General features: G+C 58.3%; 97 protein-coding genes, 1 tRNA gene and 8 pseudogenes (2 of these 106 cut by a window edge). 47 read left to right on the top strand and 59 right to left on the bottom strand.

The genetic code is table 11. The annotated features are described in order from the left end of the window. Positions 1 to 333, top strand: partial view of an NAD(P)(+) transhydrogenase (Re/Si-specific) subunit beta gene (locus tag ABVQ20_RS20485; RefSeq protein WP_354461293.1) — the end only. Its footprint begins 1,065 nt before the window's first position; the window shows 333 of its 1,398 coding nt (coding positions 1,066–1,398); its start codon lies beyond the left edge, outside the window; its stop codon occupies positions 331 to 333. Between the two features lie 83 nt (positions 334 to 416). Here the strand turns inward: ABVQ20_RS20485 and ABVQ20_RS20480 are convergent, their stop codons facing one another. From ABVQ20_RS20480 to ABVQ20_RS20470, 3 genes are all read right to left on the bottom strand, one after another. Next, on the bottom strand, positions 417 to 1,334 hold the full coding sequence (locus tag ABVQ20_RS20480) for a hypothetical protein (protein ID WP_354461292.1): 918 nt from the start codon (positions 1,332 to 1,334) through the stop codon (positions 417 to 419). A 232-nt stretch (positions 1,335 to 1,566) separates the two neighbouring features. Further along, positions 1,567 to 4,038, bottom strand: coding sequence for a DNA topoisomerase (ATP-hydrolyzing) subunit B (gyrB, locus tag ABVQ20_RS20475; RefSeq protein WP_354461291.1), 2,472 nt, complete (start codon positions 4,036 to 4,038; stop codon positions 1,567 to 1,569). Between the two features lie 258 nt (positions 4,039 to 4,296). Then, positions 4,297 to 4,866, bottom strand: coding sequence for an NADPH-dependent FMN reductase (locus ABVQ20_RS20470; RefSeq protein ID WP_354461290.1), 570 nt, complete (start codon positions 4,864 to 4,866; stop codon positions 4,297 to 4,299). 228 nt (positions 4,867 to 5,094) lie between these two features. Between ABVQ20_RS20470 and ABVQ20_RS20465 the strand changes: the two genes are divergently transcribed. Next, entirely contained in the window at positions 5,095 to 6,468 is a 1,374-nt protein-coding gene (locus tag ABVQ20_RS20465) for a cytochrome P450 (RefSeq protein WP_354461288.1), read from the top strand. A gap of 32 nt (positions 6,469 to 6,500) precedes the next feature. On the opposite strand, the gene ABVQ20_RS20460 is transcribed toward ABVQ20_RS20465, so the two are convergent. The 7 genes from ABVQ20_RS20460 to ABVQ20_RS20430 all read right to left on the bottom strand — a co-directional run bounded on the left by ABVQ20_RS20460 (position 6,501) and on the right by ABVQ20_RS20430 (position 13,062). Next, positions 6,501 to 7,478 (bottom strand): complex I NDUFA9 subunit family protein, encoded by a 978-nt coding sequence (locus tag ABVQ20_RS20460; RefSeq protein ID WP_354461287.1) that lies wholly within the window; start codon positions 7,476 to 7,478, stop codon positions 6,501 to 6,503. A 250-nt stretch (positions 7,479 to 7,728) separates the two neighbouring features. After that, positions 7,729 to 8,181 carry a DoxX family protein gene (locus ABVQ20_RS20455; RefSeq protein WP_354461286.1) on the bottom strand — a complete coding sequence of 151 codons (453 nt, stop codon included), beginning with the start codon at positions 8,179 to 8,181 and terminating at the stop codon, positions 7,729 to 7,731. Between the two features lie 350 nt (positions 8,182 to 8,531). Continuing rightward, positions 8,532 to 9,533, bottom strand: coding sequence for an Ldh family oxidoreductase (locus ABVQ20_RS20450; RefSeq protein ID WP_354461285.1), 1,002 nt, complete (start codon positions 9,531 to 9,533; stop codon positions 8,532 to 8,534). 170 nt (positions 9,534 to 9,703) lie between these two features. Then, the gene (locus ABVQ20_RS20445; RefSeq protein WP_354461284.1) at positions 9,704 to 10,513 is read right to left on the bottom strand and encodes an ABC transporter permease; all 810 of its coding nucleotides are present in this window, start codon (positions 10,511 to 10,513) and stop codon (positions 9,704 to 9,706) included. After that, positions 10,513 to 11,226, bottom strand: a complete 714-nt coding sequence (locus ABVQ20_RS20440) for an ABC transporter permease (RefSeq protein ID WP_354462235.1) — start codon at positions 11,224 to 11,226, stop codon at positions 10,513 to 10,515. The genes ABVQ20_RS20445 and ABVQ20_RS20440 overlap by 1 nt, the downstream gene beginning before the upstream one ends. Before the next feature lie 163 nt (positions 11,227 to 11,389). Beyond that, a complete protein-coding gene (locus ABVQ20_RS20435) occupies positions 11,390 to 12,184 on the bottom strand; it encodes a transporter substrate-binding domain-containing protein (RefSeq protein ID WP_354461283.1) in 795 nt (264 codons plus the stop codon). 62 nt (positions 12,185 to 12,246) lie between these two features. Beyond that, entirely contained in the window at positions 12,247 to 13,062 is an 816-nt protein-coding gene (locus tag ABVQ20_RS20430; RefSeq protein WP_435528392.1) for an ABC transporter ATP-binding protein, read from the bottom strand. A 217-nt stretch (positions 13,063 to 13,279) separates the two neighbouring features. Here ABVQ20_RS20430 and ABVQ20_RS20425 point away from each other — a divergent pair, with 217 nt between their 5' ends. The 3 genes from ABVQ20_RS20425 (at position 13,280) to ABVQ20_RS20415 (ending at position 16,649) form a co-directional block, all read left to right on the top strand. Then, positions 13,280 to 14,128 carry a dimethylarginine dimethylaminohydrolase family protein gene (locus ABVQ20_RS20425; protein WP_354462233.1) on the top strand — a complete coding sequence of 283 codons (849 nt, stop codon included), beginning with the start codon at positions 13,280 to 13,282 and terminating at the stop codon, positions 14,126 to 14,128. Then, positions 14,125 to 15,705, top strand: a complete 1,581-nt coding sequence (locus ABVQ20_RS20420) for a 5-guanidino-2-oxopentanoate decarboxylase (protein ID WP_354461282.1) — start codon at positions 14,125 to 14,127, stop codon at positions 15,703 to 15,705. The genes ABVQ20_RS20425 and ABVQ20_RS20420 overlap by 4 nt, the downstream gene beginning before the upstream one ends. 236 nt (positions 15,706 to 15,941) lie before the next feature. Beyond that, on the top strand, positions 15,942 to 16,649 hold the full coding sequence (locus ABVQ20_RS20415) for an SDR family NAD(P)-dependent oxidoreductase (protein WP_354461281.1): 708 nt from the start codon (positions 15,942 to 15,944) through the stop codon (positions 16,647 to 16,649). A 110-nt stretch (positions 16,650 to 16,759) separates the two neighbouring features. Here the strand turns inward: ABVQ20_RS20415 and rpsA are convergent, their stop codons facing one another. Both rpsA and ABVQ20_RS20405 read right to left on the bottom strand, forming a co-directional pair. Beyond that, positions 16,760 to 18,457 carry a 30S ribosomal protein S1 gene (rpsA, locus tag ABVQ20_RS20410; protein ID WP_354461280.1) on the bottom strand — a complete coding sequence of 566 codons (1,698 nt, stop codon included), beginning with the start codon at positions 18,455 to 18,457 and terminating at the stop codon, positions 16,760 to 16,762. A gap of 205 nt (positions 18,458 to 18,662) precedes the next feature. Continuing rightward, positions 18,663 to 18,761: pseudogene (locus ABVQ20_RS20405) on the bottom strand ((d)CMP kinase); the annotation flags it as partial. 190 nt (positions 18,762 to 18,951) lie between these two features. Here ABVQ20_RS20405 and ABVQ20_RS20400 point away from each other — a divergent pair. Beyond that, on the top strand, positions 18,952 to 19,854 hold the full coding sequence (locus ABVQ20_RS20400) for a bile acid:sodium symporter family protein (RefSeq protein WP_354461279.1): 903 nt from the start codon (positions 18,952 to 18,954) through the stop codon (positions 19,852 to 19,854). 7 nt (positions 19,855 to 19,861) lie between these two features. On the opposite strand, the gene cmk is transcribed toward ABVQ20_RS20400, so the two are convergent. Together cmk and aroA are read right to left on the bottom strand one after the other, a co-directional pair. Beyond that, positions 19,862 to 20,512, bottom strand: a complete 651-nt coding sequence (gene cmk, locus ABVQ20_RS20395; protein WP_354461278.1) for a (d)CMP kinase — start codon at positions 20,510 to 20,512, stop codon at positions 19,862 to 19,864. Between the two features lie 256 nt (positions 20,513 to 20,768). Next, entirely contained in the window at positions 20,769 to 22,127 is a 1,359-nt protein-coding gene (aroA, locus tag ABVQ20_RS20390; RefSeq protein ID WP_354461277.1) for a 3-phosphoshikimate 1-carboxyvinyltransferase, read from the bottom strand. A 193-nt stretch (positions 22,128 to 22,320) separates the two neighbouring features. Between aroA and ABVQ20_RS20385 the strand changes: the two genes are divergently transcribed. Both ABVQ20_RS20385 and ABVQ20_RS20380 read left to right on the top strand, forming a co-directional pair. Then, entirely contained in the window at positions 22,321 to 22,707 is a 387-nt protein-coding gene (locus ABVQ20_RS20385; RefSeq protein ID WP_227349397.1) for a TIGR02300 family protein, read from the top strand. A gap of 181 nt (positions 22,708 to 22,888) precedes the next feature. Beyond that, positions 22,889 to 22,964: transfer RNA gene (locus ABVQ20_RS20380), tRNA-Ala, on the top strand. Between the two features lie 314 nt (positions 22,965 to 23,278). Here ABVQ20_RS20380 and ABVQ20_RS20375 read toward each other — a convergent pair. Genes ABVQ20_RS20375 through ABVQ20_RS20365 form a run of 3 tightly spaced genes read right to left on the bottom strand, consistent with a single transcriptional unit; the run spans position 23,279 to position 25,841 of the window. Beyond that, complete coding sequence (locus tag ABVQ20_RS20375) at positions 23,279 to 24,982, bottom strand: recombinase family protein (protein WP_354461276.1); 1,704 nt, start codon at positions 24,980 to 24,982, stop codon at positions 23,279 to 23,281. Then, positions 24,979 to 25,482 (bottom strand): DUF2924 domain-containing protein, encoded by a 504-nt coding sequence (locus tag ABVQ20_RS20370; RefSeq protein WP_354462232.1) that lies wholly within the window; start codon positions 25,480 to 25,482, stop codon positions 24,979 to 24,981. Before ABVQ20_RS20370 ends, ABVQ20_RS20375 begins: the two co-directional genes overlap by 4 nt. Positions 25,483 to 25,487: 5 nt before the next feature. Continuing rightward, positions 25,488 to 25,841, bottom strand: a complete 354-nt coding sequence (locus tag ABVQ20_RS20365) for a DUF3489 domain-containing protein (protein WP_354461275.1) — start codon at positions 25,839 to 25,841, stop codon at positions 25,488 to 25,490. A gap of 1,072 nt (positions 25,842 to 26,913) precedes the next feature. On the opposite strand from ABVQ20_RS20365, the gene ABVQ20_RS20360 reads away from it, so the two are divergent. From ABVQ20_RS20360 to ABVQ20_RS20340, 5 genes are all read left to right on the top strand, one after another. Further along, entirely contained in the window at positions 26,914 to 29,973 is a 3,060-nt protein-coding gene (locus ABVQ20_RS20360; RefSeq protein WP_354461274.1) for a TrlF family AAA-like ATPase, read from the top strand. Between the two features lie 468 nt (positions 29,974 to 30,441). After that, positions 30,442 to 30,960, top strand: a complete 519-nt coding sequence (locus ABVQ20_RS20355; protein ID WP_354461273.1) for a hypothetical protein — start codon at positions 30,442 to 30,444, stop codon at positions 30,958 to 30,960. 456 nt (positions 30,961 to 31,416) lie between these two features. Continuing rightward, a complete protein-coding gene (locus ABVQ20_RS20350) occupies positions 31,417 to 36,990 on the top strand; it encodes a DUF3320 domain-containing protein (protein ID WP_354461272.1) in 5,574 nt (1,857 codons plus the stop codon). Positions 36,991 to 37,251: 261 nt separating this feature from the next. After that, entirely contained in the window at positions 37,252 to 37,440 is a 189-nt protein-coding gene (locus tag ABVQ20_RS20345; RefSeq protein WP_354461271.1) for a hypothetical protein, read from the top strand. Between the two features lie 321 nt (positions 37,441 to 37,761). Continuing rightward, the gene (locus ABVQ20_RS20340; RefSeq protein WP_354461270.1) at positions 37,762 to 38,442 is read left to right on the top strand and encodes a TonB-dependent receptor; all 681 of its coding nucleotides are present in this window, start codon (positions 37,762 to 37,764) and stop codon (positions 38,440 to 38,442) included. A gap of 423 nt (positions 38,443 to 38,865) precedes the next feature. Here the strand turns inward: ABVQ20_RS20340 and ABVQ20_RS20335 are convergent, their stop codons facing one another. Then, positions 38,866 to 40,749, bottom strand: coding sequence for a putative bifunctional diguanylate cyclase/phosphodiesterase (locus ABVQ20_RS20335; protein ID WP_354461269.1), 1,884 nt, complete (start codon positions 40,747 to 40,749; stop codon positions 38,866 to 38,868). Between the two features lie 597 nt (positions 40,750 to 41,346). Between ABVQ20_RS20335 and ABVQ20_RS20330 the strand changes: the two are divergent. After that, a pseudogene (locus ABVQ20_RS20330) lies at positions 41,347 to 41,754 on the top strand (ATP-binding cassette domain-containing protein); the annotation flags it as partial. Between the two features lie 326 nt (positions 41,755 to 42,080). Here the strand turns inward: ABVQ20_RS20330 and ABVQ20_RS20325 are convergent. Next, positions 42,081 to 42,542: a phasin gene (locus tag ABVQ20_RS20325; protein ID WP_354461268.1), complete on the bottom strand. Its 462-nt coding sequence runs from the start codon at positions 42,540 to 42,542 to the stop codon at positions 42,081 to 42,083. Positions 42,543 to 42,808: 266 nt separating this feature from the next. On the opposite strand from ABVQ20_RS20325, the gene ABVQ20_RS20320 reads away from it, so the two are divergent. The 4 genes from ABVQ20_RS20320 (at position 42,809) to queE (ending at position 46,020) form a co-directional block, all read left to right on the top strand. Beyond that, entirely contained in the window at positions 42,809 to 43,924 is a 1,116-nt protein-coding gene (locus ABVQ20_RS20320) for a GGDEF domain-containing protein (RefSeq protein ID WP_354461267.1), read from the top strand. 307 nt (positions 43,925 to 44,231) lie between these two features. After that, complete coding sequence (queC, locus tag ABVQ20_RS20310; RefSeq protein WP_354461266.1) at positions 44,232 to 44,930, top strand: 7-cyano-7-deazaguanine synthase QueC; 699 nt, start codon at positions 44,232 to 44,234, stop codon at positions 44,928 to 44,930. Further along, complete coding sequence (gene queD / locus ABVQ20_RS20305; protein WP_354461265.1) at positions 44,930 to 45,286, top strand: 6-carboxytetrahydropterin synthase QueD; 357 nt, start codon at positions 44,930 to 44,932, stop codon at positions 45,284 to 45,286. Before queC ends, queD begins: the two co-directional genes overlap by 1 nt. After that, positions 45,283 to 46,020, top strand: a complete 738-nt coding sequence (gene queE, locus ABVQ20_RS20300; RefSeq protein WP_354462231.1) for a 7-carboxy-7-deazaguanine synthase QueE — start codon at positions 45,283 to 45,285, stop codon at positions 46,018 to 46,020. Before queD ends, queE begins: the two co-directional genes overlap by 4 nt. A 381-nt stretch (positions 46,021 to 46,401) precedes the next feature. Here the strand turns inward: queE and ABVQ20_RS20295 are convergent, their stop codons facing one another. From ABVQ20_RS20295 to ABVQ20_RS20285, 3 genes are read right to left on the bottom strand one after another with little or no spacing between them, the layout of a single operon-like run. After that, positions 46,402 to 46,767 carry a hypothetical protein gene (locus tag ABVQ20_RS20295; RefSeq protein WP_354461264.1) on the bottom strand — a complete coding sequence of 122 codons (366 nt, stop codon included), beginning with the start codon at positions 46,765 to 46,767 and terminating at the stop codon, positions 46,402 to 46,404. Positions 46,768 to 46,823: 56 nt separating this feature from the next. Further along, positions 46,824 to 47,252 (bottom strand): superinfection immunity protein, encoded by a 429-nt coding sequence (locus tag ABVQ20_RS20290; RefSeq protein ID WP_354461263.1) that lies wholly within the window; start codon positions 47,250 to 47,252, stop codon positions 46,824 to 46,826. Between the two features lie 56 nt (positions 47,253 to 47,308). After that, positions 47,309 to 47,929 (bottom strand): DUF4339 domain-containing protein, encoded by a 621-nt coding sequence (locus ABVQ20_RS20285; RefSeq protein ID WP_354461262.1) that lies wholly within the window; start codon positions 47,927 to 47,929, stop codon positions 47,309 to 47,311. Positions 47,930 to 48,050: 121 nt separating this feature from the next. Between ABVQ20_RS20285 and ABVQ20_RS20280 the strand changes: the two genes are divergently transcribed. Continuing rightward, positions 48,051 to 48,281, top strand: a complete 231-nt coding sequence (locus tag ABVQ20_RS20280; protein ID WP_354461261.1) for a helix-turn-helix domain-containing protein — start codon at positions 48,051 to 48,053, stop codon at positions 48,279 to 48,281. Between the two features lie 104 nt (positions 48,282 to 48,385). Here ABVQ20_RS20280 and ABVQ20_RS20275 read toward each other — a convergent pair whose 3' ends face one another. The 5 genes from ABVQ20_RS20275 to ABVQ20_RS20255 form a co-directional block, all read right to left on the bottom strand. Continuing rightward, positions 48,386 to 48,655, bottom strand: a complete 270-nt coding sequence (locus tag ABVQ20_RS20275; RefSeq protein ID WP_354461260.1) for a hypothetical protein — start codon at positions 48,653 to 48,655, stop codon at positions 48,386 to 48,388. Between the two features lie 193 nt (positions 48,656 to 48,848). Beyond that, positions 48,849 to 49,295 carry a hypothetical protein gene (locus ABVQ20_RS20270; protein ID WP_354461259.1) on the bottom strand — a complete coding sequence of 149 codons (447 nt, stop codon included), beginning with the start codon at positions 49,293 to 49,295 and terminating at the stop codon, positions 48,849 to 48,851. Positions 49,296 to 49,611: 316 nt separating this feature from the next. Next, positions 49,612 to 51,039, bottom strand: a complete 1,428-nt coding sequence (locus ABVQ20_RS20265; protein ID WP_354461258.1) for a hypothetical protein — start codon at positions 51,037 to 51,039, stop codon at positions 49,612 to 49,614. Continuing rightward, positions 51,032 to 51,475, bottom strand: coding sequence for a DUF5681 domain-containing protein (locus tag ABVQ20_RS20260; RefSeq protein WP_354461257.1), 444 nt, complete (start codon positions 51,473 to 51,475; stop codon positions 51,032 to 51,034). The genes ABVQ20_RS20265 and ABVQ20_RS20260 overlap by 8 nt, the downstream gene beginning before the upstream one ends. Further along, positions 51,472 to 52,809 (bottom strand): DNA modification methylase, encoded by a 1,338-nt coding sequence (locus ABVQ20_RS20255; RefSeq protein WP_354461256.1) that lies wholly within the window; start codon positions 52,807 to 52,809, stop codon positions 51,472 to 51,474. Before ABVQ20_RS20255 ends, ABVQ20_RS20260 begins: the two co-directional genes overlap by 4 nt. Here ABVQ20_RS20255 and ABVQ20_RS20250 point away from each other — a divergent pair. After that, on the top strand, positions 52,787 to 53,473 hold the full coding sequence (locus ABVQ20_RS20250; protein ID WP_354461255.1) for a transposase: 687 nt from the start codon (positions 52,787 to 52,789) through the stop codon (positions 53,471 to 53,473). The two genes, ABVQ20_RS20255 and ABVQ20_RS20250, sit on opposite strands and share 23 nt — an antisense overlap. Before the next feature lie 113 nt (positions 53,474 to 53,586). Here ABVQ20_RS20250 and ABVQ20_RS20245 read toward each other — a convergent pair. From ABVQ20_RS20245 to ABVQ20_RS20235, 3 genes and pseudogenes are all read right to left on the bottom strand, one after another. Next, a pseudogene (locus ABVQ20_RS20245) lies at positions 53,587 to 54,041 on the bottom strand (peptide deformylase). A 31-nt stretch (positions 54,042 to 54,072) separates the two neighbouring features. Then, positions 54,073 to 54,555, bottom strand: a complete 483-nt coding sequence (locus ABVQ20_RS20240; protein WP_354462230.1) for a Ros/MucR family transcriptional regulator — start codon at positions 54,553 to 54,555, stop codon at positions 54,073 to 54,075. Positions 54,556 to 55,018: 463 nt separating this feature from the next. Beyond that, entirely contained in the window at positions 55,019 to 56,026 is a 1,008-nt protein-coding gene (locus ABVQ20_RS20235; protein WP_354461254.1) for a GlxA family transcriptional regulator, read from the bottom strand. Positions 56,027 to 56,542: 516 nt separating this feature from the next. On the opposite strand from ABVQ20_RS20235, the gene ABVQ20_RS20230 reads away from it, so the two are divergent. Next, a complete protein-coding gene (locus tag ABVQ20_RS20230; protein ID WP_354461253.1) occupies positions 56,543 to 56,875 on the top strand; it encodes a DUF3817 domain-containing protein in 333 nt (110 codons plus the stop codon). A gap of 9 nt (positions 56,876 to 56,884) precedes the next feature. Next, positions 56,885 to 57,316 carry a CopD family protein gene (locus tag ABVQ20_RS20225; RefSeq protein WP_354461252.1) on the top strand — a complete coding sequence of 144 codons (432 nt, stop codon included), beginning with the start codon at positions 56,885 to 56,887 and terminating at the stop codon, positions 57,314 to 57,316. A 324-nt stretch (positions 57,317 to 57,640) separates the two neighbouring features. Here ABVQ20_RS20225 and ABVQ20_RS20220 read toward each other — a convergent pair whose 3' ends face one another. Further along, a complete protein-coding gene (locus ABVQ20_RS20220) occupies positions 57,641 to 57,838 on the bottom strand; it encodes a hypothetical protein (protein WP_354461251.1) in 198 nt (65 codons plus the stop codon). Between the two features lie 79 nt (positions 57,839 to 57,917). On the opposite strand from ABVQ20_RS20220, the gene ABVQ20_RS20215 reads away from it, so the two are divergent. Further along, the gene (locus ABVQ20_RS20215) at positions 57,918 to 58,844 is read left to right on the top strand and encodes a cytochrome c oxidase assembly protein (protein ID WP_354461250.1); all 927 of its coding nucleotides are present in this window, start codon (positions 57,918 to 57,920) and stop codon (positions 58,842 to 58,844) included. After that, a complete protein-coding gene (locus ABVQ20_RS20210; protein ID WP_354461249.1) occupies positions 58,795 to 59,448 on the top strand; it encodes an SCO family protein in 654 nt (217 codons plus the stop codon). Before ABVQ20_RS20215 ends, ABVQ20_RS20210 begins: the two co-directional genes overlap by 50 nt. A 67-nt stretch (positions 59,449 to 59,515) precedes the next feature. Here the strand turns inward: ABVQ20_RS20210 and ABVQ20_RS20205 are convergent, their stop codons facing one another. The 5 genes from ABVQ20_RS20205 to ABVQ20_RS20185 all read right to left on the bottom strand — a co-directional run bounded on the left by ABVQ20_RS20205 (position 59,516) and on the right by ABVQ20_RS20185 (position 65,095). Beyond that, positions 59,516 to 59,686, bottom strand: coding sequence for a hypothetical protein (locus tag ABVQ20_RS20205; RefSeq protein ID WP_354461248.1), 171 nt, complete (start codon positions 59,684 to 59,686; stop codon positions 59,516 to 59,518). 306 nt (positions 59,687 to 59,992) lie between these two features. Further along, a complete protein-coding gene (locus tag ABVQ20_RS20200) occupies positions 59,993 to 60,406 on the bottom strand; it encodes a RidA family protein (RefSeq protein ID WP_354461247.1) in 414 nt (137 codons plus the stop codon). A gap of 532 nt (positions 60,407 to 60,938) precedes the next feature. Further along, a complete protein-coding gene (locus ABVQ20_RS20195; protein WP_354461246.1) occupies positions 60,939 to 62,372 on the bottom strand; it encodes an NAD(P)(+) transhydrogenase (Re/Si-specific) subunit beta in 1,434 nt (477 codons plus the stop codon). Between the two features lie 17 nt (positions 62,373 to 62,389). Continuing rightward, positions 62,390 to 63,964, bottom strand: coding sequence for a Re/Si-specific NAD(P)(+) transhydrogenase subunit alpha (locus ABVQ20_RS20190; protein WP_354461245.1), 1,575 nt, complete (start codon positions 63,962 to 63,964; stop codon positions 62,390 to 62,392). 111 nt (positions 63,965 to 64,075) lie between these two features. Then, positions 64,076 to 65,095: a Coenzyme F420 hydrogenase/dehydrogenase, beta subunit C-terminal domain gene (locus ABVQ20_RS20185; protein WP_354462229.1), complete on the bottom strand. Its 1,020-nt coding sequence runs from the start codon at positions 65,093 to 65,095 to the stop codon at positions 64,076 to 64,078. Positions 65,096 to 65,910: 815 nt separating this feature from the next. Here ABVQ20_RS20185 and ABVQ20_RS20180 point away from each other — a divergent pair. From ABVQ20_RS20180 to ABVQ20_RS20145, 8 genes are all read left to right on the top strand, one after another. Next, positions 65,911 to 67,182: an ABC transporter substrate-binding protein gene (locus ABVQ20_RS20180; protein WP_354461244.1), complete on the top strand. Its 1,272-nt coding sequence runs from the start codon at positions 65,911 to 65,913 to the stop codon at positions 67,180 to 67,182. A 29-nt stretch (positions 67,183 to 67,211) separates the two neighbouring features. Then, positions 67,212 to 68,096, top strand: a complete 885-nt coding sequence (locus ABVQ20_RS20175; protein ID WP_354461243.1) for a branched-chain amino acid ABC transporter permease — start codon at positions 67,212 to 67,214, stop codon at positions 68,094 to 68,096. A 39-nt stretch (positions 68,097 to 68,135) separates the two neighbouring features. Beyond that, a complete protein-coding gene (locus tag ABVQ20_RS20170) occupies positions 68,136 to 69,158 on the top strand; it encodes a branched-chain amino acid ABC transporter permease (RefSeq protein WP_354461242.1) in 1,023 nt (340 codons plus the stop codon). A gap of 37 nt (positions 69,159 to 69,195) precedes the next feature. Next, entirely contained in the window at positions 69,196 to 69,933 is a 738-nt protein-coding gene (locus ABVQ20_RS20165) for an ABC transporter ATP-binding protein (protein ID WP_354461241.1), read from the top strand. Then, complete coding sequence (locus ABVQ20_RS20160; RefSeq protein WP_354461240.1) at positions 69,902 to 70,639, top strand: ABC transporter ATP-binding protein; 738 nt, start codon at positions 69,902 to 69,904, stop codon at positions 70,637 to 70,639. The genes ABVQ20_RS20165 and ABVQ20_RS20160 overlap by 32 nt, the downstream gene beginning before the upstream one ends. A gap of 34 nt (positions 70,640 to 70,673) precedes the next feature. Continuing rightward, positions 70,674 to 71,678: a D-erythronate dehydrogenase gene (denD, locus tag ABVQ20_RS20155; protein WP_354461239.1), complete on the top strand. Its 1,005-nt coding sequence runs from the start codon at positions 70,674 to 70,676 to the stop codon at positions 71,676 to 71,678. 351 nt (positions 71,679 to 72,029) lie between these two features. After that, a complete protein-coding gene (locus ABVQ20_RS20150) occupies positions 72,030 to 73,250 on the top strand; it encodes an LLM class flavin-dependent oxidoreductase (protein ID WP_354461238.1) in 1,221 nt (406 codons plus the stop codon). A 133-nt stretch (positions 73,251 to 73,383) separates the two neighbouring features. Continuing rightward, on the top strand, positions 73,384 to 75,303 hold the full coding sequence (locus ABVQ20_RS20145) for a flavin-containing monooxygenase (protein ID WP_354461237.1): 1,920 nt from the start codon (positions 73,384 to 73,386) through the stop codon (positions 75,301 to 75,303). Between the two features lie 504 nt (positions 75,304 to 75,807). On the opposite strand, the gene ABVQ20_RS20140 is transcribed toward ABVQ20_RS20145, so the two are convergent. Then, a complete protein-coding gene (locus tag ABVQ20_RS20140; protein ID WP_354461236.1) occupies positions 75,808 to 76,506 on the bottom strand; it encodes a 4-carboxy-4-hydroxy-2-oxoadipate aldolase/oxaloacetate decarboxylase in 699 nt (232 codons plus the stop codon). A 352-nt stretch (positions 76,507 to 76,858) separates the two neighbouring features. On the opposite strand from ABVQ20_RS20140, the gene ABVQ20_RS20135 reads away from it, so the two are divergent. From ABVQ20_RS20135 to ABVQ20_RS20125, 3 genes are all read left to right on the top strand, one after another. Further along, positions 76,859 to 77,800, top strand: coding sequence for a flavin reductase (locus tag ABVQ20_RS20135; RefSeq protein ID WP_354461235.1), 942 nt, complete (start codon positions 76,859 to 76,861; stop codon positions 77,798 to 77,800). 184 nt (positions 77,801 to 77,984) lie between these two features. After that, the gene (locus tag ABVQ20_RS20130; protein WP_354461234.1) at positions 77,985 to 78,494 is read left to right on the top strand and encodes a RidA family protein; all 510 of its coding nucleotides are present in this window, start codon (positions 77,985 to 77,987) and stop codon (positions 78,492 to 78,494) included. Between the two features lie 45 nt (positions 78,495 to 78,539). Then, positions 78,540 to 79,421 (top strand): fumarylacetoacetate hydrolase family protein, encoded by an 882-nt coding sequence (locus tag ABVQ20_RS20125; RefSeq protein WP_354461233.1) that lies wholly within the window; start codon positions 78,540 to 78,542, stop codon positions 79,419 to 79,421. A gap of 322 nt (positions 79,422 to 79,743) precedes the next feature. On the opposite strand, the gene ABVQ20_RS20120 is transcribed toward ABVQ20_RS20125, so the two are convergent. The 4 genes and pseudogenes from ABVQ20_RS20120 to ABVQ20_RS20105 form a co-directional block, all read right to left on the bottom strand. Further along, positions 79,744 to 80,559, bottom strand: a complete 816-nt coding sequence (locus ABVQ20_RS20120; RefSeq protein ID WP_354461232.1) for a GntR family transcriptional regulator — start codon at positions 80,557 to 80,559, stop codon at positions 79,744 to 79,746. A 174-nt stretch (positions 80,560 to 80,733) separates the two neighbouring features. Further along, positions 80,734 to 81,115, bottom strand: a pseudogene (locus ABVQ20_RS20115) (IS66 family transposase); the annotation flags it as partial. A 311-nt stretch (positions 81,116 to 81,426) separates the two neighbouring features. Beyond that, positions 81,427 to 81,582 (bottom strand): annotated as a pseudogene (locus tag ABVQ20_RS20110) (transposase); the annotation flags it as partial. 293 nt (positions 81,583 to 81,875) lie between these two features. Further along, positions 81,876 to 83,099: an MFS transporter gene (locus tag ABVQ20_RS20105; protein WP_354461231.1), complete on the bottom strand. Its 1,224-nt coding sequence runs from the start codon at positions 83,097 to 83,099 to the stop codon at positions 81,876 to 81,878. Positions 83,100 to 83,582: 483 nt separating this feature from the next. Between ABVQ20_RS20105 and ABVQ20_RS20100 the strand changes: the two genes are divergently transcribed. Further along, a complete protein-coding gene (locus tag ABVQ20_RS20100) occupies positions 83,583 to 84,281 on the top strand; it encodes a transposase (RefSeq protein ID WP_354461230.1) in 699 nt (232 codons plus the stop codon). Here ABVQ20_RS20100 and bioZ read toward each other — a convergent pair. The 6 genes and pseudogenes from bioZ to ABVQ20_RS20070 all read right to left on the bottom strand — a co-directional run. Beyond that, positions 84,250 to 85,233 (bottom strand): 3-oxopimeloyl-[acyl-carrier-protein] synthase BioZ, encoded by a 984-nt coding sequence (bioZ, locus tag ABVQ20_RS20095; RefSeq protein WP_354461229.1) that lies wholly within the window; start codon positions 85,231 to 85,233, stop codon positions 84,250 to 84,252. The genes ABVQ20_RS20100 and bioZ overlap by 32 nt on opposite strands. Further along, complete coding sequence (locus ABVQ20_RS20090; RefSeq protein WP_354462228.1) at positions 85,230 to 86,495, bottom strand: adenosylmethionine--8-amino-7-oxononanoate transaminase; 1,266 nt, start codon at positions 86,493 to 86,495, stop codon at positions 85,230 to 85,232. The genes bioZ and ABVQ20_RS20090 overlap by 4 nt, the downstream gene beginning before the upstream one ends. Next, positions 86,492 to 87,130 (bottom strand): dethiobiotin synthase, encoded by a 639-nt coding sequence (bioD, locus tag ABVQ20_RS20085; RefSeq protein ID WP_354461228.1) that lies wholly within the window; start codon positions 87,128 to 87,130, stop codon positions 86,492 to 86,494. Before bioD ends, ABVQ20_RS20090 begins: the two co-directional genes overlap by 4 nt. Beyond that, positions 87,127 to 88,266 (bottom strand): 8-amino-7-oxononanoate synthase, encoded by a 1,140-nt coding sequence (locus ABVQ20_RS20080; RefSeq protein WP_354461227.1) that lies wholly within the window; start codon positions 88,264 to 88,266, stop codon positions 87,127 to 87,129. The genes bioD and ABVQ20_RS20080 overlap by 4 nt, the downstream gene beginning before the upstream one ends. Next, on the bottom strand, positions 88,263 to 89,261 hold the full coding sequence (bioB, locus tag ABVQ20_RS20075; RefSeq protein WP_354462227.1) for a biotin synthase BioB: 999 nt from the start codon (positions 89,259 to 89,261) through the stop codon (positions 88,263 to 88,265). Before bioB ends, ABVQ20_RS20080 begins: the two co-directional genes overlap by 4 nt. A gap of 72 nt (positions 89,262 to 89,333) precedes the next feature. Further along, positions 89,334 to 89,776: pseudogene (locus ABVQ20_RS20070) on the bottom strand (aspartate 1-decarboxylase); the annotation flags it as partial. A 257-nt stretch (positions 89,777 to 90,033) separates the two neighbouring features. Between ABVQ20_RS20070 and ABVQ20_RS20065 the strand changes: the two are divergent. Continuing rightward, complete coding sequence (locus tag ABVQ20_RS20065) at positions 90,034 to 90,678, top strand: carbonic anhydrase (protein ID WP_354461226.1); 645 nt, start codon at positions 90,034 to 90,036, stop codon at positions 90,676 to 90,678. A gap of 218 nt (positions 90,679 to 90,896) precedes the next feature. On the opposite strand, the pseudogene ABVQ20_RS40510 reads toward ABVQ20_RS20065, so the two are convergent. The 3 genes and pseudogenes from ABVQ20_RS40510 to ABVQ20_RS20050 form a co-directional block, all read right to left on the bottom strand. Beyond that, a pseudogene (locus ABVQ20_RS40510) lies at positions 90,897 to 91,013 on the bottom strand (carboxylating nicotinate-nucleotide diphosphorylase); the annotation flags it as partial. Between the two features lie 17 nt (positions 91,014 to 91,030). After that, positions 91,031 to 91,320, bottom strand: a pseudogene (locus ABVQ20_RS20055) (FAD-binding protein); the annotation flags it as partial. 323 nt (positions 91,321 to 91,643) lie between these two features. Continuing rightward, positions 91,644 to 92,192 (bottom strand): Lrp/AsnC family transcriptional regulator, encoded by a 549-nt coding sequence (locus ABVQ20_RS20050; RefSeq protein ID WP_354461225.1) that lies wholly within the window; start codon positions 92,190 to 92,192, stop codon positions 91,644 to 91,646. A gap of 683 nt (positions 92,193 to 92,875) precedes the next feature. On the opposite strand from ABVQ20_RS20050, the gene mdeB reads away from it, so the two are divergent. From mdeB to lpdA, 3 genes are read left to right on the top strand one after another with little or no spacing between them, the layout of a single operon-like run. Then, positions 92,876 to 95,560, top strand: a complete 2,685-nt coding sequence (gene mdeB / locus ABVQ20_RS20045; protein ID WP_354461224.1) for an alpha-ketoglutarate dehydrogenase — start codon at positions 92,876 to 92,878, stop codon at positions 95,558 to 95,560. 48 nt (positions 95,561 to 95,608) lie between these two features. Further along, on the top strand, positions 95,609 to 96,898 hold the full coding sequence (aceF, locus tag ABVQ20_RS20040) for a dihydrolipoyllysine-residue acetyltransferase (RefSeq protein WP_354461223.1): 1,290 nt from the start codon (positions 95,609 to 95,611) through the stop codon (positions 96,896 to 96,898). 8 nt (positions 96,899 to 96,906) lie between these two features. Next, a complete protein-coding gene (lpdA, locus tag ABVQ20_RS20035) occupies positions 96,907 to 98,628 on the top strand; it encodes a dihydrolipoyl dehydrogenase (RefSeq protein ID WP_354461222.1) in 1,722 nt (573 codons plus the stop codon). A 47-nt stretch (positions 98,629 to 98,675) separates the two neighbouring features. Here lpdA and ABVQ20_RS20030 read toward each other — a convergent pair whose 3' ends face one another. The 8 genes from ABVQ20_RS20030 to ABVQ20_RS19995 all read right to left on the bottom strand — a co-directional run bounded on the left by ABVQ20_RS20030 (position 98,676) and on the right by ABVQ20_RS19995 (position 106,225). Then, on the bottom strand, positions 98,676 to 99,593 hold the full coding sequence (locus ABVQ20_RS20030; protein WP_354461221.1) for an alpha/beta fold hydrolase: 918 nt from the start codon (positions 99,591 to 99,593) through the stop codon (positions 98,676 to 98,678). Positions 99,594 to 99,752: 159 nt separating this feature from the next. After that, a complete protein-coding gene (locus tag ABVQ20_RS20025; RefSeq protein WP_354461220.1) occupies positions 99,753 to 100,640 on the bottom strand; it encodes a DMT family transporter in 888 nt (295 codons plus the stop codon). 220 nt (positions 100,641 to 100,860) lie between these two features. After that, entirely contained in the window at positions 100,861 to 101,499 is a 639-nt protein-coding gene (locus ABVQ20_RS20020; RefSeq protein WP_354461219.1) for an RraA family protein, read from the bottom strand. Positions 101,500 to 101,731: 232 nt separating this feature from the next. Then, complete coding sequence (locus ABVQ20_RS20015; RefSeq protein WP_354462225.1) at positions 101,732 to 102,742, bottom strand: zinc-binding alcohol dehydrogenase family protein; 1,011 nt, start codon at positions 102,740 to 102,742, stop codon at positions 101,732 to 101,734. 14 nt (positions 102,743 to 102,756) lie between these two features. After that, on the bottom strand, positions 102,757 to 103,950 hold the full coding sequence (locus ABVQ20_RS20010) for a M24 family metallopeptidase (protein ID WP_354461218.1): 1,194 nt from the start codon (positions 103,948 to 103,950) through the stop codon (positions 102,757 to 102,759). A 140-nt stretch (positions 103,951 to 104,090) separates the two neighbouring features. Continuing rightward, entirely contained in the window at positions 104,091 to 104,336 is a 246-nt protein-coding gene (locus ABVQ20_RS20005; RefSeq protein WP_354461217.1) for a hypothetical protein, read from the bottom strand. 71 nt (positions 104,337 to 104,407) lie between these two features. Beyond that, entirely contained in the window at positions 104,408 to 104,947 is a 540-nt protein-coding gene (locus tag ABVQ20_RS20000) for a flavin reductase family protein (RefSeq protein WP_354461216.1), read from the bottom strand. A 63-nt stretch (positions 104,948 to 105,010) separates the two neighbouring features. Beyond that, positions 105,011 to 106,225 carry an acyl-CoA dehydrogenase family protein gene (locus ABVQ20_RS19995; RefSeq protein WP_354461215.1) on the bottom strand — a complete coding sequence of 405 codons (1,215 nt, stop codon included), beginning with the start codon at positions 106,223 to 106,225 and terminating at the stop codon, positions 105,011 to 105,013. A 158-nt stretch (positions 106,226 to 106,383) separates the two neighbouring features. On the opposite strand from ABVQ20_RS19995, the gene ABVQ20_RS19990 reads away from it, so the two are divergent. The 7 genes from ABVQ20_RS19990 to ABVQ20_RS19960 all read left to right on the top strand — a co-directional run bounded on the left by ABVQ20_RS19990 (position 106,384) and on the right by ABVQ20_RS19960 (position 114,825). Continuing rightward, on the top strand, positions 106,384 to 107,025 hold the full coding sequence (locus ABVQ20_RS19990) for a TetR family transcriptional regulator (RefSeq protein ID WP_354461214.1): 642 nt from the start codon (positions 106,384 to 106,386) through the stop codon (positions 107,023 to 107,025). 94 nt (positions 107,026 to 107,119) lie between these two features. Continuing rightward, on the top strand, positions 107,120 to 108,322 hold the full coding sequence (locus ABVQ20_RS19985; protein ID WP_354461213.1) for an acyl-CoA dehydrogenase family protein: 1,203 nt from the start codon (positions 107,120 to 107,122) through the stop codon (positions 108,320 to 108,322). A gap of 149 nt (positions 108,323 to 108,471) precedes the next feature. Then, the gene (locus ABVQ20_RS19980) at positions 108,472 to 109,548 is read left to right on the top strand and encodes a sugar ABC transporter substrate-binding protein (protein WP_354461212.1); all 1,077 of its coding nucleotides are present in this window, start codon (positions 108,472 to 108,474) and stop codon (positions 109,546 to 109,548) included. Positions 109,549 to 109,566: 18 nt separating this feature from the next. Further along, positions 109,567 to 111,126 carry a sugar ABC transporter ATP-binding protein gene (locus tag ABVQ20_RS19975; RefSeq protein ID WP_354461211.1) on the top strand — a complete coding sequence of 520 codons (1,560 nt, stop codon included), beginning with the start codon at positions 109,567 to 109,569 and terminating at the stop codon, positions 111,124 to 111,126. Between the two features lie 19 nt (positions 111,127 to 111,145). Continuing rightward, on the top strand, positions 111,146 to 112,345 hold the full coding sequence (locus tag ABVQ20_RS19970) for a sugar ABC transporter permease (protein WP_354461210.1): 1,200 nt from the start codon (positions 111,146 to 111,148) through the stop codon (positions 112,343 to 112,345). A gap of 583 nt (positions 112,346 to 112,928) precedes the next feature. Continuing rightward, the gene (locus tag ABVQ20_RS19965) at positions 112,929 to 114,326 is read left to right on the top strand and encodes an amidase family protein (protein WP_354461209.1); all 1,398 of its coding nucleotides are present in this window, start codon (positions 112,929 to 112,931) and stop codon (positions 114,324 to 114,326) included. Between the two features lie 199 nt (positions 114,327 to 114,525). Beyond that, positions 114,526 to 114,825 (top strand): putative quinol monooxygenase, encoded by a 300-nt coding sequence (locus tag ABVQ20_RS19960; protein WP_354461208.1) that lies wholly within the window; start codon positions 114,526 to 114,528, stop codon positions 114,823 to 114,825. A gap of 446 nt (positions 114,826 to 115,271) precedes the next feature. On the opposite strand, the gene ABVQ20_RS19955 is transcribed toward ABVQ20_RS19960, so the two are convergent. Next, positions 115,272 to 115,343 carry the 3' end of a helix-turn-helix domain-containing protein gene (locus tag ABVQ20_RS19955; RefSeq protein WP_354461207.1) on the bottom strand. 1,341 nt of this gene lie beyond the right edge of the window, so only the last 72 of its 1,413 coding nucleotides appear in the window; the start codon falls outside the window, past its right edge; it ends in the stop codon at positions 115,272 to 115,274.

Here is a 115,343-nt window from a genome sequence, read left to right as displayed (position 1 = left end):
ATGAATGTGCTGCTCGCCGAAGCCAATGTGCCCTATGACGAGGTGTTTGAGCTCGAGGACATAAACTCCGAGTTCGCGCAGGCCGATGTCGCCTATGTCATCGGTGCCAACGATGTCACCAACCCCTCGGCCCGCGACGACAAGTCCTCGCCCATCTACGGCATGCCGATCCTTGATGTCGACAAAGCGCGCACCTGCCTGTTCGTCAAGCGTTCGCTCGGCTCCGGCTACGCCGGCATCGACAACACGCTGTTCTACAAGGACGGCACCATGATGCTGCTCGGCGACGCCAAGAAGATGACGGAAGAAATCGTCAAGGCCATGGATCACTGATCCCGATCCAGCCGCACAAGTCTACGAACGAGAAAAGCCCGGCCTTGCAGCCGGGCTTTTTGATTTCAAGGGTACAAATCAGTTCAGTGGCTGGTGATGAACAGTGCTTCCTCGTCGTCGCGCTGCCTGCCGCCCAGCGCCGCGGCCGCACTGGCGATGAAGGCGCCTATGACCAGAGACAGCGCGCCGAGCAGGGCAAAGGTCGCGCTGCCTTTCCTGGCGGTGTCCGCGGCCTGCTTGGCCTTGACCTTGGCGTCCTGAACCTTGGCCAGGATCGCGTCGACCCGGGTCTTGGCATCGGTTTCCGAGAGGCCGGTACGTGCGGCGACCAGCTGTGACAGATAGGTCTTGTCATCAGCCGAAACCTCGCCGGCCGCCGCACCTGCGATCAGGATGCGTGACGCCTGCGACGCGGCGGCCGCATCATTCTGCGGATTGGCGGCAGCGAGCCTGCTGGCATCGGCCGGGCGGAACAGCGAATCCACCAGATAGGATGTCGCATTGTCGGCCGAAGCACCGCTGGCATTCGAAGACGCTCCCGCCGACGCACCCATGGCGGCGCCCGACGCAACAGTCGAGACGGCTTGCACGCCGGAGCCGAGGGCTGCTGAGAGCGCCGAGCCGAGGACGCCGACAACAAGCAGGGTTGCCAGTGCCCAGGCCAGGAAGCCATGCGCGGTGTCACGGAAGTAGACTTCATCGGTATGGACGCCGACCCATTTGGTGCGCAAGCGTCCTGCAAGATAGCCACCGACGCCGGACGACAGCCATTGCACGATGACCAGCCAGATCGCGGTGGAGACCGCGAAGGTCGTGATCGAGGCGCCTGAACCTGACCATGGCGAAACCATGGTCAAGCCAAGACCCGAGCCAAGCAGCATCAGGATGAAAGTCAGCGTCGAGGCCGCGAAGGCGCCAGCAATGATTGGTCCCCAACTGACGGCGGTTGAAGAGGATTCGGTGGTGGGAGAAATGTCGACAGCCGATAGGGTGGATTGCATAGAATCCCCCTATCGTACGAACAGCATGATGAGAATGATGATTGGGATCGGAATCCCGAGCAACCAGAGCAAAATGCCACGTCCCATGAAGGCCTCCTTTGAGAAATTGTGATCGATGTTGTCACAATGTCTTGGATGACCTTCTGTTCCGGCCGGTCCTCAAATGATTTTTCTGCGGCAGAAACGACATTGGCGCGCCGGGCGCGCCAATGTCTCAAAGAATGATGCTGTCTCAGATATCCAGATTGGCGACGGACAGCGCGTTCTCCTGGATGAATTCGCGCCGGGGCTCGACTTCGTCGCCCATCAGCCGTGAGAACAGCGAGTCGGCATCGGTGGCGTCGTTGACCCTGACCTGCAACAGCGAGCGCACATTCGGGTCGAGCGTGGTTTCCCAGAGCTGCTCGGCATTCATCTCGCCAAGGCCCTTGTAGCGCTGCATGGTCAGGCCCTTGCGGCCGGTGGCGAAGACCGCGTTGAGCAGCGCCAAAGGTCCCGAGATCGTTTCGGAGACGTCCTTGCGGCGCAGCACTGGCGGCACGTCATAGACCTCGCTGAGGCGCGGCGCGTAGCGGTCGAGCTGGCGCGCATCGGCCGAATTGATCAGCCCGAGATCGAGATGCGCGTATTCCTTGACGCTGCGCACCGTGCGTTCGAACACATAGCCGCCGGTCCCCTCGTTCGAGGTCGACATGCGGCCAATCCAGCCGCGCTCGGTGTCCTCGGCGATGATGTCCAGCCGCTTGGCGACACGCTCGGCCATGGCATTGGCGCGGCCGAGATCGGAGAAGACATCGGGATTGAGTCCGCCGGCGATCGCCGCCTGCTCGACCACACCTCTGTTATAGCGCGTGTGCAGCCCGTTGATGAGCTGGCGTACGGCCAGCGCATCGTCGATGGCACTGCGCAGGTCCTGGCCGATCCTGACCTCGCCCGAGCCAAGCGTGAGCGAGGCTTCTTCCAGCCCAGACGCAATCAGGAATTCTTCGAAGGCGCTTTCATCCTTGATGTATTGCGAGCTCTTGCCGCGCGTCACTTTGTAGAGCGGCGGCTGGGCGATGTAGAGATGGCCGCGCTCGATCAGCTCCGGCATCTGCCGGAAGAAGAAGGTGAGCAGCAAGGTGCGGATGTGGGCGCCGTCGACATCGGCGTCGGTCATCAGGATGATCTTGTGGTAGCGCAGCTTGTCGGCGTTGAACTCGTCCTTGCCGATCGAGGTGCCGAGCGCCGTGATCAGCGTGCCGATCATGTCGGAGCCGAGCATGCGGTCGAAGCGCGCGCGTTCGACATTCAGGATCTTGCCGCGCAGCGGCAGGATCGCCTGGTTCTGGCGCGAACGGCCACCCTTGGCCGAGCCGCCGGCGGAATCACCCTCGACGATGAAGATTTCGGATTTCGCCGGGTCGCGTTCCTGGCAGTCGGCAAGCTTGCCGGGCAGGGAGGTGACGCCAAGCGAACTCTTGCGGGTGATGTCGCGCGCCTTGCGCGCGGCCTCGCGCGCCGCCGCGGCCTGGATCACCTTGTCGATGACCACCTTGCCCTCGGCCGGGTGTTCTTCCAGCCAGGTGCCGAGCGCTTCGTTGACCAGCCCTTCCACCACCGGGCGGACTTCGGACGAGACCAGCTTGTCCTTGGTCTGCGAGGAGAATTTCGGATCGGGAACCTTGACCGAAAGCACGGCCGTCAGCCCCTCGCGGCAATCGTCGCCGATCAGCCCGACCTTTTCCTTCTTGGTCAGGCCCGAGGATTCACCATAGCCGGTGATCTGGCGCGTCAGCGCGCCGCGGAAGCCGGCCAGATGCGTACCGCCGTCGCGCTGCGGGATGTTGTTGGTGAAGGCCAGCACGTTCTCGTGGTAGCTGTCGTTCCACCACATCGCGACTTCGACGGTGATGCCGTCACGCTCGGCCTTGATGGCAATCGGCTTGTCGATCAGCGGTTTCTTGACCCGGTCGAGATATTTGACGAACTCCTCGAGCCCTCCGTCATAATGCAGCTCATGGCGCACGACGTCGGCATGGCGGGCATCGGTCAATACGATGCGCACGCCGGAGTTCAGAAAGGCCAGCTCGCGCAGCCGGTGCTCCAGTGTGCCGAAGTCGAACTCCACCATGGTGAAGGTTTCGGCGGATGGGAAAAAGGTGATTTGGCTGCCGCTGCGTCCTTCGTAGGTGCCCGGCTGCTTGTCCTGCTCATAGCTGCCGGTCGCCTTCAGCGGCGCGTCGGCATTGCCATGGGTGAAGCTCATTTCAAAGATCTGGCCATTGCGGCGGATTTTCAGCTTCAGCCAGGCGGACAGCGCGTTGACCACCGACACGCCGACGCCATGCAGGCCGCCGGACACCTTGTAGGAGTTCTGGTCGAACTTGCCGCCGGCATGCAGCTGGGTCATGATCACTTCGGCGGCCGAAATGCCTTCGCCGGTGTGGATATCGGTCGGAATGCCGCGCCCATTGTCGATGACCGTCACCGAACCGTCAGGATTGAGCGTTACGGTGACGAGGTCCGCATGGCCGGCGAGCGCCTCGTCGATGGCGTTGTCGACCACCTCATAGACCATGTGGTGCAGGCCCGAACCATCGTCGGTATCGCCGATATACATGCCGGGCCGTTTGCGCACGGCATCCAACCCCTTCAAAACCTTGATGGAATCGGCGCCGTATTCGGCTTCAGCGCCGTTGGCGTTGTCTGTCTGGTCGCTCATGAAAACCTGTTGTCTTGATGCCGCTTTTGCAGCGCGAAAAATCGGCCCCGAATCGCGCGTCTCATACCCGCTAGATATAGGCGCTAAAGGCGGTTTTTCCAAGGTTTGCAGGCATTTCCCGAGGGATCGCCGACCTGTCGCCGGCTATCCGTGGCTGGCCTCGTTTGTGGCCAGCCCATCGCGTGGATTAGGCGCAAGCGTGGACACCGTTGTTTCGGCACCCAGCAGGCGAGCGTGAAGCGAACCGGCTGGGTTCGCTCAGGCCGAACGCATCGGCTTCAGCGCCTCGCTCCAGCGCAGCAGCTCGTCCAGCATGGTGGTGGCGCCGCCACGCACCTGTTCGCTCGCCTGGAATGCGCCGTCCTCGTCGAGCAGTTTCTGGTACATTGGCAGCGCCACGCCTTCGGGTATAGGCATCACCTTCACCGAGGTCAGCAGCGGCTTGATCGATTGCGCCGCGCGCAGACCACCGGAAACCCCGCCATAGCTGAGGATCGCGGCCGGCTTGTACTGCCATTCCCGCGACAAATAGTCGACGGCGTTGACGATCGCCGGCGCCACGAAATAATTGTACTCCGGCGCCACGAAAACGAAGGCGTCGGCGGCGTCGATCGCCTTGGACCAGGCCCTCGTGTGTGCCTGCTGGTAGTTGCCAAGCCTCGGATGATGCGGCTCGTCCAGCACCGGCAGGTTGAACGTGTGAATGTCGGTCAGCACCGGTTCGAATTTTCCGTGCTCGCGCGCGAACGTTTCGAGCCACTGCGCGAATACCGGCCCGGCGCGGCCAGGGCGCGTGCTGCCGATGATGATGTTCAACTGGTGCTTCAAGGCGCGAACTCCTGCTGATTGTCGGTATCTGTTGGTGACCGCCACCTAAAACATTCACCCACGGCCAACAAGAAGGCACCTTCCGGTAACCGGTCACATTCAAGGGAGCCGTTTTCTTCGAGGCGATTGCGCCTGGTTATGCCCCTCCCGATGCGGGAGCCTTGCCCTTCGGTCACATGGACGCCTGCCTTGCCAGTCACTACATTGAAGGCGACAGCGGAGCATTTCATGGACACGCAGCCCGCCCCTTTCATTCCCCCCGCGCCGAAGCCGCGCACCACGCCGCCTTCGACGCTGGAGATGATCCGCATCGTCTACCGCAATCCGCTCGAACTGTGGGGCGAGCAGACCTACAACGAGCCCTGGATTTCCGCCAAGGGCGCGGGTGGGCCTCTGGTCATCGCCAATGATCCCGGCCTGATCCGCCATGTGCTGGTCGACAACGCCAAGAACTACAAGATGGCGACGGTGCGCCAGAAGATACTGCGGCCGATCCTGCGCGACGGCCTGCTGACCGCCGAGGGCGAGGTGTGGAAGCGCTCGCGCAAGGCAATGGCGCCGGTGTTCACGCCGCGCCACATCTTTGGCTTTGCCCAGCCGATGCTCAAGCGCACGCGGGAATTCGTCACCCGCTACGAGGACGGCGGCACGTCCGACATCGCCCACGACATGACGCTGCTGACCTATGACATCCTGGCCGAGACGCTGTTTTCGGGCGAGATCGCCGGCGAGCCCGGCAGTTTCGCCAGCCAGATCGATCGCCTGTTCGAGACCATGGGCCGGGTCGATCCGCTCGACCTGTTGCGTGCGCCCGACTGGCTGCCGCGGCTCACCCGCATTCGCGGCCGCAAGACCATGGCCTATTTCCGCAAGATCGTGACCGACACCGTCAAGATGCGCGAAGAGAAGTTCAGGCGCGATCCCGACGGCGTGCCGCAGGATTTCCTGACGCTGCTGCTCAAGGCGGAAGGACCGGATGGGCTGACGCGCTCGGAAGTCGAGGACAACATCATCACCTTCATCGGCGCCGGCCACGAGACGACGGCGCGCGCGCTCGGCTGGACGCTGTATTGCCTAGCGGAATCCCCGTGGGAGCGCGACAGGGTCGAGCAGGAGATCGACGCGGTGCTGGCGCGCGAGCCTGATCCGACGAAGTGGCTCGATGCCATGCCGTTCACGCGCGCCGCCTTCGACGAGGCGCTGAGGCTCTACCCGCCGGCGCCGTCGATCAACCGCGAGCCGATCGTGCCGGAAATGTGGGGGGATCTTTACATCCCCAAGCACGCCGCCGTGCTGGTGATGCCGTGGGTCGTCCATCGCCACCGGAAGCTGTGGGACAGGCCGGACGCTTTCCTGCCCGAACGCTTCCATCCGGGAAATCGCGAGAAGATCGACCGTTTCCAGTATCTGCCGTTCGGTGCCGGTCCACGCGTTTGCATTGGCGCGAGCTTCGCCATGCAGGAGGCGATCATCGCGCTGGCGATCATGCTTTCGCGCTTCCGCTTCGACACCACATCCGAGACCAAGCCATGGCCGGTGCAGAAGCTGACCACCCAGCCGCAGGGCGGCTTGCCGATGCGGGTCACACCACGCGCTTTGTAGCCTGTCTGTCTGGACTGGCCTCTTGCCGGCGCCTATGCCGCGGGCTTGCGCTGCTGGAACTGCCCGGCCGGGCGGTAGCGCCAGAGATAGCTGGGCAGGATCGTTCCGATCGACTGCGGCTGGATGCCGAGGCTGGGCAATGTCCGGTTGGCCTTGACGGCGGTCTCCGAGACAATGTTGTGCTCGCGCAGCTGCATCACCTGATCCTTGGTCAGCAGCGGGTTGGGAAGCAGGCCGAGGATGGAGGCCTGGATGTTCGCCACCCACCAGGGGACGGGCACCAGCGGGCGCTTGCGATCGATCACGGTGAGCAGCTCCTGCATGCACTCCTTGAAGCTAAGCACACTGGGTCCGCCAAGCTCGTAGACATGGCCGCCCTCGACTTTGCCGTCGACCGAGCGTGCCACGGCTTCGGCGACGTCGCCGACATAGACCGGCTGGAACTTGGTCTGCCCACCGCCGATCAGCGGCAGGACCGGCGAATAGCGCGCCATGTTGGCGAACCGGTTGAAGAATTCATCCTCCGGCCCGAAAATGACCGAGGGCCGGAAAATGACTGCGTCCTTGATCGTGTCCAGGACCGCCTTTTCACCGAGCGCCTTGGTGCGCGCATAATCCGATCCCGACTTCGCATCCGCGCCCAGCGCCGAGACATGGGTGAGGCCAGCGCCCACGGAACGCGCCGCTTCGGCGATGGCGCGGGCGCCGAACTCGTGGACGGAGGTGAATTTCTGCCGGCCGCTCTCATGCAGGATGGCCACCAGGTTGACGACATGGTCGGCGCCCTGCACCGCGCGGTCGACCGACCAGCGCATGCGCACATTGGCCTGCACAGGCTGGATCTGGCCGACATTGCCGAGCGGCTGCAGATGGCCGGCGAGATCGGGACGGCGGCAGGCGACCCGGATGCGGTAGCCGCGCTTGGCCAACGCCCGCACCACGTGCCGGCCGACAAACCCGGACCCTCCGAACACGACGATGAGCTTGGGGGTCTGCAGGATTTCGGTCATGGCTGGCTCCGGCGCACTTTCCAGATGTTAACTGGGGCCAAGACCTTGCGAAGCCTTGGCTGAAGCCGTTTCATAATCCGTTTCGTGCCAAAGGCAAAGGGGACGCGTTGTCGCCGATGCCCTTGTTTCCGGAGCAATTCCAGGAAAAGTGTTAAGCGGTTTTCCGTCCGGAGTTGCGTCAGGATAAAAGCAATTCCAGGAAAAGTGTTAAGCGGTTTTCCGTCCGGAATTGCGCCAGGATAAAAGTGCTTCAGAATGCCTTGCCGATGCGCGCGTCGACCGACTGGCGGTTGCCGCCACGGATCACGAAGAAGAACAGGATCGCCGCCCACACAAGCGATTTTTCGGCACCCGAAAAGCCCTGGCCCATGGTGACCCAGTGGAACCAGACCGTGACCAGGAGCACGAACAAGCCCGCAAAGGCCGCCGGGCGCGTCAAGAGGCCGATGGCGATGAAGATGCCGCCGAAGAATTCGGTGGACGCCAGAAGCAGCGACCAGAAGGCGCCGGGATAGAAGCCCAGGCCCTCGACCATGTCGGCGGCGCCGAACGGATTGGTGATCTTCTGCGAACCATGGATGGTGAGGAACGCACCGGCGACAACGCGCAGAACAGTTTCGCTGGCGTCATGCAGCGACGAATAGAGGCGACCAAGTGCTGGAATGATGAGGCTGCCGCGGGAAGCGTCGGTGGTTGCGGACATCGTAGCTCCTGTTTTTGGGATCATCCCTTGCAGACGCCCGATGGTTCCCGTCAAGTCAAGTTAACAAAAGTCCACTATTATAATCATGTTTCATTGAGTGAAGGGGGCAGAAGCAGAAAACCCCGCCGTAGCGGGGTTTTCCGGGTGACGCTCATGTCGAAATCAGGGTCCAACGAGACGGCTTGACCTGAGACGGTATCAGCGTGGCGTAAGACGCCCGCCCCGGCCCTGGACGCATCCGGCAGGAGACACCGACCGGGCAAACCCCGACCCGGACAGCAATTGGTCGCGGCGAGGGGTGAAAAGGTTCAACGAGGTCACAAAATAACGTCTCGCAGGCGAGGATTTCGTCAAGAAGAATAGCGGGCGGCGAATTCGGAAATGCGCTGCACCACCGCCTTGGAAGCCGTGATTCCCCGTGCCGCCGCCTTCTCCGCTGCCTCTGCGCGCGAGCGGCCTGGGACATGCACGCCGTAACGTCGCTTCAGCCGGTTGAGTTGGTCCTTCATCCGCTGCTCGAAATCCGGATCGAGCAGCTTGGGCTCGATGGCAAGCACGAACAGGCCGGTTCCCGGGCTGTCCGGACCGCCGGTGAACCACGGCGCGTCGAGCGACCAGTTGGCGCCCGACAGTCCGGCCGCCAGCACCTCGACCATCAAGGCGATGTTGGCGCCACGCTGGCCGCCAAAGGCAAGCATCGCGCCCTTCATGGCCGCGGCCGGATCGGTGGTCGGATTGCCGCTGGCGTCGAGCGCCCAGCCTTCGGGGATCGTCTTGCCGTCCTCTGCCGCCTTGCGGATGTTGACGAAGGCGGTGGCGCTCGACGACTGGTCGATGACCAGCGGTGCGCCATCGGCGGCGGGGGCGGCAAAGGACATCGGGTTGGTGCAATAGACCGGCTTGACCGAACCGGAGCCGGCAAGCACGGCCGGCCCGTTGGTGGCTGCAAACGACACCAGCCCCTGCGCGGCCAGGCGCCCGGTGAAATAGCCGAGTGCGCCGCATGTATAGGCGTTCTTCTGGGAAAAGATGGCGACGCCGAACAGCTTTGCCGCCTTGGCAAGATCGTCGATGGTGCGGTCGAAGCCTGTATGCGCCAGGCCGCCGCGCGCGTCGGAAAGATAGACGGCGAGTGCCGGCCTTGTGATCATCGGATCGGCATTGCCGTCGATGCGGCCGGCCTCCAGTGCTTCGAGGTAATCGATGAAATGCGACAGGCCGACCGTGGCAAGGCCTTCCGCCTCGGCCGCGACGATGGACGCCGCCAGCGATTGCGCGGCCTCTTCATTGGCGCCGGCGCCAAGCGCCGCCATCCGGCACAATCCAGTTGCCTGGTCGAGACTGAGTTGCATCATGGCCGTCCTGAAATCGCGAGTTTGAGCTTCGGATCCTTGGTATCAGGACATGAGCCTGCATTGCTGTCGAAAATCGTCCGCCACTAGAAAAAAAGCGGCGAGCAGTCGCCGTCCGTCCACGGCAGACCTGCATATCCGCAGGCCGCCGCATAGGTCCGTATGGCTGCCTAGCCGACCTTGTTGGGTATCCGTGCCTCGATCCTGCTGAAGGCGAAGACCAGGATGCCGGTGACCGTCATGTAGATGAGAGCCAGCAGCAGCAGGGGTTCGTAGGTGAGGTAGGTGTCCTGCCTTACTTTCGACGAGACCGCGAAGATGTCGATGACGCTGATCGTCGCCACCAGCGGCGTCGATTTCAACTGCAGCACGGTTTCGCCGGTCAATGTCGGCAAGGCCCGGTAAATGGCCTGCGGCAGCCAGATGCGGCGGAATATCTTCCAGCGGCTCATGCCGAAGGCGCGGGCGGCTTCCAGCTGTCCCCTGGGCACGCCGGCAAAGGCGCCGCGCATCACTTCGCCTTCATAGCCGGCGAAGGACAAGGTCAGCGCCAGGACGCCGTAGGGCCATGCCTGCCGCAGATACGGCCACATCCAGGACTCGCGGATCCACGGGTACTGCGGAAACAGTGAGCCGAGGCCGTAGTAGAGCAGCCAAAGCTGGATCAGCAGCGGGGTTCCCCGGATGACCGTGCAGAAGGCCTTGGCGGGTGCGGCGACCCAGATGGAGCCGGCAGCCTGCGCCAGGCCGAGCGGCACCGCGAACAGGAAGCCCAGGATGCAGGTGACGGCCAGGATCCACAGCGAGCGCCACAGGCCCATCAGGCCCATCTCGTAATATTGCGGCAGCCAGTCCCAGCGCATGAAGAAAACCGCTGAGAGGACAAGCCCCGTCGCGATCAGGATCAGCACGATGCGATGCGGCTGCAGCCACAGCGACGTGCGCGCGGCGACGTTGATGATGGTCGCTTCGCCGGCCATCAGCGCGCCTCCTTGACCGAAGGCATGCCGCGCCGGGACCGGGCCTCGACACGGCCGATAAGGAAGTTGGAGATCAGTGACAGTGCGAGATAGAGCGCCCCCGCCGCCATGTAGAAGGTGAAATAGGCCTTGGTTACGCCCGCCGCCTGCCGCGTTGCCAATGCCAGTTCGTAGAAGCCGACAACCGCGAGCAGGGCGGTGTCCTTGGTGGCGATCAGCCACAGATTGGCAAGGCCGGGAATGGCGAAGGGCAGCATCGCCGGCAAGGTGATTCGTCGCAGCAGAAGGCTGGGCGGCATGCCAAAGGCGCGCGCGGCCTCGATCTGTCCTTGCGGAATGGCAAGGATGGCGCCGCGTATGACCTCGGTCGAGTAGGCGCCCTGGACGAAGCCGAGCACGGCGATACCGGCCGCCAGCCCGCTGATATCGATGCGCTGGTAGCCCATCGCCGTCAGCACCTGATTGATCAGGTCGGTTCCGGCATAATAGAGCAGCAGGATCAGCACCAGTTCGGGCACCGCCCGCACGATCGTGGTGTAGACAGCCAGCAGATCGCGCACCACCGGCCCGCCATAGAGCTTGCCGTAGGCGCCGCCAGTGCCGATCAAAAGCCCCACGCAAGTGGCGCCGACCGCGATTTCGATCGAGTGGAGCAACCCAAGCAAAAGCGTTCCGCCCCAGCCTGGCGGCGTGGGCGAGAGAAGTTCGATGATGCCGGCCGCGGAGGCCGAGAGGAATGCGTCGATCAGCGTCGCCCCCGAAATGCTGGCGTCGGCCGCTGGCCATTCTGGTCAGCGGAAAACGTGCGTGGAACAGGTTCAGGCGAAACCGCACGGTGCGCAACGCACCGCGCGGTCACAAGCTCGTGCTTGCTGATCAGTTCGACTGTGTCGAGCCGCCATAGATGTCGAAATCGAAGTACTTCTTCGAGATCTCATCGTACTTGCCGTTGGCGCGGATGGCCTTGATGCCGGCGTTGATCTTTCCCTTCAGATCGGTGTCTTCCTTGCGCACGCCGGCGCCGACGCCCGGTCCGAGCACCTCATCGTCCGGAGCCACCATGCCCTTCAGATCGCAACAGGCCTTGCCCTGGTCCGACTTGAGGAATTCGCCGAGCGCGATCGAATCGGCCTGCACCGCGTCGAGGCGGCCGGCGGCAAGATCGTTGTTGGCTTCATCCTGGGTCTGGTATTCCTTGATCTCGGCCGCATCGGTGAAATGTTTCTTGGCATAGACAGCATGCACCGTCGACACCTGCACACCGACCACCTTGCCCTTGAGGTCGTCGGGCGTGGCGCCGAACTTCTTGTCCTTGGGCCCGATGATGGCGGTTGGGGTGTTATAATATTTGTCTGAGAAGTCGATCGTCTTCTTGCGCTCGTCGGTGATCGACATGGAGCTAGCGATAACGTCGATCTTCTTGGTCGTCAGTGCCGGGATGATGCCGTCCCAGGCGACCGGCGTGATGACGCAGTCAAGCTTCTCCTCCGCGCAGACGGCATTGATGAAGTCGATCTCCCAGCCGACCCATTTGCCGGAGGCGTCCGGCGAGGTGAAGGGCGGATAGGGCTCCGCGGCGACGCCGATCTTGACCGGGTCTGCCTTGGCCACACCCATCGTGGCGACGCCCAGCAACAGGCCCGCGGCAAAAATCTTCAGAACAGTCTTCATATTCACAACTCCCAGTTTGTTATGGTTGGTGTTCCCGGTTTTCGTCCGCCCTCGGCTGTCCCCTAGCCGATGTTGCGGATGAATTGCTTGAGCCTTTCGGATTTCGGTGCGCCGAATATCTGTTCCGGCGGTCCTTCTTCCTCGACCAGCCCGTTGTAGAGGTAGATGACATGGGTCGCGACCTCGCGGGCGAATTTCATCTCGTGGGTGACCAGCACCATGGTGCGGCCTTCGCGCGCCAGGTCGCCGATCACCTTCAGCACCTCGCCGACCAGTTCAGGGTCAAGCGCCGAGGTCGGTTCGTCGAACAACATGACGCGCGGATTGATGGCGAGCGCCCGCGCGATCGCGGCGCGCTGCTGCTGGCCGCCCGACAGATAGGCCGGATAGACGTCGCGCTTTTCGGCAAGTCCAACGCGCGCCAGCAGCTTCTCGGCCTCGGTGATGGCCACGTCGCGCTTGACGCCGAGCACATGCACGGGAACCTCGATGACGTTCTCGATCAGCGTCATGTGGCTCCATAGGTTGAAGTTCTGGAACACCATGCCGAGCTTGGAGCGGATGCGTTCGATCTGCTTGCGGTCGGCGGGAATCGTATGGCCGTGGCTGTCGGCCTTCAGTTTGATCTCTTCGCCATTGACGCGGATGATGCCGCTGGTCGGATTCTCCAGGCAGTTGATGCAGCGCAGCAGCGTCGACTTGCCGGAACCGCTGCCGCCGATGATGGCGATGACCTCGCCGTCGCGCGCCGACAGCGAAACGCCCTTCAGCACATGCAGTTCGCCGAATTTCTTGTGTAGGTTCTCGACATGGATGGCTTCAGCGGCGCCATCTTGCGCCATGTGCTTCAGGACGGGTGCCGCGCCTTGCGCCATCATCTTCTCGGCGCTCCGCGAAGCGACCGGATTCGTCGTTGCTGGAATGTTTTACCCATTACCCGTCACTGTACAGAGTTCCCATTCTCAGGATGGACCGTTCTGCTTGCCTCCGTCAACCATGGTTTTTGGACCATTGATCACGGCTTGCTGTAGTGGTTATTGGCGGGCGGGATGGATCAGGGAGAACTTAGTGGACAAAACATACGGGTCGCAGTCCATGGCTGGGCCGCTGAAGCGCGTGCTGATGCGTTCCGCCGCCAGCGCCATGCGTCGCGCCAATGCAGCCGAGTGGCACTATGGCAGGGGATTCGACCCGCAAAAGGCCGCCGCCCAGCATGAGCAACTGACGAAATTGGTGGCGAGGTCCGGCGCCGAGATCGAATGGCTGACGGACGCCGATGACGGGCTTGCCGATTCCGTCTTCACCCACGACCCGTCGCTGATGACCGATCACGGCGCCATCATTCTTTCCATGGGCAAGGCGCTGCGCCGGGACGAGCCAGGCCTGCACGAGGCCGCCTATATCAGCATGGGCGTGCCCATCCTTGGCCGCGTCGAAGCGCCCGGCCAGGTCGAGGGCGGCGATTGCGTCTGGGTGGACGCGAACACGCTGGCCGTCGGCCGTGGCGTGCGCACCAACCAGGACGGCATTCAGCAACTCTCGAACCTGCTCTCGCCCAAGGGAATCCAGGTCCTTGGTTTCGACCTGCCGCTCTGGCATGGCGAGGAGGCCTGCCTGCACCTGATGTCCGTGATCAGCCCGCTCGCCGACGATCTGGCGCTGGTCTATGCGCCCCTGCTGCCGGCGGCCTTCTACCAGATGCTGAAGGCGCGTGGCATCAAGCTGGTCGAAGGCGACGCCGACGAGTTCCATGCCTCCAGCGGCCTTAGTCTCAACGTTTTGCCGACCGCGCCGCTCGACGTGATCGCCGTTGCCGGTTTCCCGAAGACGGCGGCAGCCATGCGGGCTGCCGGCTGCACCGTTTCCACCTTCGAGGCCGACGCCCTTTGCATCGCCTGCGAAGGCGGCCCCACCTGCCTCACACGCCCGGTGCTCAGACAATGACGACAATCGGCGAAGCGCTTATCTCCCTCCTGGAAGCCCATGGCGTCGATACCGTCTTCGGTATTCCAGGCGTCCATACGGTCGAACTCTATCGCGGGCTGGCGCGCTCGAGGATCCGCCACGTCACGCCACGCCACGAACAGGGCGCCGGCTTCATGGCCGACGGCTATGCCCGCGCCAGCGGCCGGCCGGGCGTCGCCTTCGTCATCACCGGACCCGGGCTGACCAACACCATCACGGCCATGGGTCAGGCGCGCGCCGATTCGGTGCCGATGCTGGTGATCTCCGGCGTCAACGCCATGCCGACGCTGGGCAGGGGCCTTGGTCATCTGCACGAACTGCCCGACCAGCGCGGCATGATGGAGAAGGTGGCGCTGTCGTCGTACCGCGTGACCGAGGCTGGCGAATTGCCCGGTGCCCTGGCGCGGGCCTTCGCGCTGTTCTCCTCCTCGCGCCCCGGCCCCGTGCACATCGAGATCCCGACCGACGTCATGGTCAAGCCGGCCGACGGCATCGCCGCCCTGTTGAGCAATGCGGCGCCTCCGGACCCGGATGGCCAGGCAATCGCGCAGGCAGCCAAACTCATCGCAGCAGCCCGCCGTCCACTCATCCTTGCCGGCGGTGGCGCCAAGCAAGCCGAAGGGCCGCTGAAACGCCTGGCCGAGCGGCTCGGAGCGCCGGTTGTCCAGACGGCCAATGCGCGCGGTCTCATGCACGGCCATCCGCTTTGTGTGCCGGCCAGCCCAAGCCTGAAGGCGGTGCGGGCGCTGATGGCCGATGCCGATCTGGTCATTGCGGCCGGCACCGAATTCGGTCCGACCGATTATGACGGATACGGCGATGGCGGCTTTGTTTTGCCGGCTAATTTGATCCGCATAGACATCGGCGCCGACCAGCTCGCGCGCCGCCCGGCAACGGTTTCGATCCAGGCCGATTGCCGTGACGCGCTGGAGGCATTGCTCGCGGAAGTCGGCAGCGCCGCCATGACCGAGGCCGATGGTCCGTCACGCGCGGCGGCGGCACGGCAAGCGGCCTTCGCCGAGATCAGTCCGGCCATGCAGGCACAGGTGCGCGTGGTCGAGACGATCCGCGACGTGCTGCCGGGATCGATCATCGTCGGCGATTCGACGCAGCCCATCTATGCCGCCAATCTGTACTATGATCATGACCGGCCGGGCGGCTGGTTCAATGCCGCCACCGGTTTTGGCGCGTTGGGCTATGGCCCGCCGGCCGCGGTGGGCGCTGCCCTTGCGGTCCCCGATGCGCCGGTCGTCTGCCTGACCGGCGACGGCGGTTTCCAGTTCACGCTGCCGGAGCTGGGCGCGGCACTCGATGCGCGGGCACCGGTCATCTTTGTCGTCTGGAACAATCGCGGCTACCGCGAGATCGAGACCTCGATGCTCGATGTCGGCGTCGAGCCGGTTGGCGTGTCGCCGGCGCCGCCGGATTTCTGCAAGCTGGCCGAAGCCTATGGCATTGACGCCGAGCGGCTGGCCGACACAGGCGGTCTGGCGGATGCGCTCAACCGTGCGCGGGCAGCCGGGGTGCCGCGCGTCATCGAAATCACGGTGGATTGAGCATCCAGGACGGCGTGGATTTTCCAACCCGCATCGGAAGGTTCGCCGGCTTGGCTCTTGCATGGCACAAGCATCACGGCTGGCGGCTTCGCTATTGCCGGCCGCTTGACGCATGCAAAGACGCAACAACTGCCATGTCGAGATATCAGTTGAGTGATCGTGCGAAAGGCGCGACGCTCTGCGTCGGCGCGGCATAACAAGCGACATAATCAAAAAAATGACAGGAGCGGTCCAGGATGACGGAAACACTTGAAGGCAGGCATATCGTCGTGACCGGTGGAACGGGCGCACTCGGCGGTGCGGTGGTGGGGAAGCTGTTGGGCGAGGGCGCGATCTGCCATGTGCCCAATGCCCATGCCGCCGCGCCCGCGCATTTTCCTTTCACCGCGCATGACCGCGTCAAGCTGGCGCACAATGTCGATCTCTCGGACTCGGCCAAGGTCGAGGCATTCTACAGTCAGGTTCCAGGCCTGTGGGGCTCGATCCATCTGGCCGGTGGCTTTGCCATGGCGCCTATAGAGAAGATCGAATCGGCGTCCTTTGCCGAGATGATGGACACCAATGCGCGCACCGCCTTCCTGTGTTGCCGCGCCGCTGTGCGTTCGATGCTGGCGTCGGAGACGCCGGGCCGTATCGTTAATGTCGCCGCGCGGGCGGCGCTGGAGCCGCGCCGGGGCGCCGGCATGGTCGCCTACGCGGCCAGCAAGGCGGCGGTCGCGGCAATGACAGTGGCCATGGCGGAGGAATTGAAGGGCAAGGGCATCCTGGTCAATGCCGTGGCACCCTCGACGCTCGATACGCCGGCCAATCGCGCCGACATGCCCGATGCCGATTTCACCAGATGGGTCAGCCTCGAAGCCGCTGCCGAGGCCATCGCCTATCTCGCTTCGCCGGCCAACCTGATGATGAGCGGCACGCTGGTGCCACTCTACGGCCGGGCCTGAGCCATCGGAACAGGCCTTCGGTTTCAGGCATAAGCCAAAGAAAAACCCCGCCGGATCGCTCCGGCGGGGTTTTTGTTGCGAGCCGCTGCGAAGCGGCAGGCGGCGGATGCTTAGCTGCCCTGCTTCTTCAGCGCGGCACCCAGGATATCGCCCAGCGAAGCGCCGGAGTCGGTCGAGCCGTACTGTGCGACCGCTTCCTTCTCTTCGGCGATTTCCAGCGCCTTGATCGAGACCTGCAGCTTGCGGGTCTTCTTGTCGAAGGCGATGACGCGGGCATCGACCTTCTGGCCGACGGTGAAGCGCTCGGGGCGCTGCTCGTCGCGGTCGCGGCTCAAGTCGGAGCGCTTGATGAAGGTCTCGATGCCGCTGTCGACCAGCCGCACTTCCAGACCGCCATCCTTGACGCCGATGACTTCACAGGTGACGACCGCGTTCTTGCGCAGTTCGCCCGAGGTCGCTGCCTCGCCAACCGTATCCTTGGCCAGCTGCTTGATGCCGAGCGAGATGCGCTCCTTCTCGATGTCGACGTCGAGCACCTGCGCCTTGACCATGTCGCCGCGATTGTACTCTTCGATGACCTGCTCGCCCGGACGGGTCCAGTCGAGGTCGGAAAGGTGCACCATGCCGTCCACGTCGCCCTCCAGGCCGATGAACAGGCCGAACTCGGTCTTGTTCTTGACCTCGCCCTCGACCTGGCTGCCGACCGGATGGTTGCGCGCGAAGGCTTCCCACGGGTTTTCCAGCGTCTGCTTGAGACCGAGCGAGATGCGGCGCTTGGCCGGATCGACCTCGAGCACCACCACGTCGACTTCCTGCGTCGTCGACAGGATCTTGCCGGGATGCACGTTCTTCTTCGTCCACGACATTTCCGAAACGTGGATGAGACCCTCGATGCCCGGCTCCAGCTCGACGAACGCGCCGTAGTCGGTGATGTTGGTGACGGTACCCTTGATCTTCTTGCCGATCGGGAACTTGGTGCCGATCTCGGACCACGGATCGCTCTCGAGCTGCTTCATGCCGAGCGAGATGCGGTGGGTTTCCTGGTTGATGCGGATGATCTGCACCTTGACCGTCTGACCGATGTTGAGGATTTCGGTCGGATGGTTGACGCGGCGCCATGCCATGTCGGTGACATGCAGCAGGCCGTCGATGCCGCCGAGGTCGACGAACGCACCGTAGTCGGTGATGTTCTTGACGACGCCTTCGACAACCTGGCCTTCTTCGAGGTTCTGCACGATTTCCGAACGCTGTTCGGCGCGGCTCTCCTCGAGCACGGTGCGGCGCGACACCACGATGTTGCCGCGGCGGCGATCCATCTTGAGGATCTCGAAGGGCTGCGGGTTGTGCATCAGCGGGGAGACGTCGCGGATCGGGCGGATATCGACCTGGCTGCGCGGCAGGAAGGCCACGGCGCCGTCGAGGTCGACGGTAAAGCCGCCCTTGACCTGGTTGAAGATGACGCCTTCAACGCGCTCACCCTTGGTGAACTTCTCTTCGAGACGGACCCAGCTCTCTTCGCGGCGGGCCTTCTCACGGGAAAGCATCGCTTCGCCAAGCGCGTTCTCGATGCGCTCGACATAGACTTCGACGGTGTCACCGACCTTGAGGGTGGTGTCCTTGCCCTTGACGCCGAATTCCTTCAGCGGCACGCGGCCTTCGACCTTGAGGCCGACGTCGATGATGGCCATGTCCTTTTCGATCGCGGTGATCGTGCCCTTGACGACCTGACCTTCGCCGGAGTGGCCGGTGGTGAATGATTCTTCGAGCAGGCTCGCGAAATCATCGCGAGTGGGATTTGCAGCTGACATTGTTTCTCCTGGAATGCCCCGCATCTTCAGCGGGACGGCGCCGTGGGTTAGCGTTGCGTTGGCCTGCCGGCGTTCCGGGCTGCAAAAGCCCTGGGCCGCTTCTTAAGCGGCAATTCCGGCGCATGAAGAATGCTGGCAGGTCGGTTCGTGCCCGATATGGGTATTTTCTTCGTATCCGACAACGGAAACAGCATGAAAACCCGGATCAGGCCTTGTCTCTCCTGGCCAGCACGTCGTCGCTGGCTGCGAGAAACGCGGCTTCTATAGCGATTTCGCTGGTATCAAGCAAGTGCGCGTCCGCACTGCGGACTGGCCGCGACCGGATGTTGTGCCATCGCGCATTTGCGGTTCCGGAGCGGTTCATCGTTTTCACGGAAACGCCAAGCCGCTCCATCTCCTTTCCTTGGCGTGATCCCGAACGCAAAACCGTTTCACACTTTTCCTCGAATTGCTCTAATTCGGCTCGGGGAATCGGACTGACAAATGGGGGGATCATGCAGTCAAGCGCCACTTTCAACATATTCCTGCCGGTGGCTTTGGTCATCATCATGCTGGGTCTTGGCCTGTCGCTCAAGCTCCAGGATTTTTCAAGAATTGTCTCGCGGCCGAAGGCCATTCTGGTGGCCCTTGTCGTTCAAATCCTTCTGTTGCCGGCCATCTGCTTTGGCATCGTGTCCGTCTCGGCCCTGCCGCCGGCCATGGCGGTCGGCATGATGCTGCTCGCGGCCAGCCCCGGCGGCCCGTCAGCGGTTCTCTACACGCATCTTGCCAAGGGCGACACGGCGCTCAGCCTGACGCTGACAGCGATCAACTCGCTGGTGGCGCTGGTTTCTGTTCCGTTGATCACCAATTTTTCGCTGCTGCATTTCTATGGCGCCGGGCAGGTCATCCCGTTGCAGATCGAGAAATTCCTGCAGTTCTTCGCCCTTGCGCTTGTTCCGGCCTCGATCGGGATCGCCATCCAGCACCGCTATCCGGCCCTGGCCGACCGTATGGAGAGCCCCGTCAAGCTGCTGGCGATGCTCTTCCTGGCAGTGGTCGTTCTCTTTGCCGTCATCGGCCAATGGGACCTCATCGTGACCTGGGGACCGATCGTAGGCCTTGCCGCCCTTGCCTATAATCTGGCGAGCATGGCCGTCGGCTACGCCGTGCCGCTCCTGCTCCGTTTCGAACGGCGGCAGGCAATCGCCATCGCGATGGCAACCGTCATCCACAACGCCGCGTTCGTCATCACCCTGGCGCTCAGTGAATACCTGCTCAACAACGCCGAAATGGCGGTGCCGCCGGCGCTTTACGCCCTGATTGCCTATATCACCGCTGGGGTTTTCGTATTCGTCCTGAACAGGTCAGGCAGATATGCCCGGTCGACGGCGCGATCGGACCGCAACGCGGCGTGACAGCCGTTCAGGCCTGGTCTCTCCCGGCCATTGCACGGTCGATGATCGCCATGGCCGCCAGAAACGCCGCCTCGATGGCCATTTCACTTGTATCAAGCAAGTGCGCGTCTGCAGCCGGTTTCAGGGGCGAGTCGGCGCGGCCCATGTCGCGCTCGTCGCGGCGCATGATATCGGCGAGGATCTCGGCGAAGTTGGCGGTGCCGCCGATGCTTTCGATCTCGGCCAGCCTCCGCCTTGCCCGCACCTCGGCGCTCGCCGTCACATAGAGTTTGATGTCGGCATCGGGGCAGACGACAGTGCCGATGTCGCGACCGTCGAGAACGGCGCCCGGCGGCGTCTTGGCGAAGTCGCGCTGCTTTTCGACGAGGATGCGCCGCACCGAGGGAAACACCGCGACCTTCGAGGCCGCCTCGCCAACCGCATGCGCCGACAGCACCGTCCGGTCGAGCTTTGCCAGATCGACCTGGCGGGCCGCGGTTTCAGCCGCCGAGACATTGTCGAGCGGCAGCGCGTGCTGGATGAGTGCGTAGGCCACCGCGCGATAGGTGAGGCCGGTGTCGAGCAGGTTCAGCCGGTAATGGTCGGCCAGCCGGCGGGCCAGCGTGCCTTTTCCGGCACCGGCTGGACCGTCGATGGCGATGGTGAAGGGGATGCTCATTGGCTGGCCGCCGCGGTCGAAAGGCGCGATGAAAAAGACAGGTGCCGCGATCCTTCGCGCCCCCCTCTGTCCTGCCGGACATCTCCCCCACGAGGGGGGAGATCGGCCGTCATCGCGGCCTTGGCCGTTTGTCTACGTTGCAGAGTTGAGCGAAGCGCCAAAACTGCCAATCTCCCCCCTCGTGGGGGAGATGTCCGGCAGGACAGAGGGGGGGGCTGTCCCGCCAACCTACCAACGCTATTGATTGCCAAGACTGTCACTCGATCTCCGCGCCCAGCGCCTTCATCAGGCCCATGAATTCCGGGAAGCTCGTCGCGATCATCGCCTGGTCGTCGATGGTCACCGGCTTTTCCGTAGCCAGCCCCATCACCAGAAAGCTCATGGCGATGCGGTGGTCGAGATGCGTTTTCACCGTCGTGTCCTGGCCGTTGGGATGACCACCCAGCCCCTTGCCGCCGGGTTTGCCGCGCACGGCAAGCGAAGCCTCGCCCTCGGTGCAGTCGACGCCGTTGAGCTTCAGCCCGTCGGCCACGGCCGACAGCCGGTCGGATTCCTTCACGCGCAGCTCTTCCAGCCCCTGCATCAGCGTTTCGCCTTCGGCGAAGCTGGCGGCGACGGCCAGCACCGGATACTCGTCGATCATCGACGGCGCCCGCTCGGGCGGTACGGTGACGCCCTTGAGCTCGGAGTAACGCACGCGCAGATCCGCGACATCCTCGCCACCGGCATTGCGCGGGTTGAGGATGTCGATCTTGCCGCCCATCTCCTGCAGCGTCAGCAGAAGGCCGGTGCGGGTCGGGTTCATCAGCACGTTTTCGATTGTGATGTCGGAACCCGGCACGATGAGCGCCGCCACCAGAGGGAAACCGGCCGAGGACGGGTCGCCGGGCACCGCGATCGTCTGGCCCGTGAGCTTGCCCTGGCCCTCGATGAAGATGTGACGCACGCCGCGCTCGTCGGTCTCGACCGACAGGTGGGCGCCAAACCCCTTCAACATCTTTTCAGTGTGGTCACGTGTCATCACCGGCTCGATCACGGTGGTGATGCCCGGCGTGTTGAGGCCGGCAAGCAGCACCGCCGACTTCACCTGCGCCGAGGCCATCGGCACGCGGTAGGTGATGGGTGCCGCATGCTTGGGTCCACGCAATGTGATTGGCATGCGGTCGCCCGGCGTCGCCTTCAGCACCTGCACGCCCATCTGGCGCAAGGGTTCGAGCACGCGGCCCATCGGCCGGCCGGACAGCGAGGCGTCGCCGATGAAGGTGGTTTCCATGTCATAGGTACCGACGAGGCCCATGGTCAGCCGCGAGCCGGTGCCGGCATTGCCGAAGTCGAGCGGGCCTTCCGGCTGCAGCAGCGCGCCGTTGCCGGTGCCGCGGATCACCCACTCGGCGCCGCGCTTTTCTATATGCGCGCCCATCGCCTTCATCGCCGCACCCGTGCGCATCACATCCTCGCCTTCCAGCAGGCCGGTGATACGGGTCTCGCCGGAGGCCAGGCCGCCGAACATGAAGGAGCGGTGCGAGATGGACTTGTCACCCGGCACGCGTGCCGTGCCGGAAAGGGCGGATGATTTGCGGGCGGTGGCCGACTTCGGAGCGGCGGCGTGAGACATGGAATTTCCCTGGACGGAATGCCGGCGAGCCGGCGCTTTTCATTTGTTGCGGCGGTCTCGTAACACGGCGGACCGAAATGGTCATCCCCGGTGCGGGCCCTTTCAATGCTTGGTTTTGTGACGCCGGCTTTTCGCTTTGACAGCGCTGCAAACTGTGGTTAAGGGGACCACTCTTTTATTGACGAGGCTTGCCGTGGCAAAAACCGAACTTGGCACAAAACGCATCGACCCGGAGACGGGCCGAAAATTCTACGACCTGAACAAGGACCCTGTCGTCTCGCCGTACACGGGCAAGACCTATCCGCGTTCCTATTTCGAGGAAGGCAAGATTGCCGCCATCGAAGAGGAAGAGGAAGTGGCCGAGAAGGAAGTGGACGCCGAGGACGAAGAGGGCGTTGAGGTCGTTTCGCTCGAAGAGGCCGACGACGACGCCAAGGGCGACGACCTGCCCGATCTCGGCGATGACGAGGACGTCGATCTCGGCGATGACGAGGACGACACTTTCCTTGCCGACGAAGAGGAAGAAGACGACGATGTCGCCGACATGATCGGCGTGGGCGACGACGACGACGAGGTCTGAGCACAAGCGTTTGCAGGCTTCCCGGCCTGCGGACAACTTTCTCGGCCTGTGGACAAAAAGCCGGCGTTCAAGGCTTGATATTGACGAAGGGCGGGGTTAGAAGCCGCCTGCACTAACGGCGCGGTCACCAACCCGCACCGGATCTCTTCGCCGGAAACGGCGCCGGTTGACTGCCGGATGTGGGGCCATAGCTCAGTTGGGAGAGCGCTTGAATGGCATTCAAGAGGTCGTCGGTTCGATCCCGATTGGCTCCACCAAACAGTCTTCAGTAATTTGCGCAATGCTCGCGCGACGCACATTACGTCGTCAATTCAAAAGCTTAGCTCTGCAGAGACGGTATTACGTGGTCGTGAGACCGCGATTTGCGGGTGGTTTGGCCAATTTCGGGCCGTCCGTCTCAGCGGCGGTGTTTTGGTGACCACTTAAATTCTGGGATGATGCGCGGTGCATCGCAATGATGCCGAAGCGATGTGCTGCCTGATTGGTCCGATGAGCGCTGCGGTTAGGAGTTGGCCGCTGTAGCAGGCTATCAGCAGCCTCCGACCTTCAGCCCCGTGCCGAGGGGGGGTGGTCAGAAACCCAGGACGATTTCCTGATCTTGCCAGGCAAGCGGCATGTCGATTAGACGGGTCAAGTGTCGCACGGTTAAATCCGGTGGCTGGCTACCCGCCAGAATTGCCTCGACTATCTTCGGCGACAGGAAGGCCAACGGCAGGATGCGACTGATGTCGGCACGATGCACCCTGCAATGGTATGCTATGTCTGCGATGCCTTGACCTGAGCCATCGGTCAATTTGGCGAGATAGAGATGTGCCCTGGCGATGAGGTCGATCAGAGCAGCATCGGGCGCTCTGTTCTGCCGGCTGTCGTTCTCGATCACCATGCGTGTCTCGGCACCGCGTCGCCTCATGGCTACTGGCAAATTGATAGTGAACAATGATGACTCGGCTTCAGGATCAAGCGCGTTTTCATTCGAACTGCATGGGACGCCGTCGCAGAGCATCGCGACAAGGGCTTTCCGATCAATTTGAAAGCTGATGTTGTCGCTGCTCAGCGTGATTCTCTTAAAGATCGACCGAGGGGAGATCGCGGTTTCCTGCGCAGCCTTCGTCTCGATCCATGCGTTCGCAGCATCAAGCGCCTGCTGGATGTGGCCTACCGATGCGTAACGTTGGACCCAATCGGCGAGGCGTGATCGATCCAGCAACAATTGCCGCAGCTGATGTTCGACAATGGCTTCGAGCTCATGAGAAGGAATGCGCCAACCATCATTCTTGTTGTTGGAGTTCTTAAGGCGCGCAGAGACGTAGTAGCGATATCGCTTCCCATGATTGCTGGCATGGACGGGACTAAGGCGGTCGCCGGTCTCGTCAAAAACAATGCCGGTCAGGAGATGGACATCAGGTGCATTTGACGATGATCCTCGCCTGCGAGGCGATTGTTCAGCCAGAAGTTCCTGGACCTTATCAAAGTCTTCGGCGTCGATGATGGCCTCATGCTCACCGTCAAAGTGCTCAGCATGGTGTTTCACGCGTCCGATATAAAGTTTGTTCGAGAGCAGGTAGTAAAGCTTGCCCCTGCTCCAGTGGCCACGTCTTGCACCGCCTTGGCTGCCGAGTTCGGTTTGAGTCTCATCTCTTTGTTGCCCGTTGAACTCGTCGGCTAGTGCCAGCACTGATTTGAGTTCAAGGTAACGGCGAAACAAGTAGCGGACCATGTTTGCGTCGCGGTCATTCACGACCAGTTTTCGGTCTCTCACCTCATAGCCGAGAGGCACCCGGCCGCCCATCCACATGCCTTTTCTCCGCGAAGCGGCAATCTTGTCACGGATGCGTTCTGCCGTGACCTCGCGCTCGAACTGGGCAAAGGCCAGAAGTACGTTTAGCGTCAGCCGCCCCATTGAACTCGTGGTGTTGAAGGCTTGCGTCACCGAGACGAACGAAACGTGGCTGGCATCGAAGATTTCAACGATTTTGGCGAAGTCCATAAGCGATCGCGTCAACCTGTCGATCTTGTAGACCACCACAACATCGATCCTGCGATCACGAACGTCTTGAAGCAACCGTTGCAAGGCGGGGCGCTCCAAGGTCCCGCCTGAAATGCCTCCATCATCGTAATGATCGGGGATCAGCTTCCAACCGAGTCCTACTTGGGAAGAGATGTAGGCAACACAAGCTTCTCGCTGCGCGTCGAGCGAGTTGAACTCCTGATCAAGACCTTCCTCAGATGACTTGCGGGTATAGACCGCGCAGCGGAGTTTGAGGGGCGTACTCATAGTCCAAAGAACCTCGGGCCTGACCAGTGGGCGCCAGTGATTTTCCGAGCGATTGCCGAGAGCGAGAGGTATTTCGTGCCTTCAAACAGGAACCCGTCCTTCACCACGTCGACGACGTTGGTCCTTCCGTTCCAATCACGTATGAGCCTTGCACCAACCCGTGGAGTGGCGCGCGCGATGGTATCACTCCGCTTTGCTTTTCCGGTGTTGCCGGAGCTATCCCCTCCAAGAGCTGTGGCATCGGTATCTGTTTGGCCCGACCTTGGCATTTTCGCCACCACATTCGCGATGGCGAGTTTGAGCGCCTTCTTCCCCTCAGCGGATAGGCCGCCAAGGCGTTTTGCCTGGAGGTCCGAGGCTATCGCGTAGGAGAGCAACTCTCGCCGGACGCCTGGTGGAGGGGGGCATCGAAAGATTTTTGCCCACCGAGCGACCAGCTCATCACGGTCGAGATCGCCGACACCGGCGATCTCATTTTCCAAATCTTTTCTGGCGATCATCGAATTCACGCGCCGGTCGCAATGTCCGCGATTCTGTACCGCCGGGTACCATCCTTGCCGATCTCGCTGATGAGCGCCTGCCCAAGCTTTTTCTTGACGGTGCCCGATAGAAACCCGCGGACCGAGTGGGCTTGCCAGCCGGTTACCTCCGCCAGGTTCTGAATGCTGGCCCCTTTCGGCGTGGCTAGCTTTTTGAGAACCAGATCTGCCTTTGTCGCGCCCGGCTTTATCACCTTTCCTGCCTTCGCAGGCGCCTCAGCCTTTGCTGCTTTGCCCTTCGTTCGGCCTTTTCCCTTGGAAACAGTGGGTTCCAGGATGTTGGTCTCGGCAGATCTATTGGCATCGGTGTCGTTCGACATTTTGATCTCCTTCAGCCAGAGCCGGCTAATCCAGCGCTAGTACTGGCTGAAGCCCGCGGTCAGACACTGCGGGCTAGGAGATCAGGGCTTCGTTGAAGCCTATGGTGCCTACCAATGCTTGCTTGCATGGTGAAGTCCATATGTGGACGGCCCCAGTTTCCAAGAAAATTTGAAAGTACGGACCTGATCGCCTGCATCCATATGTACGGCCTTTGAGTGGAGCCGGGACCGACTCCAGCCGAATCCTTTCAAGGTCGACAGGGCCCGGAACGACGGCACCGCCGTCATCCTGTCGAAGCGATCGACGAAGGATCAGGAACGCGAATATGCGCGGCTGTTCCTGAGCACTGGACTTGCAGAGTGGGCGGGAGCCAACAGACGCATGCCGGGCCTGGAGACACTGTAGCCAGCAATTGGACGATAGCAACGGGACAGCACATGGCGCCCTACCGCAAAGAGGCAGCTTTGGTAGTGTGCCGATCGCCTACGAGAGAGGAGACCGATTGAAGATATTTCTGGATATCCTTCCGAGCACGGTGAATGCATGCGTGCATGCATTGGAAGGCTTAGGCCCTCGGATTTGCGGGTTCCAGAGCTGGGCGTGCGCTAATCGAGAAGATGGTGGGGGCAAAGAATGGCGAAACGTAGGCCGTATGCGGCAACAAACAACGACCTGGTTGCTCACGGACTTGCCCCGGCTATGCGATTCTTGATTGCGGTCGCCCTAGACGGTTCTACGATGACCTACCGGGAACTTGGCGCCAAGCTTGAGAACTAGGCCGGTTTCTCGACTATCTTCAGGACACGCCTCGGGTTTGTCGTCGGCTCGCTCATGGGTAAGATTCAGAAAGTCGAGCCCACCGCTCCCCTCATAAATGTCTTGGCTGTTAACCAGAAGGACCGCCAGCCCAGCAAAGGGGGCGGGCTCGTTCATGGCAAAGCGCTTCAACGAGAAGCGCCGCTCCGACTTCTGACAATGTCTCCGTTTGACGAACAAGCGCGTCATGTTACGACGCTATCCGGGGGGCAGCGATAACGCCTCGAAAGATAAGTTCTTATCGGGGCGTGACAGATGTATTCGCGGGGATCTGAGTGGCGGGAGTGGGACCTTCATATTCACTCGCCTGCTTCGTTCGAGTGGAGCGGCGAGAAATTTGCGGGCGATGCTGTGCGCAACGACCAACTTCTCGACGAAATGATCAATGCCCTGAACGGTGCGTCTCCGGCCGCATACTGCCTGATGGACTACTGGCACTTCGATGGGTGGTTTGCGCTGAAGAAGCGGCGCAGCGAAGAAACTGCACCCAAGCTGAAGAAGACGTTGTTTCCAGGTATCGAGCTTCGCCTTGTGTCTCCTATGAAGGCACGCCTCAATGCACATGTAATGTTTTCCGACGATATTCCCGATCAACACCTCAGGGACTTCCTGTCGCATTTGAAAGTCGAGCTGGTTAACCGGCCACTATCATCAAACGCGCTGATTGAAGTCGCGCGCTTCGTTGGCAAGGACAAACTCGCCGTCCACGGGTTTACGAAAGAGGAGGTCGATGCGGACGACGAGGTAGCATATCTCGCCGGCTGCAAGGTCGCTGAGATCAATACTGACTCTTACAAGGAAGCAATCCGCAAAGTTCCAGACGGCCGTGCCATTGGGTTTATGCCGTTCTCTACAAACGATGGCCTTCAGGAGGTCGATTGGTCAACCCACTATGCCTATACCCTGGGCTTATTCGAAAGCTCTCCAATTTTCGAAACGCGGGATCCGAACTTGTGGGCCGCGTTCTGCGGCATCGAAACACCTGGTAACGCCAAATGGGTTTGCAATTTTCAGGCAGCCCTTCGCGATCTTCCACGCCTTGCGGTGTCAGGCAGCGACGCGCATTGCTTTGTGGGAAATGGCAAGGACAAGCGCGGCTACGGTGACTATCCATCAGGAAAGCGCACCTGGATCAAGGCGGACCCTACCTGGAAAGGTCTCCTGCAGGCCCTGAAAGAGCCGGCGAAACGATCATTTCTCGGCGCTAGGCCACCCAAACTGGAGCGCATCAATGAGAACAAGACATTCTACATAGATCGCATCAGTATTAAAAAGGTCGATGGGAGCATGCTCGCCGATAAGTGGCTGCATGAAGTCGAGATCCCGCTCAATCCGGATCTCGTGGCCGTGATCGGCAATAAGGGCAGCGGCAAAAGCGCCTTGGCCGATATCCTCGCTCTGCTCGGCAACTCTCAGCAGGGTGCCCATTTCTCATTTTTGAAGAAGGAGCGTTTCCGTGGAAAAAACGGCGAACCCGCGCGCCAGTTCCTTGGAAAACTCACGTGGCTTGCCGGTGATCCCCGCGAAATGTCGCTCGCAGAAGACCCTGCCCATGATCGTGTAGAACTGGTTCGCTACATTCCGCAAGGTCGGTTCGAAGCGCTTTGCAACGAGCATGTATCGGGAAAAACTGAAGTATTTGAGAAAGAGCTGCGCGCTGTTATTTTCTCTCACGTGCCAAAGGATGTCCGGCTAGACGCCCTCGATTTTGACCAGCTGATAAGTGCACAGGAAGCCACGTTCAGGGCGAGGACTGAAGGGCTTCGCAGCCGTCTGAGGACGCTCAGCCAGCAACTTGTCGCTGATGAGGATCAGCTAAACCCTGGTGTCCGAGCCAATCTTGTTGAGCAAATCGCTCTGAAGGAGCGTCAACGGGCAGAGCACTTGGCAATCAAGCCTCAGGCAGAGCCGGCGCCGACCGATCGACTAACGACGGAGCAATATCAGGCCAGCGGACGGCTCGCCGAGATTTCCGCGGAGCTGGAGAAATTGTCCGTTGGAGCAAAGGCACTAACCGACACCAGACAAGGGGTTGGCCGAAAGGCGCGGACGGTGCGAAGTATTCGAGACCGAATTGCTTTCTTCCAACGTCAGTACGATGCTTTCACGGTGGAAATTGCCGCTGATCTGGAACTCGCCGAGCTCAAGGTGGACGACATCATATCGATGACAATCAAAGATGCAGTCTTGACGCAAAGCGTGGAGAAATTGGTAGCTGAAGAGGCCGAAATCGACTTGAAGATGGCGACATTAGCCGGCGTACGCGATGGCCTTATCGCAGAACAAGCACCTCTCGTTGAAAAGCTCAACGAGCCTCAAAAGAAGTACCAAACGTACGTCCAGGCGCTTCAAATATGGCAAACAGCCCTGGATGTGATCGACGGGTCCGATACAGATCCGGAAAGCCTTAAGGGTCTTCAACGGCGACTAACGCAGATCGATGAGCTGCCGGCTTTGCTAAAAAAGCGGCGTGAAGAGCGACAAGGAATAACATCCGACATTTTCAGCGTGCTCGAGGAACAGCGTGTCGCCCGCGAAGCGTTCTTCGTGCCATTGCAAAGTCTGATCCAGAGCAATGCGCTGATCCGGGATGATTACAAATTGCAATTCCAGGCTCGCCTGCTGGGCTCACCGGAAAGCATCGCCACGAATCTTTTCAGTGACATAAAACAGATCAGAGGCGAGCTTCGTGGGGATGAAGAAAGCCTGAACGCAATCCGGATCCGATTCGATAAATACGCTTTCAATCAACCCAGCGATGCGGTGGGCTTTGCCAATGATATCGATTCCTTGCTGACCGCCAGCGCGGGTGAGGTGGGCAACGCCCCCGGCATCCGATCCCTAATGCGCAAGGATCGGGAGCCCGCTTCCGTCTACAGTTATGTGTTCGGCCTCGAGTATCTGGAGCCGAAATATACCTTGATGTTCCAGGACACACCAATCGAGCAGCTCTCCCCTGGGCAGCGGGGCGCGCTCCTCCTTATATTCTATCTACTGGTTGACAAAGGACGGAATCCAATTGTCCTTGACCAGCCTGAGGAGAATCTCGACAACGAGACGGTGGTTAGTCTCCTGGTCCCCGTGCTCAACGAGGCGAAGAGATCCCGCCAGATTATTATGGTGACCCACAATCCCAATCTCGCTGTTGTCTGCGATGCGGAGCAGATCATCCACGCGACATTTGATCGAAAGAGTGGCCCCTCGATCTCCTACAATGCAGGGTCGATCGAAGATGGAACAATCAACAAGGCAGTCGTCGATATCCTGGAAGGCACCAAAATTGCCTTCAACAATCGTGGCCAAAAATATCACTGAACGACAGGTTCGAACTCGGCGACTCCCGATCGACACTTCGCAGGCTTAAAGACAGGCTGGGACTTCAGCGAGCCCATAGCGCTGTTACCTCCGCATGATGTAAGCAGTTTGCACCACGCTCGCAGTATGTGCCACTCGCGTATAACTTCAGTCAGGTCGGCTTGTGAAAAGCGGACTCGCCCTGGCGAAAGTACACATGAAGGCTTTGCGCCCAAAGAGGCCGTTCGGATGCGCATTTCTGAATAGCCGGGACGGGCCGAAATCTGCCGGCCGCTTTCGACACACATTCGACTGAAGTGGACATTGGGCAAACGACCCAAGCTAGCCTTGCCCAAGCCATCCCGGTCCGTCAAGAAGCGGTCGTTGCGCAATGAGGTTGTTAGGGCCAGTATCAGCCATACGAGCAGAATTCCATCGCGCTCGCCCCGTCAATCACAGCGAGTAGCAATGAGTCAGCCAGAAGCCACAATGCTCGCCGCCATCATCGCCGCGGCTGCAACAGTCATTACGCTAATTTTAACCGTGATGAATAAGCGTGGCGAGGAATATAGGACGGCTCAACGCGACGTAATTGCAGAGGATCTTAAATCAATTGGAAAAGCAGTACATGAAGTAATCGCGTTATCAACCATCCAACGAAAAGTAATGGGTAGTCCTCAGCATGCGGAAAGATACCGTGCCGCAGCTGAAGCAGCGAAGCGCCTGAAAGAAAAGCGGCTTGATGTTCGCTATACGTTGTGGGGACTCGACGAGGCCTTTCGTACTTTGGCGCGCTTGCCGGATTGGCTAGGACACGCAAAGCCTGCTCCCGATGTCGCGACACATATTTTAGCAGACGGTAAGGCGCTTGGTGTTCAGATCGATCTTGCTGTCCGAAACGCTTATGTTACCGGCGCGCCTCCCGGAATTTGGCGGCTTTTTCGCGTGATGCGCGCAGTCAAGCGCTTCAGAAAAAGATACGAATCTTTCTCTGCCTCCCGCGCTTAGATTACATGGACACGGCACAACAAGATGTTTTTGCTACTGAAAAAGTAGCCAGACCGGGTCGCAACCTTAGTAAGATCTCAGTTCCCTCTTCGAAGAGTCAGCATGTCGAGGCATGGACTGATACTGATCTGAATGCCGTCGGCCTCGACACCCGCATCACCAGCACCTATGCGAGATCGCCAGGACGGTTGTGCCTGGCGTCATGATCCACGAGCTTGGATAGCTGCGCGGCCAATGTCCGGCTGATTTTCAACACTCTTGCAAACGAAATTTTTAGGCACGCGCTTGCCGCGCATGATGTCCCAATCCGACAGAGGCTTTCCTGTCATTGTACCGCACTGCACAATATAAAAACTGCGGTGTGAGCCCATAGTCGTCTGAAGTTTAATAGACCGCTTTTTTCTTGCAGGTGGCGCTTGCGTAGGCTCTATTTGTTTCGTTTTACAGGGGGCACAATTGTCAGACGTCGAAAAATCTGTCTTCCAAAGTGACCTCCCTTTAAAGGAGAAACTCGAGCGCGCCAGGATGGAGTTGCTGGACCTTTCAGCCCGCAATCGCCTTCTGAATGTGCCTAGGTTCTCAAAAAGCGCGAAGACAATCGATGTCGTCGATGAGAGGTCTTCAGAAATCTACCGGCTTCTGGTGAACGAAGGGAAGGCGTTCACATTCCTGGCGGGGAAGCCTGACCGGTCGAAGGCCGGTCAGGAAGATAGCGGGGTTCCGGACGAAGAGATCGACTATTCCCCAGTTACCCTTGCCCAACCTGAGGACGATGAAGGCGACGACAGAGGAGTGTCTGCGCGGCATTCGGACACCAAGCTGCAAACGCGGATGACACCAACTGGCTTGCAACGACGTCTCCTCGACCTCTACCACGATGCCCGGACACTTGAGGAGGAGCAGGGGGTTAACATCCTCTTCTTGGCGCTCGGCATGCTGAAGTGGGTGGACCCGAACAACAAAGAGAATATCCGGCACGCTCCGCTCATACTTGTGCCGGTTCGGCTCGAACGAGGGGCGGCCGGGGAAAGGTTCCGACTAAGGGCTCGACCGGAGGATCATACTGCAAATCTCTCCCTTGAGGCCTATCTCGACCGACTGCACAAGCTCGCCATGCCTCCTTTCGAAGCGGGAGACGATTTCGATGCCTCGGGTTATCTTGATGCTGTCGCGCAAGCAGTCTCGACCAAGGAAGGTTGGGAGGTGTTCCGCGACGACATGGTGCTTGGGTTCTTCTCGTTCGCGAAGTTCCTGATGTACCGTGACCTTGATCCGGACATTTGGCCGGACGGCGCAAAGATTATCGACCAGCCAAAGATTCGCTCGCTTCTTTCAGATGGCTTCGAGACGCGTGAGCCGCTGATGTCCGACGACATCGCGATCGATCCGCATATCGCGCCGGCCGACATGCTGCATATCGTCGACAGCGACAGTTCTCAGACACTCGCGATCCACGACGTGAGGAATGGCCGCGACCTTGTTATCCAAGGTCCGCCAGGGACAGGAAAATCGCAGACGATCGCGAACATCATCGCGTCGGCGGTGGCTGACGGCAAAACCGTGCTGTTCGTGGCCGAAAAGATGGCCGCGCTGGAGGTCGTGAAGCGACGGCTTGACACTGCCGGGGTGGGGGACGCTTGCCTCGAGCTCCATAGCAACAAAGCGAACAAACGCATGATGCTGGAGGAACTGCGCCGCACCTGGCATCTTGGATCACCTCGGGGACAGTTTCCCTCGTCGCTGACCGACCACCTCCTTGAGGCACGGGATAAGCTGAATGCTCATGCTGCCCTCATGCACGTTTCGCATGGGGCGTCCGAACTCACCCCCTACCAGGTTCTTGGCCAACTGATCCGGCTCAAGCAGCAGGGGCAAAGACCCGTAGATATCCAGCTTGATGGCGCTACCGACTGGCCGGCTGACGCTGTCTCAATGCGTCGACGGCTGCTGGACGAGGTTTCTCAGCGAATCGACGAGATCGGCCTGCCGATCCATCATCCCTGGCGAGGAGTGGGTCTCGACGGCGTGCTCTCCACCACCGTCGAGAGGCTGGTTCCTCGCATTGAATCCTTACTGTCTCAGGCGGAGGCGCTCCGGGAACACCTTGCGACCATCGCCAAGGAGATTGAATCGGAACCTCCGCAGATCCTCCATGACAGCAGCCCAGTGCGGGATCGCGCCGAACTTCTTGCGGCGGCGCCTTCGTTTCCTCCCGAGGCGCTGGCCTCGTCCTCATGGGATGACCAGGCAAAAGAAATCTCATCACTGCTATGGATAGGTGCCGACTACGCGCGCAAGTCCGCGGGACTCTCTGAGCACTTGGCGATGGGGGCTGTAGACACTCCCATCGAAGGTCTTGAGACTGAGCTCGCAAAGCTCCCCTCGGAGTTTCCCAAAGAGGGATTCGTCCGCGCACGACAGCTCACCATTCTGCTACCGCGGCTGAAGCAAGAGGCTGAACGGCTGAATCAGGAGCTAGGATCGACAGTCCTGCCGGACACGCTGACAGGTCTCCTAAGACTGGTCGTGACTGGCGAACGAGTAGCGGCTGCTCCTGACGCCAGTCCTGAGGCCTTCGCGGCCACCGTCTGGGACTCCGGACTTGAGCAGGCTGGCGATCTAGCGGACAGTGTTGCGACGCTCGAAGCCGTTCGCGCCGGACTCCAAGGGAAGGTCGTAGACGCCGCGTGGAGCACCGACGTGGCCACGACACGGCAGGCGCTTGCCACCCACACGGGAATCTTAAAAGCGTTGAACAGCGACTACCGTCGGGCGACAGCACTTATGCGCTCCATTGTAGTCGATCCCAAAGCTCCTATGGCTGACTTGATTCATCTGCTCGACCTTTTGATGAAGGGACAGGCGGCCGCTGCAAGGATACGCGAGGGCGACGCTTTTGGCCGATCTGCCTTTGGCGGGGATTGGCGCGGGGAGCGGTCGTCTTCTGCACCGCTCCTGGCATTGGTCGAGTGGATGCGGACGTTACGGGGGCTGGGCTCGGAACCTCGACTCATCGCGGGCCGAATGGCGGAACGCTCCGAGGCTGGCGCGCGTGCAGAGCGGGTTCGCAAGGTTATCGAAATCGGCCGGCCTATCATCGAAGGTTTCTGGAACGATCTAGGGCATCTCGCTTCGTCCACGCTGGGTAACGTGACTTCCGCCGAGCGTGCAGTATTGGACCTAGTGGAACCGAAGGCGCGAGCCGTGACCCGAGCGGACGAACTGTCGCGGCAAGTTTTAGCAGCTGCTCCAGATCTGGTCGTAGATCGTCTGGAACTCGTCCGCGGTCTAGGGCAACTACAGGAGCTTGCTCAGGCGGTTGACGCCGCCGACGCTCTTGGGAATTCGGCGTTCGGCTCGGCGTGGGCCGGCCGTATGTCCAACTGGACCGCGCTGGCCGACGGCGAACTGTGGCTCAGGCAGAATGGCGCGCTACGACATCTAGCTGCGCGGCTGCCCGAACGGGTTGAGCTCGCGGCATCGGCTCGTGCGGCGCACACAGTGGCCCAGGCGGTGGGCGGGGAACTCAAGGCCCTTGCAGGAGACTTGACCGCCGATGCGACTTCCTTGTTCGGAGCACAGGACTTTTCGGAGGTCGAAATATCCGAGGTCATTTCGAGGCTGAACTCCTGGCTTGAGCATCTGGAACAGCTCTCGAAATGGGTTGCTTACCGGGAACGATCCGACAGTGCGCGAAAGGCGGGGCTCGGTGAGTTGGTAGATGCCTTAGCCAAAGGTCAGGTGGCCACTGGATCGGCGCGCTCGACGTTCGATATGGCCTACTACGAACGGGTACTAACGGCGATGGCGGCAGAGCAGCCGGAGCTAGCGAGGTTCGACGGTGAACTACATTCTAGAGCTGTGCGCGACTTTGCTGACCTGGATCGACAAAGAATCAAGGCTGGTGCCATTGAGGTAGTAACCGCCCATCATCGAAAAATTCCTCCGAGAGATGGCGGAGCTGGACCGGTCGGACTGCTTCGTTCGGAGATGGCGCGCAAACGCGGCCATATGCCTATACGACAGCTAATGCAAAAGGCAGGTCCTGCGATCCAGGCGCTCAAACCTGTGTTCATGATGAGTCCGCTGTCCGTGGCACAGTTCCTGTCACCTGGGCGAATATCTTTCGACCTGCTGGTAATGGATGAGGCTTCGCAGATACAGCCCGTGGACGCGCTGGGCTCGATAGCCAGAACCAAACAGGTCGTTGTCGTTGGCGACGAACGCCAGCTGCCTCCCACGACATTCTTCGCCAAGATGACGGGATCGCAATCTGAGGACGACGACGGGGAAGGTGCTCAGGTTGCCGACATTGAAAGCATCCTCGGCCTGTTCACAGCCCGTGGCCTGCCGCAGCGTATGCTCCGCTGGCACTACCGCAGCCGCCACCAGTCCCTGATCGCCGTCTCGAACAGCCAGTTTTACGAGAACCGGTTGTTCATCGTCCCGAGCCCCTATACCCAAGAGGCAGGTATGGGTTTGCGATTCCATCATGTGCCGGAAGGAGTCTTCGACTCCGGCGGCACAGGAACAAATCCTGTCGAGGCCCGAACCGTAGCCGAGGCGATCATCCGCCATGCTAAGTCGAATCCTCACGAGTCCCTTGGTGTTGCAACGTTCTCAGTGAGCCAACGTCGTGCGATTCAGGATGAACTTGAAGCGCTGCGCCGGCTAAATCCTGACACCGAAGAGTTCTTCCACGCTCATCCGAGCGAACCGTTCTTCGTCAAGAACCTCGAGAATGTTCAGGGCGATGAGCGTGACGTCATCATGATCTCAGTGGGTTACGCGAAGAATGCGCAGGGCTACATGGCTATGCGCTTCGGCCCTCTTGGAGCGGAAGGCGGTGAGCGACGGCTAAATGTCCTGATAAGTCGTGCAAAGCGTAGTTGCGAGGTCTTTGCTTCCATAACCGACGAGGACATCGACCTAGAGCGGGGCAAGGGAAAAGGCGTCTTCGCCTTCAAGCTCTTCCTGCATTATGCAAGGACGGGACGGCTGTCGCTCGCCCAGGTTACTACTCGGGAGATGGATTCCGTCTTTGAAGAGCAGGTAGCCAACGCCCTGATCGAGAAAGGTTACCAGGTTCACGCCCAAGTGGGCATCGCAGGCTTCTTTATTGACCTTGCCGTTGCCGATCCAGACCGGCCAGGGCGTTACATTCTTGGTATCGAATGCGACGGGATAGGATATCACTCATCACGCTCGGCTAGGGACCGCGACCGTCTCCGGCAAGCAGTCCTGGAGGATCATGGCTGGATCATCCACCGCATTTGGAGCCCTGACTGGTTCCAGCGACCTCGCGAGCAGCTGGAGCGCACCGTATTGGCTATTGAGGCTGCGAGGAAGGAACTTGATGCTCGCCTCGAGTTGGGTCTCCAGAGGCATCGCGCTGTGACCGTCGAGGTTGTTACCGTCGACCGAGGCAACGTGACGGAAATCGGTTTGGAAAACGCAAAAGAAGCCGAGAAACCGCATCGAGCCTATGAGGAGATTGAACTGAAGCGACCCGGCCCCTTCGAGCTTCATGAAACACCAACCGGCATGATGGCCGGACTGGTCGAACAAGTCGTAGCGACGGAAGCGCCAATTCATCTTGACGAGGTGGTTTCTCGAATCCGAGATGCGTGGGGTTTGCAGCGCGCGGGCGGTAGGATTCAGGATGCCATTGAGCGAGGGTTAATCATAGCTGAGAGCCGTGGCGCAGTGGCCCGGCGAGGAAATTTTTGTTTCAAGCCTGGTGCATCGGTCTCTCTAAGGGATCGAAGTCAGACGATGTCTCCCGGCTTGCGGAAGCCCGAAATGATTGCCCAGGAGGAGATCGCTGAAGGTGCGATCGAGATAGTGACATCGAACCTTGGGGCGACGGAAGAGGAGATCGCCGTGAGGGTTGCCCGGATGCTCGGGTTCAAAGCTACCAGCGCACAATTGCGATCAGTGATCTCGGCAGCCGTCTCGGATCTTGTTGTCAAGGGTATGCTGAGGTCGGAAAACGGATTGCTAGTCGCCGATAGCGCCCGCCAACTTTAGCGTTTCCCAGCGGGTGTCCCTAGGATTACCTTATGCTTAGAATCGGCGCCAAAATGCAGTTGAGTGGCTCCGATCTCGTCGGACATTTGAACTATGGTCACTTGACTGCATTCGATCGTCGCTGATGGCGCACTCGAGAAGCACACGTATGGGATCCGTTGTTGCAGCTGAATCAAAGGTTTTCGGGACCAGCAAGTTTTTTCTGACTTTCAGTCAGGTCGGCATGTGAAAGCAGCTTCTCTCTGGTGAAAGGGGCACTTGATGGCTTTGCGCCTCAAAACAGTCTTTAGCGACTGCCTTGAATTTTTCAGAACTGAACATCCCCAGTTGCAGGTTTCGCGCAAGATCGCTACCGCTTCAGGCAATTCCGCTGAGAAAGCCTCCGTTCGTTGCAGTTGGAGAGATGTTTTCGATTTGGCGCATCAGATCGGCGGCGGTGCCGGAGTTTGACGGGGCGCTAGTTGAGACAACTAGCGATTGTCTGATAGCGAGACGCAGAACTCTCCGGTGGCCGATGACTTTGATAGAACCAGAAGCGGAGGCCAGGCTTGTCCATCGGCCATGAACACACCCACAGCGCAGATAGGGAGAACGTTCGATCGCTACTGGACGGGGGTTGCTCCGATTTTTTTGCGAGCACGATTGGCCGCGCACTTTCGTCTTACAGCCCGGCTGAAAATTAGGCAGCTATATCTGTCTGCGCTAATATAAAAATATAGCATCCCCCAGCGCAGCAAGCCGCTGCGCTTTCACGCTCTTCAAGGGGACTCTATGATCAACGTCAAGTCTGCCGTGCCACTCGGCATGTGCCTGTTGCTGACAATGCCGGCCTTCGCGGCGGATGTGGTTGAAACGCCACCGCCAGCCGTCCCAACCTGGACGCTTGGAATCGAAGGGGCCCCGGAGTTTTATGCGATCAACAACGGCAGCAACGCCGCCAGGTCGCTTGCCGACACCTACTTCAAGTTCAGCGTCTCGCACACTTTTGAAAACAACTTTGTCGGCGGCGTATTTTTCCAGCCAACCTTCAAGACCGGTGGAAAGACACAGTTCTACGGCGAGGCAACGCTCGGTTACAAGATCAAGCTCACCGACAGTTTCACGCTGACCCCGAGTTTGGGCCTCGGCTACACCTGGCATGACACTGGCATTGTCAAAGGCTCGGACGCAAATGCCCAGCTTCCATACTACGCTCTGTACCTGGCCGGTGACTGGAAATTGGATAAGCAGTGGACCTGGAACGTCTTCAATCTGCGTTATCGCAACGCGTTCAATGCCACCTGGGAGACGCCGAAGGTGACAACCGGCGTTACATACAACATAGACACGTACAACGCTGTCTATGCCAACGTCGGATACTCCTGGAAAAAAGCCGAGACGACCAAGGCTCCTTATGATCAATTGGCCGCCGACAAGATCAGCTTCGCGATCGGCTACAAGCATTCCTTCTAGGAAACCAGTGCGGCGCTGACTTTCATCGGCTACCGCGACTAAGACGGCTGCCAACAAAATCAGCAGGAGCGATCGTTCCTGCTGATAAGGCGGCCAGTCTAACTATAAGCGTCGTAGTGACCTTGTTCCAAAGCTCTTGCCACGAAACAATCCGAGACATAGCCTTTTCGTTTGAATGTCAGCTATTCAAATGACGGACGCCGGAAGCAGTCAGTCCCCCTCTCGGCCCAAACAGGACGCCTATTGTCTAGCGGTGAGCGTTGGCAGGTGACATTCAGTCAGTAGGCGCTTCGCCTCGGATGGGTGCGGTATTAGCAAACCGACTGCTTGCTGCCCTTTACTCACACATACACCCCTGCTCCGCAGTGGACAGATTGGCCATTGCCTTGGCGTTGGCGCCGATGGCCGACCTGTGGCCGTTGCCTATACGGCGCTGCCAGTTTGGGATTTGCGTAACAAGCCCGCCGCGGTATCAAAGAAGGCCTTGGCGGCGGCAGAGTTGTCGAAACGGCCTGCGTCGAAGGCAAGCGCATCGTGCATGGGGAGCGCGGCCGAGAAGAGAAATCCCTGCGCGATCACACAATCAAGCGACCGCAGGATCAGGCGATCCGCGTCCGTTTCGACCCCTTCGGCCACCACCTCTATTCCCAGCGTTCGCCCGAGATCGATGACTGCTTTGACCAGGGCCTGATCTTCCAAGGACTTGGCTAGATCGCGGACGAAGTCCTTGTCGATCTTGATCTTGCGGATGCGGCTGTCCTTCAGCGAAACCAGCGTCGAAAAGCCGGTGCCGAAATCATCCAGCACAATTGATATGCCTGCGTCCGCCAGGCGTCCTAGCTTTTCGTCAACTCTGTCGCGATCCACGGGCGCTTCTTCCGTGATCTCTATCTCGAGCATCGCCACCGGGACATTCTTCGCCCTGAGGCCGTCCAGTATCATTTCATCGACATCGCCTGCTTCAAGCTCGCGTGGCGAGAGATTCATCGCGACCCGAACATGCTGGCGTCCATTTCTCACAAGCTCTTCGATCATGGAGCAGCAGTTGAGAAATACCGTTTCCGATAGCAAGGAAAGCAGCCCGGTTTCACGCGCTGCGGTGACGACCTCAGGCGGGGAAATAGCCCCATGAACCGGGTGTTTCCACCGCAGGAGCGCCTCGAAGCCGACGACCGCATTCGTGTCCAGTCGCACCAAGGGCTGGAACCATGAGCAAAGAGTGCCGGATTCTATGGCTCCGCGCAGATCGCGCTCAATGCAGTGCTTACGTTCGAGCCCGCGATCGAGTTCGGCATCGAAGAGACGGTATTCGTTCCTGCCACTGCGCTTGGCCGCGTAAAGCGCGAAGTCTGCCCGCAGCAGCATCTCCGTCAATCGGGGTCTCTCTGACACATAGATGCCGATCGAAGCGCCGACGCGCACCGAATTCAACGCCGGATCCAGATTTGCAATGGCCGCGATGATCGAGGATGCAAGTTCGTCGGTTGAATGCACGGATCTGCTGGCGGGAAAGAGCAGCACGAACTCGTCTCCACCGATGCGCGAAATAGTTGCCCCTGGCGGCGCATGGTTCTCTATTCTGCGCGCAACCGTGACCAGCAGTTCGTCACCGATATTGTGACCATAGGTGTCGTTGACGGATTTGAAGCCGTCCAGGTCGACCAGCATGGCCACGAACGGACCGTCGGTGAGTCCGAGCTGGCGGATAGCCTGCTCAAGCCCGTACCTATTGAGCAAATTCGTCAACGGATCCCGTCTGGAGTTTCGTTCCATCTCGGTGGCGAACGCCTTCGCCTCGTATTTGAGGCGGCTCGCCTCGCGGAAGCGGGCTTGTCCGATAAGCGAGCTTCTGATCATTCCACCGAGAAAGAGCAGGACTGTGAAGGCCAGAACATAATTTTCGATATCGCCTTTCGCCAAAAGGCATCCGATGGTGACCACAAGTGGCAGCGTCATGAAGTTGATCGAGGCCGGGGCGTATGATGTTCCGTAGGTGACCGAACCGGCCGACGCGCCTGCGAGAACGATTAAATAGATCGGCGCTTGGTGAGTGGTGTATCCATCGGTCAGCACTGCCAGGAAAGACCAGGCGATGCCCGAGGCCAGAGCCAACATCCCATAGGAAGAAAGTCGTGCACCGACCGGTTTCAACCTACTGTCGGCTTTGCCTGATTGGGCGAGGGCAAGCGCTATGCGTGCGCCATTTATTACGCCGACCGCTGCAAACCACAGCACCGCCGCAAGGCCGCCGCCCGAAAGCATCTGCACGGCCAGGATCAGCGCCGATAGGATCGTGCCGATAGGCATCGAAATGAAGATCCCCGTCCTTAGATCAGCGAACTGATCTCGGAGAATCCCGGCTTCCACGGTTTCACTTTGCCCTTGAGAGACTGAACCTTGAACAGGCTTGGAATACCTCATAGTGACAAATCGCTAGACCAGTGGGATGAAAATCGCGTTAAGGATTTCAGCGGCTTACAGTGCAATCGCTCGATTAACGGCGAGCCGTGACTCCACTCGTAGAAAGACCTCTCCGAGATCGTGACGCCCGATGTTGGCAGAGCTTCGGCAGCCATATTCGCTCAGACATGCGAGTTGAGCCGCGTTTGCCGGGATGCGACGGCGGTAGTTCTGACGCCGGTGCCTTCGCTAACTTAGCCACGGCACCGTCAGCGACCGCCCCCAGAGAATCCTAAAGATGCATCGAGACATCGTCGATGCGACCGAGTCGGGCGACGTTGATCGGGCTGCGGCTGTGGCGCGCCTTCATCCCCTTCCGCCTGAAGAAGGCCCCGAAGTCCAGATGGGCGCACTCAAGCCATACCTCACGAAAGTACGCGAGCCATGACCGACATTGATTTCGCTGGAATGGCAGAAGCGGCACCGGTGCTGAGCTGCACCGGCCTCATCAAGCGCTTTGGAGGAACCCCAAAGCGAGAGTTCGCGGAACGCTATCCGCACGAATTCTCGGGCGGCCAGCGGCGGCGCATCGCAATCGCTAGGGCGCTGGCACCCAATCCTCAGATCGTGGTCGCGGATGAGCCGGTTTCCGCACTCGATGTCACCATTCAGGCGCAGATCCTGGATCTTCTCGCGGACCTGAAGAAGCACGAAAATCTTTCCTATCTCTTCATTTCCCACGACATGACCGTTGTCGAGCGTCTCTGCGACCGCATCGCCGTCATGCACCGTGGACGGCTCGTAGAGTGCGGACCTGTCAGAGCCGTCATCGAAAATCCGCAGCATCCCTACACCCGAAACCTGCTGGACGCCGTTCCGCGCTTCGGCCGGCGGCGGACCGGGCAGAAGCCGATTCCCGTCCGTTTGTCGCAGCATGACGACGGCGATACCTTCATGACCGTGGCGGAGGGGCACACGGTGCTTCAGGCCGCCAGCTTCTGAAGCACGACATGCGTATGTCTTCCTACCATGGATAAGTAACCTATGGCGCGATTCCGGGAACGCCGTATCCCCGCCCGCCCGCGCATTTCTACTATCCGCCGTGGTGAGCAGAGCATTGACGCAATGATCGCGAACCTAGTGCCGCGATGCCGTAGTTAGGGATCAGCGGCGTTACGTTGCCGGCGGCCGAGCCCGGGACGAGGTACTGAACTTCGGTCTCGGGCTGCCTGAAGCAATCAGGCGGCCTTGAGTTCCTTAAAGGCTTTCTCGAAGGCGTCCTTGATCGGCTTGGATACATCCTGGGTCGCTCTCATTGTCACAGCCTGAAAGTCTCTGGCCTGTTCGACGGACTTTTCCATCTGCTTGCGCAGGAAAGCGGTCTGCAATTCGACGAACTCGGACAGCGACTTCACGGCAGCCAGTGCTTCGAGGTGCGTGAAGTAGGCTTCAGCATTCGCGCGCAGAGCCGCAACTGCTTTCAGGGACACATCGTTGCCGGCGGTCTTGACCATTTCAAAGGTCGACTCAAGAGCCTTTTGAGTGGTTTCGGCGTCCGAGCTCAATTTGGAAAATGCTTCCTTCGACTGCTCAACGCCCTGCTCGGCGACGGCGCGGACTTGCTCGGTAGCCTTGGACGGGTCGAAGGTGGGGAATTCGACGTTTTCGATCGTTTCGGTCTTGCCGGGGATCTTGGACATTTTTCCATCCTTTTCCAGGGGCGGCCTCAAAACAAAGCCGTCGCCTAAATGTACGAAACCGTCGCAACGGATTTATGAAGCTGACATGAATTTGCGCGAGTGGGCCGCGCCGGGACTGCGCAAATGATTAGCCCCGACTTCAGCTCGTCGCGGTCGTCGACCGGGCGTCCTGTTGCCTGTGTGGAGCGCTACTTCACGTATTGTTAACGCTCTTCCTACACCGGGCTTTATGAACCTCGCCGTAAGTCTGTGCCAGCGAGGTATGGATGGAAACGACGGCCTTCATTGTCGGTGCGGCAAGGACGTTCGGCCTTGCGGCCTTGATTGCCATGGCGTTCGGCTGGGCAATCGCCGGCACGGAAAAAGGCCTGTCGCGAGGATTGTCCGTTGGGCTCCTTTTCAGCATGGGCGGCGTCCTGTCGATGAGCGATCCGTTGGTGTTTGCGCCAGGCGTGATTTTTGATGCTCGATCCGTGGTCATCGGCCTTTCGTTTCCCTTTGCTGGCCTTCTGGGAACGCTTGTCGTCACGATTTGCCTGGGCGCTTATCGCTTATGGCTTGGAGGTGCCGGCGCCGAGTCCGGATTCCTTGGCATTTGCATAGCGGCGATGGTGACGATCGCATTTGGTCGCATTCCCAAGACGGTTCTGCGCTATGGGTGGAAGCGCAATGCGCTGCTCGGGCTGGCTGTCTCAGGCTCACTGGGCTCACTCGCGGTACTGCCGCATCATCTGTCGATCAGAATTCTTCACACTGCTGCTCTTCCGCTTCTCTTCGGCAACATCGCCGGGACGATGATTTTGGCGGAATTCCTCGTTCGGGAAAAACATCGTCTCTCTTTGGTGCGCGCGCTGGTGCTGGACGCGAGTGTCGATCCGCTCACGCGCCTGCTCAACCGGCGAGGCTTCGACGAAAGTGCAGCGGTCGTTGAAAGACGCTGGCGTGACAGCTCCGAAGGGTTTTCAGTTGTGATGTTTGACGTCGATCACTTCAAACGCATCAACGATACATTGGGGCACCAGGCTGGCGATGAGATTCTGAAGCGAATTGCCCAAATCGTACGGACGTCGATGCGCAGCACCGACCTAATAGCCCGCTACGGCGGTGAGGAAATCGTAGTGCTGATGCCAAATGCCACGCTCGTCGTGGCCATCGGCATGGCTGAGCGCGTCCGCTCTCGGGTGGAACGCGAGCTTGCCGCCTCGAATGTCCAGGGCCTTCCTATAACCATCAGCGCGGGCGCGGCCGCTTCGAGCAGCGTCTCAAAAACCGTCGAGGCCGTCATGCGGCAAGCTGACCGCTCCCTCTATCAGGCAAAAAACAGCGGGCGAAATCGGGTGAAGGGCGACTCTATGCCGCCAAACATCTCTGCAGCCGCGTAGGAAGGGATTTCGATCCTGCGACAATGGCCGCGCGCGCCAGCGATCGTCTCGTAGAGCTGGCGGATCGTCAGATTTTCCCGCCGGGCGCTAGCCCAGTGTAGCTGCCTTTGAACGTCGGCGAGCCAACCACCAGGACAGCAGCGCTCGACAATTGCCCGACGATGTTTCGGGCCAATGGATCGAGGTCGCTAAGGCGCGTGCGCCTCAACCGCGTCCACCCCATTCACAAACCCGGCTCCGTGGAGTACTGGGGACGCAGAGAAATCTCCGGTCGCAGCCTTACCCGGTCAAAACAAGGACTTAAACCATGAATGCCCTCGTCATCTGCTCCGGCGGATTGGACTCTGTTTCGCTCGCTCACAAGATGGCGGCCGAGCAGAAACTCATTGGCCTGCTTTCGTTCGATTACGGCCAGAGGCACAAAAAGGAACTCGGCTTTGCTTCTATGTGCGCCAAACGGCTGGGTGTTCCGCACCAGATAGTCGATATCCGCGATGTCGGCCGGAGCCTGAGCGGCTCGGCGCTGACTGATAGTGTGGACGTGCCCGACGGGCACTATGCCGAAGACTCCATGAAGATCACAGTGGTGCCGAACAGGAACGCCATCATGCTGGCTATCGCCTTCGGGGTTGCCGCCGCCCGGAAGGCCGATGCGGTGGCCACTGCCGTCCACGGCGGAGATCATTTCATCTATCCCGATTGCCGGCCCGCTTTTATCGATGCCTTTCAGGCGATGCAGAACCATGCGCTCGCAGGCTATGCCGATATCCGCCTTTACGCTCCCTATGTGAATATGTCGAAGGCCGACATCGTCGGCGAGGGAGCAAAGTATGCCACACCGTTCGAGGCGACGTGGTCCTGCTACAAGGGCGGCGCACGTCATTGCGGCCGCTGCGGGACATGCGTCGAACGGCGCGAAGCATTCGATTTGGCCGGCATTGCCGACCCGACAGACTATGAGGACGCAGACTTCTGGCTCCACGCTATCCAGACAAGGAGCGCGTGATGTTCCGCATTACCAAAGAGTTCCACTTCTCGGCCTCGCATCAGCTCACCTCCTTGCCACCCGATCATCAGTGCGCGCGTCTACACGGCCACAACTACATCGTTGTAGTGGAGCTTTCAGATGGCGAATTGGACGAGCATGGCTTTGTGCGCGACTACCAAGACTTAGCGGCGCTCAAGCACTACATCGATGGGACGTTCGACCATCGGCATCTCAACGACGTGCTGGGGCATGACCGTGTCACAGCGGAATGTCTGGCCAGGCACTTCTACGACTGGTGCAAGGTGCGGCTACCCGAAACCTCCGCCGTGCGGGTGAGCGAGACGCCGAAAACCTGGGCGGAATACCGGCCATGACCAGTGCCTTGCATCCCGGAATTCGCGTGAGCGAGATTTTTGGGCCGACCATTCAGGGCGAAGGCATGCTGATTGGCTTGCCGACGGTGTTCGTAAGAACGGGCGGGTGCGATTATCGCTGTTCCTGGTGCGACAGCCTGCATGCGGTGGACAGTCGCTTCCGCCATGATTGGGAGTTGATGTCTCCCGACGCGGTCTGGCAAAAGGTCATTGCGCTTTCCGGCGGCCAGCCAGTGATGGTGTCGCTGTCGGGCGGCAATCCGGCCATCCAGCCGCTTGGCCCGCTGATCGACCGCGGGCATGGTGAGGGCTACCGTTTTGCATTGGAAACCCAAGGCTCGGTGTCTAAGCAATGGTTCGCGGATCTCGACGTGCTGGTGCTGAGCCCCAAGCCGCCCTCAAGCGAAATGACGACGGATTGGGCCGCGTTCGACACCTGCGTCGAGGCGGCGCGGGACAAGCCGCAGATGGCGCTCAAGCTCGTCGTCTTCGACGATGAAGACTATGCCTATGCCAAAGATGCCGCGGCGCGCTACCCGAAATTACCCGTCTACCTCCAGCCCGGCAATCACACGCCGCCGCGGCCCGGCAACGAGGACGATTTCATCGACATGGCCGGTGTGATGAAGCGCATGGAATGGCTGGTCGAAAAGGTGACCTGTGACAGGTGGTTCGAGGCGCGTGTACTGCCGCAGCTTCATGTTCTGCTCTGGGGAAACAAAAGGGGCGTCTAGCTAGCCGACGCGGAAGGATTGCCGACGACGAGCAGACAGACGTCTATAGCAATCTCGCCGGCTGGCGATGTCTCGGTAACTGGTTGGCAGGGATCGTTTAGAGACGTGCCCCGGTTTGAACACCGCAACCGTTGGGCCAACCAGTGCCATCGCTTCCCGCGGCAGATCATCGCCCACTCGGTATGGCTCTACTAAAAGTTAACCGCATCGCGGTACTTTCGTGGGACCGTCTAACCAGATTCGCTCGCGAAAGCGCTCAACAGCGCGTTTTGAGAAAAAGCGCTGCTGGCAACCATACGAGGGCATAGTCCCGAGAACCGCTTCTGGCACTTTTCTGACTTTTACTCGTATTCGCTGAGACGTATGAATTGCTTGCGGACGCTATTCAACAAAGTTGGCGACGTCCAAAACTGTGAAGCCGAGTCGCCGACTGACCGCTCCATCCGGCCCGTAATCCTTACGAACCAGGTCGTTGCAGAAGGCCTCATCATACACGCTTGGATCGCCCTTCACCTCTGCATTGTAGGCCTCATAATACCACTTTGGGGTCTTGCTTTGGGCCGTCTCAGCGAAGCGCCTGGCGGCTTTTGTCAGAACCGATTTTGAGTCCGTGAAGCATTGTTCAGCGACGCCGACAAACTGGCCGGCCTCTAGAGCGTCTGCTTTGGTGTCCGGACGCATTGCGGCATTGGCGGGCGAGAGTGCGCCGAGAATCAGCGCAAGAGTAATCATTTGCCGTTCGAACATCAAAAACACCTCTGAGAAGATCGATAAATTTTGTGGACGCGCGATGCATTTGGACGTCACGATGAATGCGACAGGGCGGCATCGCGCATTCTTCCGAATTGCTCGGCGTCGATGACGCCGTCATCATGCAGTTTCTTGAGACGCTCGAGCCGGACCAGAACGTCGTCAGCACGTAGTGGCGGGGCGAGGGATGGTGGCAGGCGTGCGCCTTCATCGAAGCGAATGCGCACGACATCATTGGCGGTGAGATTGAGACCAGACTCGCCGCCATTGCTCCTGTTGGGCGCGGCGGCGATGTGGATGGCCTTAAATGCCCAGATCAGACAGCCGAACCAGACAATGCCGGTAGCCCCCAGAAAGACGTTGAGGAGAAAGATCACCCACCGGTTGGGATGGCGGCGCAGGAAAGCCACCAGCGCCGGCATCAGGAAAATGGCCAGTGCGACGAGCACAAGCAGCAGGAAGTTGGATTCCGGATCGTTCATGTCAGCCTTGCAGATCTTTGGTGTGTTGCGGGTTCCGGAGCGAGGTTGGCTGGCTCTCACATGTCGATGATGAACGCGACCTCGGCTATGAAGAGGACCACCATGCAGCCCAGCCAGATCCACAGGTACGCCCAGCCGGCGCGCGCGACTGCGGCCCGCCGCCAAAAATAGCCAACAGGGGTAAGAAGGACGAACGGGACAATCCTTTGCTTGTTCGGGTTGAGCCCATTGCGATTGAGCGCTTTCACGTCGGCGATGCACAAGATGAGGGCAACGATGCTCAGACAGACCGAAGTCGCGTTGCTGAAGGTGGGAGCGTTGGGGTTGGCGCCGGCTGCCTTGGCGATGACGTCCACCGCTAGCATCGCAAGCGGCGAATAGGCCAGCAGCTCGGCATAGATGGTTTTGACTCCAGACGCTGCGCCCAAGCGGCTAAGCAGCGGTGGCGCCGACATCACCGATGCCTGGGCTTCCCGAGGCACAGGAAGGGGCGGGGGGCTAAGCGTGAAGCTATCCTTGAACTGTGTTTGGCTTGCCGGTTTCCACTGCGAGCCAAGGGCCGCCGACCATACGCGCGCTTCTGGTGGCAGAAAGCGGTTAGCGAACATGCTGGCGAGATCGGCCTCTGCGACCGGTCCGCGCTGCGTTCCATTCTCTTCATAGTACCAGTCAGTCATAAGCTCCTCCGGGGTTGCGTTCAAAAATGGTTGGGATGGGACCGCGGAAATGCGGCGTTGAGTGAGGCATGTAGAGTATACTCCGTTGTAATATACACGACAAGCAATTGTGGTCGTGTGTATGGACATACGGCAGCTTTTTGCGAGGAACCTTCTGGCGGCACGGGAAGCGCGCGGCTTTTCGCAGGAGTATCTCGCCCACGAGGCTGGGCTTGATCGGACCTACATCAGTTCGCTGGAGCGCGGCCGCTACTATGCCAGCCTCAACACGATCGCCAAGATCGCCAATGTGTTGAAGGTGGAGCCTGCCGAATTGCTGGCGAAGGATGAAAATACCGCGACTAGCAAGTGATCCGCGTTGCCCGACGCGCTGGAACTTAGCCAAAGCGTGGCCTGTCAATAGCTGATTAGAGCTCGCGTGAACATTGATCGTCGAAACCACCGGGACGGTCGCGGTCACTTCTGCGTCCCCTCTTTCTGCTGTTGGCGATGCGTCGCCAAGGCCGATCGCCAGGCGATAAGGACCTTCTGCAATGACTCGCCACCGACGTAGGCAAGGGCAGCAAGCGCGATTGGTTCGACCATGTCTGCCGTGGTGCTCATCGCCTGCAGCGCTGCCACCACGCCCTCGAGCATTCTGAGCTCAGGTTCCATGTGGTAGAGGTGACCGGCGAGGGCGCCTTTGTCCCCTGTCTCGAAGGTAGATTTTTCGTGCTTCTTGGCCATATCTTGCTCCGAACCGAAGTCACATGACCAATGCTTCCTTTGCGGGGGAAGTCCAGTCGAAGCAGTAAAAGAATATAAAATAAGGTTTGAAGCTGATGTGATCGACGAAAGGACGCTCGCCCGAGCGAGATAAACTGACTTCTGTTACGTATAATTCTTTTGGCTGTTCGGATGATGTCGCAATCGAGGAAAGTCAGGCGGAAGCGCTTCGCCCGATCGGCATGTAATGGCCATCACGTCTGAGATCGACGCGATGCTCAGCCACCTGAAACATCGCCCAAACCAAGTTGAGCCGCGAAGACCTAAAAATCCTGCGATCGGCAAGCAGGGTAAACCTCTCTTGAGCCGGGAAGAAGACCAGCCTGCCCCGCGGCCAATCCTCATATTCGGTGGTGAGAAGGCTGCCGCTCAAGTTTCTGGCGCGCAGCCAGGCCGGACCGCGCGCTTTCATCAAAGTCCAATAGTCGTAATGTCCAAGTGGATGGGTAAGGGCTTCGCCATAGGTCTCTGCCTTGGCAAGGTCGAATGCCTCGCCCAAAATCGCATCGTGCCCAAGCCGGTCGGGAACGATCCAGAAGAAACCAACCTTACCACCGGGGGCACCTTTGGGAGGCGTGATGTTGGCGTCGTTAGGATCCATCCAATCTCTCCTGGCTAGCGGATCTCTGATGTCTCGCTCTCACCCGTAGAGGTTAGCGGCGAGGGCGCCTTTATCCTCTGTCTCGAAGGCAGCTTTGTCGTGCTTCTTGGCCATGACTTGCTCCAAACCGAAGTCCCATGACCAATGCTTCCTTTGCAAAAGAAGTCCAGTCGAAATGAAATATCGTTTACCTGGAGCAACTGGCGATTACGATAACTAGAAAAACGATGGCCCGCAAATTATATTGCTGGCCATCGATCTTATTCATGAAAAGTATTTCGATCGCAGTCAGGATTAGCGGAAAATGTTGGCGACCTCAGAGCCGAAAGCCTAACCCTCTCTTGCTGCGCGGGGGTCCCATCCTCTTGAACGTTCTCTCAGGCTCGGGCAAGTCCTGGGTGTTCCAGCTCGAATATTGGGTCAAGGCATCAACCTGATCATCGTTGGATCCATGAGGGAAGGATACCAACTCGTCGAGGAACAAATCGAGACCGGGCGTCCCTTGAACCAGTTGAATCTCTTGGTTGTTGAACTGGTTCATGATCGCATTCACTCGGTCCACTTTCGAAGTGGTGGCGCTAATCGACAGAACGTTCGCTCCCAGATTGCGCAGGTCCGCGATAAGTGCGGGGCCGAGCGACGCTGATTCAACCAAGTGATGGGTAGGACCGTATCGAAGGTGAAGGTCCGCCGCTCGTCGGACCAAGTTGGAATAATCTAACCGCTCGCGAAGGATATGGACGAGGTAGCTGACGTGTTGATGCCGTACGAACACAAGGGCAACCGTAAAGGACGATCGCGGGTTGGAGGACGAAGCGACATCCCATGACACCACGATCTTGCCACCCGTTGGGAGGCTGGGCACTATCGGGAAGTCACTGCGTTTTAGCAGGCCGCCTTGGAGCGAAACGGGCCGTTGCTGATATTGTGTTGCGAACACGTGCGATGCGGTTTCGCGCTTAAGGCGAGCTAGGGCATCGGGGGTATAAATGGTCGGTTGCAGCACCTCGCCTTTCTTGCGGCTGAAATGGAAATTGCCGAAGTGAACCTCTTCGTCCTCTTCCGCTTCTAGCTGGAGAACCACTCGGTCAAAGCCCTCCTTCATTAGAAACTCAGACAGGTCATCGGGGTGGGTTCGATGCGCGACCATCAATGTGGCGCCCGTCCTGGGATCATTGTGACGCGTCTTGATCATAGTTTGATAGCTCAACTCAACCGCATCCCGTGCCGCTGGCGAGCTCGCCTCCTGCGCCGAGATAGGGTCGTCCATGACCAGCAGGTCCGCGCCGCGGCCGGTCATTCGACTGTCGAAACTGCCGGCGTAGAAGCCACCGCCGAGAGTTGTGCGAAAATCCATAGCGGAACGACGGTCCTCGCTCACACGGCACTCGGGGAACGTGGATAGAAATATCGCGCTGTTCATGACCGTCTCGACCTTCCAGGCGATGTCTCTGGATAGCCCCTGCGAGTGCGTTACGAGCATTACCTCCTTAGTCGGGTTCCTGCCAAGGAACCACGCGATGGCGCAGATGACCATGAAGGTCTTGAGGTGGCGCGGAGGCAAATTGATGAGAATCCGCCAACCACCGTTGCGTAACATCGCATAACCGATCTTCAACAGGATCAGGTCGATGTACGGAAAATGCTGATAGTCAGGCAACATCATTCGCAGAACACGGGCACTGAAGACGGAGAGATCGGCGCGGCTCAGAGCCTTGAGCTCGTCTTTCGTATAACTATTCATTTTCATTCTCCGGATTCTCGTTATCGGATTCGTGTTGGGCCGAGGGAGCGGCCTCGTTCTCGGTGAGAAGTCGTCTGGTGAAGAACCTCTCCAGAATCTCCGCATCTTCGGCATTCACCGGCTCAGTCGGCTTGGCGTCTGACGGCACTTGGAATTGTGCCGGCAACAGATCCACAAGGATCTTGAAGGCCCGTATGTCCCCGTTAAGCGCGCGGGAAACGAGCGTTTTCGCAAGGACAGCGCCCTTCGATAGCTTCTGCTCGCGGCCGTTCTCTCGAACCACAATCGGAAGATTGAGTTCGGCAAGGATTTCGGTGGCGATGTTGCGGGATTTCTTCGGCCGCCCTTTCGCGTTGCCGGAGGATCCCGGCTTGAATCGCGAGTGGACGGGCGGACGGCCATAGCCAGTCCGCTTCTCCTCGATGTCGTCGCTCATGGCTTCTCGCCTTCCTCGGCGTCGCCGACCATGCGCTCTGCTTCGGCGATTTCGGCTGCCTCGTCGAAGGTCATGCCATCGCGCGTCCGGACGGCATCTCGGCCGGTCTCGGCCTGCCAACGACGGATCGACAGGTCGACGAAGGTCGGCTCAATCTCGATCCCGTAGCAAAGACGGTGCGTGCGCTCGGCAGCGATCATCGTGCTACCCGATCCCAGGAATGGGTCGAACACGGTGTCACCGGGCTGAGTGGTGTCGCGGATAGCGTCCGCCAGCATCGCCGCCGGCTTTACGGTTGGGTGCTCCTGGAGCAAATGACGCTCTGGCCCAAAGACGTTGACGCCGCGGTACTGCCAGACATTTGATCGTGACCGGCCGTGCTTACCGAGTTCGACATTGTTGCGATGGGGCTCACCCTGACGCTTCAGCACGACGACCAGTTCGTGCTGGCTTCTATATAGCGAACCCATTCCCGCGTTTGTCTTCACCCAGACCGCCAGATTCAGGATCTCGCATCCGAGCCGTTTTGCCGTCATCATCAGAACATCGACGTGACGCCAATCGATGTAGAGGAACGACACGCCCCCTCGACCGACATGAGCCAGTACCGTTCGCAGCGTGCTGGCGAGGAAGACTTCGAACTCAGCGTCACTCATTTCTCCGGCGGCCATTGCAAAGTCGCGATGGGCAACCTTGCCGAGGCCAGAAATAGAGTTAGCCGGCAAATTAAATGGAGGGTCGGTCACGCACGCGGCCGCTGTTTTCTCGCCAAACAGCAGTTGCGTCACAGCCGTATCGAGCGAGCTTCCGCAGACGATGCGATGGACTTTCCCAGCCCCGCCCAGTTCCCAGACATCGCCCAACCTGGTGACGGCCAAGCGAGACAGCATCCGAGAATCGAGTTCTTCGATGTCACTCGGGGACGTCGTGTCGATTTCGAGAAGGCTCTCGACATCGACAGTTTCGAAGCCAATGAGGTCGAGATCGTACCCGATTTCTACAAAGTAACCGAGCTCGCGTTTTAGAGCCTTCTTGTCCCAAACAGCCTGTTCCGGAAGACGGTTGAGGGCAATGCGTAGAGCGCGGATCTCTGACACCGGCAGATGCTCGACGGAGGTAGTCGGCACTTCCTGCAGCCCCAACTCCAACGCCACCTCATAAATGGCATGACCGTCAACGATCTTATTTCCGGCCTCAATGACGATTGGCCTCACGATCCCATTTTTCTCGATAAGGGCCTTTAGCTTCCGCTTCTGCTTACGGTTGTGATGCCGGGCGGTATATTCCGAGGGTTTCAGGTGGCTGGGGTGAATGTATTTTATTTCCAATTTCATCTTTGAGACTCCGCGATGCGTCCCGAACGGTCCCCGCGGATCTTTGGGGAGGACGCGAAAAATCCGCACCCCCGGCGAATATAGCTGTCATAAAAGTGGACAATTAAGAACGAGCACGAGCATGCTCATGCTAACGTCAGGACTAGATCGCGTGACAGCTATTAACGATCAACAGTGGACGCGGATTGCGCCATACCTGGACGGGAAGTCGACGGACCGCGGGGTAACCGCAAGAGACAACCGTCTTTTCGTTGAGGGCGTACTTTGGATTGTGAGGGAAGGAGTTTCGTGGCGCAAATTGCCCGAACAGTATGGCAATTGGAACAGTGCCTACCGACGCTTTAAGCGCTGGTCCCGGGAGGGCATATGGTATCTCGTTTTCAAAAGGTTGGAGAGCGACCCTGGTTTCGCGTTTAGAATTGACAACTGCGCAATCGTCTGGAACCGAGAGCCCTTCCCCCAATACGTTCATCTGAAAATATTACCGCTTAGGCGAACGAAAGGATGTCGGAACAAGCCATTCTTATACGCACAAGTTTTGGCGCCAAATGGGAAAATGAGCGAGTTAACGAGAGCTTTCCTTTCTATGCCGTCCAACACGGACGGTCTCCCCAATGATCACAGGGAAGCCATCCTTGTCCTCACGTCGTCATATGGTAGCTGATCGAGTTTGTTCTTTGATGGCGTCAAAAGCGCCACATCGACGGGCGCGCAATGGCCATCGCTCTTAGTATCAAACCAGCGCTCAGCAATCGGGATGCGATGCCAAGCTACAAGCTAGATGTGCTGTTTCTCGTATCGCTTGATCAGCCGGTCACGCCTTAGCCGCGAAAGCCTCTGTATCCAGAAGATTCCATCGAGTTGATCGATCTCATGTTGGTGGCGACCGTCAGCAGGCCATTAGCTTCCTCGATCTGCTCGGCGCCGTCCAATCCTGAAAACTTACGCGGACGCGGGCATGTCGTCCGACATCCTCTGTGAGGCCCCGCATCGAGGTACTGCCTTCTGCGTGCCGGATCATCTCGGCGGAGGATTGCGGGATTGACGTAAGCCTGGAGTCCCGCTGCTTGAGGCAGTTCGATTACGACCAGCCGCTTCAAGATGCCGATATGGGGAGCGGTGATTCCGATGCCTGGTGCCGCGTGCGTCGTATCCGCGAGGTCGAAGGCGAGGCGACGCAAGTCTTCGTCGAGGACCAGTATCTCACGATCGACCGAACCGTCACATGTCACGCCTTCGCCTCAGCGATCACCGTGTTGGAAGTCAGGTGATCTTCAGGCCGATCTTGCGGCGCTTCGCTGGGGTTGAAGCCGACGGCGCGGCGGCCTCAGGTGCTATGGCCTTTCTCCCCAAACCACTGGCTCGAGCGAATTGCGACCGGGCTGCGGCATAGTTAGGTGCAACCATTGGGTAGTCGGCAGGCAGACCCCACTTGGCGCGGTATTCGTCCGGCGTCAGATTATAGTGGGTGCCGATATGTCGCTTGAGCGATTTGAACTTCTTACCGTCTTCCAGGCAGATGATGAAGTCCGGGGTGACCGACTTCTTGATCGGGACGGATGGTGCGCGCTTTTCCGCCGGCAGGGGTTCGGTTGGCGTCTGCAGCTTGCTGACCGCGGCGTAGGTATCGGCGATAATGCGGCCGAGCTCAGACACTGGAAGCGGATTGTTGCTCACATAGGCGGAAACGATGTCGGCGGTCATGCCGAGTAGATCTGGGCCGGACTCATCAATTTCTACGGGCATTGCCAACTTCTCTCGATTGTTTTCAATGGCTGCGGCCCCCACCTGCATAGGTGATCTCGCTACAGGATATTATCCTGGTTGCACAAGACCAGAAATCGCTGCCAGTGCCGGAAGCCGCGTCGATATTGATTCGATCGTCGTAACCGGCAGGTAAAAAGTGCCACCCAAAGTCGCATCAACGCAGTCTGGAATTGGCGTTGTTTTCGCCAGCGAACAGAAATCGAAGCCCGGATCAGTCTCGGTCGCTAGCACTCACGAGGCCATCTCAACAGCCAGACCGACGAGCTTTCTACCGTGGACCCAAACACATGCGCCTGTTCCGGCCTGCAGGGCGTTGAATGCTGCCGTAGCGTCCTAGATTAGTGGGTTCAGGGCGGATCTGGTTGGTACGGTGACGACATTCACCGTCGCCTTAAATAACCGGAATCAACCCGAATTAAAGCGCGCTTGATAATCCCGCGTGTTATGTCCCTTCGCTGAAGACTGGCTTTGTCGCCATACGGCGCAAGCTTTGCGGAGGATGTCCGAAGATACGAACGAATGCCCGTCGCATTCTTTCCGGGTCGGCGAAACCGACATGACGGGCGATAACCTCGATTGGCTCAACTCCTCGCTCGACGCGAACGCGAGCCACTTCGGCTCGCAAACGCTCTACGGCCTTGGCAGGCGTCTCCCCGGTTTCTGTTAGAAAAGACCGTCCGAATTGTCGTGGACTGAGGTGCGCCACATCCGCAAGACGTTCGGTCGAGAGCGTGTCTGTCAGATGTTCCCGGATGTAGGTCAGGACCGTCCGAATACGATCGGACGCCGGTTCCATGTCGAGCATAGCCGAGAACTGCGACTGACCGCCCGGACGCCGGTGGTAGACGACCAGCATCTGAGCAACGCGCTTTGGCACCTCCGTCCCCAAATCCTCCTCAATCATCGCCAAAGCAAGATCGATGCCGGCCGTGACCCCCGCCGAGGTCCAAACGTCACCATCCTTTGTGAATATGCGATCCCCGTCGACTTTGATTTTGGGAAACATGCGCTGAAGCTGGCCAACGTATCTCCAGTGGGTCGTGGCGCGACGACCATTCAACAGGCCGGTGGCAGCTAATAGAAACGCGCCGGTACAGACGCTTGCGACCCGCCGGGCTGTCCGCACGCTTTTGCTGATTGTGCCATCAATTGCAAACTCGAACTCTGCGGGATTTGCAAGCACGTCTCCACCCGTGAGGATGATTGTATCATAGGGCTCGGGCCTGATTGCTTCAGTCGCAACCGCCAGACCCGAGGAGCTTGCTATGAGGCCCCCGTCGCGTGATACGACGTGAAGATTATATGGGCCAAACCCATGCTGCCTGCCCGCATTTTCGAATGCTGAAAGCGGCCCGCTCAAGTCCTGGACCTGAAACTGAGGATATACAACAAATGCGATATCTCTCGTGATCGTGGTGGTCTCGTCTTTAATTTGAGCAATCATGTTCATGTCGGGCCTTTCAACGCGCGGGCCTTTGAGCGGTTGATTTCTTCTCTAACACGGGTGTTGGGACAGCGCACCAAGATATGGCGCAAAAGGAGGGATGTGCGTCATTTTCCCACACGAGCGAATGCTGTACGGTTGGCGTGAAAGTCGATTTGGCCAATCCGAATGAGAGTATTATTCGGTGAGACGAAGTCATGCAGTAAGGAATACACTAAATGCAAGACAGTAATGATCTGTTTTATCAGACCGAGCTCGGTTGCAAAAAGCAGATATTATCGCCGTAGGGCGACTTTATTGCCTATAGCCATATCGACCTCTGTCGAGGTCTTTTTAATCTTCACAACGAAACACGGGCACACGAGCTAAGCGCCTGAAAAACGAGAGCGGAAGCGATTATTGCGATCTCGCCGTCAGTGCTCATGAAGACGGTCTTTTTTCCGTGCGAGACCTCGGAAATCTAATGCAGCAAATCGATGATCCCGCTGATCGTGTTGAAAAACTCTTAGTGGATGGTGAGTGATGGCATCATTGGATATCACCGAAGAATTCGCACAGCTTAGGATGATGCGTATAGCCTCAGTCTTTGAGGGTATAACCCTCGTCACGCTCCTGGGCATCGCTGTTCCTCTCAAGCACCTTCTTGGTTTTTCGATTGCAACGGCAGTCATGGGCCCAATCCACGGTGTGGCCTTCGTGTTTTACGTCTGGACCCTTATTCAAACAGTCTCTGGTGGAGACTTCAACAAATTCGAAACCGCTCGGATGGTTGTTGCGGCTTTGGTGCCGTTCGGCGGCTTCCTAAACGAGCGAATGCTGGCGCGTCGCCAAGCGTCGCTACAAGCTTTAATTTAAGGAAATCTGATGGACTACCTTTGGCTAAAAGCCATTCATATTGCAGCGGTTATTACTTGGGTCGGTGGTATGCTGGTCGTTGCGGTGACAACCACCGCTTTCAGCGCAGTCGCGTATGATGAAGCTGAGGCTCGCCGTGGTGCGTTCTTTGCGCAGGTTCGGCGCTGGGATCAGCGGGTAACAACACCAGCAATGCTGTTGGTCTGGGCTTTCGGGTTGGCGCTGGCCGTCACCGGTCAGTGGCTATCGCAACCTTGGCTTCTCGCCAAGATTGCTCTCGTCATCGTCCTTTCTGGACTTCACGGCATGCTCTCTGATGGTCTCAGAAGACTTGCCCTCGGGCAACCTTCGCGTGGGGCCGGCAAGATCCGGTTCGCCGCCGCAGGCATCATCGGTCTTGTTTTCGTCGTGGTAATCCTTGTCGTTAGCAAGCCATTCTAGCGGGGGGGCGTTGATGTTTTCCGGTCGGAACGAGCCTTACACTTCCCAGCGGACCATATTGCAGACCGGTGCGAGCCGTGGAATTGGCCACACAATAGTGAAGCCGTTTTATCAAAGTGGCCGGCGTGTTCTATAGAAGCCGGCGCGCATGCAGGGGTGCATTTTTTCTAAGCCGAATGCTGCGCCGAGTGTCTCGTTACTCCCTTCATGGCCAGATTGAAGGGGAGAATGTCGTTTACCGCTTCTAAGCAGGTCGATATTTCTGCGAGCGGGCGTCCGTGGCCAGCAGACCTTCGGGCTAAAGCCATTCGGTATCTTCAATCGTCACGAAAACGGAAAGACGAGGCGTGATATTTTGGTTTCAAAAATCAGCGATGTGTCCGCAATTGACAACCTTGCCGAGAGCGCGTCCCACAATTCGGTGGAGCGCCAACCGAACGCCATGTTTGATCCCCAGTCAGACCCTTCCTTGCCTAGGCGCATGAAAATCCAAGCCTTCATTATGGCGGGAGTTTCGCTCACGTTCCTCTTCGTCACGATTGGGATCGGGTTTTTACTCCCATTAATTCGACAGTGGCTGCAATGATCGCGTGGGTTTTGGATGCGTAAGCCCAGACGGATTGATGGCGATCTTAAAATACTAGTATTGATATTCGCTGCGGGATCGGTTGAGGCGTTGCTGGTGGAGCAATATCCCGGATTGATGCCACTATGGATGCCTTATGAGTTTTCCTGGGGTGTTTTCCTGAGCTGTGCATCCGGTGTCGCACTGTACAGCCGCGGCTTGCGCAGACTGCCGGTAGTCACAAGGCCGCCCGGTTGGCGTAGGACTGCCTTTTTTATCGGCGTTGGATTAATCTACGTGTCGATGCAAACATGGCTGGATTACGCGGCCCAGCACATGTTCTTCATCCACAGGTTTCAGCACCTGCTTCTTCATCACACTGGCCCTTTCCTGATAGCGCTGAGCAATCCCGGCGACGTGATTTGGGAAGGTTTGCCGCCGGGAGCACGCAAGCGATTGCAAGCCAGATGGCTTCGCAAGCTGATGAATGCGTTGCAGAACCCCATCTTAGCATCGTTCCTTTTTGTGGCCCTGATCTATCTCTGGCCAATCCCGGCGATCCACTTCTGGGCCATGCTGGACCCTAGACTCTATACCATTATGAATTGGAGCGTCACGATCGATGGTATTTTGTTCTGGGCGCTCGTTCTTGATCCACGGCCGAAGCCTCTCGCGCGGCTCGATTATGGGACAAGGTTTATTATCGTTACTGCTATTATATTTCCGCAAATACTGTTGGGAGCCTCTGTGGTTTTCGCAGAGCGGGACATCTATCCCGTCTACAATATCTGTGGGCGCATCCTCCCGATGACCGGATTGGAAGATCAGACGTATGCGGGTCTGATATTGTGGGTGCCGAGCACAATGATGAGCATCGTTGGAGCTTTGTTGGTGCTGAACTTCATGCGGTTAAATGAAGAAGCAGCCGCCGCAGGCGATGGCGCAAAGGTGTCCAATGTCTAGCACGTATATATGGAGCCGCCGTGCGTTCTGCACGTTATTGCTCGGCGCTGCGGCGAGCGGCTGTAAAACCAAATCAAAATGGCGCCTGGTCGATGTAGATGATATGTACGCATCTCTCGATTTTCAGATGTTAGACGCCAGAACCGGAAGGCGCGTAAGCGCACAAGATTATCGCGGCAAGCTGGTCGTGCTTTTTTTCGGGTACACATTTTGCCCAGAGATATGCCCTACAACGCTGCTTACCCTTACTTCGGTTATGGAGAAGCGGAAATCTCTGCAAAGCGCGGCGAGCGTGCTCTTTGTCTCTGTCGATCCCAACCGCGACACGCCGGCGGTCTTGAATCAGTATGTGGAGTCCTTTGCGCCGAACTTCACGGCACTGAGCGCCACATCTAACGAATTGGCATCCTTGGCACGCCGCTATCGCGTGGCCTATACTATCAATCCCGGGTCAGGCCCGGAAAATTACACAGTCGACCACACTGCAACGGTCTTCATCTTCGATCGCGATGGCCGGCTTCGACTACTCGCAGCCTATGGTACAACGGACGAGGATTTTGGCCACGATCTTCAGCTGCTTGAGCAGGGTGATGGTCTCGGCTAGCGCCGATCGAAGCATGTTGCGCGATAAGCACCGATCCAGCGCCAGCGCGCCTTGCGTATCGGGGCGCTCATGGATCAGGGCCTTCGAGGTCGGCGACCACCGTGGCTACGATGCGATAGCCCATCGCGCGGCGCCCGCGATCGCCTGACATACCATCAGCCCATTGGCAGCGGCGAAACAACTGTACCGCGATAGCGGTCTGATATTCATTGGCGCAGCTCTGGATCGCGATCCCCATTTTCTGCGAGCCACGCCTCAAGTGCCGCGAGGTCGGCAGTTGGCGGACCAATGCAGGCCTAGGCGAGATCGATGAGAATGGCACCGTGGGCGCGCACGCACATTGTTGCCATGCAGATCGCCATGCGTCAGGGCCAAGCGAAACCGCTGGTTGAGTGACTTCAGGACGTCCCGCAGCCTTTCGGGCGACAGATAGATGTCGTGATCCGGGGCACGCCCGACATAGCAACGCACAATCCGCGCTGGCTCCCGCCGCGTCATGCATTGCCACCGCTACCGCGCCGCTGCCGGTGGATCGGGCCAATAATCAGCTCCGAAAAGCGGCGACGCTGCGTATCTCAACCTTGAGCACGGGTCTAGCAAGAGCCTCTATCCCGATGATTGTCCACGTCGGGAAAGGTCGTTCGAAATACCGCTCCTTCACTAAAATAAAGTCAGCAAGGTTTTTGCTGATATCCACGTGATAGCTGACGACCTCGACGAGATCGGCCATGGTCAATTCTTCAAGTCGTAGGAGCTCGGCTGTTCGCTGGAAAGCCAACTCACTTTGCTCCGCCACCGAGTCAGGGACGGACCCATCAGGTCTGACGCCGACCACGCCGGCGAGGAAAAGGAGCCCTCCCGCCCGGACTGCCGGCGAATAGCCGTATTTCTCGAAGGCGGTCGAACTGGTTCCGTAGATGGCGTTGTCCTTCGGAACCGCAACCGTTTGTTTATTCATAATGCAGGTCACTCCACTTTGGATTGTTACGAAAGCTGAACGTTCTAGCGCTATCGGACGCCCCAGACGAAAGAAGGCACCAGCAGTTAAAGGTGTCTAGGGCAACCAAGATTGTAACTCGGTGATTCTTGTGAAGAAAAGACATATATCCCTCCTTTTCGGCTATAGAAGCTTTGCGTGTTCTTCTAGCGCAGGAAGACCTGGACGACGTGCGCGCAAGGGCGATGCTGGAGGGCTATTTCGGGCAACCCTGAAGCAAAGGGCGGCGCAGGGGTATATTCGATCGCTGCCATGATCTCCACGATAAGGCCTAGGGAGAAATCGATTCCGGCCGTGCCTCCACCACCGGTGAGAATATGCACTCACGAACTACACGACATGCGTCCGGGATCGCGCCGAACTCCGTGAGCATTTGTCGCCACGTCCAGTGACAGGCCGATCGACGCCCCTCCAAGAGTCCTGCAGCAGCCAGGATCACGGACTCTGTGCAAGCAGCAGTCAAGTACAACGCCGTAGCGACCTATCACGACACTTACGCGATCATCGGAAGCAATTCAGCGAGTGACTTTTTAGCATCTCCGTAGAATATGCGTGTGTTTTCCTTGTAGAAGAGGGGGTTTTCGATTCCGGAATATCCGGTTCCTTGGCCGCGTTTGGAGACGATGACCTGTTTTGCCTTCCAGACCTGCAGGACTGGCATACCGGCGATAGGCGAGTTGGGATCCTCTTCGGCCGCCGGATTGACAATATCGTTAGAGCCGATGACGAAGACAACATCGGTTTCGGGGAAGTCGTCGTTGATCTCGTCCATTTCGAGGACGATGTCATAGGGCACCTTGGCCTCGGCAAGCAGCACGTTCATGTGGCCCGGCAGGCGGCCGGCGACAGGGTGAATGGCAAAGCGCACGCTTTTGCCGCTGGCGCGCAGCTTGCGGGTGAGTTCGGAGACCGAGGCTTGAGCCTGCGCCACCGCCATGCCGTAGCCCGGCACGATGACGATCGAGTCGGCATCCTTGAGTGCTGCGGCCACCCCTTCGACGTTAATCGCCACCTGTTCGCCAGTGATTTCCATCGACGAACCGTTGGTGGTGCCGAAGCCGCCGAGGATGACTGAGATGAAGGAGCGGTTCATCGCCTTACACATGATGTAGGACAAGATCGCGCCTGACGAGCCGACTAGCGCGCCGCTGACGATCAGAAGATCGTTGCCGAGTGTGAAGCCGATCGCCGCTGCCGCCCAGCCGGAATAGGAATTGAGCATCGAGACGACCACCGGCATGTCCGCTCCGCCGATGCCCATGATCAGGTGATAGCCGATGAAGAAGGCGATAAGCGTCAGCAGGATCAGCGACCAGAGGCCGGCGCCATCGAAATAGATCGCCAGCAGGATGAGCGACAGAAGGGCCGCGACGGCATTGAGGACATGGCCGCCCGGCAGCTTTTTGGCCTTGCCGTCGAGCTTGCCGGCGAGCTTGCCGAAGGCGATGACCGAGCCGGTGAAGGTGACAGCGCCGATGAAGATGCCGAGGAAAACCTCCACTCGCATGATTGCGAGTTCGATGGGCGTCTTATGGGCGACGATCGCTGCAAAACCGGTGAGCGACGTGCGGGCCGCCTCGTCCATGACCGCAACGCGGGCTACCTCGATCTGGGCGTTGAAGCCGATGAACACGGCAGCCAGGCCGACGAAGGAATGCAGCGCGGCAACAAGCTGCGGCATTTCGGTCATTTGCACGCGGGCAGCGACAAAAGAGCCGAGCACGCAGCCGCCGGCGATCATCAACAGGGTGATGAACCAGTTGCCGACATCCAGGCCTAAGACAGTGGCGAGCACCGCAAGGCCCATGCCGACAATGCCGTACCAGACGGCGCGCCTGGCGCTTTCCTGCCCAGATAGGCCGCCGAGCGAGAGAATGAAGAGAATGGCCGCTGCGATGTAGGCGGCCGACACGATACCGATGGTCATGATAATCCCTTCCCCGATCACGCCTTCTGGAACATGGCAAGCATACGCCGGGTGACCAGGAAGCCGCCGACGACGTTGATCGTAGCGATCAGGACCGAGAGCGCCGCTAGCATCACCACCAGCCAGTCGCCCGACCCGATCTGCAGGAGTGCGCCCAGGATGACGATGCCGGAAACGGCGTTCGTCACGGCCATCAGCGGTGTGTGCAGCGAATGCGAGACATTCCAAATGACCTGGAAGCCGACGAAGCAGGCGAGCACGAAGACCATGAAATGGCTCATGAAGCTTGCGGGCGCATAGGCACCTACCAGAAGCAGCACCGAGGTTGCGGCCGCCAGCAGGATGGCCTGGCTGCGGGTCTGCCGCCTGAAGGCGGCCGCCTCCTTCGACCGCTTTTCCCCCGGCGTTGGCTCCTTGACCTTCTCTTGGGTTTTTTGCGCGGCAATCGCCTGCACTTTCGGTGGTGGTGGCGGACAGGTGATCGCGCCCTCAAAGGCGACGGTTGCGCCGCGGATGACGTCGTCTTCCATGTTGTGGACGAGCTTGCCGTCCCTGGCCGGAGTCAGGTCCGCCATCATGTGACGGATATTGGTGGCGTAGAGCGCGGAGGACTGCGCCGCCATGCGGCTTGGAAAGTCGGTGTAGCCAATGACGGTCACGCCGTTGTCGGAGATGATCTTCTGATCAGCCACCGTCAGTTCGCAATTGCCGCCGCGCTCGGCCGCGAGGTCGACGATCACCGAGCCAGGCTTCATCGCCGCAACCATGTCGGAGAGCCACAGTTTTGGCGCATCCCGACCTGGGATAAGCGCTGTGGTGATGACGATGTCGATCTGCTGCGCCAGTTCGCGGAACTTGGCGAGTTGTTTCTCCCGGAATTCCGGCGACGACGGCGCGGCATACCCGCCGGTCGCTGCCCCTCCCTGGCCCTCACCCTTAAAATCGAGGAAGACGAATTCGGCGCCCATCGACTCAATCTGTTCGGCCACTTCCGGGCGCACGTCGAAGGCATAGGTAATGGCGCCGAGCGCAGTCGCCGTGCCTATTGCGGCAAGACCGGCGACGCCAGCCCCGATCACCAACACCTTAGCCGGCGGCACTTTGCCGGCCGCCGTCACCTGGCCAGTGAAGAATCGCCCGAAATTGTTGCCGGCTTCGATCACCGCGCGGTAGCCGGCGACATTAGCCATCGACGACAGCGCGTCCATCTTCTGGGCTCGGCTGATCCGCGGCACCATATCCATGGCGATGACGTTGACGCCTTTGGCGCGAGCCTGCTCGAGAAGACCGCCATTTTGTGCGGGATGGAAAAAGCTGATCAACGTCTTGCCTGGCGTCAGCCCTTCGATCTCGTTAGGCAGGGGTGGACGCACCTTGGCGACGACGTCGGCCTGCGCATAAATCTCCTGCGACTCGGCAACTACGCTGACGCCAGCCGCTAGATAGGACTCGTCGGTAAAGCCCGCCCGCATCCCCGCACCCGTTTCGATCAGACACGCGTAGCCGAGCTTCTGCAACTGAATCGCGCTATCGGGGGTCATGCCAACCCGTGCTTCTAGATCATGCCGCTCTCTAACTGCACCGATGCGCATTCAGCACCTCCAATGATTTCGGATTTAGACATTGTCGTTTGACCTGGAGTAAATCGCCGGCACGGTCAGAAACTACGACGGCGCGAATGACCGAGTGTCACGACGCCGAACTCAACCTTTTGGATTTTCTCTATTACGCCCATCTCGGATACGCGCGAGCATGCCTGTGAACTCACCCCAAACCATCGCGGGCCCCGCTAGGCGCAGTAAGGTAAGCATGCGGTAGTTTCGTAACTTCAATCGCGGCTTCCGCATCAACCAGAGAGCGAAATAACGAGCAGGGACTTGAAGTTTTTTATTCAGATGCCCTCGATGCATCGGAGCCAGCTCTTCTTGCTCGCATGGGCCAAGGCCGACGAAGCCTGCCTGGTGAGCTTCTCTTAAAAGTGCATGCCCTTTTTCGGTCCGGGCAATGGCAATGTTGAGACCTGGCGCCTCTCTATAGATCGGCTTTCCGTTCTCCAAAACCCACCCGTCCGGGCAGGAGACATCTGCCAACTCACCGATTGAATCGGGACAAATTTTGCAGCGAAACTGCACGTCGTTGGACCAGGGAACACCAGGCTTGTGCCAAGTGTCCTCATAGGACATTTTCGCGGTCCTGCCATCGGCACTTTCAATATACGTATGGCCGGGCCATCCATATCCCCGCCACCGGAAAGTTTTGAGGTCGCTCGGGGAGAAACCGTGAAACAAAACAACTTTCTCCGACGTCTGGATGGTCGGAACTCCTCCGCAAAACAGAGTGAGGCAGTAAAGGATCTGCCGCGAAGCTCGGGCATCAACCCGCATAAGGTTGCGGACAGCTGTAATGTCACACGGCTTCGCAATGACCGCTATACGAGCACCGGTGTCGACAATCTCGCAAAGTCTGGTAAGCGCCGGGCTTGGGCCATATCGGGACTGAGAACCAGAAATAACGTCATCAGGCGTGTAGCTAACATGACAATCGGTCAACATAGGCTGTTCGGATGATGCTTTAACGTGGACAATGGCGTCGACTTTTCTGCTTTGTAGGAGAAAACAGCCTAGTGCAGTCAACGTTCCGCCTGCTGCAGCGCGATCACGGATGGCGTCGTCCATGGCGTGGCTTCTATAGACAGCTTCAATTGGCCCCCATATCGCATGCATCTTTGATCGATCGGTCCGAGTCGGACCTGTCGCATGTACTCCCGGGCAGACAGCCAAAATTCGGCTTTCAAGGTTCTCGCTAAGTTCTTTTTTAAAACGAGGGCGAGAATGCCCCGATGCCGCGACATGCATTGAGATGCGGTCTGAGCCAGCCATACTCTCGCACAGTCCACAGCCCGCACAAAGCCCATTGGCGACTACTTGCTCGAGCCTCGTAACGGCAGGCATAGCATTTTCTCCAAGTCATATATTGTAATTACAACTCCTACATATGAGATATCGATATTTTATGCAAGAGAGTTTGAGACCCTAGCGATCGAAGCGGCTTGTGGGAGCGATTCGGTCCGTTGTCCGAATGTGCGACAAATGATTGGGAGCTTCAAAATGTGGTCGCGTCATTGAAGCCGGGCGCGCCAAGGGTTGCGGGAGGGTTTTCCCTTCCATGGCCGATCTTTCGGCAACGGCCGAGAAATCGCTACATGCACGTAGGAATCTCCCATGTTTCGCAAAGTCTGGCTCGGCAGGCTCTCGCCAGGCATGAGACAAATCCTATGAAATGAAACGATCCCTTGCATTCGAATGTATATGACTTGACATCTTTAGTAGAGGTGATATCAAAGTCCTATATAACAAAAATTCTCGGCGCATGCCCATGAAGCCGGCAGACCTTGGGAGGGTTTGAATGCACAGAGATTGCGCTCGCGCTGACAAATAGAGCTATGCTGAAGTGCTTGCCCCTGCGGGTTCCGCTGCTTGCGCCCCGTCCGGTGATCGCTTCCGTTGAATCAGGCACATGCAACACAGGGAGAAGGCAAATGGGAATCGACCGTAGAACACTCCTTCAGGCCGCGGGCGTAACTTTGGGGGCGGTGGCTCTCGGAGCGCCGGCGCTTGCCCAGTCAGATCCAAAACCGATCCGGATAGGCATGCTCTTTCCGCGAACTGGGGATCTCGCACTATTAGGCGAGGCCCAGGCAAACGGCGCGCTTATCGCAATCGACATGGCCAATGATGCTGGCGGCATCAATGGGCGCAGGATCGAAGTTGTCAGGGCAGATGCTCCGACCCCGAATGCGGCAGTCGCCGAAGCCACAAGGCTCATCAGCAGCGAAAACATCAAAATTCTGGTTGGCAGCTATGCAAGCGCGATCGCATCGTCCGTCGTGGGTGTCGCCGAAAGATCCGGTGTCATTCATTGGGAGGTCGGCGCAATTGCTGACAGCCTCACACAGCGGGGTTTCAAGAACGTCTTTCGCACGTGCGCGACAGCTGGCCAAACCGGCCAACTAGGCTTCGATTTCGCACTGAACTATCTGTTCCCCAAGCTTTCCTTGACCAAAAAAACGGCCAGAATTGCACTGGTCCATGAAGATTCAGAGTTTGGTTCCACCGTCGCAAAGAGCCTGACGTCACGAGCAAATGAGTTGGGTGTATCCTTCACCACTTATGCATACACGAAAGATACCAACGACCTTTCTCCAGTCGTTCTGAAGCTTCGCGATGCTGGGACTGACGTTCTACTGTCGGTGCAATACATTAATGACGCTGTCCTGTTCTGGAGGCAGGCCAGACAACTTGATCTCAACGTCAAGGCGCACGTCGGGCTCGGTGCTGGCCATTTTGAGAATTCCTTCCCTAAAGCTGTAGGGGCCGATGCAGATGGCATCTTCATTTCAGGGCCCCCACTCGATCTAAATCCAGCCGGATTGACGTCAGAGGGGGCGGCACTCGCTGAACAATTCTACAGTCGCTATCAAAAAAAGCATGGAGAGAAAGCGAGTTCTGTGGCCATGCTCGGTTTCGCTGGAACCATCATGCTTACGCAATTCGTTCTTCCAAATGCGAAAGATCCAGACGATCCCGCATCTGTTCGCGCCGCCGCATTGGCGGTCGACAAGCCAAAGGGATCCACCCCGGCAGGCTGGGGTGTTAAATTCAATCCCCCAGGCGAAAATGGCGGCCAGAATGAGCGCGCGTTTTGGATTATCCGGCAATGGCAGAATGGCGCGTTGCAAACGATTTATCCTGAGGAACTTGCATCGGTAAAGCCGATTATGGTGCCTCTCCCCGAGTGGGCCAGCCGCTAGTTAGACTGTAGCGATATCAGGATAGTAACATGGATATCTTTTTACAGTTGGCGTTGTCCGGTCTATTGCTCGGTGGCATTTACGGTCTTCTCAGTCTGGGACTGACCCTTGTGTTTGGGGTGACGCGTATCGTCAACTTCGCACATGGCGAATTCGTAATGCTGGGAATGTATCTCTCCTACTTCTTGTGGCAACTCGGCTTCGATCCATATCTCACGGCGCCAGTAGCTTTTTTCGTGTGTCTTGCGGTCGGCGTTGTCACGCAGCACTTCGTATTGCGAAGGACTCTGACGATGCCGCATTTTGTGCAGGTCTTCGTAACAATCGGGATCAGCGTCGTTATGCAGTCGGCGGCACAGCTGCTATTCACCTCTGATTTCTATTTTGTACGTCCCTCGTACGGAAACGCGATAGTTAAACTGGGCACCGCACGCCTCCCCCTAACTATGGTTATTGCCGCGGCGCTTGCGTTCGTCGGCACAGCACTCGTCCACCTCTTTTTGAAGAAGACGCATATCGGAGCCGCTATCAGAGCTACCGCTCAGGATCCGTATGCAGCAAATGTTGTCGGCATTGATATCAAGAAAGTTTATGCCGTGACATTTGGTGTTGGCATAGGTTGCGCCGGTTTAGCCGGCGCGCTCCTAGCGCCAATTTATCCCGTCTATCCGACGGTGGGCCTTGCATACTCCCTGATCTCCTTTGTGGTCGTCGTATTAGGGGGGCTTGGTAGCCTTCCGGGTGCTCTATTGGGTGGTCTCGTCGTAGGGCTGCTGGAGACCTTTTCAGCCTACTACGTCTCGCCGGAGGCAAAAGAAGCGACGTACTTCACCATCTTTATCCTCGTCCTCCTTCTTCGTCCTGCTGGGCTTTTCGGGCTGCGTGGATCAGAAACAATGGGCGCCAACCACTAGCGTCGCACCAAGCCTCGCTTGTGTAGAACGGAGGAAACCGTGAACACAAATACGATCTCAACAGGCATTCGTCCCCAGGTCCAGGCGACATCGCTTGCACGCACTGTAACTTTCTGGGCGATAGTCGTTGGTGCACTTTATGTCACCGCATCACTCCTGACCGACCAACACCTTGTCGATCTAATGTTTCAAATTATGCTGGCTGCCTCGCTTGCTGGCGCTTGGAACATCGTAGGTGGGTTTGGGGGCCAGATCGCTCTTGGCCATGCTGCTTTTTTTGGCGTTGGTGCGTACACTTCAACGCTGCTGTTTCAACATTTTCAGCTCACGCCTTGGGTGGGGATGCTGGGAGGTGCATTTCTCGCCGCGCTGCTTGCGACGTTAATTGGGGCGGTAACATTGCGGTTGCGTGGGCCATTCTTTGCCATGACCACTGTGGCGTTCACCGAACTGGTACGCATCATAGTAAAAAATTGGGACTCCGTGACGGGCGGCTCGCGAGGGTTATGGATCCCTTGGGAACCGAATCCCTGGAATTTCAATTTCAGCGACCGAAATTCTTATCTGTTTGTTGCCATAACTCTTGCAGTTTTGGTTTATTCAGCAACGGCAATAATTGCGAACACCAAACTTGGCTATTTGCTCAACGCTCTGCGCGAGGATGTTGATGCCGCCCGCTCGGTTGGCGTCAAGGCAACGAGGGCGAGACTGCTTTCGTTTGCCATCAGTGCGGCTTTTGCAGCAGTTGGTGGAACAGTCTACGCCCAATACACGCTGAGTATCGATCCAGCGAGCGTAATGAGCTTTGATATTTCGATACAAATGGCACTGATGAGTGCAGTGGGTGGATTAGGAACCGTCATTGGACCAGCCTTGGGAGCCATAGCGGTGGTCACCAGCAGTTCTTTGCTACGAGGCTGGTTTGGTGGGGAGTTAGGCGCACTTCACCTCCTGCTCTACGGTGTTCTCCTCATTCTTGTTATGCTCTTCGCCCGAGGAGGGATCATAGGCGTTGCAGGTGATCTGAAGAAGCGCTTTAGCCGCAAATCCAGTCAACGATGAGAATGATTGAGACGACATATCATTCGGGGAGCAAAACATGCCTCTTCTGCAGATAGATTCATTAGAAAAAAGCTTCGGTGGCTTGAAAGCGGTAAAAGACGTTAGCTTTTCCATCGAAAGAGACGAAATCGTGAGTGTGGTTGGGCCAAATGGCGCGGGAAAAACGACACTATTCAACCTTTTAACTGGCTTTATTAAACCGGATGGCGGGCAGATAATCTTAGATGGCCGCAGAATTGAAGGCTGCAATCCGGAGACCGTTTGTCGGGCGGGGTTTGTCCGCACGTTTCAGTCATCGAAAGTGTTCCCGCACATGTCGGTGCTGGATAATGTGACGATCGGAGCCCTTAGCCGCTTCAACGATATAGCAAGCGCCCGCCGCGAAGCTCTTTCGATCTTCGACTTTTTTGGATCTCGCCTTCACGACTATTCCGACCGCGCCGCGGGAACCCTCTCTTGGGCCAATAGAACGCGGGTTGAAATTGCACGTGCGTTGGCGTGTCGACCCTCCCTTATCGGATTGGACGAGCCAACTGCGGGTATGAACCCGGCTGAAACTAACGAGATATCTGAGCTCATAATGAAACTCAGAAACGAAGGCATCACTGTTCTCGTTATCGAACACGACATGAGTTTGGTCATGCGCGTTTCAGATAGGATCGTCGTTTTGCACCATGGGGAACTTCTGTTGCAAGGCACCCCACCGGAAGTCCGCGGCAACGCTAAAGTCATGGAGGCCTATCTTGGCAACGGATCAAGTTCTACTGCAAATTAACGATCTGCACGTGGCTTATGGCGAACTACGGGTTCTGCAAGGCGTAAGCCTTCAAATCAAAGTGGGCGAGTTGGTATCCCTCCTGGGGGGCAATGGGTCAGGCAAATCGACGACCCAGAAGACCATTTTGGGTTTTGTTCGACCCACAGCAGGACAGATACTGTTTGAGGGCGCGCGCCTTGACACTCTTTCAATCGCTGAAATCATCCGCAAAGGGATCACTATGGTGCCGGAAGGTCGGCGTCTGTTCCCGTTTATGGCGGTTCGGGAAAACCTGCTCTTGGGGGCTTGGGTGCGTCGCAAGGAACGTGCAGAGCTCAAGCAGGATCTTGAACGGGTTTTGGAGCTGTTTCCGATCCTGCGCACTAGGCTCAATCAGTTGGCGGGAACAATGTCAGGCGGTGAGCAGCAAATGGTTGCAATGGCACGGGCCTTGATGATGCGTCCAAAACTAGTTTTGATGGACGAACCGACGATGGGTTTGGCGCCCAAACTTGTCGACGAGGTCCTTGATCTTATCCAGACCGTAAACCGAAACGGAATCGCCGTTTTGCTAGTTGAGCAAAACGCGCGCACGGCGCTCGGATTCACGGATCGTGCTTACGTCTTAGAACGGGGGCGCCTTGTGATCGAGGGCCCGTCAAAAGACCTGCTTTCCAATGAGCGAGTACGCTCGGCCTATCTAGGTGAGCTTAGTCAGGCGTGAGCTGCTGAACGCAAAAACCATCTAAGGAACTGAGATGAAGATCATTATCGCTGGTGGGAGCGGCTTCATAGGCCGTCTCCTGATTGAGAAGTTGCTTTCAAGGCCCGCAATGAGCGGCACCTTTGGGCAGGAGCTCATAGAGGAAGTCATTGTTTTCGACAACGTTGCAGCTGACGAGCATATGGCTGCGACTGCGGATTCTCGCATCAAGGTCGTGTTGGGCGACATCACTGATCGTGCAGTGATCGAAAGACTCGTAGCCGACGCCGGCACGACGTCCGTTTCTGTTTTCTATCTGACAGCGGTCATGAGCGGCATAGCGGAAAAAGATATCGAACTTGGATACCGCATCAACGTCGATGGTCTGTTCAATATGCTGAATGCGTTGCGAACGCTTGAGCATCCCCCGCGCTTTATCTTTGCCAGTACGGTGGGAGTTTTCGGTGGAGACGAGATGCCTGCGATCGTCAGCGATTCGACAAAGCAGACACCCCAATCGAGCTACGGTATCGCCAAGGCGATCGGCGAACTGCTTGTCAACGACTATACGCGAAAAGGGTATATCGATGGACGGGGAGCACGCCTTCCGACTGTTGTTATCCGTCCTGGCGCACCTTTTGCCGGGGCAGGAAGCTTCGCAAGCGACATCTTTCGGGAACCGATTCAAGGACGCGATTGTGTGCTGCCGGTACAAATGGATACGCGCTTATGCATCCTTGGCTACCGTGACGTCGTTGATTATCTTTTAGCGCTCCATGAACTTGAAGGAAGTGCTCTCGGTGTCGATCGCACGATCAACCTGCCCAACATTCAGTGTGGGGTCAGGGAAATGGCAGCGGCGGTTGAGAAGGTTGCGGCAGAGCAGGATTTGAAATCTGGCAGCATTACGGTTTCACCTGACCCCAATATCGAACGAATTGTCTCGTCTTGGCCGACGGGAATGGATGCCAGCAAAGCCAAGTATCTCGGGCTGCCCCAGCCCACCGCGCTCGACCAATTGATCAGAGACTTCCAAGTTGATTTCCCGGCCATCCCGTAATCGATTTTGAACGGGTAGTAACCGACCTGCTTGACGCCTGACGCAGGCCAACTAGTCCAAGCGAAAATTTCTCAGCATCAAAAGCACCCCGCAACGCAGCTCCATTCCGGCGTGCGGCTTCGTGGGTCGTTGACCTAAGTTACGCCAGTTAGGACGAGAAATTAAAGGACTTGCAATAAAAAGGCTATAGGTCTATGATAAGTCATACAGAAGAGATAGAGATAGGCCTAGTTCTTGATCGCGCAATGAGCCCTACATGGCAGATCGCAAAAGAGCGGACAGGCAAGAAGTCACGTTTGGCGTGACGAAGGATGCTCTTCCGAGACAGTGATAACCACTGCAGGTCGTTCCATGCTGCCCGAGGCAGGAGTGGAGTTTGTTTCCAGCACGCCCAAGGCATTGAAATTGTTAGGAGTCAAGAAAATGCAAAATCCACTCAGAAACGGCAACCGTCTCAAACTCGGGCTCTTTGGAACGAACGGGAAAGCGGGTGCGCAAACGCTTGTCCCCGAGCTTTACTACCCGACTTGGGAAAACTCGATCAGGACAGCGCAAGTTGCCGATAGGGCAGGTTTCGAGACGATCGTGGCCTATGCACGTTGGAAGGCGTACATGCCAGGGCGGCCAGATCACATCAGCGGTGTCGTTTTCGATCCTTTCACTTGGTGTGCAGGAATTGCTCAGGCCACGAATTATTCGGCAATCATGCCCACTTCACACGCACCAACTATCCATCCCGTTACGTGCGCCAAACAATGTGCCACCATCGACCATATATCGAATGGCCGCCTTGCTCTGAATATCGTTGGGGGCTGGAATAAGCATGAACTCGAAATGTTCGGCGCCGACATGCTCGAACATGACCGCCGATACGAGCAGTTAGAGGAATGGCTGACGGTTATTAAGAAGATGTGGGTGGAAACCAACGAATTTGATTACCAAGGCAGTTTCTACAATGTTCGGCGCGGCGCTTCAATGCCAAAGCCATTACAGCAACCCGCCCCCCCCATCATGAACGCTGGCGGCTCTGCACGTGGAATGAGTTTTGCGTGCCAGCATGCCGACATTTGCTTTGTAATTCTACAATCCGACGACCCCAACGAGTGGCGCAAGCAAATCGACCTTTACAAGAATACTGCCCGGTCGTTTGGCCGCGAAATCCAAGTTTGGACTTATTGCCCAGTTGTCCAGCGGGACACAAAAGAGGAGGCGGAAAACTACCTGAACTATTTCGCCGTCGAAATGGAAGACAAGGAAAGTGTTGACGCTTGGTCGGTGGGCATTGGCTCGCAGTCTCAGATCGCCTCCCCTGACAAATTGAGGGAGATGCGCAAACGGGTAGCAGCGGGTGCCGGTGGAAATATTCTTGTCGGCACCGGCGAGATCATTTCTGAGCAAATGCAGACCTTGTGCGATGCCGGCTTGGACGGCGTGCTGTGCTCTTTTGTCAATGTGGACGACGGTTTGCATCGATTTATCTCCCAAGCCCTCCCACTCCTTGAACAACGCGGCTTGCGCCAGTCTTTTGCACCCCAGAAGTCCGAATCGAGCATAGCGGCCGCCATGGCATGAGCTGACTCGGCCAAACAACCTGGAAACTACGTAGCGAGCGACCGCCCTTTCCTATGACGCGAAAGAAGCGCGCGCTGAAACAGTGCCATGGATTTGGGCTGTGAGCCCGACAACCATTCTACGGAGCGCGAATATGGCTGGGTCTAACCCATCACCGTCGACACAACTCAATCTGCCGGATCTCCTAGCTGAAGCGGACATCAAAACCTTGCTGATGGTTCTCGTAACATTCGATCATGACGAGCGCATCCTCGACGAATGCCAGCCCTACATAACCGGTGCCTGGGACTACATGGAGAACATACCGAGCTATCTGCGAGAAAAGATTATTACGAGGCTTGCTGATCTGCTTTCGGACATTAATGCCGGTAAAAGGCCAAGGACTGCCACCCCAACCGCGGAGTTGCTTGAAAAGATGATGTCGACGTTCGTTGGGCAACCCATCCCATCCGAATACATCCCGCTCACGACGCAACAATTTTCGTTCCCTCTCATCCCTGAAGCACGGGGGAAGCATAGCGGTATCGCTTCTCGCGCGACCAAATCCGACTTCAAGGTCGTGATCATCGGTGCGGGGATGTCGGGGATATGCGCGGCGATCAAGCTGAAGGAAGCTGATATACCGTTTATCATCTTTGAAAAGAACGATGCGGTTGGTGGAACGTGGTACGAAAATACCTATCCAGGCGCCGGCGTGGATACACCCAACCATATTTATTCGTTCAGTTTCGAACCTAACCACGACTGGTCGGAATATTTCGCGAAACGAGATGAGATCTTCAAATATTTCGAGGCTGTATCAGAGAAATATGGGCTTTACCAATCAATCCGGTTTGGCGCCAACGTGACAGACGCCGTCTACGATGACGAGCATGCCTCCTGGAAAGTGACTGCGGAGTTCAGCGACGGAACGCGCGAAGTCGTAGAAGCAAATGCCGTTTTATTCGGCGTCGGGCTTCTGAACCGACCGTCCGTGCCGAATCTGCAAGGCCTTGAGAAGTTTGAAGGGCCGGTACTGCACACCGCTCAGTGGGATAGCAGCGTCAAGTGGAAAGGCAAACGGGTCGGTATGATCGGAACCGGTGCCAGCGGTATGCAGGTTGGCCCAACTATCGCTCCTGAAGTTGAGCATCTTACAATTTTTCAACGTTCACCTCATTGGGTAACGTACAATCCAAATTACCATCGGCGTGTTACACCGGGGAAAGAGTGGGCGTTGAAAAACATCCCTTACTACGCGGACTGGTACCGATTTCAGCTGTTCTGGGCCACCGCCGACAGTTTGCATGCATCGCTGCACGTCGACCCAACTTGGCCGTACCTTGATCGATCGTTGAATGAAACCAATGAAAAGATGCGCCAGGCACTAATTGCCTCAGTGGAGAGTCAAATCGGCGATGATCCAGAATTGCTGGCGAAAGTCATTCCGACTTATCCACCGTATGGTAAGAGGATGCTACGGGACAATCATTGGTACCGTACGCTAAAACGCGAAAATGTTTCACTTGTTACGGAGCGTATTGCGGAGCTCCAAGCGGGAGCAGTAATCACATCTGATAGCCAGAAACATGACATCGAAGTTCTTGTGCTGGCAACCGGATTCAGCGTCGGACAGGTGCTTGGGCCGATCAACGTCCACGGGGCACATGGCATTGATCTCAGATCAATTTGGGGCGAGGACGATCCAAGGGCGTATCTTGGAATTACCGTTCCAAATTTTCCGAACCTTTTTATCATGGCTGGACCGAACACTAGTCCGGCGCACGGTGGAAGCGCGATTTTTAACGCAGAATGCCAGGTTAACTATATCGTTCAGGCTTTGCAGATCTTGGCCACTGGAGAGTACAGCGCGGTTGATGTCCGAAAAGATGTGCATGACGCCTATAACGAACGGGTAGATGCTCAAAACGCCAAAATGGTGTGGACGCACCAGGGCGTGAACAGCTGGTACAAAAATAGGCACGGCCGCGTGTTTGCATCCATTCCGTGGCGAATGGTCGATTATTGGAGTTGGACGAGGAAATTTGAACCAGGCGAATACAACTTGCGATAGGCCAATATCGCACAGCAGGGATGTGGTGACGCAACACAACCAGTCCAGCTCCAGAACCTTTCGATCGACCTGAGCGCAGCCGGAATGTCTCTGCCTCTGGATGCAGTAATTAGTAGTCGGTCACGTCTTCGTTTGGCTTCACTGAGTCTACACAATAACATTGTGATCGGCGAAGATGGCAATGTAAGACGTACACCTTAGCGCTTAAGCGAACGTCGCTCCTTTGTGCGCTTCGCCTTTTGTTCGGTTCGGCGTCTAATACGGAAATTTGACTGACGCGCAGTTGCAACAACGGCAGGGCGCGCAATGGTTTAGCGGTTGGCGTTGGGGCGCTGTTTGCTCTCCACAATCTTCACCATAGCTCAAAAGTCCCAAGCACGTAGTTCAGAAGTAGAAAGAATCTGTTGTGTCCGACCGATTTTGGGGCCAACGCGACCCCATTATATTCCTATAGGTATTGGTTTACAGAGGCGATCGCGCGCTCTCGAGGGCGAGCATTATCTATCAAAGTCCATCCTTCCCAGGATCGTAATCACGATAGACGAGACCCATTTCGGCGAGCTTCTGCCGCATGCCATACATATCCAGACCAAGTTCTCCTGCCTGAAGCCGGACCCGCGACTTAGCTTCCTTCTCAACGCGGACTCTGGAGCTTTCGACGGTCTTTGCTATTCTCGTCTGGGCGACAACCACGACCCCATCGTCATCGGCAACGATCACATCGCCTGGGCGCACATATGCGCCTGCGCACACGATTGGTACGTTGACGGAGCCCAAAGTCTCCTTAACCGTGCCTTGTGCTGATACAGCTTTAGACCAAATCGGGAAGCCAATCTCGCTGATCTCAGCAACATCACGGCAGCCCGCATCAATGACGAGACCGGCGACGCCTCTAGCGATTAGCGACGTTGCCAGGAGATCGCCGACGTAGCCGGCATCGCATGGTGCCGACGGCCGCACGACAAGGACGTCGCCCTGTCTGCATTGTTCTACCGCAACGTGGATCATCCAGTTGTCACCTGGAGGCACATCGACGGTCACCGCGGGGCCAGCAATGCGACTTCCGCTGAAGATCGGCCGCAAGTAGGAGAACAACATGCCGGACCGTCCCTGAGCTTCATGCACCGTCGCGGTTCCAAACGTTGCGAGCTGGCGCACCAAGGTGGCATCAGGTCGCGGCACGTTCCGTATTACGACACCCATCGCAAAGTCCTCCATAATGAAAAATTAGTCCTATATATATGAAGGGTATGTGGCATATGTCCAGCTCGTCGTCCGTCAAAATGAGGTATCTTCCTGCAGTATCGACATGTTTCAGCTGTTCGCTCTTCAGTGCAGCCACCTCGTACGTCGTGCTCGCCACATTTTTTCCCGCTCATATGGCCATGCGTAAAAATCGCTTGAAGACAATATCGTAGTCCTGTATATGACTTTTATAAGAAATATATTGGACAGTCGGCATTCACTCAGACCGACGCGAGGAAGATGGGCGTATTCACCTAAGGACCCAAGGCTAGATGATGCATTTCCTGGGGCGAACGAGGAGGAGAGTGTAATGAATGCCATTGACGAGCCGCTTCTCGAGCAGGGGTCTCCCAAGGATGATCCAAGGGCGTTCAGGCGCGCACTAGGCCACTTTTCTACAGGTGTGACGATTATTACGGCTGAAGCCGACGGCGTCAAAGCCGGGTTGACGGTGAACTCATTCAGCTCGGTTTCACTTGACCCACCGCTTATCCTTTGGTCGGTCAACAAGTCCTCGACAAGCTGGCCAATTTTTGACGCAGCGAATGCTTTTGCGGTCAATGTCCTTGCTGCAGAGCAGAGTTTCCTTGCTTCTCAGTTTGCACGGTCAGGAGGAGACAAATTTCAAAACGTTGAATGGCGTCCCGGCAACACAGGCGCTCCGCTGTTGGCAAACGTTGCAGCTCAATTCGAGTGCCTTCGGCACGTTGAATATGATGGTGGCGATCACCTTATCGTAGTTGGCGAGGTCGCGCACTTTTCTCGGTTCGAGCGTCGACCACTGGTCTTTGCGCAAGGTCGGTTCAGTCTTGCAATAGACCACCCTGAAACGGCACGCCTTGTGAGCCCTGGACAATTGGGCATTAAGCCAACTTTTCTCGCTCTTCTTCGCCGTGCTTTTCTTCAGCGGGGGCATGAGTTACGGGAAGAGGCTCAAAGTGTCGGTTTCACGGAGAACGAAAGCCGGCTTGTTTACTATCTAGAGCTCAATCCCGGCCTTGATATTGAGACGGCGGCGCGGATTTCCTTACTCGACACCGTTTCCGCCACTGAGGCTGCTGAGGCACTCAGAGAGCGAGGCTGGGTGTCGCAGTCGAGTGGGGGGGTACTTGCGCTGACCGAGTTGGGACGTGAAAACTTCGCGCGACTGCAGGACCTGACGGTACACGCGGAGAAGGTCAAGCTCGGTCGATTCTCCGACGGAGAGATTGAGAAGGCTCGGCAGGTCATCGCGAGCTTAGCAACGATCTAAGATCGGCGGCAAACTCAGTTGTCGCGCGCACTTAAGTAACAGATCTTCCGTGTCGCCCGCGCTCCGAATTGGTGAGAACTCCTACGACAATGTTCGTAGAGGTTAAGCATCAGTCGACAAGTCGGCCGTCGTTCGGTGGTTACCGTGTTCAGGTTCAACCTTTTGAAATATTGGAGAAAGAATTATGCAGGATCTAACAAAGCTTACAGAAATCACCGAATCTGGCTACCGCATTGACGCGGAGGCGCGTCTGAAGGATTTGGGTATTGTTTTGCTGCCGGTCCCCGCTCCAGTATCAAACTATCGTCCATATATCACGTCGGGGAAGCTTGTGTTTCTGTCGGGACAGGGTCCGAGGAAACCGGAGGGTGGCGTTTACACTGGAAAAGTTGGCCAAGACGTGTCGCCGGAAGAGGCTTATGAGCACGCTCGCCTGATCTGCACCGGGTTGCTCGCGGCGGTGCGCCAGGCCGCCGGCGGAAGCCTAAACAACGTCAAGCAAGCGGTAAAACTCTTGGGCATGGTCAACGTTGGCCCCGGTTTTTACGACACCGCACGCGTAATCAATGGATGTTCCGATCTGCTTGTTGAAGTTTTTGGTGAGAACGGCCCTCATGCTCGGTCCGCGATCGGTATGGCAAGTCTCCCGCAGAACATGTCCGTTGAGATCGAAGCGATTTTCGAACTCTATTGAGTTTGAGGTCGCCACATCAAACGACATTGAAACAGGACGTCCCTCATGAAATTTCTGACCTATCGTCTCAATGAGAAATTCGGCGTTGGGATCTTACACGGCACAGAGCAATTTTTTGACCTTGGCCAAGACCCGTCGCTTCCAACCGACATGATAGCATTGATCGCCGGAGGCGATCAGACTTTGAGCCGGGTGCGCAAAGTTGTTACTCAAGCAGGCGCCGATAGCCTGCAAGCGTTAAGCTCTATCGAGATAGTGGCGCCGATTCCGCGACCAAGCAAGAACGTATTCTGCGTCGGACGTAACTATCGAGGTCACATCATTGAAGGAGCGCGAGCGCGGGGAATAGAAGTTAATTTTCCGGCAGTTCCAGAATTTTTCACCAAGCCCGTTACCTCGATAGTTGGACCGGAAGCCGGAATACGTCGATATCAAAGTTTGACGAGCCAGCTGGACTACGAGGTCGAACTCGCGGTGGTAATCGGCCGAAAAACGCGGGATGTATCGGTAGAACAAGCGCTTAGTTCCGTTTGGGGTTACACGATCATCAATGAGATCTCTGCGCGAGACTTGCAACGTGCACATGGCCAGTGGTTCAAAGGTAAGGGGCTCGATACCTTCTGCCCGATGGGGCCATGGATCGTAACTGCGGACGAATTCGGCAATCCAGAAGGGCATCGGTTGTCGTTGACCGTCAACGGTGGGGTCCGGCAGGCCTCGACAACGACAGACCTATTATTTTCCGTCGCAGAAATCATTTCCCATTTGTCGGCTGGTCTTACGCTCGAGCCAGGAGATATCATTGCTACAGGGACGCCAAGCGGCGTTGCGCTCGGCATGTCGCCACAAGCCTGGCTGGAGATCGATGATGTTGTTGCTGCCGAGATCGATGGCATCGGCGTATTGCGCAATCGAGTTATTCCCTAACCGTTAGCGCAGCGAGCACCGCGCCATTTGGGCTCGATTTCCTCAATGCGTCGATCCGTGTCTTCGACAAGTTCTTGCAGGTGAACCCTTTTGCAACTATCGCCAACATAACTTGCGCCCCGGCGATTTCAGTGCCGTGCTTTTGGACCTCATCGAAATTGCCGGTTGGGACGCAATTTGTTGGCACACATGGTGGTGAGGATTGCTGTTAGCGCTAGCTAAAGATATTGAGTTAGCTCGGCATTGGAGGCACCCAACGATATCGAATATCCTATCCGGTTCCAACTTTACATGGCCATTTTACCCGTTCGCAGCGATAGAATTACTTGGGTTCTTGCAATAAAGCCCGGTCTTCGCGGCTGGTCTTTTTCGTAACCTCGCGCTTTTGCCTCATTGGCTGTCTTCGTGCTGTGTCGAGCATCTGTTGCTTGATATGCTTTCGTCCAGAAGCAAAGATTTCTAGGCTATAGCCCGTTAAAGGTAACTCAATTCTCTGATACCAATTTGGTTGATTTGCCGCCGTGTAAGCGAATATCTCCCAATGAAGTCCCTGACTTTTTACATCCAGATGATTTATGATACATGTCCGATCGCTTAATACACCACCTTTCAATTGGTACACGAAATGGTCGCTTTCCATGTTTTGTCGATCAATCAGCATCGTCAACTCGTGGCCGTCCAAGCGGTACAACGGTAAAGACAATAACATATCAAAATCTCTTCTCACTAAGTAAATAGTATTTAGAGCACTAAATTGAAGGTCAATATTGGCAATACGTCGTATCTCGATGGTTTCGCCTTCTCCGAGATGTTGACGCCACGGACCATCTTCATTGATAACGTTTATCTCTTCCACCTTCAGAAACACCGGAAGCACACGCTTGTTTTCATCGATAAACCGGAAATTAACTACTTCCTCGCTCTCCGGTGAGCCCGTGGTGACGTAGGTCCCGCTTCCGTGCACGCTCATAATGAGCCCGTTATTTTCCAAAATTTTGAGGCTCTTTTGGACAGTGCCTACACTCACCCCGTATTCGGTCGCGAGGTCGCTTTGAGAACGCAACCGTTCACTTGCTCGCAATGCTCCCGACTTGATTTTCTGTTCAAGTTCGACAGCGATAGCGTCGTATTTTTTCACGGAAAGCTCCGATGTGATGAGGCATATGCAAGGAATTTGACCAACCACGCGTTGGTATACCGCCACGAGATATATATAGGACTTTAAGTCAATTCGCGCAATTGTTGCGAGAGACTTTTCCGCTCAGCGGACAGTGACGATCCTCTGGTATTTAGCGAAGGTGATCGGCGTATTTCGAGGACGGAGCGTCACGATCACGCGGAACCGAGCAGGCACGACATCGAGACGTTCGGAAACATTCTCGCCCATCGCGTGCAGTTGGCCCCGGCAGCGAAGGCAGGTCTTGTGTTGAACATCGACGATCTGCTCGACATGCGGCCGGTGTGCGGGCAGCGCCCTGCGGTTGGCGCGGCGCTTTCTAACTCGGTCGGGGTGCTTTACCGGGTCAGTTGGTTCCGCACCTGCGAAGCTCTGCCTCAATCTGCTCGGCCTCTTCGAGCCCGAGAAGCAATTGATCGACCGGCAGGCTTTCAGCCCGACGACCGAAGCGATGGCGTTGCAAACTCCTTGATGATTTGGCGCAGCCGCTCATTTTCTGCGGCTCCTCGGCGAGCATCGCCCGAAGGGCAATCGGATCGCTAGTCGGGATCTGGCCGTTTTGTTCAACAAGCCAATTCAATCATGAATTACAGTGGTTGCCGTAGCTGAGAGGATCAACTTGTAACATCTGGAACGCGCGTTTCACGCGACTCATGCACTCGTCGTCATCGATCCCGCGCTGCATCAACCAGCCCAACATCTCGGCCGAAACGTACGCCGCTGTCGGCGGCCAGGCGCTGCGGATAGAGACCGAAGCGATTCCGGGCGTGATCAATCACGGTGCGTGCGTCGCGTCGATCATGATTCGCTCAGACTTCGAGCCTTCCCGGACAACGCGGCAAAGATCCTGTCGAACACATCGAGCCAGCTCCAGCGGATGAAGCGGTTGTAGAGCGTCTTGCCGGAAGGCACGTCCTTCCATCGCAAGCCGTTCCTGCTCACATGGACAATGCCGCTGATCACCCGCCTGTCATCAACCCCGGGACCCATGAAACAGAGGGAAATACGGCGATATCCCCGCCATCTGTCGCTCGCTCGCCCTGAGCCTAGTCCGAGCCCTAATTCCGATCTTCGCAGGTTTCTTTAGAGCCAACCCCCGATTGCGAGAAGGACGCATAACCCGCAAAAACGTCACTCGGTTAATCTCGTCGCATCGCTCGCCGGCGGTGTCGAAAAGGACATTGCCTGGGTCCGGAACGCCATCGTACAACCTTGCCGAGGCAGAAACGGCGCCTCGGCACAAACGCTAGCTGGCCATCGTGTTCGATTCCCTTTACTCAACTGAAGGCGGGCATGGCGCGAGGTGCCCGCTTTTCGCTTCTGATCCAGTGCAGGGTCATGACGGCGGCGATGACGATCAATGGAAGGCACAACAGATTAAGCTCTTTCCAGCCTAGCCATTGAAGCAACGGGCCAGCCGCAAGAGATGTAAGGGCCGTGACACCCGCGCGGAGCATTTCCGCGATGCCCTGGATCTTGGCTCGCTCGACAGGCAGATAGGAGCGCGCCAACAGGGTTGTGCCGCCCACAAACATGAAATTCCAGCCGACGCCAAGGCAAAGTAACGCCAGGTAAAACGCCGGAACCTCGAGCGAACTCAATGCAATGATCGTGCAAGCGGCTATCAGGGCCATCCCTGCCATCAAAATACGAGCCAGCCCAAACCGCTTGATCAGCGCTCCCGCAAAAAGCGAAGGTGCATACATCCCGACGAGATGCCATTGGATCATGCCAGCGCCATCGTCAATGGTATGCCCAGACATAACGGCCGCGAGCGGCGCAGCCGTCATGAGTAGCATCATAACGGCGCCACCCACGACGTTGTTAGCAAGAGCCGCCCAGGAGATCGGCTGCCTAAAGACAACACCCAGTGGCCTTGGTTGGCCCTCATTATCCTGCATATGGGACATATCGTTGCCGCGATCTCGGAAGACCAGCGCGAACAAAAATGCCGAAGCCACCCCGAGCGCACAGACCAGCAGGTAAGATCCCGCAAACATCGCGGGTAAAACGTCTTTGGTCCAAGCCGCAAAGAGCGGCCCCAAGAATGCAGCCGCGACGCCGCCAGCCAAAACGAAGGAGATTGCTTTGGCTTTGCTTTCCTGCGAAACAGCATCTGCTGCGGCGAGCCGATAATACCCCGCGAACGCCTGAAAAATGCCGACTCCCGCAGTACCGAGGCAAAACGTCCAAAAATTACCGTGCAGCACGGACCAGACGGATATTGCTCCTCCGATCGCGCATGCAGTCGATCCGATGACGAAGGACACTTGGCGCCCAAGACGCTCGATTAGATATGATGCAAGCAGCGTAACAACCGCTCCCGCAACTGCAATGAGCGCAAAGGGAAGAGTTGCAAGAGCTTTATCCGGGGCAAGCTGATACCCCGTCAGTCCGGTTAACGTAAGATCGACCGAGATGGCAGCTGTGAAAAGCGCCTGACCAATCGCCAGCACGACAGTATTTTGGCTCGGTAACGAGAAGTTTCGCGCGCTTGCCATTGGATAACGTGCCTCCCATAAAGCTGGTCGTTGGTGCTCCACCAGCGAAAAGATGTGGTTACCTCCCCGTCTTGGCGGCTGAAAGGACTTACTTCCCTCGAATCTAGACGCGCAGTTGCGATCCCGTTTTACCCCTTGAGTTGCGTAGACGTGTTGCTGCGTGTGTCGATGAGGGACATGGCCACCGCGAGGCAGCGCGCCATTTCCGCGTTTCGCCTCGCTTTGTGAACGATCTGATCAACCTGCGCCGGCAGTTCGCTTGAGGCGCGCCAGCAGGGCCATGTGGGCGGCGGCAAGCTGAGCCGCATCCGAGTTTGTTCGCTTGCGATTGGCCGAGGCCGGCGACCTGACGCTGGATGACCGTTGTTTCGAGTTGGAGATGCGGGGTGTGAGCGTGCACTGCTCCAATGTCGGGCGCCTGCTCAATCGCCTGGGGCTCAGTCATAAAAAACTCTGCTGGCCAGCGAGCAGCAGCGGGCCGACGTGCGCCAGGCGCGTGAACTGTGGATCGGGCGGCGAAAGCGCTTCTTCAACAAGGCCTTGGCGCGGCTAATCTTCATCGATGAGACGTCGACCAACACCAAGCTGACCAAACGCACCGGCTGGGCGCCGAAGGGCGAGCGCTTCAGGACGCATGCACCATTCGGCAAATGGCAGACGCAGACCTTCATCGCCGGGCTGCGATGTCACGGTCTTGTCGCGCTGTGGATTGTCAACGGGCCGATGAATGGCGCCATCTTCGAACGCTACGTCGAAACTCAGCTTGCTCCCGAACTGTCGGCCGGCGATGTCGTCATTCTCGACGATATCGGCTTCCACAAGAACGGGCGCGCTGCACAACTGGTTCGCCAAAAGGGCGCTTGGCTCCTGTTCCTGCCGCCATACTCGCCCGATCTCAGCCCATCGAGATGGCCTACTCAAAACTCAAGGCGCGGCTGCGAAAGAAGGCGGCCAGAACCTTCGATGCACTCTGCGAGGCGATCGGCGATATCTGCCTCCTGTTCGAGCCAGCTGAATGCAGAAACTTCTTCGAAGCTGCTGGATATGAAGCCGATTAATCACGACACGTTTTTAGTTTTCGCATTTGGTCTTGTTTCCTATCGATCATGCGTGACTAATCTTACCGCCGTCGGAGCAGCCAGTTATTCGGCTAAATTCCGACGACGAGCGCACCGCCGCTGAGACCTGCACCTGCCGCTGCCAGTAGGATTTTCTCGCCCGGTCGAAATGGCTCGGCCTGATGGGTCAGCGACAGGGAGAGGGGGATCGTCGCGGCGGAAGAGTTGCCGTATTCGGCGATCGTCTTGACGATTGCTTGATCGGCTATTCCAAGATTCCTCCCGACCGCATCGAAAATACGAGCATTGGCCTGATGCGGCACGAACCGGCCGACATCCTGTGGTCGCACTCCGGCAGCGGCAAGGGCGCTTATCGAGCAATCGGTCATCATCTCGACAGCCCTGGCGAACACTTCGCGTCCGTCTGTCATCCTCATGCGGGTTTGGTCGAGGTCGAGGTTGCCATGGAACGGGATGTTGCTTCCTCCAGCGGGTATCTGGATCAGCCCGTAGCGCGAACCGTCCGAATCTACCGAAGCGCCGAGAATGCCCCGATCGGGGTCCTCGCAGGGACCAATCACCACGGCGCCGGCGGCATCGGCGAACAGGACGGAGCTTGCGCGCTCGGCTGGATTGATGCGGCGGCTGAGGATGTTGGCGGCGATCACCAGCGCTGGTTTGCCATGCAGGCGGGTGAATCCATCGGCGAACATCAGTGCATAGATGAAGCCGGCGCAGGCACCGGTCAGGTCGACCGCGCCCGCTCGGCCAAGACTGAGCTTGTGCGCGACCAGGGGGGCACTGGGCGGCAGAAGGTGGTCGGGCGTCGAGGTGGCAAGCAGCAGCAGACCGATGTCGCTGCGGTCAATGCCGGCGTTCGCCAGCGCCATGTCGCCAGCTTGCGTGGCAAGACCGGACAGCGTGTCTTCGTCGGTTGCCCAGAAGCGGGAACGGATTCCGGTGCGCCGCTCGATCCAGCCCTGCTCCAGGCCGAGATTGCTCTCGATCTCGGCATTCGCCACCTTGCGCCCAGGCGCGTGATGGCCAAACCCGAGAATGCGCGACGACTTGCTCATGGCCTCGAACCGAAGCGTTCGCCGGCCTCCTCGATCGCGTCATAGAGCCCGTCCAATTCGTCACCAGTGATGCAATAGGGCGGCAGAAGATAGAGGACATTGCCGAGCGGGCGCACAAGCAGCCCTCGATCGAGGAAGAACGCGCGCAGCTTCGGGCCGATTTCGGCCAGATAACCGGCTGAGCCGGCGCGCAGATCGAGTGCCGCTATCGTACCGGTTCCCCGGCTGTCGGTGAAATATGGATTGTCCTGAAACCGTCGAAGCCCGGCGGCCTGCATTGTGCTCAAGGCCGCGATCCGCTCGGCCACCGGTTCGTCACGCCAGATCTCGACATTGGCGAGTGCGGCAGCACAGGCAATCGGATTGGCGGTGTAGGAGCTCGAGTGGAAAAATGTCTTCTTCCGGTCCGTCGAATAATGGGCCTGGAAGATAGCTTCGGTGGCAAGCGTCGCGGCCAGCGGGATAGTGCCACCGGTCAGGCCCTTTGACGTGCACAATATGTCTGGAGAGATGGATGCCTGCTCGCAGGCGAACATGGTCCCGGTGCGCCCCCAGCCGGTCATCACCTCGTCGGCGATCAGCAGCGTGCCGGAGGCCTCAGCGATCTTTTTCAACTCAGACAGAACCCAGGCCGGATACATCAGCATGCCACCGGCGCCTAGCACCAGTGGCTCGACAATTAGGGCGGCGGCGCGCTGGTCACGGGCAACGGCCTCGAACCGATCCAGTGTCTCCTGCTCGCGCCCGGCGGCCGGGAAGGGGATGGTGTCGACATCGAACAGCAGGGGGTCGTAGGCGGCGTTGAACACGCCACGGGCACCGACGCTCATCGTGCCGATAGTGTCGCCATGATAGCTGTGCTCCATGACGACGATACGCGAGCGCGGCGCGCCGATGTTGCGGAAATAGCCGAGCGCCATCTTCAGCGCGACTTCGACGCAGGTCGAGCCGCTGTCGGAATAGAACACCCAATCGAGTCCCGGCGGTGCGAGACTCACCAAGGCTTTGGCCAAGCGTTCGGCCGGTTCATGCGTGAAGCCTGCGAAAATGATCTGGTCGAGGCTCGACGCGGTCGTCTCAATGGCCTTCATGATGCGGGGATGGCGGTGGCCATGCGTGACGACCCACCAGGAGGAAATGGCGTCTAGGATGCGCGTGCCGTCGGCCTTGTGTAGATAGGCGCCTTCCGTCCGGACGATTTCAGGGATCGCTGGCTCGAGTGCGTGCTGGGTGAAGGGGTGCCAGACATGCGAGTTCATCAGCGGCATCCTTCGGCTATCATCGTGAGGTCAAAAAAGTCGCTCATGGCGCGGCTGAGCGTCTCGTGCGTCAGTGGATCGAGGTGAGGCAACCTTCCCAGCACCGCAACATTGCCGAATTCGGCGATCGTCCTTTGGCTGTCGGCCATTTCCTCGCCGATGAAGGCAACGCCGATGAGTGGAATGGAGCGGGCGCGCAGGGCCTCGATAGACAGCAGGGTGTGGTTGATGGTGCCGAGCGCGGTACGGGCGCACAGGATGACGGGTAGTTGCCATTCCTGGAAAACATCGATGAACCTTGTCTGCCGGTTGAGCGGCACCATCAGCCCGCCGGCGCCTTCGATGATGAGCGGACCCGGCAAGTCTGGCAGTGAGAGCTTGGCCGCCTCGATCGCGACGCCGTCGATTTCGGCTGATCGATGCGGCGACAGCGGCATCCTCAGACGGTAAACTTCCGGCAGGATGCGCCCGGCGGGCAAGCCGGAAAGCCGGGCTACGACCTCGCTGTCGGTCTCCTCGTCGAGGCCAGATTGCACCGGCTTCCAGTAGAAGCCATTGAGCAAGCCGGCGAGCCCAGCCGAAAACACTGTCTTGCCAATTCCGGTGTCTGTCCCAGTGATGACGATACGTTTGGTCATGCCGTGGCCAACACCTCGACGAGCGCCTCGACCATGGCGGAAATCTCGGCTTCGTCGACGTTGAGCGTCAGCGAAATGCGCAGGCGAGACGTGCCCTCCGGCACTGTCGGCGGGCGAATGCCGCGTATGTCGAAGCCGCGGGCCTGCAGTGCCGACGCCATCGTCATGGTGCGCCTGTTATCGCCAATGACAAATGGCTGGATCTGCGAGCCGCTCGGCGTCACGCCGCAGTGCTCGGCCAACTGGCGGCCAGCGAAGGCAACGCGCCTGTTGAGCTGAACGCGGCGCATGGGCTCGTCGGACAGGATGGCGAGCGCTTCGCGCACTGCCACCGCCATCAGCGGTGACGGCGCGGTAGCGTAGATGAATGGTCGGCACCGGTTGACGAGATAGTCGCACAGCGTTCGCGGTCCTGTGACGAGCGCGCCGGACGCGCCGAGCGCCTTGCCGCATGTATGGAGCGCGACGATGTTGTCGCGGCCTTCGAATGCGGCGGCCAGCCCCCGGCCGCCTAGTCCCCAGACGCCGGTGGCATGCGCTTCGTCGACGACGAGGAATGCTTCGTGCCGATCGGCAAGTTCGACCAGGTTCACCATCGGAGCTCGGTCGCCATCCATGCTGTACAGGCTTTCGACCGCGATCCAGATGCGCCCCATGCCGCCACCGGCGCGCCAGTGGGTGATCGCATCCTCGACCGCGGTGACGTCATTATGAGCGGCCAGCACGAACCGGGCGCGGCAGGCCTGCGCGCCCTCATGCATGCTGGCATGGGCGAGCTCGTCGAGGACCAGCAGGTCGCCCTTCTGCGGCAGCGTCGTCAGCAGAGCGAAGTTGGCTATGTAGCCGCTGCCGAAGAACAGTGCGCATTCGGCCCCGAAGAACACCGCCGCGTCCGCCTCCAGTTGCTCATGTTCCGGCGCATTGCCGCGTAATAGCCGCGACCCGGCAGCGCCGACCGGTGTGCCCCGCGCAATCGCCGCCGCAACCGCATCGCCTAGTCTCCTGGAGGCGGCAAGCCCGAGATAGTCGTTCGACGAGAAGTCGAGCCCGGCGCGCGGCGACAGCGTCCGCAGCCGGTCCTTGCGCGCCAGTCCCTGCAAGGTCGCTTCATAGCGAGCAAGGGGTGCTCCGTTCATTGCGCCTCGAGTTCCATCGGCTCGATGCCAAGGCGCCGGAACAGCAGGGTATCCTTGTCCTCGCCGGGGTTGTCCGCCGTCAGCAGCGTGTCGCCGACGAAGATCGAATTGGCGCCGGCAAAGAAGCATAGCGCCTGCATCTCGTCGGTCATGGCGGTGCGGCCGGCGGAAAGACGCACGTGCGATTTCGGCATCATGATACGTGCCAGCGCGATGACGCGCACGAACTCTATCGGCTCGATCGGCTTTGCCTCAGCCAGCGGCGTTCCTGCGATCGGGATCAGCATGTTGATCGGAACGCTCTGCGGATGCTCCGGCAGGTTGGCCAGCGTCACCAGCATTTCGATGCGGTCCACCGGCTCTTCGCCCATGCCGACAATGCCTCCGCAGCAGACTTTGATGCCGGATTGGCGAACCAGCTCGAGCGTATCGAGCCGGTCAGCGAAGCTGCGCGTGCTGATGATCTCGCTGTAATAGCGTTCCGACGTATCGATATTGTGGTTGTAATAGTCGAGACCAGCATGTTTCAGACGGGCGGCTTGCTCGAGATCGAGCATGCCGAGGGTCATGCAGGTTTCCATGCCCAGCGCCTTCACGCCTTCAACCATCGCTACGACCGCATCCATGTCGCGCGCCTTTGGGTTTCGCCAGGCCGCGCCCATGCAATAGCGGGTGGCGCCGGCGTCACGCGCCTTGGTCGCCTCGGCGATGACGCGCCTGACTTCCGTCAGCTTCGACGCCTTCAGGCCGGTTTCGTGATGCGCTGACTGGCTGCAATAGCCGCAATCCTCCGGACATCCGCCTGTCTTGATGCTGAGAAGCCTGCTGAGCTGGACTTTGTTGGGATCGAAATTCTCGCGGTGACTCGTCTGAGCCCGGAAGAGAAGGTCATTGAACGGCAGCTCGTAGACAGTTTGGGCTGTTTCCCGGGTCCATTGATAGGGCGCACTGTCGAACGCCTCGACGGTCGTGTTAGGGTGCAGTTCCGCTGTCATTCCATCTCCCTTCCTAGGGTACTCTTTGCGGCTGACTATCTCGGCGATGACTGCCGAGGCCAACGTCCATTTGGCAACAAGCGCGGGTATCGGCAGGGGTTCGCCAGCGACGTTCAGTATTGAGAAACTGTCGCCCCACTTGCGGTGGGTTCGACCGAGTAGGTGAAACGCTCCAAGATGTGATTATGAGCATCAAAGGCTAGCACCTGCGGTTCGAGCGCAGTCAACTCCGTTTCGGGTGCATAGATGGAATTGCAGATTATCAGTTGATCGCCTGGTTGGCAGTTGCGAGCAGCGGCGCCATTGAGAATGCAGCAATGGGATCCGGGTTGGCCGAAGATGACACAGGTCGAGATGCGCGCGCCCGAATTCTTGTTCCAGATCTCGACGAATTCCATCGGAAAGTTGCCGGCCTCCTGGCAGTGGTCAGGATCGAGTGTGATTGAGCCGTGGCAGTCGAGATTGACTTCGCTGACGTGGATGCCGTGCAGGTTACCTGCCATCATTTTCCGCATCGATCCTCACCTCTCTGCGCTGGGACACGAACTCGGCCGCAAGAAAGTAGCATTTGGAAGCTGGAAGGGGATTAATTCTGTCCGACCTTTGCGCCGTCCAGTCTAATTCCTACAAATCGGAAGCACCACGCCTAAACGAGCGTCATTGCGTACAAACGCGTTTTGCAAGATGAATTTGCAATTTTGCGAAGACAGATTGCAAACGCACGCACCTTCGCACAGGTTGGCCCCTTCGCAATCATGATGGGAGCCAACGGGTGGCAAATCTTCCAGAACGCCTGCTTTCTGGTCATCGAGATTTCATTACCGGCCGGTACGTGACTGAGCGAGACCGGTTTCGTTCATTGGCACGTGAAGGCCAGTCGCCAGATACGATGGTGATTGCCTGCTGTGATTCGCGTTCTGCGCCAGAAGTCATCTTCGATGCAGGTCCCGGCGAACTATTCGTTGTACGCAATATCGCCAATTTGGTCCCGCCCTATCAGCCAGACGGTGAATTTCACGGCACTTCCGCGGCCCTCGAATTCGCGGTGCAGAACCTGAAAGTGCAGAACATTGTCGTCATGGGGCACGGACGTTGCGGGGGGATACGTGCTGCTCTAGATCCAGCAGCGCCACCGCTTTCGCCCGGCGACTTCGTAGGTAGATGGATGAGCCTCGTTGCGCCAATTGTTCAAACCCTTTGTGGCAATGCGCTAGTGACCGGAAGCGAGCGGCAGACTGCTCTCGAGCGCATTTGCATCCGCTGTTCAATTGCAAATTTGCGAACCTTTCCGTGCGTGCAAGAATTGGAGAGGCAGGGGACTTTGTCGCTGCATGGCGCCTGGTTCGATATCTCGAGCGGTGACCTTTGGGTCTTGGATCCTCAAACCGGGGACTTCGAGCGTCCCGAATCCGGATGAGCTGGTCGGCAACACGCGCATTGTCGTGCGACGTTAGCCGATACCGCCAACGGTAGGTGTCTTGTACATCCGTCGGTTCCGACTAGGTTCAAGGCCTCGGTTAGCTTCCCAACGGCCATGTGTCGAGCAGCACGGCGTCTACGCTAGCCTAAAGCGCGACGTCGATTTGATCAAACGTATCGACCCCACCCCGATCCTCTCGGTGTGAAGCCGACGTCGACGCCGGCGCGAGCGCGCGCGATCGCAGTGCGGATGTCGCCAGCAATCGCGATATGATTGTCCTTGATGAGCATGGCGTCGTTGAGGCCGAAGCGGCAATTGCCGCCGTCGCCAGCGCAGGGGCAATCGAGCGACGAGGGAAGTCGAGTCCACTGCCAGACGGAGCAAGTGCCCGCGACACTTTCGGGCACCAGCGGCTGTCGCAACTGCCTCGGCCAGCGGGTTGCTGGCGAGCCGGTTTGCATAGTGAAGTCCGGTGTACGCCACGTCGCCGCATGCCCGCAAGCCGGCCACAGAGCTGCGCCCGTCGGCATTCACGGCCATGTCGCCCATGCGATAATGCGCTGCCGAGCGCACCGGAATTGGCTCGACTATCGGATCGACCCCGGCTTGCAGGCGAGCCGGATCGATCGCTGGAAACCGTTATTTCGCAGCCGCTCTCAATTCTCACGCACTCCGCCGGAGGCGCTTCGAAGCCGCTCGCGTCGCGATGCCGCGGTTCCTCACCAATTTCCAACGCTCGGGATGCGCCAATGCCGGTAGGGCCCCTAGTAGCGCGCAAAGGACACATTTTCCTCGTTTTCCGCCACACCAGAAAACATGAGCGAAGGGCGTCCTAAAGGGGAACTACGGCCACCTAGTGCAGCGCCGCGCTTCAAACGGACCTTGGATGTCCAGCGTCGAACACTCCGCTCAGCGCAAACCTACAGGCTGACCTGAAGTGATTGCACCGATTTGCGGCAACCTCATAGGCGTCGCTGTCCTTGCCGGCGTCCTATGTTGGAACCAATGATATCTGCTACTGGATATGCCGTTTTGTATTTCACCTGCTTGAGCGCGAAGCTCGATTTGATTGTTGCGACCCCAGTCACCTTAACCAACTTCTCTACGATGAAGTGCTGAAAGGCTCCGACGTCGCGTACAACAACCCGCAATAGGTAGTCTGAATCCCCCGTCATAAGGTAACATTCCATTACTTCCGGAAAACTTTCTACTGCCGCCTCAAAAACGTGCAGCATGTTTTCGATCTGACGCTCTAACGTCACTTGGACGAAGACGCTGACCACAGCCCCCAGTTTCTGGGGATCTAAAAGCGCTACATACTGAAGGATCAGGCCGGATTCTTCCAAGGCCCGGACGCGAGACAGGCAGGGGGAGGGCGACAGCCCAACACGGTCTGCGAGCTGCACGTTTGTAAGACGACCTTCCTTCTGTAGTTCGTTCAATATCTTGATATCAATCGCATCGATATCGATTGTCGGCACAGCCCACTCCTGATTGTTCTCTTGAGCCATATGTTCTGCCGAAATTTACTAATATTACAACATAATTGAGAGCCGGATTCGTCGCTGAAAAAGCTAGCCTTCGTACGTCCTGAGAGCGGGGCTATCGCATATGAGTTATTTCCATCCGCATTTCTTGATGCGATGGCTGATGGGATTTTGTCCGTGTAGGCGAGTTGGAGGATGTTTCTTGCTAGGCCGTTTATCAGCGCGGTATAGGCAGGGAATTGTCCTTGCGGGCACGGCTACGGCCTTCGCCCAGATGAACGTCGAGCATCTAGGCAGTCCGTTCTCGATCTGCCCGTGGGCCTTGGTGAGGTGGATCGGCCCTGCGTTGGCAACAGCGAAGCAATAAATAGGCGCGTCAGCGGCTTGGCCTGTTCACGCCGGCTGGTGATGCCGATGAATGCGATGTGACCGGACATCAGCAGCTCGGTCGCCGCCATGATCTCTGCCTACCGCCTCTCGCCGCGGCCGTGGCGGGTTTCGGTCCGTAGGGGAGCGACCGTCGGAACTGCGTCACCTCCCGTGATCTTAATTCTGCACTGTCATAGGTCAATGCTACGCGCGCAGAATATGCTGATAGATACCATATTTGCGGCAGATAATGCCAAAATGTCCAGAACGCCCGACACATTCGGCAGACAATGCCGCGTTGTGGGTGCTATTTTTCTGGGCGTCGCGTTGGAGGAACAATGGAAGCTTTAGCAACCGCCCGGACGGAACATTCCACTGATGACCAGGATCCGCAGGAAACTGCCGACTGGCTGTCTTCGCTCGAATCGGTGTTTCGATACGGTGGCAGCGACCGGGCTCGTTTCATACTCGAGAAGTTGGAGCGAAAAGCCAAGGAGATCGGCGTGGTTGCAGACGCGCTCCCGTACTCCCCTTACAGGAACACCATCCCCCTCGAGAAGCAGCCTCCCTATCCTGGTGATCTCCAGATGGAGGAGCGCATCACTACGATCATGCGGTGGAACGCTCTGGCGATGGTGGTCCGGGCCAACAAGGCGCATGGCGAGCTTGGCGGACACGTTGCGAGCTACGCATCGGCGGCAGAGATATTCGAGATCGGATTTAATCACTTCTTCCGCGCCACAAGCGAGGAGCAGGGAGGTGACCTCGTCTATTTTCAGCCGCATTCGGCGCCTGGCGTCTACTCACGCGCTTACCTTGAAGGCAGGCTTACGGAAGAGCATCTCAAACACTATCGCCAGGAGCTAACTTCTACCGGCCTGTGTTCATACCCCCACCCTTGGTTGATGCCGGATTTCTGGCAAGTGCCAACTGGCTCGATGGGAATTGGCCCTATCAGCGCCGTCTATCAGGCGCGATTCATGCGCTACCTGCGCGATCGAGGCCTCGCCCAAACCGACGATCAGCACGTCTGGTGCGTTGTTGGCGACGGCGAGATGGATGAGCCGGAATCTATTGCCGGGCTTTCCATTTCAGCCCGGGAGAAGCTCGACAACCTGACATTCATCGTCAATTGCAACCTTCAGCGCCTCGATGGGCCGGTGCGAGGAAATGGGCAGATCATCCAGGAATTGGAGAATACTTTCCGGGGTGCAGGCTGGAATGTCATCAAGGTTCTTTGGGGGTCGGATTGGGATTCACTTTTTGCGCATGACGTCAACCATGCGCTGCTGAAGAGGTTTGCGGCCACGGTTGATGGTAAGTATCAGACACTTGGAGCGAAAGATGGGGCCTATAATATGGCCAACTTTTTCGACGAAGATCCGGAGGTGCGCGCGTTGGTCTCGCACATGTCAGACCGTGACATCGACTCCTTGAAGCGTGGCGGGCACGATTTCCGCAAGCTCTACGCCGCTTTTGCAGCCGCCAAGGCAACAAAGGGCCGGCCTACGGTCATCTTGGCGAAGACTAAGAAGGGCTACGGAATGGGTGCTGCGGGCGAATCCCGGATGACCGCCCATCAAGCCAAAAAGCTGGAAATTGACGCCCTGCTGGACTTCCGTAACCGGTTCGGACTGCCACTGACAGATGAAGAAGTTGAACGGTTGGATTTCTACCGGCCCGCCGAGGACAGTGCTGAGCTGACCTACTTGCGCCAGAGGCGGGAGCAGCTAGGTGGTTACCTGCCGGTCCGTAGGCGCGGTGCTCCCGCAGTGCCTGTCCCGACGATCGAGAGCTATGCCGATTTTGCCTTGAAGGCGGACGGCAAAGAGATGTCGACAACAACTGCTGTTGTTCGGTTGTTCAGCAACCTCATCAAGAACAAAGAGATCGGGCCGCGCATTGTACCTATTGTCGCAGATGAGGCGCGGACTTTCGGTATGGCAAACCTGTTTAGGCAAGTCGGCATCTACTCACCCGTGGGCCAGCTTTACGAGCCAGAAGACGCCGGATCCATGCTTTACTATCGCGAGGCCAAAGACGGTCAGTTACTCGAAGAAGGAATTACCGAAGCCGGAGCAATATCTTCATGGGTTGCTGCCGCAACATCTTACAGCGTGCACGGCCTATCAATGCTGCCCTTCTATATCTATTACTCAATGTTCGGCTTCCAACGTGTTGGCGATCTCATTTGGGCGGCAGCGGACCAACGCGCGCGTGGCTTTCTTATCGGAGCGACTGCAGGGCGAACGACACTCGGTGGTGAAGGCCTCCAACACCAGGACGGCACGAGCCACGTGATGGCGGCGACCATACCGAATTGTCGCGCATACGATCCCGCCTTCGCTTATGAGTTGGCAGTCATACTGGATCACGGCGCGCGTGGTATGATGGAGGAGGGCCGTGACGAGTTCTATTACATCACGGCGATGAATGAGAACTATGCGCAGCCCTCTCTGCGAGAAGGCTCTGAAAAGGGCATCATCAAGGGCTTATATCGCTTCGCCACGCATGGCGCGGCCAAATCGAAAGCGAAAGTGCGATTGGTAGGGTCCGGCGCGATCTTTCCTGAGGTTGTTGCGGCAGCCGCGCTTCTGGCAGATGATTGGTCGGTGGCCTCGGAGACATTTAGCGCGACCAGCTTCAGCGAACTGGCACGAGAGGCCCGGGAGATCGAGCGCGCAAACATCCTTAGCGAGGATGGGGTCCAGAAGGTGAGCTATGTCGAGCAATGCCTTGGCGGCAATGCCCCCATTGTAGCAGCCACGGATTATGTGCGTGCATATCCGCAGCTGATTGCATCTTATGTGACGTCGCGCTTCGTTGCACTAGGTACCGACGGGTTCGGGCGAAGCGACAGCCGTGCGTCGCTCAGGTCGTTCTTCGAAGTTGACCGCCACCACATCGTGGTCGCTGCCCTTGCTGCCCTTGCAGAAGAAGGAAAAATCGAGCGCAAGACGGTCAAGGAAGCCATCGCCCGCTACGGGATCAACTCCGAGCTTCCTGCGCCCTGGACCATCTAGACGCAGTTTCGCCGGACAAATCCCCGATCACATTAGAAGGCAGCCCGCATGAGCGCCAGTTTAAGCGTCGCTATCCCTGACATCGGCGACTACAAGAATGTTCCTGTCATCGAGATCATGGTCAAGCCGGGAGACCGGATTGCCGTGGACGACCCAATTCTGAGTGTCGAATCCGACAAGGCAACGATGGAGGTTCCCTCCCCGGTGGCCGGAGTTGTTCGCGAGCTTCTAATCGAGATCGGATCCAAGGTATCGCAGGGGACCCCGATCTTGACTGTTGAGCCCACGGCGTCAATTGAGGGCGCCCTACAGGTAAGGGAAAATCGCCCGGCTACGCCCGCAGATGAAGCGCAAAAAAATAGGCAACCCTTGCCAAGTCCGGCCGCAGGCCCCAAAGCGACCGCCGTGGATGATGCCTCGCCTGGTTTTTCCTCCGTTCACGCAACACCATCCGTAAGGGCTTATGCACGCGAGCTTGACGTTGATCTGACCAAGGTTCGGCCTACTGGCTCTAGAGGACGTATTCTCCGGGAAGACGTTCAAACTTTTATCAAAACGTCACTGGCCTCAGCTACACCGGCCTCCTCCGGCGGGCAGGCGGTTGGGGTTGGGCTCCCAGCGTGGCCGCAGATCGACTTCGCGAAGTACGGAGAAATCGACCGGCAGCCTTTGACGCGAATTCAGCAAATTTCTGGTGCTAACCTTACGCGCAACTGGCTGACAATCCCGCACGTCACTAATTTCGACCATGCGGACGTAACCGAGCTTGAGGCATTCCGAACCGATCTGAACCGGGAAAAACGGAAGCCCGAAGTGAAGGTGACGATGGTAGCGTTCCTGCTCAAGAGCGCATCCTCGGCACTACGAGCATTCCCCCGGTTCAATGCCTCCCTCGACGGAGACCATCTCGTCTTGAAGAAGTACGTACATATCGGCTTTGCGGTGGACACCCCAAAGGGGCTGATGGTGCCAATCATCCGGGATGTTGATAAGAAGGGTCTTCTCCAGATTGCGCTGGAGATGGGCGAGCTTGCGGAAAAGGCACGTCAAGGGACCTTGTCACCCTCCGATATGCAGGGGGGCTGCTTCTCGGTGTCGTCGCTCGGTGGAATAGGGGGAGGGGGGTTCACCCCCATTATCAACGCCCCGGAAGTAGCAATCCTGGGTGCTGCTCGCTCCAAGACCGAGGCGGTGTGGAATGGCGAAGTTTTCGTGCCGCGTTTGATTACGCCGATCAGCCTTTCCTGGGATCACCGCGTGGTCGATGGGGTCGCGGCGGCACGTTTCCTCGGCCACATCGCAGCAACGCTCGGCGATTTTCGCCGGGCACTTCTGTGAGGGTTTCGATGGCCAGAGTTATTGAAGTTCGCGTACCGGACATTGGTGATTTTAAGAATGTCCCTGTGGTGGAGATACTCGCAAAGGCGGGTGACACTGTAGAGATCGACCAAAGCCTTCTGATCGTGGAGTCGGACAAGGCTACCATGGATATTCCGTCGCCGGCGGCAGGGCGCATCAGTGAGCTGCGTATCACTATTGGTGAGACGATCTCTCAAGGAGATTTGATCGCCCTTCTCGAAGTCGAGGCGCAGGTGGAACCGGCAAATATCCCAGGGCTTGGGAGATCCCCGGATCACAGGCCGGAAATTCGACCAACTGGTTCAAACGATTGCGAATTGCTCGTAATCGGGGGAGGGCCAGGCGGCTATTCGGCCGCTTTCCGTGCCGCCGATCTCGGTTTGAACGTTATTCTCATTGAGCGCTATCCCACTCTCGGCGGTGTTTGTCTTAACGTTGGATGTATACCATCCAAGGCATTGCTTCACGTTGCGGCCGTGAGTGAAGAAGCCGAGCGTTTGTCCGCCTACGGCGTTACGTTTGCCGCGCCTGACATCGATCTGAGCAAGCTTCGCTACTTCAAGTCTGTGACCGTCGGGCGACTGACTGACGGGCTGGGACAGATGGCGAAGATGCGCAAGGTGGACTTCGTCCAGGGTGAGGCGCGTTTCACGGCAGCAGACCGCGTCTCCGTTGACCTGTCCAATGGGTTAAGCCGAGAGATCACCTTCTCCAAGTGTATAATTGCAGCAGGATCGTCGCCTGTTGCATTGCCGGTGTTTCCCGAGGATCCACGAATTGTGAACTCCACCGGGGCATTGGAATTGCCCAGCATTCCCCGGCGAATGCTGGTTGTGGGTGGTGGTATCATTGGACTCGAGATGGCTACCGTTTACAGTGCACTTGGCGCGCGCGTGGACCTCGTCGAGCTTTTCGATAAATTGTTGCCTGGCGTTGACCGAGATCTCGTGAAGATTTGGCAGAAGCGAAACGCGCACCGCTTCGACAGGGTGATGCTTGCCACCAAGGTCAGTGAGGTGGGGCTGACGCCCGATGGGCTCTCGGTGACGTTTGAGGGCACTGAGAGTGCTAGCCAGATATATGACATGATCTTACAGGCCGCTGGGCGCAAGCCCAATAGCGGCAGCCTCGCCCTCGAAGCCGCAGGGGTGAGAGTCGAAGGCGGGATCATCTCCGTTGACCGAGAGATGCGCACTAACGTCGACAACATTTTCGCGGTCGGAGATATTGTTGGCCAACCGATGTTGGCGCACAAGGCAGTGCACCAAGGCCATGTAGCGGCCGAAGTGGCGGCGGGGCGCAAGACGGGGTTCGATGCAAAGATTGTCCCGTCGGTAGCGTATACGGATCCTGAGATCGCCTGGGTGGGCGTCACCGAAGATGAGGCGAAAGCCAAAGGACTAGCGGTTGAAGTGAGTCGGTTTCCTTGGAGCGCATCTGGCCGCGCTATTGCCAATGGCGCCGATTACGGGTTGACCAAGCTCATCTTCTCGAAAGAAAGCGGTCGGATCGTCGGCGGCGCCATTATCGGTCCCGCCGCTGGCGACATTATCGGCGAGGTCTGCCTCGCGATCGAGATGGGAGCCGACGCGGTCGACATAGGCAAAACGATCCATCCACACCCGACACTTGGTGAGACGATCGGTATGGCCGCGGAGGTCGCAGAGGGCGTATGCACGGACATTCCGCCACAAAGAGGCAAACGATAAGCGGCCCATAACGCATTGATCCAGTCCGACAACGCAGGCAGTTTGGATCACGACGCCCCCAGGTTGTTTCCCGACAGGAACGGAACCAGCGCGTTGGCGACTACCGTCGGTGCCTCGCGTTGTGGGAAGTGCCCAGCGCCATCGACGACGAAGCGGCGATAGGGTCCGGTGAAAAATTGCTCCTTGCCCTCCGATGTCGATGGATCATTACAGGGGTCGGCCCCGCCATGAATGACCATGGTCGGAACCGAGATCTCCGGTCGCTGTGTCAGCCGCCTCTCGATGTTTGCTAGAGCAGGATCGGTGGGCGCCAACCCCCAACGGACGCGGTAGGAGTGAAGCACGACATCGGCCCAATCTGGGTTGTCGAACGAAGCGGCCGTGCGCTCGAATTCGGCGTCTGAGAATGCCCAGCTCGGATTCCAGATATTCCAGATGTGACGCGTGAAGGCGCGCCGGTCATTTCGGACGAGCGCCTCCCCGCGGTCGATTGTCATATACCAGTGATACCAATAATTCTGAATTTGGCGTAGTCCGAGGGATTGGCTAGGATCATTCGTACCCCAACCGACCGACAGCGCGACGCAGTGGGAAATACGTTCTCCGCCATCTAGGCAGCTTGCGATGTAGGCCGCGCGTGCTCCCCAATCGTGGCCGACCACAGCAAATCGTTCGAGACCCATTGCGTCAGCGAGATCAATAACATCCTGCCCCAGCGCAGCGAGTTGGCCGGATCTCCTCACGTTACTGTTTCGAAATCGTGTCCTACCAAAGCCGCGCAAATAGGGGACGATGGTCCTGTAGTTAGCCTGATGCAGGGCAGGAAGTATGCCATCCCAAGTCCGAACATCATCCGGCCAACCGTGCATCAGAAGCACAGGGAACCCGTCAGGGTTACCCGAGAACTCATAGCCGATCACTAACGAAGATGTCTCGGCGGTAGCAAGTAACGACGTGTTGGACATGTGATCCTTGCTACAGCTGATGGCGGGTTGCCGTCAGAATAGGCTGCTTGAGCTTTGCCTAGACCGCTAGCGATGGGACCGTTTTGTTGCTTAATCGCTCGGCCTTCCGGCCCGATTCATGTCGAGCGCGCCTTCGTCGGCTGACGTTTCAATGGCAGGTCATGCGGCAGGTATCGGCCGCATGCGGCGGCGGTCGAAGATGACGATCGCCAGACCGCTCGTAATCACGAGCACCATGCCTACTATGGCCAACGGGTTCGGCAACGTGCCGAACACGACGGCCCCTGCCAGCAGCGCCCAGAAGGTGAAGAAGTAATAGAACGGTGCGACGCTGGCTGTCGGACCGATCCGGTAGGCCATGAAGATCAAGTAATGGCCCGCAAACAGGAACAGACCGGACGCTGAAAGCATCAAAAGGTGATGCGTGCTGGGCATGATCGTCTCCTCGAGCATCAGGTGCATGACGACCGCGCCAACCAGTACCAGCACGCAAGCGCCGAATGCCACCAGAATGCCCGAAACCTGAGCCGGCACCCGCCGGCCTGCGAGGTCGCGCAGCGCGCCGGAAACCGCGTTGCCGAGCGCCAGCAGTGCGTAGAACGACATACCCTCCGTGCTGGGCTGCGCCACCATCAAGGCGCCGACAAAACCGAGTGTTATAAACGCTATAGACATGCCGCTGAGGCGCTCGCCGAAAAACAGAGACGCGCCGATCAGAACGATCAGCGGCGTAATCTGCGTGAGCGCTACGACATTGCCAATCGGCATGTTGGCCAGAGCCACGATATAACAGAGAATGCAAACCAACTCGAACAGGTTGCGTATCGACACCCAGCGACCGAAAACGGTTGGTGAACTGCGCCACTGGCGGAGATAACTCAGCAAGATCATGCCCCAGAACGTGGCGGAAATGCCGCGCAGCGACAGGACTTCATATGGCGGAAGCCCGGCGGTAGAAAGCTTCATGAACGTGTCGCTGACCAGATAGGAAGCGGTCGAAAGCACCATGAAAAGGGGACCGCAATAGGGATGCGACGGGTAAGACATGTCTGAAGCAACCTTTGGCACTACCATCTCACGATGTGTTTCATCCTACGCGTCACAATGGTTCAGAAGCAGCTAAAGGCCAGCTACGTTTCTTCCAAGCGCGATCCCTGCAAGGATAGGCCCAAGTGCGACGTCAGCTAATTCATCGCACGGCGACTGGTTTTGCGCTTACCGATCACTCAGGCAAGACTGAGCTAATTCCCTCTGCCCCCGCGGTTGGTTAGGATTTGCCGTAAGCGTTCTGATAGCGGCCCTCGCGGATCGCTTTCAGCATATCTTCTTCACGCGCAACCTGGGCCTGCACGGCTTCGAGAAGGCTCGCGGCCTTCGACGCTGGAAAGGACACGATGCCATCCTCGTCACCGACAACGAAGTCGCCAGGCGAAATCACGCAGCCGCCGACCGACACCGGAACGTTTATTTCACCAGGGCCGCTCTTGTAGGGCCCGCGATGGATCACCGTGCGCGCGAAGCAGGGAAAGTCAGATGCAGCGATAGCCGCCACATCGCGGATCGCGCCATCGATCACGTAGCCTTCGGCCTTACGCCATTTCGCGATGGTCATCATGATCTCGCCGATGAGCGCGCGGGTCTCGTCGCCGCCGCCGTCGACCACAATGACATCGCCCGGTCCAACCATCTCGAGCGCGCGGTGGATTGCGAGATTGTCACCCGGCCGTGTGCGCACGGTAAAGGCCGTGCCAACAAGCTTGCTGCCGCGATGAAATGGCCGCAGCCCAACCGATCCCGGCAACCGGCCGAGGTTGTCGGAGATCACGGAGGTCGGCGCGCTTCGGAAGCCCTCGATCAAGCTGGTTGGAGGCTTCGGCACGGAACTCTCGGCAATGGTGATGGTCATACGATTTGATCCTTTGATTGCTCAGTCGGCATGCCTTTTGCAGCGGGCGAGCCTTGTGCAGCGGGCGAGGTGAATGCCGATGTCTTCGCGCGCCATGGAGCCGCCTCGTTCGACCGAGAGGACTTCATCAAGCATCGTGGATTACCTGGCGCGGATTGGCGTAGCGTGATCTGCAGATTGTTAGGCAAACTTTGCACCCTGCGTCTTTGGCCTATCCACCGAGGCTGGATGGCTACCAGCCCTCCAGCACGATCTTGCCTCGTGACGTGCCGCTCTCCAGCAACGCATGAGCGCGCTTGAGGTTGGTTGCATTGATGGTGCCGAGGGTCTGGTCAAGAGTGGTGCGCAGCACACCCTTGTCGATGAGATCCGCGACATCGTTTAGCAGACGATTCTGCGCGATCATGTCCGGCGTCTGGAACGTGGAGCGCGTGAACATCAACTCCCAGTGCACCGACACCGCCTTGCCCTTGAACACGGCGACGTTGAACTCCGCCGGATCGTCGATCAGCCCGAACCTGCCCTGCGGTGCGATGATGTCGGCGATGCTCTTATAATGCTGATCGGTGAAGGTTAGGCTCGCAACGAGACCGACCGGCGGCAGCTTCAGCGCTTCGATTTGCTCCTTCATCGGCTCTGAATGATCGATCACGGCGTGGGCACCGAGATCGAGGCACCATTGTCGCGATTCAGGTCGTGTTGCGGTAGCAACAACGGTGAGCCCGGTTAGACGGCGTGCGAGCTGGATCAGGATTGAACCGACGCCGCCGGCACCCCCCGTGATGAGCAGGGTGCGCGGATCGTGCCTGCCAGGAACCGCGCCGAGCCGGTCGAATAGCAATTCCCAAGCAGTGATCGAGGTCAGTGGAAGTGCCGCGGCCTGCGCGAAGGACAGTGAGGTCGGCTTTTTGCCGACGATCCGCTCGTCGACGAGGTGAAACTCCGAATTTGTGCCTTGGCGCTGGATCGAGCCGGCATAGAACACCTCGTCGCCCACCTTAAAAAGACTGACTTCCGGGCCGACTGCGTCGATTATGCCAGCCGCATCGAAGCCGAGGATCCTGTACTCGCCTTCCGGCGGTGCGGCACGCTTGCGCACCTTGTAATCGACCGGATTGACCGAGATCGCCTTCACCGCGACCCTGACGTCGCGCCCAACAGGCTCCGGCTTGGCGATCTCGAAATCAACCAGCGATTCCTTTGCTTCGATGGGCAGTGACTTTTGATATCCTACGGCTCTCATACCTTGTCCCCTCATTACCTTCTGCCCTGAGTGTTGGCGCGGTTCCATCCACGAAACTGATCGCCGAATCCCTCGGAGCCCGATGCCGTCACCGCGACGGTGTCTTCAAGTTTGATGTAGCCTCTTGTGGGATGCTTAATCGCTGTTTCGATTGAGATCACCATTCCGGACTCCAGAGGGCGATCCTCGTCATAGCCGTGGTAAGGCACAGGCCCGGTGCTCGTCAGGCGCGGACCTTCGTGGCTGACCAGCCCCATGCCGTGCGCCAGAAATTCCATGTAAGGCTTATGCTGTGACTTGTTGACGATCTCATTTGCGACAGTAAAGATCTCGCCGCCTCGCGCTCCCGCCTTGATCGGCTTGCGCGCCTCGGATTGGATGTGGTCGATCACACCAAGTAGGTCGACCAATTCAGCATCAGGTTCGCCGAGAATTCCCATGCGACAGAGGTCACCAATATAGCCGTGATAATTGCCGGCCGAGTCCAGCGATATGACGTCACCAGCTTGCAACTTCTGTTCAGACGGCGCCCGATTGAGGTCTCGACCCGCTGTGATGAGACAATACTCGAACTTCAGACCACGATTGACTTCCTCGCGCCGCAGCTTTTCGACCAGATCGTTCTTGGTCATTCCGGGAGCTGCATACTCAAACGCGGCTGCCATCGACTGTACAACCCCCTCAGAGGCCTCTCTCAGCAGGTTGAGCTCCTCAGTACTCTTGATGAGGCGTAGTCTCTCAAGCACAAAGTTTGCATCCGCGATGCGGCAACCTGTTAAGCTGTCCTGAAACACTTGGCCACCATCCAGGGGCAGAAAGGACTTTTCTACTCCGACGGTTGAAGACGACCCACCAATCTTTTTGATGTGCTCAACTGCGAGTCGAACCGCGTCTGTGCTGCTCCACGTTGTAGTCTCGACCGCCGGCGGCCAGAATTTTCCCAGGTTCTTCTCGAAAATCTCAAGAGCGGCGCCGAAGTATGCGGAATTTTCGGGCCTACCTTTTTGATAGACAAGCACTGGCAAGTAGCGGCTCTCACCAACCGCATCCATATAGTCGAAAAAGAAAAAGCGATACCCGCCAAGAAGATATTGTACGTTGTGCTTGGAAGTTACCATCAAGATGTCGATTCCGGCCTCATCCAGAAGCCGGTCTAAACGCGCTTCATCAAATGGCAAGGATCGTTGGGGGAAGGTTGAAGCATTCACTGGCTAGTTCCCTATTGTTACTACTTCGATTCTTACTGGCCCGTTCGGCCGTCATGAATTTTTAGCAAGCCGCGTAGGTGCGGTCTTTCGAAGCCCGTTGCCCTCGGACGGGGATACTGCAGCCAGGGTGCCGGTGATTCTCAAAGTGCTCTTCGTCGTCCCAACACCGACAGGAGTGCCGTCACCAGCACCTTGCCATCCAACAGGCCGCGCAAATCGTTGAGGCAGTCAATGGAAGCGGTGACCGGCAACGCGTTCTGGTCGCTCAAGCAGTCAATGGTCCTCAGCGCCTGCCTGACGCCCGGCATTGTGAACGTGCCATGCACCTGCGCTGTAAAACAGGCGCTGAGTGCCAGGATCTGCAGGAATGTCGATGCCGTCTTCATGGTCGTTCAGCCAATAGCTCTCTGCCTGAGCGCTGGTCGCTTCAGTGCTGCATTGGTCCATCGTCATGTTCTCACACGGCACCGCTTAGCGGCGACGGTATCCCGTAAGAGCGCGACCAATATACGAGGGGCCGTTCGGCACCCAATATGATCTCGTCAACCCGTCCGATTAATAGCACGTGCGAGGCGATGGGCTGCGCCTCAACAAGTTCGCAGTCGAACGCTGCCACTACGCCTTCCAGATAGCGTAGCGGCTCACCGGGTACACCTGTCCAGCGGGCCGCAGTAAGATCGTAGGGCCGCCCAGTCCGTGGTCTCCCCGAAAAGCGTTCGGAATGTTCCACCTGCTCGGCCGAGAGCACGTTGATCACGTAGCGGCGATGTGTGGACACCGCCTTGCAAAGGGGACTGCTCGCCTTCACTGAAACCAGCACCATCGGGGGATCCGCTGAAACCGAGATGAATGTACCCACGGTGAGCGCCAACCGGTGTTCGGGGGCGCCCGCGACGACCACAGCCACGCTCAGCGGCACACGGCTCATCGCGGCCACGAATTGGTCGCGTAGGAGGTCGGGGCGAATAATGGCTGGTGATATTGCAGAAGATGTCATGGCGGACGCTACCTTCGGAAAGGGTATAATGGGCGCCGTCAACACGGCGCCCGCCGTGGGCTGTTAAAGTGTCGGGTTGTCGATCGGCAGACCGAGTACAACGCGGCCATGTGTTATTGCGCTCACATCCCAGTTTTGGGTGATGTGCCGGTTCGCAGCGCTCATGTCGCAGAAATAGCGTGAGAGCGGATTACGGTCATAGATCGCCCCTCCACCCGCAGCATCCCAAACGATGTTAACCGCGCGGGTTGAGAGCTGGCCGGCAAAGGTCGCTTCGGCCCGGCAACGCGCGCGCTCCTCGTCAGTGGGCAGACGGCCCGACTCGAGAATCTCCGTCATTTGATCGCAGGCGCCGTAGATAAGAAGACGCGCTGCTTTTAAGTTGGCGAGTGCCTCGGCGACCTTCACATGTTGGGTGCTGAAATCAGTGACCGCCCGTGACGAGGCGCGCGAGATTCGGCCCCGTACCTGCTCTAGATATGTTTGAACCGCCCCCTCTGCGATTCCTAGGGCGGTGCTCCCGATGAAGACTCCGAACATACAATAAAGGGGAGCACGCAAATTGATCGGCTCACCGGGATAACGTGCTTCGCGCGCGCGCATGTTGTCGATAGTTGTCGTGCGGTGCTCCGGTACGAATACTTCGTCCAACGAAACGTCGTGGCTAGCGGAGCCTTTCAGGCCCATGGCATACCAAGTATCGAGAATCTGATAGTCGCCCTTCGGCACGAGGAAGTGCCGGTCTTCTTCCTGGCCATCCGGTCCGGGCGTGAAGGCGGTGAACAGCGCCCAGTCGGCAAGACTCACGCCGCTAACAAAGGGCCAACGGCCCGATAGCACATAGCCACCGTCCACACGGCGTGCTCGTCCGATGTTCGGAATGAGGATCCCGGATAGCAATGCAGCTGGATTGCTCCTCCAGACGTCTTCCTGCGCCTCCAGCGGCCAACGACACATCATGGAATTGTGAGAAATGTTCTGCACCACCGCCCAGGCGGTCGATCCACAGGCCTGCCCGAGAGCGGTCATAACGTCAACTGCCGCGCGAAACGGCGCGTCGGCTCCGCCAAAGCGAGCGGGCTGGAAGAGCCGGTGGATCCCGGTTCGCTGGATGTCCTGGCGGGTCGCTTCCGGGGGCTGGCGCAGCGCCTCAGTTTCCACCGCTCGCTCACGCAGGGCAGGCGCAAGCCCGCGGGCCCGCTCCACGAGTTCTTCGGGTGTTCCCACACATTCAATGGCCGACATTTCTTCGTGGCTGAGCGCGGTTTGGGTTCTCAAGGTGGTTCTCCGGTTTAATGCGATTTTTTTTAGAACATACGTTACATAAAACTTTCATGCAAGCCCTAATCAGTTTGCGCCGGTTCCGTAAAAAAGCTTCTGATTGCAGAGCCAGGCAGATACGCTTATATAGAATTGACATTCGATATGGAGTTGAGATGCCAAAACTCGGAATGGAAGCGATCCGCCGGCGGCAGGTGATGGATGCGGTCATTCACATCCTGTCGACCCAGGGTTGGCGCGATCTCACCATTAGAGAGGTGAGCGATGTGGCTGGCATTTCTTCCGGTGTCGTCACCCACTATTTCAGCAACAAGCGCGCCTTGACACTGGACGCGATCAATGACGCCATTCTCCAGTACGTCAAAGCCCTCGGCAAGATCGAGCACCGACGAGGCACCGTGGTGGACCGGCTGATCGTCCTTGTCGACTTCGTCAGCCAGCTGTCGCCCCCGGGAATCCCAGAATGGCGGTTCTGGCTCGGCCTGCTCGGCCGAATGCCGTTCGACCGGGTGCTGCAGGCAGAGGTGCAGAAGGTCCACCGGCTTTATGCGGAGATCGTCGCACGGCTGATCGAGGCAGGTATCGAAGATCGCGAGTTCCATCCCATTCGCACCCCCGAGGACATCGCGGTGAAATTCGTCAGTGCCACCGTCGGGATGTACGCGCTTATGGTTGCCGATCCGCAGGACATGCCACCCGAGCGCTGTCGTCGGTTGCTGCTGGACCTGCTAAGTCAGGATATCGGCGTGGCCCTTGAGGTGATGCCGGCGTCATCGCGGGCGCTGCTAGTCAGATGACCGGCTCATACGATTGCCACCACATTTTCGTGGCTTTGAAATGTTCCATAGCGTCAAAGTCAAGAGACCCATATATTAAAACGGAGCGTGACGGTTGTCAGTCATCTACCCCCAAGACTTCAAGGGGAAGCGCGTGCAGAGCCAAGCCCTGATCAGTAGCGCCCGCAGCCTTATCGCGACGCTGAAGGAGCGGTCAGAAGAAGCCGAGCGAAATCGCTGCCTGCCTGATGAGACCTGCCAGGACCTTCGCCGCTTGGGGTTGCCGCGGCTGCTTCAGCCGGAGCATTTTGGTGGTGCGGAGGGCTCGCTTGAGAACTTCGTGGATATGATGATCCCGATCGCCAGCGGCTGCCCTTCGACTGCCTGGTGCCTGGCCCAGTACATCTTTCACAACTACATGATCGCCCGATGGCCGGTGCAGGCGCAGGAGGAGGTCTGGAGCGATCCGAATAACCTCGTGAGCGGCATACTTATCCCGCGTCTCGGCAGGGCCCAGCAGGTTGAGGGTGGTTACAAACTGACCGGCGAATGGCCCTTCGTCAGCGGCGTACAGCCGTCCGACTGGTGCTTGCTCTCCGGAATGGTGGAGCAGGATGCGGCTCCGGACGAGGAGCGTTATTTCCTCGTTCCGACTCGCTCGGTCACGATACTCGATACGTGGCACCCCATCGGCCTGCATGGCTCGGGGAGCCACGACGTGCGGGTCGAAAAGCTGTTCGTACCAGAACATCTCAGCTTATCGATCAAACATCTGAAGGGCGGCGACTTTCCCGGGAAAGCGATCAATCGCGGCGCGGTTTTCCGCCCGCCTGTCTACATGGTCAGCGGCATTTTGCTTGCCGCCGCGCTGATTGGCATGACCGAAGCGATGTTCGAGAGCTTCCTTGTGCAGTCACGCAGTCGCAGGGCGCTTATGAGCAGCGAGGAGACAGCGAGCTATGCCACACATCAGGTTCGGGTCGCGGAGGTTTCGGCTTCGCTGCAAGCCGCCGAGATGCTCATCCGGGCCGATTGCCGGGAGATCATGGAGTTTGCCTCCACAGATTATGCTCCGACGCCACTGGAGCGGTCGAACTATCGCTGCAACTCAGCATATGCCGGACAGCTCGCGCGCCGCGCAGCCGAGACGGTATGGGATCTCATCGGTGCGCGCGGCGCCTATGCGACCAATCTGATCGCCCGACTCTACCGGGACATTGCTGTCGCCTCGCGCCACGCCGCAATGAATTGGGAACTCAACGCGACCGAACATGGTCGCGCCCGCCTGAGGCTGCCGCTCTCAAATCCGTCGCTGTAAGCAAAAAAATCATTTTTTGTGACGGATGCTTGACATTTTTTTTTAGATGGTATGTTCTATATAAATCGATCGTCAGGCAGTGGTAACTGACGTCAACGGTCGCCTACCTTTTTCGGATTTTCCGCAGCCAGCGCTCTTGGGAGGTTTTCATGCGTGACTTACGTGCCCTGACCAAACTATTTGTCGAAGGTGGCGTCTCGCGCCGCGAGTTCATGAAATCCGCGGCGGCGTTTGGCGCTGCCACCGCAACCTTGGGCGCGGGTGGCTTTTCGGCGCGCGCCGCGACCGGTCCGTTGGTTGGGTTCAGCTTCCCCAGCTTTGACGCCTTCCGCTGGCCTCATGACCGCCACTATTTCCAGGCGCGCGCCGATGAGCTGGGACTTCAATACATAATCCAAGGCGCGAATGAAGACGTCGCGACCCAAGACACTCAGATCGACGCCATGCTGTCTCAAGGCATCAAGGTGCTTGTAATCATTCCCGTGAACGTCGAGGCTGGCAAGAAGATCGTCGAGCGCGTCAAGCGTGAGGCGAACATTCCAATCATCTCATACAACTATGTCATCCCCTCTCCGGCCATCGACTACTGGGCGGCGCGTGACAATTATCTTGTCGGGGAAATTCAAGCGAAGCAGGCCCTAAAGGAAGCAAAAAAAGGCAATTGGGCCATCGTCAGCGGCCCTGAGGGCATAGATGTGGCGCGTCAAAAGACGGAGGGAGCGCTGAGGGTTCTCAAGCCATACATAGATTCTGGAGAGATCAAAATCGTGTCTCATCAATGGCACGATAATTGGCGTCAAGAATCGGCTCTTAAGCAAATCGAGGATGCGTTGACGCAAAACAACAACAATATTCAAGCCATCGTCTCCAACGAGGAAGGGCTGGCGCTGGGCGCGCTCCAGGCCCTGACGGAGCAGGGATTGAACGGCAAAGTCTGGCTCTGCGGCGAGGATGTATGGCCCGAAGGTGCTCGTGCGATCGTCAGGGGTGACATGGCGATGAGTGCTTGGACAGACCTCATCCAAATGGGACGCGTAGCCGCGGAGGCGGCGTTGGCGCTCACCCGAGGGGAGACGCCGAAAACCAACGAGACTCTCGATGTGGACGGCCATAAAATTCCAGGAATGCGGATTCAGTCGCGGGTTGTGAACAAAGAGACTTTGCCTGAATTCCTCAAACTGACAGATTGGCTAAAACCGGAAGATATCGGCCTCAAGGCAGGGTGAATGCAAGTGGAAGCGTTCGTGGCATCAGCCACCTTGAGCGGGCACAATGCCGGCGAATTGCTGGAACTCGACGGTATTACCGTCGAGTTCGGGGCCAATCGCGCCCTTGATGGCGTAAGCTTCAACGTCTCGGCCGGAGAGGTTGTTGGCCTGATGGGAGCAAATGGTGCCGGCAAAAGCACGCTGGCAAAAGTTATTGTCGGCGAGATCCCGCACGGATCTTACCGCGGGACCGTCGTATGTAGCGGCAAGTTGGCGTCATTCGCCGACTCCAGGGATGCGCATCGTGCTGGTGTTGCTCTCGTTCACCAGGAAGGCTCCGTTGTTTCTCAACTGACTATCGGTGAGAACGTGATGCTCGCGATCGAGCCATCTCGTCTCGGCATCATTGATTGGAAGGGGTTGCACGCGCAAGCAGACGCCGCATTGCGCAGGCTTGGGTTGGCAATTGATACGCGAACGCCGCTCGCCGGGCAGGGCGGGGTCGCTCTGATGGAGCAGGTGGAGATTGCTCGTGCGATTGCGAGTGGCAGTCGAGTGTTCGTTTTCGACGAATCGACGTCGGCGCTCGGAGCTGGTGAAATCACAGTGCTTCTCCAGCGAATGCGCGAGCTTGCCGCTCAGGGCGCGGGCATTATCTTTATCTCTCATCGCACTGATGAAATCTTGCGGGTCTGTGACCGTGTTGTCGTGCTCCGCGATGGCCATGTCGCGTTGGATACGCCAAAGTCGGGTCTCGACCATGGGGCGATCGTGCGGGCCATGCTCGGCAGCGGTCGGGACAATGTCGTTTCGGGGGCTCAAAGCGCGCCTTCGGAGGGGCGCGAAACGATGGCAAGGCTCAACGGATGGAGCCTCTCGCGGTCGTTAGAATCTCCGCGAGACGTGGGCCCGATCGATATCGACGTCGCAGCGAGCGAGATTGTTGCAGTCTACGGGCCCCTAGGGGCAGGGAAGTCTGAGCTCCTGCAATCGCTGTACGGATTCATGCCGGAATTGACAAGCGGCTCGATCGAATTGGCCGGCAGCCGGTTCCGGCCACGAAGTCCACGCGAATCGATCCTGGCCGGCATCGCCTATGTTTCCGCTGAGCGTCAGCGTGATGGTGTCGTCCCACATCTTTCAGTGTTGGAAAACATGATGTTGGGATGGCATCGCGGGCCTCCACGTTGGAAGGGCCCCATTGTTGACCCTGCAAGATGCGCCGACCTCTGCAGATCGCTGATCCGCGATTTAGCCATTCGCACGCAAGGACCGGATCAGCCGATTGCAGCCCTCAGTGGTGGTAACCAGCAAAAGGTCCTGTTGGCGCGAGCCCTCATTAACGAACCACGTCTGGTCTTGCTCGATGAGCCCACGCGCGGGATCGACTTGGGCGCGAAGCAAGACGTGTATCGGCTGGTGCGTAAGCTCGCATCCACAGGAACGGCCGTGCTGTACGCGACAATGGAAGAATCAGAGGCGCTACAACTTTCCGACCGGGTTTTGGTGCTACGCGATGGGAAGCAAGTAGCACTAATGAAATCGAAAGACACGAACCGTCACGAATTGCTTGCATTGGCGGGGGGGCTACAATGAACTCAACGATGGGACCGCAATGACAACGATAGCTGACTCGAAGAGCAACGCGATTGCTGTGGCTTCTTCAGAAGCGCGGCCCGCGCCGCCGACCCGGGCAAACTCCATCATTTCCGTTTTGCGCTCGGCCGCGGGATTGCTCCTGGCAATTGCAATCGTCTGGATCGTGTTTTCCATCCTGACAGATGGCGTATTTGTCAGCGACCGGAATTTGACCAATCTCATGCGGCAGACCGCCATGACTGCCATGGTTGCCATCGGAATGCTCGTAGTGGTCGTACAGGGGGAAATCGACCTCTCGGTGGGATCATTCCTGAGCCTTTGCGTTACCGTTGTCGCCATGATCGAGGTAAGCGGGGTGGTGGGCGTGTGGGGAACGATCGCGGCAGCGCTCGGAATGGGCATCCTTGTCGGCCTATGGAACGGCACCTGGGTTGCTCGCTTCGGTCTTCCATCGTTCGTGGCAACACTAGGTGGCTTGATGCTGTTTCGCGGCTTGGCGCTTGCGCTGTCAGGAGGGCGCACGATCACTGGGGTCTCCGACGACATTCGCTTTTTCGGCGAAGCGTTCGTCACGGGACCTGCGCTCTGGGCTTTCATCGCGGTAGCCGCCATCATATCGCTCTGGCCGCTGCGCAAACTCGGAGAGGACAGCCAACGTCGTCGTACACTGGTTCGAGCTGGCCTGGGTTTCGCCAGTGTCGTCCTACTTGGCTGGGCAACGCTCTCTTATCGCGGCTTGCCCATGCCGGTGGCGATCACGTTGGCCACGGCGGCGGTGATATCGTGGATGCTGGCCAACACCGTTTGGGGACGTCACGTATATGCGGTTGGCGGCAATCGCGATGCTGCCAGGTCGGCGGGCATACCGATCACCATGCATCTGATGATTTCATTCGTCCTCATCGGAGTGTTGACCTCTGTCGCGACACTGATGCTCGTCGGACGATTAGGCTCGGCGCCGCCAGAATCGGGTCTGTTCCTAGAACTGAACGCGATCGCGGCCGTTGTCATCGGCGGAGCAAGTCTTTATGGCGGCACTGGCACCGTGTCTGGAGTCTTGTTGGGCGCATTGCTAATGCAAAGCCTAGCAAATGGTCTTTCGTTGCTGAATGTGCCAACGGCCTATCAGAACATCACAAGCGGGATTGTTCTCATGCTCGCTGTCTACATCGATGTTCTGTCCAAGCGTGGGGGGAAGCTATTCTCACGACCTTGAAAAGGATCATGGCAACTCTGCTGCTGCCTGCCGCGGCTGCTGCTTTTGCCTTCGGCTACGCCGCGAGCAGCGTTCGCAACTGCATACATGCCGTGCGACGCGCGCTTCGATGGGACTGGCGCACCGTCTGCTATGGGCCGATTGAGATTCGTACGCCTCCCACGTGGGGGGAAATCGAACAGGGGCCTGACGGAATGCTTGTCCTTCACAACAAGCCAGCAGGGATGAGAGTCGACGGTGACGCTGTTTGGTACGCGTCTGTTATCGAACTTAGGATATATCACGACAGCGACGGCCGCCCAATCGTAAACGGCGGCACGCGCTGGTGGAGGCGCCGAATATGGTCCGCAGGAGCAATGTTAATCGCCGACTTACATGTCGCCAATGGTGCAACGTCAGCTAGGACCAAAGAGGCCCGACGCGTACTGCAGTCGATGCGCCTCAAGGGGGACCCAGGCTCGATCGTTTGGCCGGGGCGAGCGCCTGCTGACAGGAGTGTGGCACTACGCCGAGTGCTGCCTCCCCATAATTCGAACGTCGCTCGCGACTTCGAGAGCTTCTAGGCCGACGCACGGAGTATTTCATGGACGATCTTTGGCGTCTGTCGGCCACTGAACTAGCCGGCAATATCAAATCAAAGAAGATTTCCGCAAAGGAGGCTGCGGAGGCGGGGCTCGCCCGGCTGGAGGCGGTTAATCCGAAGATCAACGCGGTAGTCGATCACCGGCCCGAGGACGTGCTGGCACAGGCGGCATCGATCGACGCGGCGATTGCACGCGGCGATGAACTGGGGCCGCTTGCCGGCGTGCCCGTCACAATCAAGATCGGAGTCGATCAGCAAGGTTTTGCCACCACTGACGGCATGAGGCTGAAGCGCGACAACATAGCCAGGGCCGACAACCCCGTGGTCTCCAACCTGCGTAAAGCTGGCGCCGTTTTGCTCGGTCGCACCAACTGCCCGGCCGTTTCCTATCGCTGGTTTACCACCAACCTCATCCACGGCGACACTAGGAACCCTCGCGATCCTGGCATCACCCCGGGCGGCTCCTCCGGCGGTGCGGGTGCGGCGGTCGCAGCCGGAATCGGCCACATCGCGCACGGCACTGACATCGCCGGTTCGATCCGCTATCCCGCCTACGCCTGCGGCGTACATGGTTTGCGGCCGAGTCTGGGCCGTGTTCCGAGTTTTAACCCGGGCTGGCTGGAGCGCCCGATTGGTGGGCAGCTCGCGGCGGTCTCCGGTCCGCTGGCACGCACCATCAACGATCTGCGCATTTCGCTGGCGGCGATGTCGGCGCCCGATGCTCGCGACCCGTGGTACGCGCCGGTGCCGCTCGAAGGGCCGCCGAGGCCGAAGCGGGTTGCAATGTGCCTTAACCCTGATGGCCTCAACCCCGTGCCCGAGGTGGTCGCCGCGGTGGTTGATGCCGCCAAGCGGCTGCAACACGCAGGGTGGGTCGTGGAGGAGGTCGATGATACGCCAGCGATGCGCGAGCCAGCCGATATTCTGACCAAGCTCTGGCTCGGCGACGGCTACGAGGTTCAGCTCGAAATGGCCGAGCGCGAGGGCGACCCAGGCGCGCTGGCTTGTTTGCGCGGCATTGGCGCCAGGGTGCATCCATTCGATCTCTCAAGGGCGTTGGCCCGGCGCGATGCACTGACGCGCGAGTGGTTCGCCTTCCTTGACAAATATCCAGTATTGCTGATGCCGGCATCGGGCCAACTGCCTTTCCCCGATCAGCTTGACCTCAAGGACGAGGTGTCCTTCGCGCAGGTATGGCATGCCCAGTTGCCACAGGTTGCCATCCCCCTCATGGGACTTCCCGGGCTAGTGGTTTCCACAGGCCTGGTAGGGCGCATCCCGGTAGGCGTGCAACTTGTGGCCGGTCGCTTCCGTGAGGATTTATGCCTTGCCGCCGGCGAGGCAATCGAGGCCGGCGGCACGCCATCTGCGGCGATCGATCCGGCAAATTACGAGTAGGACGATAACGAGCGCTTCCGATTTCACGCCCCAATCGGCGCTTGGCGAAGACGTGCAAATGCAGTCGTTGGAGAGACAGGTAGATCTTGACCGTCAACACCGCGAGCTCTTGTAGCTCGCACTGCGTGTCGCCTGGCGATGCGCGGTTTGCCATCTTCGACTTTCCCCGCAACTAATAGCAATCGTTATGGAGCTGCTTATGACGACCCCCGTTGTCGCCATCTTTCTCGCTAAGCCCGGCGCAGAAGAAAAACTCGAAATCCTGTTTCGCGGCGTGATCGCGAGCACTCTTGAGGAAGAAGGCTGCATCAGCTACCAGCTCAACCGCGACCTTGACCAGCCACGCCGCTTCGTTTGGACCGAAGAATGGGAAAGCCGCGAGCATTTGGACAAGCACGCAGCCGCTCCGCACATCACGGCGGTTCTTACCGAGATATCGGATCTGGTCGAAAGCGCCGAGGTGATTCCGCTACGCAAAGTCGACGGCGGGGCGGCCTGAGCCCCTCGGCTACGGCCATTGCCCATTCTGTATCCGCTCACCAGGTCTTCGGCTTCGACCATCGAGAGCGCGTTATACGCGCAATTGACGGTCGGCTTGCCCCAAAGCCCAGCAAGCACATTGTCGGCAACGGTCGTATGTATGTGCCAGCCAATGCGAAGGGCAAGGCGGGTAGCCGTGAGGCTCGAATGGGCCCCGGCAGGCGGATCATAATGCCGCGCGTACTACAGAAAGGGCCGGAGGGGCGGTCGTTGATGGTGAGACATAGCCCGGTCGAACCAATTCCGGGTGCGGGCGGCGTGTCGGTAATGGCCAGCGTTGGCCTGAAGCCGCAACGGTAAACACCTTTGGCGGCTACCGCATGCATGGTAGCGGGGCATGCTGGGCGTACAAGGGGTAATCCGCCCTTATGGCAGCGGACGCAGGCTTCTTCACAGTAGTAGTGGTCAGCAAATTGTATATGGCAAAGCTGACCTGACGTGATGGTCCACGGTAAGCTTGGTTTTCAAGGGCGGAAT

Source organism: Mesorhizobium shangrilense (genome assembly GCF_040537815.1).
In the GTDB taxonomy this organism is placed as follows: domain Bacteria; phylum Pseudomonadota; class Alphaproteobacteria; order Rhizobiales; family Rhizobiaceae; genus Mesorhizobium; species Mesorhizobium shangrilense.
Note: the sequence above shows the minus strand (reverse complement) of the source record. Positions and strands in the feature narration are given on the sequence as shown.

Excerpts from the sequence above, each read along its gene's own strand:
- queE (WP_354462231.1), top strand. The coding sequence starts at position 45,283 with ATGACCAGTGCCTTGCATCCCGGAATTCGCGTGAGCGAGATTTTTGGG.
- ABVQ20_RS20455 (WP_354461286.1), bottom strand. The coding sequence starts at position 8,181 with ATGTCCGCAACCACCGACGCTTCCCGCGGCAGCCTCATCATTCCAGCA.
- ABVQ20_RS20400 (WP_354461279.1), top strand. The coding sequence starts at position 18,952 with ATGCAGTCAAGCGCCACTTTCAACATATTCCTGCCGGTGGCTTTGGTC.
- ABVQ20_RS20320 (WP_354461267.1), top strand. The coding sequence starts at position 42,809 with ATGGAAACGACGGCCTTCATTGTCGGTGCGGCAAGGACGTTCGGCCTT.
- ABVQ20_RS20275 (WP_354461260.1), bottom strand. The coding sequence starts at position 48,655 with ATGGCCAAGAAGCACGAAAAATCTACCTTCGAGACAGGGGACAAAGGC.
- denD (WP_354461239.1), top strand. The coding sequence starts at position 70,674 with ATGAAGATCATTATCGCTGGTGGGAGCGGCTTCATAGGCCGTCTCCTG.
- ABVQ20_RS20325 (WP_354461268.1), bottom strand. The coding sequence starts at position 42,542 with ATGTCCAAGATCCCCGGCAAGACCGAAACGATCGAAAACGTCGAATTC.
- ABVQ20_RS20240 (WP_354462230.1), bottom strand. The coding sequence starts at position 54,555 with ATGCCCGTAGAAATTGATGAGTCCGGCCCAGATCTACTCGGCATGACC.
- ABVQ20_RS20105 (WP_354461231.1), bottom strand. The coding sequence starts at position 83,099 with ATGGCAAGCGCGCGAAACTTCTCGTTACCGAGCCAAAATACTGTCGTG.
- ABVQ20_RS20015 (WP_354462225.1), bottom strand. The coding sequence starts at position 102,742 with ATGAGAGCCGTAGGATATCAAAAGTCACTGCCCATCGAAGCAAAGGAA.
- ABVQ20_RS20145 (WP_354461237.1), top strand. The coding sequence starts at position 73,384 with ATGGCTGGGTCTAACCCATCACCGTCGACACAACTCAATCTGCCGGAT.
- ABVQ20_RS20335 (WP_354461269.1), bottom strand. The coding sequence starts at position 40,749 with ATGCCTATCGGCACGATCCTATCGGCGCTGATCCTGGCCGTGCAGATG.
- ABVQ20_RS20080 (WP_354461227.1), bottom strand. The coding sequence starts at position 88,266 with ATGAACGGAGCACCCCTTGCTCGCTATGAAGCGACCTTGCAGGGACTG.
- ABVQ20_RS19980 (WP_354461212.1), top strand. The coding sequence starts at position 108,472 with ATGCGTGACTTACGTGCCCTGACCAAACTATTTGTCGAAGGTGGCGTC.
- ABVQ20_RS20280 (WP_354461261.1), top strand. The coding sequence starts at position 48,051 with ATGGACATACGGCAGCTTTTTGCGAGGAACCTTCTGGCGGCACGGGAA.
- ABVQ20_RS19965 (WP_354461209.1), top strand. The coding sequence starts at position 112,929 with ATGGACGATCTTTGGCGTCTGTCGGCCACTGAACTAGCCGGCAATATC.
- ABVQ20_RS19960 (WP_354461208.1), top strand. The coding sequence starts at position 114,526 with ATGACGACCCCCGTTGTCGCCATCTTTCTCGCTAAGCCCGGCGCAGAA.
- ABVQ20_RS20195 (WP_354461246.1), bottom strand. The coding sequence starts at position 62,372 with ATGACCATCGGTATCGTGTCGGCCGCCTACATCGCAGCGGCCATTCTC.
- ABVQ20_RS20445 (WP_354461284.1), bottom strand. The coding sequence starts at position 10,513 with ATGGCCGGCGAAGCGACCATCATCAACGTCGCCGCGCGCACGTCGCTG.
- ABVQ20_RS20235 (WP_354461254.1), bottom strand. The coding sequence starts at position 56,026 with ATGAACATGATTGCTCAAATTAAAGACGAGACCACCACGATCACGAGA.
- ABVQ20_RS20255 (WP_354461256.1), bottom strand. The coding sequence starts at position 52,809 with ATGAAATTGGAAATAAAATACATTCACCCCAGCCACCTGAAACCCTCG.
- ABVQ20_RS20375 (WP_354461276.1), bottom strand. The coding sequence starts at position 24,982 with ATGAGTACGCCCCTCAAACTCCGCTGCGCGGTCTATACCCGCAAGTCA.
- ABVQ20_RS20125 (WP_354461233.1), top strand. The coding sequence starts at position 78,540 with ATGAAATTTCTGACCTATCGTCTCAATGAGAAATTCGGCGTTGGGATC.
- ABVQ20_RS20215 (WP_354461250.1), top strand. The coding sequence starts at position 57,918 with ATGCGTAAGCCCAGACGGATTGATGGCGATCTTAAAATACTAGTATTG.
- ABVQ20_RS20150 (WP_354461238.1), top strand. The coding sequence starts at position 72,030 with ATGCTGCCCGAGGCAGGAGTGGAGTTTGTTTCCAGCACGCCCAAGGCA.
- ABVQ20_RS20030 (WP_354461221.1), bottom strand. The coding sequence starts at position 99,593 with ATGTCCAACACGTCGTTACTTGCTACCGCCGAGACATCTTCGTTAGTG.
- ABVQ20_RS20225 (WP_354461252.1), top strand. The coding sequence starts at position 56,885 with ATGGACTACCTTTGGCTAAAAGCCATTCATATTGCAGCGGTTATTACT.
- ABVQ20_RS20345 (WP_354461271.1), top strand. The coding sequence starts at position 37,252 with ATGGCTTTGCGCCTCAAAACAGTCTTTAGCGACTGCCTTGAATTTTTC.
- ABVQ20_RS20050 (WP_354461225.1), bottom strand. The coding sequence starts at position 92,192 with ATGGCTCAAGAGAACAATCAGGAGTGGGCTGTGCCGACAATCGATATC.
- gyrB (WP_354461291.1), bottom strand. The coding sequence starts at position 4,038 with ATGAGCGACCAGACAGACAACGCCAACGGCGCTGAAGCCGAATACGGC.
- ABVQ20_RS20450 (WP_354461285.1), bottom strand. The coding sequence starts at position 9,533 with ATGCAACTCAGTCTCGACCAGGCAACTGGATTGTGCCGGATGGCGGCG.
- ABVQ20_RS20000 (WP_354461216.1), bottom strand. The coding sequence starts at position 104,947 with ATGACATCTTCTGCAATATCACCAGCCATTATTCGCCCCGACCTCCTA.
- ABVQ20_RS20435 (WP_354461283.1), bottom strand. The coding sequence starts at position 12,184 with ATGAAGACTGTTCTGAAGATTTTTGCCGCGGGCCTGTTGCTGGGCGTC.
- ABVQ20_RS20360 (WP_354461274.1), top strand. The coding sequence starts at position 26,914 with ATGTATTCGCGGGGATCTGAGTGGCGGGAGTGGGACCTTCATATTCAC.
- ABVQ20_RS20415 (WP_354461281.1), top strand. The coding sequence starts at position 15,942 with ATGACGGAAACACTTGAAGGCAGGCATATCGTCGTGACCGGTGGAACG.
- ABVQ20_RS20210 (WP_354461249.1), top strand. The coding sequence starts at position 58,795 with ATGAAGAAGCAGCCGCCGCAGGCGATGGCGCAAAGGTGTCCAATGTCT.
- ABVQ20_RS20140 (WP_354461236.1), bottom strand. The coding sequence starts at position 76,506 with ATGGGTGTCGTAATACGGAACGTGCCGCGACCTGATGCCACCTTGGTG.
- ABVQ20_RS20365 (WP_354461275.1), bottom strand. The coding sequence starts at position 25,841 with ATGTCGAACGACACCGATGCCAATAGATCTGCCGAGACCAACATCCTG.
- cmk (WP_354461278.1), bottom strand. The coding sequence starts at position 20,512 with ATGAGCATCCCCTTCACCATCGCCATCGACGGTCCAGCCGGTGCCGGA.
- ABVQ20_RS20025 (WP_354461220.1), bottom strand. The coding sequence starts at position 100,640 with ATGTCTTACCCGTCGCATCCCTATTGCGGTCCCCTTTTCATGGTGCTT.
- ABVQ20_RS20250 (WP_354461255.1), top strand. The coding sequence starts at position 52,787 with ATGTATTTTATTTCCAATTTCATCTTTGAGACTCCGCGATGCGTCCCG.
- ABVQ20_RS20355 (WP_354461273.1), top strand. The coding sequence starts at position 30,442 with ATGCTCGCCGCCATCATCGCCGCGGCTGCAACAGTCATTACGCTAATT.
- ABVQ20_RS20180 (WP_354461244.1), top strand. The coding sequence starts at position 65,911 with ATGGGAATCGACCGTAGAACACTCCTTCAGGCCGCGGGCGTAACTTTG.
- queD (WP_354461265.1), top strand. The coding sequence starts at position 44,930 with ATGTTCCGCATTACCAAAGAGTTCCACTTCTCGGCCTCGCATCAGCTC.
- ABVQ20_RS20370 (WP_354462232.1), bottom strand. The coding sequence starts at position 25,482 with ATGATCGCCAGAAAAGATTTGGAAAATGAGATCGCCGGTGTCGGCGAT.
- ABVQ20_RS20465 (WP_354461288.1), top strand. The coding sequence starts at position 5,095 with ATGGACACGCAGCCCGCCCCTTTCATTCCCCCCGCGCCGAAGCCGCGC.
- ABVQ20_RS19970 (WP_354461210.1), top strand. The coding sequence starts at position 111,146 with ATGACAACGATAGCTGACTCGAAGAGCAACGCGATTGCTGTGGCTTCT.
- ABVQ20_RS20290 (WP_354461263.1), bottom strand. The coding sequence starts at position 47,252 with ATGAACGATCCGGAATCCAACTTCCTGCTGCTTGTGCTCGTCGCACTG.
- ABVQ20_RS20340 (WP_354461270.1), top strand. The coding sequence starts at position 37,762 with ATGATCAACGTCAAGTCTGCCGTGCCACTCGGCATGTGCCTGTTGCTG.
- ABVQ20_RS20230 (WP_354461253.1), top strand. The coding sequence starts at position 56,543 with ATGGCATCATTGGATATCACCGAAGAATTCGCACAGCTTAGGATGATG.
- bioD (WP_354461228.1), bottom strand. The coding sequence starts at position 87,130 with ATGACCAAACGTATCGTCATCACTGGGACAGACACCGGAATTGGCAAG.
- bioZ (WP_354461229.1), bottom strand. The coding sequence starts at position 85,233 with ATGAGCAAGTCGTCGCGCATTCTCGGGTTTGGCCATCACGCGCCTGGG.
- ABVQ20_RS20460 (WP_354461287.1), bottom strand. The coding sequence starts at position 7,478 with ATGACCGAAATCCTGCAGACCCCCAAGCTCATCGTCGTGTTCGGAGGG.
- aceF (WP_354461223.1), top strand. The coding sequence starts at position 95,609 with ATGAGCGCCAGTTTAAGCGTCGCTATCCCTGACATCGGCGACTACAAG.
- mdeB (WP_354461224.1), top strand. The coding sequence starts at position 92,876 with ATGGAAGCTTTAGCAACCGCCCGGACGGAACATTCCACTGATGACCAG.
- ABVQ20_RS20185 (WP_354462229.1), bottom strand. The coding sequence starts at position 65,095 with ATGCATGCGATATGGGGGCCAATTGAAGCTGTCTATAGAAGCCACGCC.
- ABVQ20_RS20005 (WP_354461217.1), bottom strand. The coding sequence starts at position 104,336 with ATGAAGACGGCATCGACATTCCTGCAGATCCTGGCACTCAGCGCCTGT.
- bioB (WP_354462227.1), bottom strand. The coding sequence starts at position 89,261 with ATGACAGCGGAACTGCACCCTAACACGACCGTCGAGGCGTTCGACAGT.
- ABVQ20_RS20270 (WP_354461259.1), bottom strand. The coding sequence starts at position 49,295 with ATGGATCCTAACGACGCCAACATCACGCCTCCCAAAGGTGCCCCCGGT.
- ABVQ20_RS19990 (WP_354461214.1), top strand. The coding sequence starts at position 106,384 with ATGCCAAAACTCGGAATGGAAGCGATCCGCCGGCGGCAGGTGATGGAT.
- ABVQ20_RS20425 (WP_354462233.1), top strand. The coding sequence starts at position 13,280 with ATGGCTGGGCCGCTGAAGCGCGTGCTGATGCGTTCCGCCGCCAGCGCC.
- ABVQ20_RS20130 (WP_354461234.1), top strand. The coding sequence starts at position 77,985 with ATGCAGGATCTAACAAAGCTTACAGAAATCACCGAATCTGGCTACCGC.
- aroA (WP_354461277.1), bottom strand. The coding sequence starts at position 22,127 with ATGTCTCACGCCGCCGCTCCGAAGTCGGCCACCGCCCGCAAATCATCC.
- ABVQ20_RS20265 (WP_354461258.1), bottom strand. The coding sequence starts at position 51,039 with ATGAATAGTTATACGAAAGACGAGCTCAAGGCTCTGAGCCGCGCCGAT.
- ABVQ20_RS20430 (WP_435528392.1), bottom strand. The coding sequence starts at position 13,062 with ATGATGGCGCAAGGCGCGGCACCCGTCCTGAAGCACATGGCGCAAGAT.
- ABVQ20_RS20260 (WP_354461257.1), bottom strand. The coding sequence starts at position 51,475 with ATGAGCGACGACATCGAGGAGAAGCGGACTGGCTATGGCCGTCCGCCC.
- queC (WP_354461266.1), top strand. The coding sequence starts at position 44,232 with ATGAATGCCCTCGTCATCTGCTCCGGCGGATTGGACTCTGTTTCGCTC.
- ABVQ20_RS20205 (WP_354461248.1), bottom strand. The coding sequence starts at position 59,686 with ATGGGGATCGCGATCCAGAGCTGCGCCAATGAATATCAGACCGCTATC.
- rpsA (WP_354461280.1), bottom strand. The coding sequence starts at position 18,457 with ATGTCAGCTGCAAATCCCACTCGCGATGATTTCGCGAGCCTGCTCGAA.
- ABVQ20_RS20420 (WP_354461282.1), top strand. The coding sequence starts at position 14,125 with ATGACGACAATCGGCGAAGCGCTTATCTCCCTCCTGGAAGCCCATGGC.
- ABVQ20_RS20135 (WP_354461235.1), top strand. The coding sequence starts at position 76,859 with ATGAATGCCATTGACGAGCCGCTTCTCGAGCAGGGGTCTCCCAAGGAT.
- ABVQ20_RS20295 (WP_354461264.1), bottom strand. The coding sequence starts at position 46,767 with ATGTTCGAACGGCAAATGATTACTCTTGCGCTGATTCTCGGCGCACTC.
- ABVQ20_RS20190 (WP_354461245.1), bottom strand. The coding sequence starts at position 63,964 with ATGCGCATCGGTGCAGTTAGAGAGCGGCATGATCTAGAAGCACGGGTT.
- ABVQ20_RS20175 (WP_354461243.1), top strand. The coding sequence starts at position 67,212 with ATGGATATCTTTTTACAGTTGGCGTTGTCCGGTCTATTGCTCGGTGGC.
- ABVQ20_RS20165 (WP_354461241.1), top strand. The coding sequence starts at position 69,196 with ATGCCTCTTCTGCAGATAGATTCATTAGAAAAAAGCTTCGGTGGCTTG.
- ABVQ20_RS20200 (WP_354461247.1), bottom strand. The coding sequence starts at position 60,406 with ATGAATAAACAAACGGTTGCGGTTCCGAAGGACAACGCCATCTACGGA.
- ABVQ20_RS20480 (WP_354461292.1), bottom strand. The coding sequence starts at position 1,334 with ATGCAATCCACCCTATCGGCTGTCGACATTTCTCCCACCACCGAATCC.
- ABVQ20_RS20285 (WP_354461262.1), bottom strand. The coding sequence starts at position 47,929 with ATGACTGACTGGTACTATGAAGAGAATGGAACGCAGCGCGGACCGGTC.
- lpdA (WP_354461222.1), top strand. The coding sequence starts at position 96,907 with ATGGCCAGAGTTATTGAAGTTCGCGTACCGGACATTGGTGATTTTAAG.
- ABVQ20_RS20020 (WP_354461219.1), bottom strand. The coding sequence starts at position 101,499 with ATGACCATCACCATTGCCGAGAGTTCCGTGCCGAAGCCTCCAACCAGC.